This window comes from Myroides sp. DW712 (assembly GCF_046557355.1).
Taxonomy (GTDB): domain Bacteria; phylum Bacteroidota; class Bacteroidia; order Flavobacteriales; family Flavobacteriaceae; genus Flavobacterium.
In genome coordinates this window covers 1-115343 of the sequence record NZ_JBKFDO010000004.1, presented here as the reverse complement: position 1 = coordinate 115343, position 115343 = coordinate 1, and the positions used below count along the sequence as shown (strand labels likewise).

Annotated in this window: 104 protein-coding genes and 8 tRNA genes (1 of these 112 running past the window's edge); 42 read left to right on the top strand and 70 right to left on the bottom strand. The window is 37.9% G+C overall.

Going from position 1 to position 115343, the window contains the following annotated elements; translation table 11 throughout:
* Positions 1-1123, top strand: partial view of a urocanate hydratase gene (locus tag ACLJX0_RS04730; RefSeq protein WP_410878914.1) — the 3' portion only. The gene continues 866 nt to the left of window position 1, outside the view; only the last 1123 of its 1989 coding nucleotides appear in the window; the start codon falls outside the window, past its left edge; the stop codon is at positions 1121-1123.
* A gap of 20 nt (positions 1124-1143) precedes the next feature.
* On the top strand, positions 1144-1695 hold the full coding sequence (locus tag ACLJX0_RS04725; RefSeq protein WP_410878912.1) for a DUF4136 domain-containing protein: 552 nt from the start codon (positions 1144-1146) through the stop codon (positions 1693-1695).
* A gap of 279 nt (positions 1696-1974) precedes the next feature.
* On the opposite strand, the gene ACLJX0_RS04720 is transcribed toward ACLJX0_RS04725, so the two are convergent.
* Positions 1975-3126 carry a hypothetical protein gene (locus ACLJX0_RS04720; protein ID WP_410878910.1) on the bottom strand — a complete coding sequence of 384 codons (1152 nt, stop codon included), beginning with the start codon at positions 3124-3126 and terminating at the stop codon, positions 1975-1977.
* 361 nt (positions 3127-3487) lie between these two features.
* Between ACLJX0_RS04720 and ACLJX0_RS04715 the strand changes: the two genes are divergently transcribed.
* A complete protein-coding gene (locus tag ACLJX0_RS04715; RefSeq protein ID WP_410878908.1) occupies positions 3488-5236 on the top strand; it encodes an aromatic amino acid hydroxylase in 1749 nt (582 codons plus the stop codon).
* A gap of 15 nt (positions 5237-5251) precedes the next feature.
* On the opposite strand, the gene ACLJX0_RS04710 is transcribed toward ACLJX0_RS04715, so the two are convergent.
* The 3 genes from ACLJX0_RS04710 to alaS all read right to left on the bottom strand — a co-directional run bounded on the left by ACLJX0_RS04710 (position 5252) and on the right by alaS (position 9552).
* Positions 5252-5884 (bottom strand): DUF4230 domain-containing protein, encoded by a 633-nt coding sequence (locus ACLJX0_RS04710; protein ID WP_410878906.1) that lies wholly within the window; start codon positions 5882-5884, stop codon positions 5252-5254.
* Between the two features lie 12 nt (positions 5885-5896).
* Positions 5897-6853 (bottom strand): GSCFA domain-containing protein, encoded by a 957-nt coding sequence (locus tag ACLJX0_RS04705; RefSeq protein WP_410878904.1) that lies wholly within the window; start codon positions 6851-6853, stop codon positions 5897-5899.
* 62 nt (positions 6854-6915) lie between these two features.
* On the bottom strand, positions 6916-9552 hold the full coding sequence (gene alaS, locus ACLJX0_RS04700; protein WP_410878902.1) for an alanine--tRNA ligase: 2637 nt from the start codon (positions 9550-9552) through the stop codon (positions 6916-6918).
* A gap of 218 nt (positions 9553-9770) precedes the next feature.
* Here alaS and ACLJX0_RS04695 point away from each other — a divergent pair, with 218 nt between their 5' ends.
* From ACLJX0_RS04695 to ACLJX0_RS04675, 5 genes are read left to right on the top strand one after another with little or no spacing between them, the layout of a single operon-like run.
* Positions 9771-10748 (top strand): M23 family metallopeptidase, encoded by a 978-nt coding sequence (locus tag ACLJX0_RS04695; protein ID WP_410878900.1) that lies wholly within the window; start codon positions 9771-9773, stop codon positions 10746-10748.
* Positions 10748-11077, top strand: a complete 330-nt coding sequence (locus ACLJX0_RS04690) for a MerR family transcriptional regulator (RefSeq protein ID WP_410878898.1) — start codon at positions 10748-10750, stop codon at positions 11075-11077. Before ACLJX0_RS04695 ends, ACLJX0_RS04690 begins: the two co-directional genes overlap by 1 nt.
* An 11-nt stretch (positions 11078-11088) precedes the next feature.
* A complete protein-coding gene (locus ACLJX0_RS04685; protein ID WP_410878896.1) occupies positions 11089-11673 on the top strand; it encodes a LemA family protein in 585 nt (194 codons plus the stop codon).
* Between the two features lie 6 nt (positions 11674-11679).
* The gene (locus tag ACLJX0_RS04680; RefSeq protein ID WP_410878894.1) at positions 11680-12120 is read left to right on the top strand and encodes a TPM domain-containing protein; all 441 of its coding nucleotides are present in this window, start codon (positions 11680-11682) and stop codon (positions 12118-12120) included.
* Between the two features lie 4 nt (positions 12121-12124).
* On the top strand, positions 12125-12952 hold the full coding sequence (locus ACLJX0_RS04675; RefSeq protein ID WP_410878892.1) for a TPM domain-containing protein: 828 nt from the start codon (positions 12125-12127) through the stop codon (positions 12950-12952).
* Positions 12953-13003: 51 nt separating this feature from the next.
* Here ACLJX0_RS04675 and ACLJX0_RS04670 read toward each other — a convergent pair whose 3' ends face one another.
* The 3 genes from ACLJX0_RS04670 to era all read right to left on the bottom strand — a co-directional run bounded on the left by ACLJX0_RS04670 (position 13004) and on the right by era (position 18086).
* A complete protein-coding gene (locus ACLJX0_RS04670; protein ID WP_410878890.1) occupies positions 13004-15757 on the bottom strand; it encodes an outer membrane beta-barrel protein in 2754 nt (917 codons plus the stop codon).
* A 61-nt stretch (positions 15758-15818) separates the two neighbouring features.
* Complete coding sequence (der, locus tag ACLJX0_RS04665) at positions 15819-17132, bottom strand: ribosome biogenesis GTPase Der (protein WP_410878888.1); 1314 nt, start codon at positions 17130-17132, stop codon at positions 15819-15821.
* 66 nt (positions 17133-17198) lie between these two features.
* Positions 17199-18086: a GTPase Era gene (gene era / locus ACLJX0_RS04660; RefSeq protein ID WP_410878886.1), complete on the bottom strand. Its 888-nt coding sequence runs from the start codon at positions 18084-18086 to the stop codon at positions 17199-17201.
* A gap of 164 nt (positions 18087-18250) precedes the next feature.
* On the opposite strand from era, the gene ACLJX0_RS04655 reads away from it, so the two are divergent.
* From ACLJX0_RS04655 to ACLJX0_RS04640, 4 genes are all read left to right on the top strand, one after another.
* Positions 18251-18907 carry a CatB-related O-acetyltransferase gene (locus ACLJX0_RS04655; RefSeq protein ID WP_410878884.1) on the top strand — a complete coding sequence of 219 codons (657 nt, stop codon included), beginning with the start codon at positions 18251-18253 and terminating at the stop codon, positions 18905-18907.
* 143 nt (positions 18908-19050) lie between these two features.
* A tRNA-Met gene (locus tag ACLJX0_RS04650) sits at positions 19051-19123 on the top strand.
* 308 nt (positions 19124-19431) lie between these two features.
* On the top strand, positions 19432-20049 hold the full coding sequence (locus ACLJX0_RS04645) for a peroxiredoxin-like family protein (protein ID WP_410878883.1): 618 nt from the start codon (positions 19432-19434) through the stop codon (positions 20047-20049).
* 237 nt (positions 20050-20286) lie between these two features.
* Positions 20287-21129, top strand: coding sequence for a hypothetical protein (locus tag ACLJX0_RS04640; RefSeq protein ID WP_410878881.1), 843 nt, complete (start codon positions 20287-20289; stop codon positions 21127-21129).
* Here ACLJX0_RS04640 and ACLJX0_RS04635 read toward each other — a convergent pair.
* Entirely contained in the window at positions 21126-21965 is an 840-nt protein-coding gene (locus ACLJX0_RS04635) for a helix-turn-helix domain-containing protein (protein WP_410878879.1), read from the bottom strand. The genes ACLJX0_RS04640 and ACLJX0_RS04635 overlap by 4 nt on opposite strands.
* Positions 21966-22056: 91 nt before the next feature.
* Between ACLJX0_RS04635 and ACLJX0_RS04630 the strand changes: the two genes are divergently transcribed.
* The 3 genes from ACLJX0_RS04630 (at position 22057) to ACLJX0_RS04620 (ending at position 23826) form a co-directional block, all read left to right on the top strand.
* Complete coding sequence (locus ACLJX0_RS04630; protein WP_410878878.1) at positions 22057-23010, top strand: alpha/beta hydrolase; 954 nt, start codon at positions 22057-22059, stop codon at positions 23008-23010.
* 4 nt (positions 23011-23014) lie between these two features.
* Entirely contained in the window at positions 23015-23632 is a 618-nt protein-coding gene (locus tag ACLJX0_RS04625) for an NAD(P)H-dependent oxidoreductase (protein WP_410878876.1), read from the top strand.
* A gap of 121 nt (positions 23633-23753) precedes the next feature.
* Positions 23754-23826, top strand: a tRNA-Met gene (locus ACLJX0_RS04620).
* 197 nt (positions 23827-24023) lie between these two features.
* Here the strand turns inward: ACLJX0_RS04620 and ACLJX0_RS04615 are convergent.
* The 15 genes from ACLJX0_RS04615 to topA form a co-directional block, all read right to left on the bottom strand.
* On the bottom strand, positions 24024-24506 hold the full coding sequence (locus ACLJX0_RS04615) for a hypothetical protein (RefSeq protein ID WP_410878874.1): 483 nt from the start codon (positions 24504-24506) through the stop codon (positions 24024-24026).
* Between the two features lie 207 nt (positions 24507-24713).
* Entirely contained in the window at positions 24714-25109 is a 396-nt protein-coding gene (locus tag ACLJX0_RS04610) for a DUF4279 domain-containing protein (protein WP_410879029.1), read from the bottom strand.
* A 176-nt stretch (positions 25110-25285) separates the two neighbouring features.
* Positions 25286-25549, bottom strand: a complete 264-nt coding sequence (locus ACLJX0_RS04605; protein WP_410878872.1) for a hypothetical protein — start codon at positions 25547-25549, stop codon at positions 25286-25288.
* 202 nt (positions 25550-25751) lie between these two features.
* Entirely contained in the window at positions 25752-26162 is a 411-nt protein-coding gene (locus tag ACLJX0_RS04600; RefSeq protein WP_410878871.1) for a DUF4279 domain-containing protein, read from the bottom strand.
* Positions 26163-26171: 9 nt separating this feature from the next.
* Positions 26172-26765, bottom strand: a complete 594-nt coding sequence (locus tag ACLJX0_RS04595) for a polymorphic toxin type 33 domain-containing protein (protein WP_410878869.1) — start codon at positions 26763-26765, stop codon at positions 26172-26174.
* Positions 26766-26871: 106 nt separating this feature from the next.
* Positions 26872-27519, bottom strand: a complete 648-nt coding sequence (locus ACLJX0_RS04590) for an alpha/beta fold hydrolase (protein WP_410878868.1) — start codon at positions 27517-27519, stop codon at positions 26872-26874.
* On the bottom strand, positions 27512-28081 hold the full coding sequence (locus ACLJX0_RS04585; protein ID WP_410878866.1) for a hypothetical protein: 570 nt from the start codon (positions 28079-28081) through the stop codon (positions 27512-27514). The genes ACLJX0_RS04590 and ACLJX0_RS04585 overlap by 8 nt, the downstream gene beginning before the upstream one ends.
* Positions 28082-28178: 97 nt before the next feature.
* Positions 28179-30095: an ABC-F family ATP-binding cassette domain-containing protein gene (locus ACLJX0_RS04580; protein WP_410878864.1), complete on the bottom strand. Its 1917-nt coding sequence runs from the start codon at positions 30093-30095 to the stop codon at positions 28179-28181.
* Positions 30096-30100: 5 nt separating this feature from the next.
* On the bottom strand, positions 30101-31156 hold the full coding sequence (locus ACLJX0_RS04575; RefSeq protein ID WP_410878862.1) for an NAD(P)/FAD-dependent oxidoreductase: 1056 nt from the start codon (positions 31154-31156) through the stop codon (positions 30101-30103).
* A gap of 67 nt (positions 31157-31223) precedes the next feature.
* Positions 31224-32111: a gliding motility protein GldN gene (gene gldN / locus ACLJX0_RS04570; protein WP_410878861.1), complete on the bottom strand. Its 888-nt coding sequence runs from the start codon at positions 32109-32111 to the stop codon at positions 31224-31226.
* A gap of 36 nt (positions 32112-32147) precedes the next feature.
* Entirely contained in the window at positions 32148-33713 is a 1566-nt protein-coding gene (gldM, locus tag ACLJX0_RS04565; protein WP_410878859.1) for a gliding motility protein GldM, read from the bottom strand.
* A 26-nt stretch (positions 33714-33739) separates the two neighbouring features.
* Positions 33740-34411, bottom strand: a complete 672-nt coding sequence (gene gldL, locus ACLJX0_RS04560; protein ID WP_410878857.1) for a gliding motility protein GldL — start codon at positions 34409-34411, stop codon at positions 33740-33742.
* A gap of 54 nt (positions 34412-34465) precedes the next feature.
* Entirely contained in the window at positions 34466-35866 is a 1401-nt protein-coding gene (gene gldK, locus ACLJX0_RS04555) for a gliding motility lipoprotein GldK (RefSeq protein WP_410878855.1), read from the bottom strand.
* 129 nt (positions 35867-35995) lie between these two features.
* Positions 35996-37144: a formimidoylglutamase gene (locus ACLJX0_RS04550; protein WP_410878853.1), complete on the bottom strand. Its 1149-nt coding sequence runs from the start codon at positions 37142-37144 to the stop codon at positions 35996-35998.
* A 14-nt stretch (positions 37145-37158) separates the two neighbouring features.
* Positions 37159-39693, bottom strand: coding sequence for a type I DNA topoisomerase (topA, locus tag ACLJX0_RS04545; protein WP_410878851.1), 2535 nt, complete (start codon positions 39691-39693; stop codon positions 37159-37161).
* A gap of 710 nt (positions 39694-40403) precedes the next feature.
* On the opposite strand from topA, the gene miaB reads away from it, so the two are divergent.
* The 7 genes from miaB (at position 40404) to groL (ending at position 47191) form a co-directional block, all read left to right on the top strand.
* On the top strand, positions 40404-41855 hold the full coding sequence (gene miaB, locus ACLJX0_RS04540; RefSeq protein ID WP_410878849.1) for a tRNA (N6-isopentenyl adenosine(37)-C2)-methylthiotransferase MiaB: 1452 nt from the start codon (positions 40404-40406) through the stop codon (positions 41853-41855).
* Between the two features lie 37 nt (positions 41856-41892).
* Entirely contained in the window at positions 41893-43191 is a 1299-nt protein-coding gene (locus tag ACLJX0_RS04535; RefSeq protein WP_410878847.1) for a sigma-54 interaction domain-containing protein, read from the top strand.
* Positions 43192-43698 (top strand): LptE family protein, encoded by a 507-nt coding sequence (locus ACLJX0_RS04530; RefSeq protein ID WP_410878845.1) that lies wholly within the window; start codon positions 43192-43194, stop codon positions 43696-43698.
* A 19-nt stretch (positions 43699-43717) separates the two neighbouring features.
* Complete coding sequence (locus tag ACLJX0_RS04525; protein ID WP_410878844.1) at positions 43718-44710, top strand: tetratricopeptide repeat protein; 993 nt, start codon at positions 43718-43720, stop codon at positions 44708-44710.
* A gap of 2 nt (positions 44711-44712) precedes the next feature.
* Entirely contained in the window at positions 44713-45096 is a 384-nt protein-coding gene (secG, locus tag ACLJX0_RS04520; RefSeq protein ID WP_410878842.1) for a preprotein translocase subunit SecG, read from the top strand.
* Positions 45097-45248: 152 nt separating this feature from the next.
* Positions 45249-45524, top strand: coding sequence for a co-chaperone GroES (gene groES, locus ACLJX0_RS04515; RefSeq protein WP_060873958.1), 276 nt, complete (start codon positions 45249-45251; stop codon positions 45522-45524).
* A 35-nt stretch (positions 45525-45559) separates the two neighbouring features.
* Positions 45560-47191, top strand: coding sequence for a chaperonin GroEL (gene groL / locus ACLJX0_RS04510; RefSeq protein WP_410878840.1), 1632 nt, complete (start codon positions 45560-45562; stop codon positions 47189-47191).
* 147 nt (positions 47192-47338) lie between these two features.
* Here groL and rpe read toward each other — a convergent pair whose 3' ends face one another.
* The 3 genes from rpe to ACLJX0_RS04495 all read right to left on the bottom strand — a co-directional run bounded on the left by rpe (position 47339) and on the right by ACLJX0_RS04495 (position 48958).
* On the bottom strand, positions 47339-48007 hold the full coding sequence (gene rpe, locus ACLJX0_RS04505; protein WP_410878838.1) for a ribulose-phosphate 3-epimerase: 669 nt from the start codon (positions 48005-48007) through the stop codon (positions 47339-47341).
* A gap of 73 nt (positions 48008-48080) precedes the next feature.
* Positions 48081-48782, bottom strand: a complete 702-nt coding sequence (gene lipB, locus ACLJX0_RS04500; protein WP_410878836.1) for a lipoyl(octanoyl) transferase LipB — start codon at positions 48780-48782, stop codon at positions 48081-48083.
* Positions 48783-48793: 11 nt separating this feature from the next.
* Positions 48794-48958, bottom strand: coding sequence for a YqaE/Pmp3 family membrane protein (locus ACLJX0_RS04495; RefSeq protein ID WP_158962379.1), 165 nt, complete (start codon positions 48956-48958; stop codon positions 48794-48796).
* Positions 48959-49156: 198 nt separating this feature from the next.
* Between ACLJX0_RS04495 and lysS the strand changes: the two genes are divergently transcribed.
* Positions 49157-50857, top strand: a complete 1701-nt coding sequence (lysS, locus tag ACLJX0_RS04490; protein ID WP_410878833.1) for a lysine--tRNA ligase — start codon at positions 49157-49159, stop codon at positions 50855-50857.
* Between the two features lie 79 nt (positions 50858-50936).
* On the opposite strand, the gene ACLJX0_RS04485 is transcribed toward lysS, so the two are convergent.
* Together ACLJX0_RS04485 and ACLJX0_RS04480 are read right to left on the bottom strand one after the other, a co-directional pair.
* Complete coding sequence (locus ACLJX0_RS04485) at positions 50937-51800, bottom strand: RNA polymerase sigma factor RpoD/SigA (protein ID WP_002987652.1); 864 nt, start codon at positions 51798-51800, stop codon at positions 50937-50939.
* A gap of 184 nt (positions 51801-51984) precedes the next feature.
* Entirely contained in the window at positions 51985-53370 is a 1386-nt protein-coding gene (locus ACLJX0_RS04480; RefSeq protein ID WP_410878831.1) for an NAD(P)-binding domain-containing protein, read from the bottom strand.
* A gap of 401 nt (positions 53371-53771) precedes the next feature.
* Between ACLJX0_RS04480 and ACLJX0_RS04475 the strand changes: the two genes are divergently transcribed.
* Positions 53772-54062 (top strand): hypothetical protein, encoded by a 291-nt coding sequence (locus tag ACLJX0_RS04475; RefSeq protein WP_410878829.1) that lies wholly within the window; start codon positions 53772-53774, stop codon positions 54060-54062.
* 30 nt (positions 54063-54092) lie between these two features.
* Here the strand turns inward: ACLJX0_RS04475 and ACLJX0_RS04470 are convergent, their stop codons facing one another.
* The 4 genes from ACLJX0_RS04470 to ACLJX0_RS04455 all read right to left on the bottom strand — a co-directional run bounded on the left by ACLJX0_RS04470 (position 54093) and on the right by ACLJX0_RS04455 (position 58449).
* Positions 54093-55034, bottom strand: coding sequence for a ketopantoate reductase family protein (locus ACLJX0_RS04470; RefSeq protein ID WP_410878827.1), 942 nt, complete (start codon positions 55032-55034; stop codon positions 54093-54095).
* A 190-nt stretch (positions 55035-55224) separates the two neighbouring features.
* Positions 55225-57411 (bottom strand): polyribonucleotide nucleotidyltransferase, encoded by a 2187-nt coding sequence (locus tag ACLJX0_RS04465; protein WP_410878825.1) that lies wholly within the window; start codon positions 57409-57411, stop codon positions 55225-55227.
* Between the two features lie 169 nt (positions 57412-57580).
* Positions 57581-57850, bottom strand: coding sequence for a 30S ribosomal protein S15 (gene rpsO, locus ACLJX0_RS04460; RefSeq protein WP_002987657.1), 270 nt, complete (start codon positions 57848-57850; stop codon positions 57581-57583).
* Positions 57851-57987: 137 nt separating this feature from the next.
* The gene (locus ACLJX0_RS04455; protein ID WP_410878823.1) at positions 57988-58449 is read right to left on the bottom strand and encodes a GAF domain-containing protein; all 462 of its coding nucleotides are present in this window, start codon (positions 58447-58449) and stop codon (positions 57988-57990) included.
* A gap of 130 nt (positions 58450-58579) precedes the next feature.
* Here ACLJX0_RS04455 and ACLJX0_RS04450 point away from each other — a divergent pair, with 130 nt between their 5' ends.
* The 3 genes from ACLJX0_RS04450 to ACLJX0_RS04440 all read left to right on the top strand — a co-directional run bounded on the left by ACLJX0_RS04450 (position 58580) and on the right by ACLJX0_RS04440 (position 61731).
* Positions 58580-59053: an HYC_CC_PP family protein gene (locus tag ACLJX0_RS04450; RefSeq protein ID WP_410878821.1), complete on the top strand. Its 474-nt coding sequence runs from the start codon at positions 58580-58582 to the stop codon at positions 59051-59053.
* Between the two features lie 77 nt (positions 59054-59130).
* Entirely contained in the window at positions 59131-61374 is a 2244-nt protein-coding gene (locus ACLJX0_RS04445; RefSeq protein WP_410878819.1) for a carboxypeptidase-like regulatory domain-containing protein, read from the top strand.
* A gap of 21 nt (positions 61375-61395) precedes the next feature.
* Positions 61396-61731: a heavy-metal-associated domain-containing protein gene (locus ACLJX0_RS04440; protein ID WP_410878817.1), complete on the top strand. Its 336-nt coding sequence runs from the start codon at positions 61396-61398 to the stop codon at positions 61729-61731.
* Between the two features lie 336 nt (positions 61732-62067).
* Here ACLJX0_RS04440 and ACLJX0_RS04435 read toward each other — a convergent pair.
* Positions 62068-62141 (bottom strand) — tRNA-Arg (locus tag ACLJX0_RS04435).
* A gap of 12 nt (positions 62142-62153) precedes the next feature.
* A complete protein-coding gene (locus ACLJX0_RS04430; RefSeq protein ID WP_410878815.1) occupies positions 62154-62606 on the bottom strand; it encodes a GatB/YqeY domain-containing protein in 453 nt (150 codons plus the stop codon).
* 305 nt (positions 62607-62911) lie between these two features.
* Between ACLJX0_RS04430 and ACLJX0_RS04425 the strand changes: the two genes are divergently transcribed.
* From ACLJX0_RS04425 to ACLJX0_RS04395, 7 genes are all read left to right on the top strand, one after another.
* A complete protein-coding gene (locus ACLJX0_RS04425; RefSeq protein ID WP_410878813.1) occupies positions 62912-63763 on the top strand; it encodes a helix-turn-helix domain-containing protein in 852 nt (283 codons plus the stop codon).
* Positions 63764-64060: 297 nt separating this feature from the next.
* The gene (locus ACLJX0_RS04420) at positions 64061-64621 is read left to right on the top strand and encodes a hypothetical protein (RefSeq protein WP_410878811.1); all 561 of its coding nucleotides are present in this window, start codon (positions 64061-64063) and stop codon (positions 64619-64621) included.
* 215 nt (positions 64622-64836) lie between these two features.
* Complete coding sequence (locus ACLJX0_RS04415; RefSeq protein ID WP_410878809.1) at positions 64837-65349, top strand: hypothetical protein; 513 nt, start codon at positions 64837-64839, stop codon at positions 65347-65349.
* An 8-nt stretch (positions 65350-65357) separates the two neighbouring features.
* Entirely contained in the window at positions 65358-65891 is a 534-nt protein-coding gene (locus tag ACLJX0_RS04410; protein ID WP_410878807.1) for a hypothetical protein, read from the top strand.
* Positions 65892-65910: 19 nt separating this feature from the next.
* The gene (locus ACLJX0_RS04405) at positions 65911-66702 is read left to right on the top strand and encodes a hypothetical protein (RefSeq protein WP_410878805.1); all 792 of its coding nucleotides are present in this window, start codon (positions 65911-65913) and stop codon (positions 66700-66702) included.
* Positions 66699-67724: a hypothetical protein gene (locus ACLJX0_RS04400; RefSeq protein WP_410878803.1), complete on the top strand. Its 1026-nt coding sequence runs from the start codon at positions 66699-66701 to the stop codon at positions 67722-67724. Before ACLJX0_RS04405 ends, ACLJX0_RS04400 begins: the two co-directional genes overlap by 4 nt.
* On the top strand, positions 67724-70459 hold the full coding sequence (locus ACLJX0_RS04395; RefSeq protein ID WP_410878801.1) for a hypothetical protein: 2736 nt from the start codon (positions 67724-67726) through the stop codon (positions 70457-70459). The genes ACLJX0_RS04400 and ACLJX0_RS04395 overlap by 1 nt, the downstream gene beginning before the upstream one ends.
* Before the next feature lie 48 nt (positions 70460-70507).
* Here the strand turns inward: ACLJX0_RS04395 and ACLJX0_RS04390 are convergent, their stop codons facing one another.
* The 14 genes from ACLJX0_RS04390 to mraZ all read right to left on the bottom strand — a co-directional run bounded on the left by ACLJX0_RS04390 (position 70508) and on the right by mraZ (position 87212).
* On the bottom strand, positions 70508-71140 hold the full coding sequence (locus ACLJX0_RS04390; protein ID WP_410878800.1) for a hypothetical protein: 633 nt from the start codon (positions 71138-71140) through the stop codon (positions 70508-70510).
* 363 nt (positions 71141-71503) lie between these two features.
* Positions 71504-73549, bottom strand: a complete 2046-nt coding sequence (gene ftsZ / locus ACLJX0_RS04385) for a cell division protein FtsZ (RefSeq protein ID WP_410878798.1) — start codon at positions 73547-73549, stop codon at positions 71504-71506.
* A 15-nt stretch (positions 73550-73564) separates the two neighbouring features.
* Positions 73565-75007: a cell division protein FtsA gene (ftsA, locus tag ACLJX0_RS04380; RefSeq protein WP_410878796.1), complete on the bottom strand. Its 1443-nt coding sequence runs from the start codon at positions 75005-75007 to the stop codon at positions 73565-73567.
* Between the two features lie 8 nt (positions 75008-75015).
* Positions 75016-75753: a cell division protein FtsQ/DivIB gene (locus tag ACLJX0_RS04375; RefSeq protein ID WP_410878794.1), complete on the bottom strand. Its 738-nt coding sequence runs from the start codon at positions 75751-75753 to the stop codon at positions 75016-75018.
* A 4-nt stretch (positions 75754-75757) separates the two neighbouring features.
* Positions 75758-77107: a UDP-N-acetylmuramate--L-alanine ligase gene (gene murC / locus ACLJX0_RS04370; RefSeq protein WP_410878792.1), complete on the bottom strand. Its 1350-nt coding sequence runs from the start codon at positions 77105-77107 to the stop codon at positions 75758-75760.
* 3 nt (positions 77108-77110) lie between these two features.
* Positions 77111-78205: an undecaprenyldiphospho-muramoylpentapeptide beta-N-acetylglucosaminyltransferase gene (gene murG / locus ACLJX0_RS04365; protein ID WP_410878790.1), complete on the bottom strand. Its 1095-nt coding sequence runs from the start codon at positions 78203-78205 to the stop codon at positions 77111-77113.
* A gap of 3 nt (positions 78206-78208) precedes the next feature.
* Positions 78209-79453 carry an FtsW/RodA/SpoVE family cell cycle protein gene (locus tag ACLJX0_RS04360; RefSeq protein ID WP_410879028.1) on the bottom strand — a complete coding sequence of 415 codons (1245 nt, stop codon included), beginning with the start codon at positions 79451-79453 and terminating at the stop codon, positions 78209-78211.
* 24 nt (positions 79454-79477) lie between these two features.
* Entirely contained in the window at positions 79478-80809 is a 1332-nt protein-coding gene (gene murD / locus ACLJX0_RS04355; RefSeq protein ID WP_410878788.1) for a UDP-N-acetylmuramoyl-L-alanine--D-glutamate ligase, read from the bottom strand.
* 3 nt (positions 80810-80812) lie between these two features.
* Positions 80813-82024 carry a phospho-N-acetylmuramoyl-pentapeptide-transferase gene (mraY, locus tag ACLJX0_RS04350; RefSeq protein ID WP_410878786.1) on the bottom strand — a complete coding sequence of 404 codons (1212 nt, stop codon included), beginning with the start codon at positions 82022-82024 and terminating at the stop codon, positions 80813-80815.
* Positions 82025-82039: 15 nt separating this feature from the next.
* Entirely contained in the window at positions 82040-83494 is a 1455-nt protein-coding gene (locus tag ACLJX0_RS04345) for a UDP-N-acetylmuramoyl-L-alanyl-D-glutamate--2,6-diaminopimelate ligase (RefSeq protein ID WP_410878784.1), read from the bottom strand.
* Positions 83491-85503 (bottom strand): penicillin-binding protein, encoded by a 2013-nt coding sequence (locus ACLJX0_RS04340; RefSeq protein WP_410878782.1) that lies wholly within the window; start codon positions 85501-85503, stop codon positions 83491-83493. The genes ACLJX0_RS04345 and ACLJX0_RS04340 overlap by 4 nt, the downstream gene beginning before the upstream one ends.
* On the bottom strand, positions 85494-85853 hold the full coding sequence (locus ACLJX0_RS04335) for an FtsL-like putative cell division protein (RefSeq protein ID WP_410878780.1): 360 nt from the start codon (positions 85851-85853) through the stop codon (positions 85494-85496). Before ACLJX0_RS04335 ends, ACLJX0_RS04340 begins: the two co-directional genes overlap by 10 nt.
* Complete coding sequence (gene rsmH, locus ACLJX0_RS04330; RefSeq protein ID WP_410878778.1) at positions 85850-86761, bottom strand: 16S rRNA (cytosine(1402)-N(4))-methyltransferase RsmH; 912 nt, start codon at positions 86759-86761, stop codon at positions 85850-85852. The genes ACLJX0_RS04335 and rsmH overlap by 4 nt, the downstream gene beginning before the upstream one ends.
* Positions 86754-87212 carry a division/cell wall cluster transcriptional repressor MraZ gene (gene mraZ / locus ACLJX0_RS04325; RefSeq protein WP_410878776.1) on the bottom strand — a complete coding sequence of 153 codons (459 nt, stop codon included), beginning with the start codon at positions 87210-87212 and terminating at the stop codon, positions 86754-86756. Before mraZ ends, rsmH begins: the two co-directional genes overlap by 8 nt.
* A 730-nt stretch (positions 87213-87942) precedes the next feature.
* Between mraZ and ACLJX0_RS04320 the strand changes: the two genes are divergently transcribed.
* Both ACLJX0_RS04320 and yihA read left to right on the top strand, forming a co-directional pair.
* Positions 87943-88707, top strand: coding sequence for an alpha/beta fold hydrolase (locus tag ACLJX0_RS04320; RefSeq protein WP_410878774.1), 765 nt, complete (start codon positions 87943-87945; stop codon positions 88705-88707).
* A 4-nt stretch (positions 88708-88711) separates the two neighbouring features.
* Complete coding sequence (gene yihA, locus ACLJX0_RS04315; protein ID WP_410878772.1) at positions 88712-89332, top strand: ribosome biogenesis GTP-binding protein YihA/YsxC; 621 nt, start codon at positions 88712-88714, stop codon at positions 89330-89332.
* A 33-nt stretch (positions 89333-89365) separates the two neighbouring features.
* Here the strand turns inward: yihA and ACLJX0_RS04310 are convergent, their stop codons facing one another.
* The 4 genes from ACLJX0_RS04310 to tyrS all read right to left on the bottom strand — a co-directional run bounded on the left by ACLJX0_RS04310 (position 89366) and on the right by tyrS (position 96480).
* Positions 89366-90025 carry a response regulator transcription factor gene (locus ACLJX0_RS04310; protein WP_410878770.1) on the bottom strand — a complete coding sequence of 220 codons (660 nt, stop codon included), beginning with the start codon at positions 90023-90025 and terminating at the stop codon, positions 89366-89368.
* Between the two features lie 126 nt (positions 90026-90151).
* Entirely contained in the window at positions 90152-91669 is a 1518-nt protein-coding gene (locus ACLJX0_RS04305) for a RagB/SusD family nutrient uptake outer membrane protein (RefSeq protein WP_410878768.1), read from the bottom strand.
* 4 nt (positions 91670-91673) lie between these two features.
* Positions 91674-94769: a SusC/RagA family TonB-linked outer membrane protein gene (locus tag ACLJX0_RS04300; RefSeq protein WP_410878766.1), complete on the bottom strand. Its 3096-nt coding sequence runs from the start codon at positions 94767-94769 to the stop codon at positions 91674-91676.
* A 418-nt stretch (positions 94770-95187) separates the two neighbouring features.
* Complete coding sequence (tyrS, locus tag ACLJX0_RS04295; protein WP_410878764.1) at positions 95188-96480, bottom strand: tyrosine--tRNA ligase; 1293 nt, start codon at positions 96478-96480, stop codon at positions 95188-95190.
* A gap of 182 nt (positions 96481-96662) precedes the next feature.
* Here tyrS and ACLJX0_RS04290 point away from each other — a divergent pair, with 182 nt between their 5' ends.
* A complete protein-coding gene (locus ACLJX0_RS04290) occupies positions 96663-97661 on the top strand; it encodes an NAD-dependent epimerase/dehydratase family protein (protein WP_410878762.1) in 999 nt (332 codons plus the stop codon).
* Positions 97662-97663: 2 nt separating this feature from the next.
* On the opposite strand, the gene ACLJX0_RS04285 is transcribed toward ACLJX0_RS04290, so the two are convergent.
* Genes ACLJX0_RS04285 through ACLJX0_RS04275 form a run of 3 tightly spaced genes read right to left on the bottom strand, consistent with a single transcriptional unit; the run spans position 97664 to position 100273 of the window.
* On the bottom strand, positions 97664-98206 hold the full coding sequence (locus ACLJX0_RS04285) for a DUF4296 domain-containing protein (RefSeq protein ID WP_410878760.1): 543 nt from the start codon (positions 98204-98206) through the stop codon (positions 97664-97666).
* Between the two features lie 10 nt (positions 98207-98216).
* On the bottom strand, positions 98217-99554 hold the full coding sequence (locus tag ACLJX0_RS04280) for a dihydroorotase (RefSeq protein ID WP_410878758.1): 1338 nt from the start codon (positions 99552-99554) through the stop codon (positions 98217-98219).
* On the bottom strand, positions 99554-100273 hold the full coding sequence (locus ACLJX0_RS04275; protein WP_410878756.1) for a polyprenol monophosphomannose synthase: 720 nt from the start codon (positions 100271-100273) through the stop codon (positions 99554-99556). Before ACLJX0_RS04275 ends, ACLJX0_RS04280 begins: the two co-directional genes overlap by 1 nt.
* A 103-nt stretch (positions 100274-100376) precedes the next feature.
* Between ACLJX0_RS04275 and ACLJX0_RS04270 the strand changes: the two genes are divergently transcribed.
* Positions 100377-101048 carry a DUF4271 domain-containing protein gene (locus tag ACLJX0_RS04270; RefSeq protein WP_410878754.1) on the top strand — a complete coding sequence of 224 codons (672 nt, stop codon included), beginning with the start codon at positions 100377-100379 and terminating at the stop codon, positions 101046-101048.
* Between the two features lie 14 nt (positions 101049-101062).
* A complete protein-coding gene (locus ACLJX0_RS04265; protein ID WP_410878752.1) occupies positions 101063-101806 on the top strand; it encodes a uroporphyrinogen-III synthase in 744 nt (247 codons plus the stop codon).
* Positions 101807-101839: 33 nt separating this feature from the next.
* Here the strand turns inward: ACLJX0_RS04265 and pckA are convergent, their stop codons facing one another.
* Both pckA and ACLJX0_RS04255 read right to left on the bottom strand, forming a co-directional pair.
* On the bottom strand, positions 101840-103459 hold the full coding sequence (gene pckA, locus ACLJX0_RS04260; protein WP_410878750.1) for a phosphoenolpyruvate carboxykinase (ATP): 1620 nt from the start codon (positions 103457-103459) through the stop codon (positions 101840-101842).
* A 67-nt stretch (positions 103460-103526) separates the two neighbouring features.
* The gene (locus ACLJX0_RS04255) at positions 103527-103925 is read right to left on the bottom strand and encodes a DUF423 domain-containing protein (RefSeq protein WP_410878748.1); all 399 of its coding nucleotides are present in this window, start codon (positions 103923-103925) and stop codon (positions 103527-103529) included.
* Between the two features lie 234 nt (positions 103926-104159).
* Here ACLJX0_RS04255 and ACLJX0_RS04250 point away from each other — a divergent pair, with 234 nt between their 5' ends.
* Positions 104160-105509, top strand: coding sequence for a saccharopine dehydrogenase family protein (locus tag ACLJX0_RS04250; RefSeq protein ID WP_410878746.1), 1350 nt, complete (start codon positions 104160-104162; stop codon positions 105507-105509).
* 39 nt (positions 105510-105548) lie between these two features.
* On the opposite strand, the gene ACLJX0_RS04245 is transcribed toward ACLJX0_RS04250, so the two are convergent.
* The 5 genes from ACLJX0_RS04245 to ACLJX0_RS04225 all read right to left on the bottom strand — a co-directional run bounded on the left by ACLJX0_RS04245 (position 105549) and on the right by ACLJX0_RS04225 (position 111393).
* Positions 105549-106337, bottom strand: a complete 789-nt coding sequence (locus ACLJX0_RS04245) for a hypothetical protein (RefSeq protein WP_410878744.1) — start codon at positions 106335-106337, stop codon at positions 105549-105551.
* Positions 106338-106790: 453 nt separating this feature from the next.
* On the bottom strand, positions 106791-108473 hold the full coding sequence (locus ACLJX0_RS04240; protein WP_410878742.1) for an ABC transporter ATP-binding protein: 1683 nt from the start codon (positions 108471-108473) through the stop codon (positions 106791-106793).
* 123 nt (positions 108474-108596) lie between these two features.
* Positions 108597-109049 (bottom strand): osmotically inducible protein OsmC, encoded by a 453-nt coding sequence (locus ACLJX0_RS04235; protein WP_410878740.1) that lies wholly within the window; start codon positions 109047-109049, stop codon positions 108597-108599.
* 467 nt (positions 109050-109516) lie between these two features.
* Positions 109517-110230, bottom strand: coding sequence for a 3'-5' exonuclease (locus ACLJX0_RS04230; RefSeq protein ID WP_410878738.1), 714 nt, complete (start codon positions 110228-110230; stop codon positions 109517-109519).
* Between the two features lie 2 nt (positions 110231-110232).
* Positions 110233-111393, bottom strand: coding sequence for a serine hydrolase domain-containing protein (locus tag ACLJX0_RS04225; protein ID WP_410878736.1), 1161 nt, complete (start codon positions 111391-111393; stop codon positions 110233-110235).
* A 155-nt stretch (positions 111394-111548) separates the two neighbouring features.
* Here ACLJX0_RS04225 and ACLJX0_RS04220 point away from each other — a divergent pair, with 155 nt between their 5' ends.
* Complete coding sequence (locus ACLJX0_RS04220; protein WP_410878734.1) at positions 111549-112190, top strand: O-methyltransferase; 642 nt, start codon at positions 111549-111551, stop codon at positions 112188-112190.
* 34 nt (positions 112191-112224) lie between these two features.
* On the opposite strand, the gene ACLJX0_RS04215 is transcribed toward ACLJX0_RS04220, so the two are convergent.
* Genes ACLJX0_RS04215 through ACLJX0_RS04205 form a run of 3 tightly spaced genes read right to left on the bottom strand, consistent with a single transcriptional unit; the run spans position 112225 to position 113933 of the window.
* Entirely contained in the window at positions 112225-112794 is a 570-nt protein-coding gene (locus tag ACLJX0_RS04215; protein WP_410878732.1) for a phosphatase PAP2 family protein, read from the bottom strand.
* A complete protein-coding gene (locus ACLJX0_RS04210) occupies positions 112794-113093 on the bottom strand; it encodes a twin-arginine translocase TatA/TatE family subunit (protein ID WP_410878731.1) in 300 nt (99 codons plus the stop codon). Before ACLJX0_RS04210 ends, ACLJX0_RS04215 begins: the two co-directional genes overlap by 1 nt.
* A 39-nt stretch (positions 113094-113132) precedes the next feature.
* Positions 113133-113933, bottom strand: coding sequence for a hypothetical protein (locus ACLJX0_RS04205; protein WP_410878729.1), 801 nt, complete (start codon positions 113931-113933; stop codon positions 113133-113135).
* 160 nt (positions 113934-114093) lie between these two features.
* On the opposite strand from ACLJX0_RS04205, the gene pepE reads away from it, so the two are divergent.
* Entirely contained in the window at positions 114094-114801 is a 708-nt protein-coding gene (pepE, locus tag ACLJX0_RS04200; RefSeq protein WP_410878727.1) for a dipeptidase PepE, read from the top strand.
* Positions 114802-114830: 29 nt separating this feature from the next.
* On the opposite strand, the gene ACLJX0_RS04195 is transcribed toward pepE, so the two are convergent.
* From ACLJX0_RS04195 to ACLJX0_RS04175, 5 genes are all read right to left on the bottom strand, one after another.
* Positions 114831-114906: transfer RNA gene (locus tag ACLJX0_RS04195), tRNA-Gly, on the bottom strand.
* 33 nt (positions 114907-114939) lie between these two features.
* A tRNA-Gly gene (locus ACLJX0_RS04190) sits at positions 114940-115015 on the bottom strand.
* A 33-nt stretch (positions 115016-115048) separates the two neighbouring features.
* Positions 115049-115124, bottom strand: a tRNA-Gly gene (locus ACLJX0_RS04185).
* A 33-nt stretch (positions 115125-115157) separates the two neighbouring features.
* A tRNA-Gly gene (locus tag ACLJX0_RS04180) sits at positions 115158-115233 on the bottom strand.
* A gap of 33 nt (positions 115234-115266) precedes the next feature.
* Positions 115267-115342, bottom strand: a tRNA-Gly gene (locus ACLJX0_RS04175).
* Position 115343: the final 1 nt, after the last annotated feature.

Here is a 115343-nt window from a genome sequence, read left to right as displayed (position 1 = left end):
CGTTACTGACATCAATGCTTTAGTACAACGCGTACAACAAGCACAAGCCAACAAAGAAGTAGTTTCCATTGCTTACCAAGGGAATATTGTGGAAGTATGGGAGAAGTTTGCTGAAGATAACCTATTTGTTCACCTTGGATCAGATCAAACCTCTTTACACAACCCTTGGGCTGGAGGATACTATCCCGTGGGATTGTCTTTTGAAGAAGCCAACGAGATGATGGCAAACAACCCTAGTTTATTTAAAGAAAAAGTACAAGAATCTTTACGCAGACAAGCGGCTGCTATCAACAAACACACGGCCAAAGGAACCTATTTCTTTGACTATGGAAATGCGTTCTTACTAGAGGCTTCTCGAGCGGGTGCGGACATTATGGCGGAAAACGGTATTGATTTCAAATACCCTAGTTATGTACAAGATATCATGGGACCAATGTGTTTTGACTATGGATTTGGTCCATTCCGTTGGGTATGTGCGTCTGGAAAACCAGAAGATTTAGTGAAGACAGACGAGATTGCTTGTCGTGTATTAGAGGAAATCATGCAAGATTCACCGGTTGAAATTCAGCAACAGATGGCAGATAATATTCGATGGATCAAAGGTGCACAAGAAAACAAATTAGTTGTGGGATCCCAAGCTCGTATTTTATATGCGGATTCAGAAGGGCGTATTAAAATAGCAGAAGCCTTTAACCAAGCGATTAAAGAGGGAATTATCGGTCCTGTTGTATTAGGACGTGATCACCACGATGTATCGGGAACGGATTCCCCATATCGTGAAACATCTAATATCTACGACGGTTCTCGATTTACAGCTGACATGGCTATTCACAACGTAATTGGAGATAGCTTCCGCGGCGCTACATGGGTATCGATTCACAACGGTGGTGGCGTTGGATGGGGCGAAGTAATCAATGGTGGTTTTGGCATGCTTTTGGATGGAACAAAAGAAGCCGATGACAAATTAAAATCCATGTTATTCTGGGATGTAAACAACGGTATTGCACGTCGCAACTGGGCCCGAAACAAAGAGGCTACATTTGCTATTAAACGCGCCATGGAGATTGAACCTCTATTAAAGGTTACGATTCCCAATATCGTTGATGATAGTTTATTGAATTAACTCACAAAAATAAGTACGCAATGAAAACGGTATCAAAATTTCTAATTCTTGCAGCTGTAAGTATTTTTACAGCTTCGTGTAGTAGTGTGCGTGTTACTGCTGATTATGACAAAAACACCAATTTTACTTCGTATCAAACCTATGCTTTTTTTAAGGAAGGGATTGACAATGTAAAATTAAATGACTTGGATAAAAAGCGTATTCTAAACGCGATTGACCAAGAAATGACGGCGAAGGGGTTTACAAAAACGGATCAAAACCCTCAACTCTTAGTAAACATATTTACTAAATCACAACAGCAAGTCAATGTTACCACAAACAACGATTACTTCTACTCGAGATATGGGTACTATGGTTGGGGCTACGCTCCGTATTGGGGACCAAATTCAACAACTGTATCCACCTCTATCGAAGGGAAATTATACATCGACTTCATTGACACAAACAAAAAGGCTTTAATCTGGCAAGGAATCGGAACGGGCTATATAGACAATGTAAAAACTCCAGAAAAGAAAGAAGCTAAGATTCAGGATTTTGTACAGAAGATATTGAGTACGTATCCGCCGAATTAAGAAATTAGAATCATTACTTTCTAAAACCTCAATATGAGTTGAATGAGTAAATGTGTTCTGACAAAAAAGCAAGCTTATTTAGATAGTAAAAATATGCTTGCTTTTTCTATACCTTATTGCAGGAAAGAAAAACATAATCAGCCCTTGCAAACTAACATAAGATCTTCCCAACTGATTGCAACGCACTACAACACTGCAATCGAAGAAATTAAGATAAATAAAAAAGAGGACGTTCTTTTAGAACATCCTCTTTTTATATAATAAATAATATTTTAATTATTATCTACGTGCAACGTTTGTATTTACAAGATTATTTTTAGCTTTAGAAGCACCTCTAGGAATTTCAACTCCGTTAGCGTCAACTTCATTCCAGTAGAAATTCTCTCCGAAAGACCCATCAAAGTTAACAGCACCTTCGTCATTCATAAGTTTTACGATAAATAAATTCTCTGTAGTACTTGTTGGGAAATCTAAATTTTCAACATCTGCCTCCACATCGAATATTACTTGTACTGGTGTTCCAGCTGTAAAATCGTAAGCAGCAGCTGCGACAATATCTGCACCTTCTCCAGCATTAGCAGGCCATACCATATTTTCAAATGTAATATCTCCTGCAGGCTGAAATCCGACAACTATATTAGTACTTTTTACTTCCCATTGAGTTCCCGCTGCATTTACTGTTCCCATATCGTATGTGAAAACAATATATCTAACCCCTTGCTCTTCATAAACGTAAGGAACCCATTTATTGTTAATTTTTCTACCATTTACGATTAATTGTTTCATCGTAACATCACCTACTTTATCACCAACTTGGATGTAATTACCTTGTGGAACAACTTTTTCTTTAATTACAACAGAAACCTCTTCACTTGCAACGTATCCATCTTTAGAAGCAACAAATTTGTAAGTTCCTGCTTCAGTAGCAGTAAATAATCCATTAGGAACTACAGCATCATTATGTTTTACTGTAAATCCATTAACATTAGCTCCATCCTCATCTTTTACAGTGAACGTAATTACATCTCCAGTGAAAGCTTCTGTTTTAGAAGGAGTTAAAACTAATTTTTTCTCCACTCCAGGCTCATCCTCTCCTTTAACTGTGATTGTTACAACTGAACTATCTTTGTAATCTTTTTTCTTAGCGACAATTTTGTACTGTCCTTTTTCTTCGAATTTGTGTGATTTATTGATTTTAACATCAGTACCTTGGATGTACAAATCTGCATCAACTTCTTTTTTATCAGCTTTCACAGTAAATGTAACGGTATCACCTTCATTTACAGAAGTTTTATCAGCTGTCAACACCAATTGAGTAGACCCATTACCAGGACCATTGTCTTCTTTTCCACCGTTGCCTCCGTTGTCTTTACTATCGTCGCTGCTACAAGAAGCTCCGAATGTAGCTAAACCAGCTACAGCCAAAAACATAAATAATTTTTTCATAAATATTTGCTTTAATTAGTTAATAATTGTGTTGCAATATAAAAACAATTTTGTAACAAAAAAAAAAAATAGTTAATATTATCTTTAATGTTCCCTAACAATCCGGCATAACAACTAAATATTATACAACAAACACTTATTCTATGTAAAAAAATTAACATTATAATGATACAATAATTAAATATTTAACCTTAAAAAAACACTTTCAATATTTTAACATTTCAAACCTCATAAGACCTGTTATACATTTCATTATTATCCCTGTATCACGTGAAAATATAAGACGTTTTTAATACATTCATCTTTTTCCTTATATTTACCGCAACCAAATTACTTTTAGCATACTATGAACGCAAGAGAATACGAAAGCAACGACTTAATCGACCGATTACCTCCTCACTTGAAGCAGTTTATCAAGCCGCAAGACTATGAGGATTATACCCCTATCAACCAAGCGGTATGGCGCTATGTTATGCGTAAAAATGTGGATTACCTATCTAAAGTAGCACATGATACTTATTTGGAAGGGCTAGATAAAACAGGTATTTCGGTAGAATCAATTCCGAGCATGTATGGAATGAACCGAATTCTAAAAGAAATCGGCTGGGCTGCAGTTGCTGTAGATGGATTTATTCCACCCAATGCCTTTATGGAATTTCAGGCCTACAAAGTGCTGGTTATTGCCTCTGATATTAGACAATTAGAAAATATTGAATATACTCCTGCTCCCGATATTATACACGAAGGTGCTGGACACGCTCCTATTATTGCTAATCCTGAATATGCAGAATACTTAAGACGCTTTGGAGAAATTGGGTGTAAAGCCATTTCTTCTGCTCATGATTATGCCATTTATGAAGCGATTCGCTTGCTTTCTATTTTAAAAGAAGCAGAAGGAGTTGCCGAAGAAGAAATCAAAAAAGCGGAAGATGAAGTGGATCGCTTACAAGCCATCACAACTGCTCCTTCTGAAATGGCCTTAATTCGAAACCTACACTGGTGGACGGTAGAATATGGTTTAATTGGAACGGTAGACAACCCAAAAATTTACGGTGCTGGCTTACTTTCTTCTATTGGAGAGAGTGCTTGGTGCATGACAGATAACGTAATTAAACTGCCTTATACTCTTGAAGCTGCTACACAAGGTTTTGATATCACCAAACCTCAACCGCAATTATACGTTACCCCTGATTTTGCTTATTTAAGCGAAGTATTGGAGAATTTCGCCAATAAAATGGCGCTACGCAAAGGCGGATTAGAAGGAATTCAGAAACTAATTGAATCCAAAGCACTGGGAACTATTGAATTAAACACAGGTATTCAAATTTCAGGCCACTTTACCAATGTTATTTCCCATGAAGGCAAGCCAGTGTATGTACAAACAACAGGGGAAACAGCCTTATCGTATAGAGAAAAAGAATTGGTTGGTCATGGAACAGAAACCCATCCACATGGTTTTGGTACAGCCCTAGGCCGCCTAAAAGGAATTAACCTAGCCATTGAAGACATGAGTCCTCGTGACTTAAAAGCCTACAATTTATTTGAAGGACTACCTGTTACCTTAGAATTTGAAGGTGACATTACGGTTTCTGGAACAAATATTACAGGCATTCGAAACATTCACGGTAAAATAATCTTGATTAGCTTCAAAGATTGTACAGTAAAACACGGGGACACCCTACTCTTCCAACCAGAATGGGGAACTTACGATATGGCCGTGGGGGCAGAGGTTATTTCTGCTTTCTCAGGTCCTGCAGATTATAGAAGTTTTGATTTAGTAAACCACGTGCCTTCATCAAAAACGATTAAAGCGAAACGAGATGAAGATAAAATCAGACTAGAAGGATTATATCAAGCGGTTCGCTCAATGCGAGAAGAAGATAAAACGGTTGATTTAAATGCTATACTAGAAATGTTAATTCAATCCTACCCAACTGATTGGTTATTGACAGTTGAAATTTTAGAACTAGCGAAAAAGAATAACAATCAAGCGCTCTTCCAGAAAGCCATGAGTCGCTTGGAGCAATTAAAAGTCGAACGACCAAAAGTAACTCACTTAATCGTCGATGGCGTAAGCATTATCGAACAAGCGTAAGAAATACAGTAAATACTAAGGAAGGAAAGTGGCTGATAGGTCACTTTCTTTTTTTATGGTAGTGCCTTGGTATTCCAATCGCCATCCCATCATGTTGGTTACCACTAATAATTTCCCCAATTCACTCGTCAAGCGATTCTCCGCATTTGATTTCAAACTCGACTGCTCGATTTTACGTTGTAAGTCTTCTTTTATTTTCGCATTAATCTTGTTGTAATCTGCACCCGTGAACGGATTGAACGTACTTGTTTCTACATCATACAATTTATAGTCCGGATAAATGTGAATTTCTGGTTCGGGAATGTGCACAAGCTGAACAACTTTATGCTCTTCATCGATTTGATATTGAAGCTGTGTTAAATCATACTCAACGGTTGCCTTTGCATTGACAATTACCACTGCTTTTTTCGTAAAGGAAACCAAATTCAACAAATACTTCTGTTGATCTTCATACGTCATCACTTGGGTATAATTGGCTTCTGTGACAATCAATTTACTGACATTTTTCAATTGTTCTTGAATCAAATCCGAATTATATTCGACCTGACTCTTGGATTTACCCCAAGTAAACTGATACACTACTACTCCCATAAACATGAAGAACAGTACAATAAAAAATGAAAATACAACTTTAAATACTTGTCTCATAGCCTACCTGTATTATCTAAAACTCATGAAAGGATAACGTTCCAATAAATCGTCAATTTTCTCAATCAATGAATCTAAAAACTTTAGATGTTGCTCTGCTGTCGGATTAAAAGGACGGTGATTCAGTCCTTTTTGCACCTCATCTACTTTCTTCATCACCACATGCATCTCCTCATCTATATAGTGAGCCACAAAACGCTCCCAAATATATTGAATCGCCATTGCATTGGGATGAATCAAATCTTCCGCATAAAAACGATAGTCGCGCAATTCATCCATCATCACTTCATAAACTGGGATATAATCCATGTTTGCATCATTAAACGTCATTAATGCATCGTGTAGAGCTGCGAGTAAGATACTCTTACTGCGTTGATTCGCTACAAAACCATCTTTCGTATGGCGAACTGGTGAAATAGAACACAAGATAGTTGCTTCTTCATTTACACTTCGTATTAACGACAGAATATTTTGATAACTCTCCAGTACTTCTGTATAAGAAAGCAAACGTTTACTAAATTGAGTATTGGGCACTTTGTGGCAATTGGCAACAATTTCTCCTGTTTCTTTTACTTCATACACCCAAGCAGTACCAAACGTCAGCATAATAAACGTACTTTCCCGCAAGGCAACCTGCAAATCGAAAAGCTTGACATTTAATTTGGTCACAATATCTTCTTGTTCCAATTCGTTTAAATCCGAATGAGCTACAAAAGAGCTCCATATTTCTTGATGTTCAAATACATCTGAAGCAGTAAATGTATATCCGTTCACGGCATATTTCACCAATTTCTCTATCGCTTTGGGATGGAATAAGATTCCAAAAGGATTGATGGTTTGTTGAAACTGATAAGCCTTAAACTTGCCTCCTATGTTCACAGCAAAACAAGACCCCAAACAAAGAATTTTATCTTCATAGGTTACTTTTCTGCCCGCATACGATAAAGGAACAACGGTACTAAAATTCATAAATACTAGTGCTAAGAAAAAAAGATTCCTATTCGTAGGAATCTTTTTAGTATTAGGTTATATTATTTTAAAAAATCAATAGCATGACTGATGGCTTCTTTCATTCCATCTGGGTTTTTACCTCCTGCCGTAGCGAAGAACGCTTGTCCGCCACCACCGCCTTGGATGTATTTTCCTAGTTCTCGAACGATTTGTCCTGCGTTTAAGCCTTTTGTTTCCACAATTTCTTTAGAGACATAACACGTCAACATGGGTTTGTCATTCGCTACGGATCCGAATACCACATAAAGGTTGGTGTATTCATTACCTAACTCATATGCCAAGTCTTTTGCTCCATTAGCATCTAAATCTACTTCAATTGCCAAGAACGCCACCTCGTTAATCACTTGGATTTGTCCTTTCAACTCACCTTTTAGATTTTTTGCTTTCTCTTTCAACAATTGCTCTACTTGTTTTTTCAACTTTGCATTCTCATCTTGTAATGCAACAACCGCCTTCAACGTATCTTGTGGATTCTTTAGTACCCCTTTTAATTCTTTCAGCGTATGCTCTTGCTCCGCATAAAACGCCCTTGCTGCTTTATTGGTAATTGCCTCAATACGGCGAATTCCAGCAGCTACAGCTCCTTCACTTACAATTTTAAATTGCCAAATATCGGCTGTATTTTGTACGTGTGTTCCTCCACATAGCTCCATACTCTCACCAAAGCGGATTGCGCGAACTTCATCCCCGTATTTTTCTCCAAAAAGAGCCATTGCTCCTTCTGCTACTGCTTGGTTAAATGGAATACTGCGTCTTTCAATCAACGGCAATTGTTCGTGAATACGAGCATTGACAAAATCCTCTACCAATTGCAATTCTTCTTCTGTTACTTTAGCAAAGTGAGAGAAGTCAAAACGCAAATGCGTAGGAGCTACTAAAGATCCTTTTTGCTCCACATGCGTACCTAAAATTGTACGCAACGCTTGGTGTAATAAGTGCGTTGCAGAGTGATTCGCCATCGATTGTTGGCGTGCTTCTACATCTACTTTCGCTGTAAAAGTTCCTTCGATATTAGCAGGTAATGCTCTTACAATATGTAAAATTAAGTTGTTTTCTTTTTTGGTATCAATTACAGGAATAGCTTCATTAGCCGAGACAATGAAACCACTATCTCCTACTTGTCCCCCTCCTTCTGGGTAGAATGGCGTAGCATCTAGCACAAGTTGGAATAATTTCCCATCTTTTTTGCTATCTACTTTTCTGTAACGCGTAATTTTTACCTGATTTTCCAATTGATCATACCCCACGAATTGCTCTACATTTCCGCTGATTAACACTGTCCAATCATCTGTAGAAACCTCTGATGCTGCTCTAGAACGTGTTTTTTGTTCGTTCATCGCCGCTTCAAATCCAGCCTCATCCAATTCAAACCCTTTTTCTCTTAAGATTAAAGCCGTTAAGTCAATCGGGAATCCAAACGTATCGTATAGTTCAAATGCCTTTGCTCCATCCACTACCTTTCCATTTGTTTTCTCAATCACTTGATCCAATAAATGCAATCCTTGTTCTAACGTACGCAAAAACGAAGCTTCTTCTTCCTTGATTACATTTTCAACCAAGTTCTTCTGTGCTACAATTTCTGGGAAGAATGCCCCCATTTGTACTGCTAATACGTCCACTAATTGATAGATGAATGGTTCTTTTGTACCTAAAAACGTAAATCCGTAGCGAATCGCACGACGTAAAATACGGCGAATTACGTATCCTGCACCGTTATTCGACGGCAATTGTCCATCTGCAATCGCAAAAGCAACTGCACGCACGTGATCTACCACGACGCGAATAGCGATATTGATTTTATTTTGTTGTTCAGTAATGTCTTTTACAGTATTGTCTGTATACTTTAATCCTGTAATTTCTTCCACTTTTCGGATTAATGGTGTAAATACATCTGTATCATAGTTTGACGTCACCCCTTGCATGGCCATACACAAACGCTCAAATCCCATTCCCGTATCGACGTGTTGGGCTGGTAATTTCTCCAAAGAGCCATCCGCTTTACGGTTAAATTCCATGAATACATTATTCCAAATTTCCACTACTTGTGGGTGATCTGCATTCACTAAAGAGAATCCCGAAACCGCTGCACGTTCTGCATCCGTACGCAGATCGATATGAATTTCCGAACAAGGTCCACAAGGTCCCTGATCTCCCATTTCCCAGAAGTTGTCTTTCTTATTTCCCATGATAATACGATCTTCTGATACATATTGTTTCCAAAGGTCAAAAGCCTCTTGATCAAAAGGTACATTTTCTACTGGATTCCCCTCGAAAACCGATACATACAAACGATCTTTTTCTAGCTTTAATACTTCCGTTAAAAATTCCCAAGCCCAAGCAATCGCTTCTTTTTTAAAGTAATCACCAAATGACCAGTTTCCCAACATTTCGAACATGGTGTGGTGGTAGGTATCAAATCCTACGTCTTCTAAGTCATTGTGCTTTCCAGAAACGCGTAAACATTTTTGAGTATCTGCAATACGCTTGCTTTTTGGCGTGGCGTTTCCTAAAAAATATTCTTTAAACTGGGCCATCCCAGAGTTGTTAAACATTAAAGTGGGATCGTCTTTTAAAACGATCGGTGCTGAAGGAACGATTAAATGCCCCTTTTCTTCAAAAAAGTTTAAAAACTTCTGACGAATTTCTTGTGATTTCATATTTTCGGAAACTAATATTTTCTATCCAACATTTAAATATCTTGCTAACTACCTTTTGTACCCCTCATTTAATCAACAAAATCTGTTAATTTTTTATTTGCATTTGTTATTTAACCCTGCATTAAACCAAAACATTGTTTAAATTTGTTGTTTAATGCTTTGTTTAAAGCAAACAAAGGTGATTACAAAATTAGTGCAAAAATAGTGTTTTTTAAATTATGGCTAAGGTAAAATATTATTACGATTCCGAAAAGTTAGCGTTTCATAGAATACGCCCCAAATCTTCGAAGCGAATCGTAAATGTATTCTTGTTTATTCTATCTGCGGCCGCCTTTGGTTTACTGGGATTATTTGTTTTAATCAACTCCAATATTTTAGCTACTCCCAAAGAGAAAATGTTAGAGCGAGAAGTGGCAGAATTTAAAACGAACTATACCCTTCTCAATAAAAAAATTGACCTTATTGCGGAAGTATTAGATGAGTTAGAAGTACGCGATAATGAAATATACCGCGCTTACTTCAACACCGCTCCTATTCCAGAGGAGCAACGCAAAGCAGGATTAGGAGGAATTAATCGTTATAAAGAATTTAAAAACTTACAAAACGAAAAGCTCTTGCGTTTAACTACGGAGAAAATCGATATGATTGCCAAGCAAACCGCTATACAATCGCGTTCACTTGATGATATTATCAACCTTGCGAAAGGAAAAGAAAAGCTGTTAGCGGCGATTCCCGCCATTCAACCGGTAAAAAATGAAAGTTTGAAGCACATGGCTTCAGGTTATGGGTATCGAAGTGATCCTTTTACGAAAATTAAGAAATTTCACTCAGGTATGGATTTTTCGGTCAATATAGGAACCCCTATTTACGCCACGGGAGATGGACGAGTAACGAGAGCCAACAATCAACTTTCGGGGTATGGAAATTTAATTGAACTCGAGCATGGCTATGGTTATCAAACACGATATGCTCACTTAAGTAAATACAACGTCAAGCAAGGACAGCTCGTAAAGAGGGGAGATATTATCGGCTTCGCTGGAAGTACTGGGCGAAGCTCAGGCCCACACTTGCATTATGAAGTACACTATAAAGGCAGTCCAGTCAATCCGCTGAACTACTACTATGGTGATATTTCAGCCAAAGAATTTGAACTATTATTACAAGAAGCGAACCACGAAAATCAATCCCTAGACTAATGAACGTTAATTTACCTGAAAAAAGATATTACAGTATTGGCGAGCTCGCAAAAGCTTTTGATGTCAACACCTCATTAATTCGTTTTTGGGAAAAAGAATTTGACATCATCAAACCTAAAAAAAATGCCAAGGGCAATCGCATGTTTTCTCAACAAGATGTCAAAAACTTTGAATTGATTTACCATCTTGTAAAAGAAAGAGGATTCACTTTAGAAGGGGCTAAGGAACAGCTCAAGCTCAAGCCTAAAGAAACTATTGACAATTTGGAACTCATCAAGCGATTAGAATACATCAAAGAAACATTAATCAGTATAAAGAACGAACTCTAAAAAAAGAAAACATGAAAAAAGCCTTACCTATTATTCTCGTACTAGTGGTACTAATTGGTGGATACTTCTTATTATCCATGAACTATCAAAATACAGCTTTAGGACACAAACAAGCCGTAGATAAGTCATGGGCAGATGTGGAAGGAGCGTACCAAAGAAGAAATGATTTAATTGGGAACTTAGTAGAAACAGTAAAAGGAGCTGCTGATTTTGAAAAATCTACATTAGAAGCTGTGGTAAATGCAAGAGCAAAAGCGACCGCTGTTTCTATTGATCCAACGAATATGACAGAAGCACAACTAGCAAACTTCCAACAAACACAATCGGGTGTTTCTAGCGCATTAGGTCGATTATTAGTTACTGTAGAGAAGTACCCTGATTTAAAAGCCAATCAAAACTTCTTAAAATTACAAGACGAATTAGCTAGCACAGAAAATCAAATTTTTACGCAACGCAGTCGTTTCAATGAAACGGTACAAGTATATAATGGATATGTTCTAAAGATGCCGAATAAGTTTTTCTTGAGTAGCTATCCAGAAAAACCATTCTTTAAAGCAGAAGCTGGAGCAGAAAGTGCACCAAAAGTAAAATTTTAATTGACTATGCAACCCATTCATCAATTTTTAAGTCCTTCCGACGAACAAGAAGTGATTGAGGCCATTACACAAGCCGAAAAGAACACAACTGGTGAAATTCGCGTTCACATCGAAACAAAATCGACAAAAGAGCCTTATGCACGTGCACAAGAAGTTTTTTTTGAATTGGAGATGAACAAAACAACACATGCTAACGGGGTATTGTTTTACATCTGTCTGCAATCGAAAGCATTTGTGATTCTGGGAGATACTGGAATTGATCAAAAGGTAAAAGCATCCAATTTCTGGGAAGGCACGAAAGAGCTGGTGGTCAATCACTTTAAACAAGGATTATACAAACAAGGACTGGTATATGGTATTCTCAAAGCAGGTAATCAATTAAAAGTCTATTTTCCTGCAACAGGGACAAACCCAAATGAATTATCAAACGAAATATCAAAAGCTTAATTACATGTACAAACGAAGCAAACAAGTCTTATCCTTTGTTGTATTTGCTTTTCTTTTCCTTTATTCGCAAGTCAACTATGCGCAATTTGATATTCCTGCAAAACCAAAAGGAACTCAACAAACCGCGGTATATGATTATGCGAATATTCTAACGGCTGAACAAAACAAAGCCTTAGAGCAAAAGTTAATCAACTATAGTGATACCACTTCCACGCAAATTGTAGTCATTACGATTCCGTCTTTGCAAGGGGAGAACATCGGTACACTAGGTCCGAAATGGGGACATACTTGGGGGATTGGCCAAAAAGGAAAGGACAATGGGGTATTAATTCTATTAGCGGCTCAAGAACGACAAATTGGAATTTACCCCGGCTACGGTGCTGAAGTACAAATTACGGCAGGACAAGGAGGAGAATTGATTCGAAACCGCATTATTCCTGAATTTAAAAGAGGGGACTACTATGCGGGATTAAACGAAGGTGTTGACGGCATTATGGAAATGCTTGCTGGCACCTATCAAGCGGATAAAGACGCTCGTATGGACGGTGATAACGAAATAGGCGGCTTATTTTGCTTAGTTGCTATTATTGCATTAATCGTAGGAACTATTCTATTCAACAAAGGCAAAAACAACGGGGGTGGTCGAGGCAATAATTCTGGTCATCGCGGTTTCTTAGATGATTTAACTAGCATGGTTATTCTCAGTAACCTTGGTCGAAGCTCCGGTGGCGGAGGATTTGGCGGAGGAGGTAGTTTCGGAGGCGGCGGCGGATTTGGCGGTGGCTTCGGAGGAGGGGGATTCTCTGGTGGTGGATCAAGTGGAAGCTGGTAACCATACATACAAAAAAGGGAGCGTTTGGATAAACGGCTCCCTTTTTCTATTTTATCTTGTACGCATCATTCCACTGCGATAACCTCTTCCTCCTCCATACTCAGTTCTATTGCCCCTCTTTTCCTTTGAACCAAATGCCTTCAAACTATAAGTAAGTGAAAACATGATGTAGCGCTTTAAAACCAAACTCTCTGAATCGACGATAGAAGCTGCATCAATAGTTCGTCTTGAACTTGTATTTTGATTCAACATATCATATACTTTTACTTTTGCTTTGAATCGATCATTGAAAAATTCATAGGCTAAACTGACATTCCACATATAGAAATCTCGCTTATATCCTGAAGCAATTTGCGAATTGTAGGTATAGGAAAAATCATTCCCAATGGTAAACTTATTCGGCCAATACAATACAGTTTCTAAAGCGGCATTGTGTACGAAAGTACTCGCTCGATCTACGCTAAAATTCTTATAACTTGACCAGTTTTTTGTATAGTTGTATGAAGGTGAAATACGGAATAACTCGCCGTAGTCAAAATTAGCATATACCCGTGGACTAATTCCATTGGTAATGGCATCGTAAAACACCCCATCAATATACCCTTTATTTACACTTTGATTGTAACGCAAGTTTACCCCATAGCGCAACATGAGTTCCTCCCATTTTGATGAACGATACCAGGAGCCGTATACCGACCAATTGTAAGCCCCCGATACATTTTTATACGTTGAAATACTCTTTCTATCCTCATCATAATCTATCGCATTGACAATGCTATTGCTCATCATATTAATGTTACCATTAATCGAATAACCGGAACGCGTCTGGAAATCATACGATCGATAGCTCAAATTAATTCCATGATTCCCTGTGGGGCGCAAATCAGGGTTTCCCACCAAGGTATGTAGTGGGTTACTCACGTCTACGATATCCAAGAGCTGTGTTGCACTTTGGTAGCTCACGTTGTAATTATACATCATCCAAAAATAGCTCCCCTTTGCAACGGCATAACTCACATTCAGGCGAATATTCGGATCAATATAGCGTTTATCCAAGCTATAATTTTGACTATCATACAAAGCATCAACACTATTTTTTACAATATTTGTTGACGTATTAAAATCGGCAAACCACTTTTTATACTTATAATTTAATCCTACATAAGGCGCAATAGTGGTTTGCACGGTATTATATCGATTGGTTTGCAACGTATTTAACTCTGAATAAGCCTGTGTCGTTTCATCGTAGTCATACACTTTTGCATCCGTAATGGTTTGATTACGCTCCCAATTACTTCCCACCAATAACGTCAGTGAATCGGTCACCGGATGGCTATACTCCATCGTGAAGCGATAGGTATCGTTGATATTATTCTGTTGTTGAAATTGACGACGAATATCGTCTTCCTGTTCCGATTTATAAAAGCGCGTAGTTGATTCCTGCAAAGCATCACTTGCATTTACACTATTGGCATTCATAAACTCAAGGGTGAAAAACTGGCGATCTCGTTTCAATTTGCGCATATACCGCATTGCATTGGAAAAAGTATTGCTATCTCCCTTACTTCTAGCGTTAGATTCGCTATCATTTAATAGCTCTCCCTTTTCATTTAAGGCTTGATCCTTTGAACTTGTTTCTGAACTGGAATAATTCGTTTGAAAATTAGGCATGATATAAAAGGAATCCTTCTCTCCAATATAATCAATGGACACATTAGCCGAATGACCTTCGGAATCGCTATTCGAATTGGACTCCGCATTATTAACAAACTCACCCGAAGGTAAAAACTGCGTTATAGTGGATCTATTTCTACTTTCTGTATCGGAAAAATTATAGTTATAACTCCCGTTTACCTTTAATTTGGTATTAATATCCTGTACAAAATTCAGCCCTAACATACGGGATTCCGTAATTCCCCCAGAGCTCTTCCCCATCCGCATATTGTCAAACACCTCATCCATCGAAAAGCCCATAGCGTTGATATTATTAGCTGATCCTATCACATTGAGCTGAGTTTTATCAAAAAAGGAATTAAAAAACAAGCTGCTTTCATAGCGTTCATTCGAACCATAGCCACCCGTTATTTTTCCAAAATAGCCTTTGTTATTTTCCTCATCAATGGTAATATTAATACTCGCATCTTCGGATCGTGCACGTTCCCCTGTAAACTTCTCTTTCTTGGTCTTCTTATCCGTTACTTGTACCTTATTGATAATTTCAGAAGGTAGATTTTCTAAGGCTATTTTCCCATCTTCTCCAAAAAAAGGTTTTCCATTGACCAATATTTCCTTTACTTCTTTTCCATTCACGGTAATCTTCTTACTTTCATCAATTTGAAAACCAGGCAATTGTTTTAACAGCTGTTCTAAATTCGCATCAGGTCGAACGGAAAAGGAAGAAGCATTAAACTCTAGGGTATCTTTTTTTACGCGAATGGGTGGAACATCTGCCGTAATAACCAATTCATCCAAACTGGTAACTAATTCTTGCAGGCGAATGACTCCCAGATCATACGTTGATTCTCCTGTTTTCTCTATGGCCTTTGTATAGGGTTTGAAGCCCAGCATACTCGCCTTAAAAAGTACTTTTTCCTCTGGTAGTTTTATTTTTAGATCAAATTTCCCCTCTGCGTTGGACATATTGTATTCCAATACAGTATTGTCCTTTTCTTTCACGAGATAGACCGTTACGGCCTCCAATGGATTTTTGACCGAATCAGTCAATTGTCCTTTAAAAACAACCGTTGATTGAGCACTTAGCAGTTGGGTAATAAAAATCGTCAAGATGAAAATTAGTTTCTTCATAGCAATAAAAAACGGTCTTTGTTCTCCCAAACAAAGACCGTATATTTTAGTATCATTTCAATTATTTTTGTCTAAAATAGATGTCAATAGGCACCCCACTAAAGTCATAGATTTCACGCAACTTATTCTCAACAAACCTTTTATAAGGGTCTTTGATATACTGAGGTAAGTTAGCAAAAAACACAAATTGAGGCGATGGCGTTGGCAACTGCATACAATACTTAATCTTGATATACTTTCCTTTGATTGCTGGAGGAGGTGTATGCTCAATGATTGGCAACATCGTTTCGTTAAATTTAGACGTAGAAATGCGATTCTTTCTATTTTCATAGACTTGAACTGCTGTTTCTAACGCTTTTAATAAACGTTGTTTTGTAATTGTTGACGTGAATACAATTGGCACATCCGTAAATGGCGCAATGCTTTCGCGAATCTTATCCTCGAATTGTTTTGACGTTAGGGTATCCTTATCAATCAAGTCCCACTTATTTACTAAAATAACAATTCCTTTTCTATTTTTCTCTGCTAACCAGAAAATATTTTGATCTTGTCCTTCAAACCCTCTGGTCGCATCAACCATTAGGATACACACATCACTGTGTTCAATGGCGCGAATAGAGCGCATCACCGAATAAAACTCTAGGTCTTCTTTTACCTTTGTTTTTCGGCGAATCCCTGCGGTATCCACTAAATTAAAGTCAAATCCAAATTGAGTAAAACGCGTATCAATGGCATCTCTAGTTGTTCCAGCAATATCCGTTACGATGTAGCGATCCTCTCCAATTAGCGCATTAATGAAACTAGATTTTCCCGCATTCGGACGTCCCACTACAGCAAAACGAGGTAAATCACCATCTTCGCTTTCCTCTCTTACTTCCTCTTCTGGTAATACTTTGATTATCTCATCCAATAAATCACCTGTACCACTACCACTCATTCCAGCAATGGGATAGATTTCACCCAATCCTAAATTATAGAATTCATAGGTATCTTCCATGCGTTTTCCACTATCTACTTTGTTTACCGCAACAAAAACAGGTTTTGTTTCACGGTGCAACAATTTAGCTACTTCTGCATCCATTGGTGTGATTCCCTCTTCTACATCAACCACAAATATGATTACATCCGCCTCTTCAATAGCTAAAGCTACTTGGCGTCTGATTTCTTCTTCAAAAACATCCTCCGAACCTTTGATATATCCTCCTGTATCAATCACAGAGAATTCTCTTCCGTTCCATTCTGATTTGCCGTAGTTTCTATCACGAGTTACCCCGCTAACCGAATCTACAATTGCCTCTCTCCTTTGAATCAATCGATTAAAGAAAGTGGATTTTCCTACGTTTGGTCTCCCAACTATGGCTACTATACTACTCATATATTATTTAACTATGTCGCAAAGGTACTATTTCAATGCAATATTTGACACTATTATTTAATTTCTCTATTTTTTTTGATTGTATCCAAAGCGCTTCAGCTGATAATCACTCGATCTCCAGTCTTTGTTTACTTTGACAAATAATTCCAAGTGCACCTTTTTTACAAAAAATTTCTCCATCTCTTCTCGTGCAGCAATTCCAACTTTTTTCAAAGCTGCTCCTTTATGGCCTATTAGAATTCCTTTTTGTGTATCGCGTTCCACCATGATAATGGCTTTGATACGGATAATATCTTCTTCTTCTTTAAACTCTTCGGTTTCTACCTCAACCGCATAAGGAATTTCCTTGTCGTAATTCAACAAAATTTTCTCGCGAATAATCTCATTGACAAAGAAGCGCTCCGATTTATCTGTCAACGCATCTTTAGAATAATAGGGAGGTGATTCGGGAAGTAGCTCTAAAATACGATCAAACACCGCTTGCGTATTGAACTTTTCTAAAGCAGAAATTGGAAAAATTTCAGCATTAGGCACTTTAGATTTCCACAAGTCTACTTGTTCTTCCAGCTGTTGTTGATTGGATTTATCAATCTTATTCAACAGCAATAAAATAGGCACTTTGGAATGGATAATACGATTAAAAAACGCTTCGTCTTTCAGTTCTTTTTCTCCTACTTCGACCATATAAATCAAGACATCCGCATCTTCAAAAGCCGATTTCACAAAATCCATCATGGAGGCTTGTAATTCGTAGGCAGGTTTAATAATACCTGGAGTATCAGAAAATATAATTTGATACTCTTCTTCATTTACAATTCCTAGAATACGGTGTCTTGTTGTTTGTGCTTTTGATGTAATTATCGATAATCGCTCCCCTACTAATGCGTTCATTAGGGTCGATTTCCCTACATTGGGATTACCTATAATGTTCACAAATCCAGCTTTATGTGCCATAAAAATATATTTTTCGCTACAAAGGTAGTTTTTATCACTGATATAGTTGAAAAAAAATGAAAGAACTCGATGGAAATCCTTCGTAAAGACTTTTTTAGCAACCAAAATTTTGATTTCGATGTGATTTTACTAGCTTTATGCTTTTTAAAAACAAATACAATTTTATGCATACTGCTCCAAAACATTGGTCCATCGTAGAGTATTTACACGAAACCGTACAAAACCCCAATATACACATCAAAGGAAGAACGAGTTACTACAGCGCGGCTTGGAGTGGTTCGTTCGAGGAAAGTGTGGTTCGTTATTTATATGGTGATGCGTATAGTGCAAGTCAATGGGAGCCTGCTTGGCCGATTGATCAGTTGTACATTGGTTCTTATGTGTGTATTGCGGCGGAAGCGGTCATCTTATTAGGAGGGAACAACACCCATCGCACGGATTGGTTTAGTCTCTATCCTTTTATTGAAACAATTGTCGAGTCTTATAAAGGTAAAGGAGATACAGTCATTGGCGATGGTGCTTGGATTGGCATGCGCGCTATGATTATGCCGGGAATTACCATTGGCGAAGGAGCCATTATTGCTTCTGGTGCGGTGGTAACTAAAAATGTAGCTCCTTATACGCTGGTTGCAGGTAATCCAGCAAAACCAATTAAAACGAGATTTGACGAAACGACGATTGAACGCTTGCTACAACTTCATATATACGATTGGTCAGAAGCGAAATTCAAAGCCTTACAACCCTATATCACGGCGAATGCAATCGATATTTTAGAAGAACAAAGTCGATTGTATGACCAAAGTGGAACATGCAATAAATAAATGAAAAATAATTTTAAGCTACAGATTACTACTATCCAGTGTATTACAAACAAAACCAAGCTATTCATTTGATAAAAACAAAAGTTTTCCTTTGATTTACTTGGTTTGTACGGATATTAGTTTGTATCTTTGTACCACAATAGCGCGGGATAGAGCAGTAGGCAGCTCGTCGGGCTCATAACCCGAAGGTCACAGGTTCGAGTCCTGTTCCCGCTACAAAGCCAAAAAGACTTAATCGAAAGATTAGGTCTTTTTTTTATGGTAAATTGTGAGTGGTGAATGGTAAGTTGTAAGGCCGAAAAACAAAAGCCGAAAAACAAACCGTAATGCAATGAAGGTTCATCGAATACCAAAACAAAATATTAACTAGGTGAGATAAAAGCCAAAAGCCAAAAAAACAAACTTTTTTCACCCCCATCTTCCCATAGTCCATGCAATATTGACTTTTTTACCCCTAAGGGATAAAAATATGCGGTATTGTTTCCTTCCATTTAATTCTAAATCTTTGTCGAAAATTATCGCAAATGACACTTACATTAGCTCAACAAATTGCTGAATTGAATGAGAATTTAGCCCAACAAGTACCTGCAGAAGTCTTGACTCGTTTTGGTCAATCCATTGAAGATCTCAAGAAATTACAGCTTGAAGAAAGCGCGCTTGCACTAGGCGCTACTTTTCCGAATTTCAAACTTCAGAATACGAATAATCAAATGGTAGAACTACAGGAGCTGCTGCAAAAAGGCCCTGTGATCATCAGTTTTTTCCGCGGATCGTGGTGTCCTTATTGCAATTTGGAATTACGCGCCTTCCAAAATAAACAAAGTAAAATAGTACAAGAGAATACAACCGTTGTTGCGATTTCCCCTCAACTTCCCGCTTATAACGCAGAATTGAAACAAACCCATCAGTTGGATTTCGACCTGCTTACTGATCGAGATAATCTATTGGCTAAACAAATCGGCATTGCGTTTCAGTTACAGAACTACATCATCTCCATCTATGAGACATTGGGTATTGACCTTCCTACCTTCAATGGCTCAACACAACATGAATTACCTATTCCCGCAGTGTTTGTAGTAAATCAAGCGGGCGTTGTTACCTATAAATTCGTTGACTCGAACTATATGAATCGCGAGGAGTAAATGGTGAATGGTTTTGTGAGATTGGGTGAGGTTGCGTGAGATTGGGTGAGGTAAATACCATGCTTACCTTCTCTCCCTTTTCTCTTCTCTCCCTTTTCTCTTTTCCCATTTCCCATTTAACTATTACCTTCGAATCAGGCATCCTTGAACAAAAAGAGTTTTAATTATACGCGCTATTTTATGCTATGATTTGCTAATTCTTTCTATCTTAGCCCGTAATACAATAGATAATTTATTATGAACTACTTTCTTCTTTCACTACTAGCATTTTCGTTAACATCTAGTCATGCACAAACCAACATAGACAAACAGAAAGAGAAAATCTTGGCGGAAGGGATGCGTCTTTATCGTTCCGAAATGGCTTCTTGGTATGGTACTGATTTATTTTTACCGCGCTATGAAAACAAAGAAAATATCGGAGGTTATCTATCCTATACAGAAAATGAAAACGCTACCTGCATCTTTTTTTCTAAAAAGCCTAATCCACAAGTTTTAGGCACCATTACTTTTAATCAAAACTACGAATTAGAACAGGCTCTTGTCGATTTAACAACCCGTGATTTTACTAAAAAAGAACTTGATCTATATACACTTAGACAAGCTGCCTTAGAAGATATTATTCGAGATACTCTTTACAAGAGATACCAAAACACTCAACTTAATTTAGTACCTCTTATCCATGGAAAGGAAAAGAAGGTTTATATCCTCACTGGACCAAGCACAAGTGGAGTCGTTATTTTTGGGAATGACTACCTCATCACCTTCAACAAAGACAATACAATACGCACCAAAAAACAGCTTCATAAAAACATTATTCCCATTCACACGAATGAAACAGAAGATGGACATTCTGTACTGAGTACTGTACATTCCCACTTACCTGAAACAGGCCACTTACCTACTGCAACGGATATATGTACTTTACTACTTTATACGCCATTTACTACTTGGGAGAGCCACATCATTATTTCAGATAAGCACAGGAGCATTTGGGACTGTAAAAGAAATGATTTACTTGTATTATCGAATGAGGCAATCGATAAGATAAAACAACATCAAAACGCTAAGAACAAAGATTAAGTCGATACGACTCCCCCTTTTCGAAACGCAGACATACTCATTCCTTTATGTCGTTTAAAGAATTTGTTGCCATGACTTTCATCTGCAAAGCCAAATTCATCCACGATTTCATTGATTCGCGCATCACTAAAAAGCAAACGATGTTCAATTAATCGAATTTTATAGGCTGAGATATACGCTTGCATTGATTCTCCGCCTTGTTTGCGAAAATAACTTCCCAAATACGTTTCAGAAAGACCAAATTGCTTAGCGACTACAGCTACTTTGAGCAACTCGGGTTCTCGAATATGTTCTTGAATATAGTTGAGTATTTGTACGATTTTAGCATCAGCCGTTTCTCCTAAAGGTTTTACTTGAATTTGAGCGATATTACGAGCGGCAATCACCAAAATGGCATTGACAATTGGGCGAATGACATCTTCGTTATACATCAATTCTACCTTTAATACGTCTTGTAGGGTTTGTATTAACTGCGCGACTAAACGCTTATCTTCTTCGTGAACTAATACCGAAGCCGAAAGATGAGAGGCATAATACAGCAGACACTCGATATGATCAATACTCTTCCATTGGTATTCCTTCACATATAATTCTCCAAAGCGAATCACCATAAACTCACACATCCCCGCTAAGTCAAATTCATGACAATCTTGAGGCGTAATCAAAAACAAATCGCCTGCTTGAAATGGAATGCGATTGCCATTGACAGCGTGACTTCCCTCTCCTGAAATCACATACACGAGTTCAAAAAAATTAAACTGTCTATCGCGCAACGGACAACGGTCTATTTTTTCATAGTACACCTCTAGGGCCTGGTATATATTTTCTCTTGCCATGTTGCAAATATACTGAAATACACTTGACTTATACCTAAAAAACACCACTTTATCAGTCTATTTTTGTATCAGATTAATTTTTATACCGAGTATGATACAACCCCCTATCGAAATAGAGCTCCTACAAGCCATTCAGGAAAGCCCCTACAGTCAAGTGGACTACGATTATTTATTGGCACATCAACCTACGCAAATTCGCCTTGAAGAACAACAACTAGCAGCTATGGAAGAGCCACTAACGATTCCAGCAGGTTTACGGGTCGAAAATCACCACATTCCTTCTCGAGATTCCAATCGAAGTATTCGCTTGAGAACCTATCGTCCACAGGACAAAAAAGACCTTCCTGTATTCGTCTATTTTCACGGAGGAGCTTTTATCTATGGTACACCCGAACAATATGATTTTATCTTTTATCAACTGGCCCTAGCCCTTGATGTTTTAGTGGTATCTGTGGACTATCGATTGGCTCCAGAACATCCTTTTCCGGCAGCTTTAAACGATGGATATGATACGTTGCTTTGGTTAGCCCAGGAAGCCCATCAATGGGGAGGAAATACGGAAAGCATCAGTATTGGCGGCAGTAGCGCGGGTGGAACGATTGCTGCTTCTCTCGCTCAACTAGCCCGAGACAAAAATGAAGTGTTTCTACACCATCAGTATTTGCTCTATCCTCCAATGGATCATCGCTTGCAAACGCCTTCCATGCAAACCTTAGCCCATGCCTCTATGCAGAGTAAACAAGCGGCTGCTTGGATGTGGCACTACTATTTGGGTGCTCATCGAACTACTCCACTCCCCTATGCTGTACCTCTGTTGCAAACGGATCTATCTCATCTTCCTCCAACTACCATTATTGTAGCTGAAGTTGATCCGCTTAAAGATGAGGCGAAACAATATGCAGAACGCCTCCAACAAGCGGGTATTCCAACGACTCTTGTTGAAGCAAAAGGAGCGACTCATGTGTTTGACTTCTTTCCAACCACCATGGCCCGCGACTTTTGGCAACAGCAAATCACTTATTTACAAACTATTTTACATCCCTAACAGCATGCATATACTCGTCATCAATGGACATCCGAATCCGGATAGTCTCAATGCCGCCTTGGCGCAAACCTATATCGAAACCGCCCAAGCTTTAGGTGCAACGGTGCGTTATCTCGCTATTGGTACCTTAGACTTTAATCCCAATCTTCAATACGGCTATGCGAAACGCATGGACTTAGAACCTGATTTACAACGTGCCTTAGACGATATCTATTGGAGTACCCACCAAGTGTGGATTCATCCGATGTGGTGGGTGGGTATGCCAGCCATCATGAAGGGGTTTTTTGACCGTTTATTTTTACCTGGCCTCGTATTCAAGCATCACTCCACTACAGCTACCGAAGGGCTTTTACAAGGCAAGACTGCGCGTATTTTAGTTACTATGGGGGATCTATCTCCCGAAATTCATCAATCCATCTACCAGTCTAGTGGTTTAATTCCCCTAAAGGAAGGGATATTGGTTTATTGTGGGGTGGACGTTGAAGAGGCAGAGGTTGTAGGCCCCTTGAATGACTATAGTACACAAGCTATTGAAGCACTACTAGAACAATGGAAACAAAAAGCCCTAGATGATGTTCAAAAACACCGAAACAAAGCGCATACTGCTACTTTTATAAAATAAAAAAAGGATTTAATAACCTATTAACCAACTAACTACGCCTTTATTAAAAAAGAAAATTAAACTATTTCTGTTTTTTATTTGTTTTGTATTGATATTAGTTTGTATATTTGCACCACAATAGCGCGGGATAGAGCAGTAGGCAGCTCGTCGGGCTCATAACCCGAAGGTCACAGGTTCGAGTCCTGTTCCCGCTACGAAGCCAAAAAGACTTAATCGAAAGATTAGGTCTTTTTTTTGTGGTGAATGGTGAGTAGTAAAATGGTAAAACCCCCTTTATTCCGCTACCTTTTAACAGGTAAATTGCCTTGAAAAATAAAAAATACTTCCTTTTATCATCCTAACGAAGGGGTGCATCCGATAAAGGATATGCCTTTGATACCGTACTAGACTTCTACAATTTAGTATATAGAGTACCAAACCTTCCCCAACTATCGAAATATACCTCATCATCATTCTCATCTTCTCCATTATCCATTTTACATATAAACCAATCAAAACGAAAATTTATTTTGACAGATTCCATCCATTGCAATAGTAAATTAAACTTTTCTTTTACTGGTAACTGACCTTCAAATTCAGCAACATCACAAAAGAGTAAAACTTCTACTTTATCCTTATCAATCACAAAATCAGCAAATACATTAGATAGAACACACCCCAATAGTTCTATTCTATTTATATTACTAATAGTAAAGTTTACATAATCACTGTCACTTTGAACGAGTGCTTTTAATTCTTCTATAGACACACTGATTTCTTTCTGTTCAGGATACATCAAATCAATTGTAGAAGAGGCAGGCTTAATTATAGTTATAAAATTCCACAGTAAAGCATCTCTATTCCCCACAAATACAACATCAACGAGTTTTTTCATAGTATTAAACATTTGATATAAATAAAACAAACTTGTTTTCACTAATTAATCAACAAACCCCTTAAATTGATAGTTTTGTTTAAATCTAATTCCCATTCCAGTAGACAATCTTTTTTCAATAAAACCATCTTTACTAATAAAAATACCTTGAGCTTTTCCAAATATCTTTAAAAGCCTCATGTCCATCCTTATTATATGCATCTTCTACTATTTTTCATCTTCAAAACCATCAAAAAGTGATACTATAAAATTAATAGTCCCATTTAATCGTTCTAACGTGGTTAAAAATTCTTTATCCAAATATAAGTCTGGTACATTCTTATAGTTAATATCAACTAGAACATTTACTTGTGTACGTAAAGCGTTTGATACTACATAATCAATGAGTTCATCTATTTTGGTATCTAGAAAAGACTTAAACGAATTAGCTATAGTATTAAAATCTAATGTAACTACAAAATCAAATTCATATTGCCAACTTGTTTGATTCTGACCATACGAATATTTAAATTTTCGTATATCGTCACCTTTATGCCAAAAAGCGGTAGGATTTGTTTGTAGGATTGTAGAAAGAGTTTTGTGGTTGAGTTTTTCACCTACTATTGTTAGTATTAATTTAAAACAAGTGGGAAATTCTTCCTGCTTTCAAATAAAAAAGGATTCTTCGAAAATTGTCAAAATAGGGATTGGGGTCCCCAAATTGATTGATATCTTCATAACATTGCGCTAAATAATAATACTCCTCCCCTGAGTTTAAATCTATAGCTCTCTTTCTCCTATCAATTATTACTTTCTCCATAAAACAACTTATAATTAGACCTTGTTAATTTATCTTTAAGACGAATTCCCTTTAAAAACAATTCTTTTGCCTCCTCTTCTTTTCCATTTTCATAATACATCAACGCAAGATTATCACAAGCACTACCAATGTTCGCATCACAGGTTTTACTATACCAATACTCACATTTAGCAGGATTGTAATGAGGGTTTAAACCAAAGAAATAACGTATATCATAATGGAGTCCTAACTCATACTGAGCCAATAGACAACCAAGATAGGCGCAGGCTTCCTAATTAAATTAATATAAACATTATACCATTTAATCATCTGACTAAAATCTAAATAATCAGTTTCGTCACTATATGTTACGTTATGAGCTTCTAATAGCTCATCATACTCTTTTACTGATTGTTGATAAAATCTCTCGCCTTTCATATTACACTATTATCGTTTAATCACAAATTCTATTCACTAATAACATATAAATCAATATCTATCTCTGCATTCAATTTTACTAATAGATTTAGTAATCTTTTATCAAGATAAATACCTGGAATCTGATTTGGAAATATTTCAGGAATAATAAATAATTTTGATTCTAAATTGTTCTCATTTATGTAATTTACTATGGTATCAACTTTAGAGGAAAATAATTCTACAAACTGTTCAGTAACATCTTCTGAGAATAAAGTTTCAGTCTTTCCGAAACTATACTCCCAATTCGTTTCTTTTCTAAGAACTACATTTGGATGATATTTATCTATTTTATCTCCCTTTTTCCAATAAGCAGTAGGAGTAATCCCAATTACATCAGTGAATTCTTTAGGATCCCAACTATCTCCAAAAATTGCATATATCAATCTAAAGTTTGTCATAACTATTTTCTATTTAATAAATATTCCTGTATTAATAGGTATTCCTTTCCCTCCCTTAGCTATTATCAAGACTTCACCAGTCTTAGTATGTCTATATAAATCATATCGTGCGATTTTTGCATTTTTACCTAAATACTCATATTTTAATTCATGCGCATTAATACCAGCCTTTTTCAAAAATTTATCTGTTAGTAAATTAAAACTCTTATCACTTGTAAAAGACTTTCCTTTACCTCCCCCAAAAGCAGCTCCCATTGGTTTAAAGTCATAAGGCACATTATCATTACCTGAGAAAAAACTCCAAAAGACCTCTTTTAACCCGAAAACATCGAATGCACCTCCTACAGAGGCAACTTGTCCTGTTGCAATTCTAAGTCTTCGAATTCCAAATTCCTCTACTGGTACAGAAGAAGCAGCGCCTACTTTTTCCCAAAATCTTACCTCAACAGCTCTAATTTCTAATACACTACCATCATCATCATATTGGATATCCATGACATCTCCACCATTACCATTGATTTTGTTACCATCTTTGTCATAACCATTATCCAGCCCCATATGCATCAAGTGATTCAATCCGCTGACAATCACCCCTTGTTGCATTCCTTGCCAGAAATCACCGCCTGCAATGGTAGAGGAAATTCTTCCTGATAAACCACCGCTTACGATTAGTAAAGCACTTCATTCACCAGAATCTAAAACACCTTCTTTACTTACTAAGAATCTTTTCTCCCATAAGGCGCTCAATTTCTTTGGCATGACTAACCGTCATAAAGTGTCCAGCTCCTTCAATTAAATAATCATAGCTACAATTTTTACTAGGCAATAGGCGATCCTTACTCCCGTGAATATGAACTACATTAGCAGGTATTTCCTTGTTTTTCCAATTGAGAATAGCGTCGATTGCCCAAGCTAAGAAATCGGGATTGGTATCAGCTAGTATTGTCTTCAACAATTTTTTATCTTCTAAAGTAGAAACGCCAAAGAACCAATAGGTTAAAAAATTACAGTAGGTCAAAAAAGAAGAAGGTACCCGATGATGCAATTTACATTTCCCGATAAAAAGATAGGATTTAGGTAATTCAGCTCTTGTTTTTGCAGAAGCTAACAAAATGACCTTACTTACTTGTCGAATCTTAGCAATTTCAACCGCTACCATTCCCCCAAAAGACAAGCCTAGTATGATGGGATTTTCCCCCTCAATTTGTTCTGCTATGCGCTTAGCATACGAAGAAAGACTTTCTTTTTTAAAAGGAGAAATCCACGAAACAAAATGAACCTCGTTATGGTAAAATTTAAAAGAATCAAAAACGCGATGATCAACTCCTAAACCACTCAACACATAGATTTTATTCACGTTTTTTCTTTTTCGCCTTTGTCATCGCTTTAAAATTATCAACGGTTTTCATGCGCAATTGCACAAGGGCTGTTGCTTGCCCTAGCTCTACCTGATCTAATGGAGTCACCATATAGTCCATCACGTAACTTTGATCCAACAAGATGGTGTTTGGCTTCGCATTCAACACCACTCCATCCAGCATAAAAATCAATTTACCCGCATAGCTAATATGTTGTTTCGCCCATTGATCCAACACAATCAAGGTGGATTTGTGACCTTCTTTTAACGGAAGAACGATTTTTTTATCATAGGTTGTGGTTCCGACTTGAAACAGCCCTTGTTCCGTTTTTATATGTTCTATGCTCTTGGGATTAATCCCAGCCAAACTATACCCACTGTATAGCTTGTTTTCCACTTCCACGGCATAGGTATAATTCAATTTCCCAACATCCTGTGGTTGTACTTGTGTTGGCATGGCTGCTGATAAATCCACTTTTTCTTTCTTTTGCGCTACAACTGATGTGCTACATAGCCCTAGGGAAACCATTCCCAAAATGCCTAAGGTCTGATATACTTTCATGGTATTTTTTTATTAAATGTAAGCAAAAACAGCTAATCTTAAACCAGGACCATAAAAAAAGGTTTGTGCTTCTCACACAAACCTTCTCTATATGCTCTTACATTAGCTCTGCCGCTACATCTTCCCATTCCTGCATCAATGCTTCTATTTTCTTTTTATTTTGCTCATACGCCTTAAAAAAGCCTTCGTCTTGCATCAGCTTTTCGTAATCTTCTGCTAGTCTTGCATCGTCTTTCGCCACCTTCTTCTCTAGCTCACTGATTTCACTTTCTATTTTACTCAAGCGATTCTGAAGGGTCTTTTGTTTCTTTTGATCTTCATAGGACAAAGCCTCTGTTTTTTTCTCCTCCACCTTCACTACTACAGGTTCTTTCTTATCACTCTTCTTCTCAATTTCACGCATGTTTTGTGCCTTGCGCTCCTCTAGGAAGTAATTGATATCCCCCAAATACTCTTTAATCTTCTGGTCTTTAAATTCATACACCAAGTTAGTCATTCCTTGTAAGAAATCACGGTCGTGAGAGACCAAAATCAAGGTTCCTTTAAAGTTTAACAACGCCTGTTTCAACACATTCTTCGATTTAATATCCAAGTGGTTGGTCGGCTCATCCATCAGCAATACGTTGATGGGCGACAACAACATACGACACAAAGCCAAGCGATTTCGCTCTCCTCCTGAAAGTACTTTTACTTTCTTTTCTACATCGTCTCCTCTAAATAAGAAAGCCCCTAACATATCGCGTACTTTGACACGATTACCATCCGTAGCAGCATCTAACATGGTATCTAACAATGTTTTCTCTCCATCTAGATAGTCCGCCTGATTCTGTGCAAAATAGCCAATCTGAACATTATGCCCTAATTTAATCGACCCTTCGTATTCAAATTCTTTCATTACCGCTTTAATCAACGTTGATTTCCCTTGTCCGTTTTGCCCCACAAAAGCAATCTTACTGCCTCTCTCAATTAAGAAATCAACATCTTTGAAGATGACCTTATCGCCAAAGCGCTTCGTAACCCCTTCCATTTCCAATACGACCTTACCGGGATCGATACTTACCGGAAAGGAGATATTCATCACGGCATTGTCATCTTCATCCACCTCAATGCGCTCTACCTTATCTAATTTCTTGATGAGCGATTGTGCCATGGAAGCTTTGGTTGCTTTATAGCGAAAACGCTCAATTAACTTTTCCGTTTCCTCAATCTTTTTAGCCTGATTCTTCTGTGCTGCCAATTGCATTTCACGTAATTCTTCTCGTAAAATCAAGTATTCAGAATACGGTTTATCAAAATCGTAGATTTTACCTAGTGATATTTCAATAGTGCGATTGGTTACATTATCCAAAAACATCTTATCGTGGGAAATAATCACCACGGCTCCTGGGTAACTTTTCAAGAAATTCTCCAACCAGATGATACTTTCAATATCCAAGTGGTTGGTCGGCTCATCGAGTAAAAGCACATCATTGTCTTGCAATAATAATTTAGCTAACTCAATACGCATACGCCATCCTCCAGAAAACGTATCCGTCAAATTCTCAAAATCTTCGCGTTTAAACCCTAATCCCTGTAAAATACGCTCAGTATTCCCCACATAGTTATATCCGCCAATAATTTCAAAGCGATGCGTTAAATCACTTAATTTCTCAATCAACTCCGAATAGGACTCCGATTCATAATCAGTGCGTTCTGCTAACTCTTTATTTACACGATCCAGTGTAGCCTCAACTGCTTTAATTTCTTCAAAGGCTTGATAGGCTTCATCCAGAACCGTTCGTCCTGGAATAAAATCAATATCCTGACGTAAAAAACCTATTTTCAGCTCTTTTTCCATGGCAATACTCCCCGTATCCGGTTCCATATCCCTTGATAAAAGCTTCAACATTGTTGATTTTCCAGCGCCATTCTTTCCAACTAATCCCACGCGATCACCAGCGCCTATTCTGAATGTCACATTTTCAAACAAATATTCGCCTCCAAATGAAACAGACAAATTATGTATATTCAACATAAATATTACTTCTTTAATTTAAATTTTTTATAGCGATGAATCGATATATTTTCATTCAACGCTGTATTATTTTCAATATAATTATACAACTGCTCGGCCAAATAGGGAGCTAGTAAAACCCCACGCGTTCCCAAACCGTTCAATACTAAAATACGATCTGATTCCAAACTGCGTCCCAATAGCGGACGGCGATCTTTCACTGTTGGTCGTACTCCAGCACTATGAGAAACGATTTCAACATCCAAATCCATAAAACTCTTCAGCCCTTCAATAAGCTCCGCAGCTCCTTCAGGCGTGGGAGTATCTGTTTTATCTTCCCAGTTATACGTAGCCCCTAGTTTATACAAATCATTTCCGATGGGAATTAAAAACACACCTGCTTTCAACATAAAATCACAATTCAACCCAGGAATCTTAACAATCATCAATTCTCCTTTCGTACCATCTAAGGGCAATTGGTTGAAAAAAGGGTTTTGCAAGAGACCAAAGCCTTCAGCGAAAACAATATACTTAGCCTCTATCCCTTTATACGTGACACCCTCCGCATCATACTGCAATGCGGTATACTCAAATCTTTCTTTTTTATAACAGCCCAATTGCGTGAGATGTTGTCGATACGCCGGAATCAACTCATCGGTTTCCAGATAACCCGTAGCGTTAACTTTCCCTAAACCAAAAGACAAATCTACACCATCCAACTGTTTCTTCTCAATTTCTGGAGCTAAAAAAGCACTTAAATTCGGACGATCAGCAGCCTGAAACCAATTATTTTGTTCTTCAATAGAAGCTAATCGGCGATATAAACTCATCGGATACCAACATTTTACCTGTAATTTTGCTTCTAAAGCAGGGTAAAAAACTTCCGCTATAGCCAATTGTTCCTTTACTTTCCAAACATCAGTAAAACGTTTGAGCACTACAGGATTATACATACCACCCGCAATTAAAGACGAAGAGCGTTCTTCTGAATCAATCACGATAAAAGTCTTTCCCTCCTGAGCGAGTTTTTCGGTAAATGCAATACCCGCCAATCCAGTTCCTACAACAATATAATCGACCATACGTTAAATCATAAAAAAAGCCCTTATCTAATTTAGATAAGAGCTTTATAAATTAGTAATTACAAAATTAGTAATTCCATAAATCATCTTCAAGGTTTCTGATCAATTCTTTGATGCGTTCGCCTTCAAATAATTGACTCAACTCTCCACCTTTAATATAATCGTTAATACGAGAATCTCCATATTGATTATCTGCTTTGTAAATCGTAGAGCTAAAGCGTCTAGCGTTTAACAAATGATCAAAGTTCATTGGATTCATAGGGTTCTTAGAGTTAAACACCTGAGCGTCGAATAACGTATTTCTAGCGTCTGGGAAGAATATCCAGAATAGCTCCACTGCGTTTTCAACTTCAGCTCCTTTTGTGTATAAATCCACTACAACTGGTGCAATACCTAATAAACGGTATTTTAATTGCCCCTCGTTGCGGTCAAAATACCACAAGCCCAAAACGTGATACGATTTTACATCAGATGGACGTAATTCGATACGTTGAATATATTCCTCTGGAATTTTTTCACCAGCATTATAGTATTCAATACCAGCATCTGTAGTATCAACTTTCACGAAAGATGTTTCCAGTTCCTTTAATGTTCTTTTTCTTTTAAAGTCACTATCATCGTATACTTCTGTGATAGCTCCAGACTTAATACCATCAATCAAGGCTTGGAACATAGATTTTCTTCCATCTCCAGCTACTTCTTCGATTGGATAGTAATAAGACTCATTAGCTTTCTCTTCAAGAGAAATGTTTTCCCATACTTTAATACCAAATAGGATATCCTTATCTGCTACATACCCGTATGGAATTGGTCCTTCGCTTTGTACGTATATTTCTTGAATACTTTTCATTCCAATTTCCTCGGCAGACTTAGCATTTAATAAGTTGCTTTGTGCAAATGATTGCAATGAGAATATTGAAAATGCTACAAATAGTGAAATTTTTTTCCAGTTCATATTATTCAAAGTTTTCTTCTTTTATTTATTTCGAAATTACATGATTTCGAATGTACAAGGTGCTGTTTTCTTCAATTGATAATCACTTGCACCATCTAAACGTACCTTGATATCAGAAATAACAACCACATCACCTAATCTTGCTTTAGAAATCGCAGCTTTCGCACGGTCATTCATTCTGTTTCCTTGAACTACCACTGATGGCTGTCCAGGAACCTGCAACACAAATCCTGTAACTGTTAACCCTAACTCAAAATCAAAATCTTCTAATTTAGCACCGATCGTTACCACTTCAAGGTTAGATTTCGGTCCTTTCGCACCGTACTCACCGCGAACTGTACCACGAGGTGCAGGAATATCTTTAATTCTAAATACTTTTTTATCGCTTACAGATGTTCCGTCAGGTAATTTTCCTGTTACATTAATTGTAACCTCTCTACCTGCTTGTGGACGCATATTATATTGTCCTGCTTTTCCTCCTTTCGATAAACCAGGAGCAGAAGCTACTACTTTATCATCCGAAATACCAGCAAAAGAAATCGTCATTGGGTTTGTTACACCACGGTACACCACATTCATTTTATCTGCAGAGATATTAGCTGAATTTGGTTTAGGAACTACAACATAGTTTCCTTTGATATCGATTTCAACTGGCTTTCCGTCTTCCATGAACGTAAATTTACCTTTTACATCATGTTCTCCTACGTTACCTGTTCCGAAGCTAAGGTTTACTTGTCCATCCTCTAACGCTTTTGATAAATCAACTGTTTGTCCATTTACCACAACTGCAGTAGGTACTGTAGATTTATCGTAACGTCCTAATACAACTTTACCTTTAAACTGTTCTCCCGCAAAGAAAGCTGATTTTTCAGGAATAACAATTGCAGCATAGTTACGCATTGAAGCCGCTTGACTCAATGTATTTCCTAGCAAACTATTGTAGATTTCATGCTCTAGAATCATCGCATCATTTTGCATGGTTGACAATTTAGTCAAAGACGCAATTGCGGGGAATCCTTGGAAGTTGTAATTTAAATAAGGCTTTACAACTCCTTCTGCATCTTTTACATCCGAAATATCAAATCTCTTTTGCAAATCTACAACAATTGGCTGAAACTTAACGTCCTCACCAACTATTCCCAAAATAGCACTTTTATACTTTTCAATTGCTCCGATGAATTCTTCCCCTTCTGCAGAGTACTTATCACCATTAAACCAAGCTTGGTCAATTACATCTCCCTTTTCCATACGCTCTGCTGGTAATTTTCCATCAATGCGCTGTGCCTCTAAAGGATCTGTAATTTGCTTTTTCACCACCGATACAAAATCATAAAACTCTTTTGTAACAACAGCTACTTGCTTTGCTTTTTTATAAGGCTCGCCGAAACGAGTTGGATCATCTGCTGCTTTAGCCTCTAACCCCCCTAATAAACTTTCATTATTTCCAATCGCCGATTCATTCGCCGATTCAAATTTATCGTTTACCATTCCAAAAGCTGATAAAACCTCTTTTGACATCTGAAGTGCCATCATCGCGATGAACACAAGATACATTAGGTTAATCATCCTTTGTCTAGGTGTCAATTTTGCTCCTCCTGCCATTATTTATATCTTTATCTGATTATAAATTAATTAGCACCGCGGTGACCCATTGCAGAAAGCATACCTCCATAAACTGTGTTTAAAGAAGCTAGATTGCCTGTCAAAGCAGACATTTGCTCTTTTAATTTAATGTTATTTTCAGCAACTTCTTTATTGATTTCAGCATTGCGAGTAGCACTCTCTAACTGAACTTTATACATTGAATTCAAAGATTCTAATTGAGCTGCAGCCATTGACATTTCTTCTGCGTATTTTCTAGTTGAAGCAACTGAATCCACTGTTGGAGCAATTTCTTTTGATGCTGCTTCAAAGTTTCTGATACTTTTACTTAAACTACTCATTAACTCACCGTCAATTTTTGCTTCTTTCAATAAATCATCTAATTTTTTAGATAACATACCTTCTTCTTCTGTTGATCCTCCGCCAACAAATCCTACAGCACTACCTCCACCTCTAACTTGTGTTGGTTCACCTCCTTTTAATTCTGGATACACTTTAGACCAGTCTAACTCATCATCAACTGGTTCAAAAGCAGATATCGCAAAAATAAGAGCTTCTACAACCAATCCTAAGGTTAGCATATTATTTCCGTTAATCGGACCCAACTCCATGTGCGTAATCTTAAATAATGCACCGATAATTACAACTGAAGCCCCCATTCCATAACAGAAGTTCATTACTTTTTTAGGTATTGCCATAATTTTTTACTTGTTTAATTGTTTGTCTATAATCTATAATTGTTTTGGTTCTACTTATTTAGCCATTTTAGAAACATTGCTTCTTGACATTGATCCAGAAACTGATTGTACCGTTCTAAATCCGATGTATGAACGAGCAGAATCTGCATATTCAGAATCACGAGTAGCCACTTGTAACATATAAGCTGGGTCTCTCCAAGATCCACCTCTTACTACTTTTAATGGAGTATCCGATCTTCTGTTTTTTGGTTTTAAGCTTGACATGAAATCATAAGAAGATGAATCATATGGTGAACTCGTCCACTCTGCAACGTTTCCAGCCATGTTGTATAAATTATATCCGTTTGGTGGATACGCACGTGCTTCTGCTGTATACGTTGCTCCATCCGCCGCATAGTCGAAACGACTTGGTTTGAAGTTAGCCATAAAACAACCTTTTTCATCTGTTGTATAAGGACCACCCCAAGGATACATAGCTCCTTCTAAACCACCTCTAGCAGCGAATTCCCACTCGCTTTCCATTGGTAATCTGTACTCGTGTACTTCAGAAGGTAAACGCTTCGAGCGCAAGAATGTATTTTTGTATAATGTTCTCCATGCTGCGAATGCTCTCGCTTGGTTCCAGTTCACACCTACTACAGGATATTCGCCAAATGCTTCATGCCAGAAATAATCATTGTGCATCGGTTCGTTGTATGAGTATTGGAATTCTTTAATCCAACGCGTTGTATCAGGATAAACTAACAACGTTTCAGTTTTTAAGTGTCTGTTGCGTTTTCCACGTGGATCATTTCCTTTGTCTCTCATTGCTCCTTCTAAATCCACATACGTGTATTTGAATTTAATTTTAGAAGCGTCAAACATGCCTAATCCATTATATGTTTCAGAAGCAGGAATGTATAAAGAGTCCATTACTTCTACATAGTATTCATCAGGATAGCGATCCACCGTATTCGGCAAATTCACTTTTTTATTCAATCTTCTACCTGCATACATATCATCGCTGGTATCCATGCTATAGTAATTTTCATACATATATCTTTGATAAGGCGTCATACGATCTAGATTCTCTTCATTATCTAAGAACGCATATGCACCAATACCACCTCCATCTGGAGTCAATCCCATATCATCAGCAGCAATAGCCAAACGAGTTCGGATAATTGAATCCTTTACCCAATCCACAAATTTTCTATACTGGTTGTTTGTAACAGCAGTCTCATCCATATAGAATGACCCAACAGTTACTGTTTTTGTTGGAGCATCTTGTGCACCAAGGAAATCTTCGTTTGATTGTCCCATTGTAAAAGTTCCACCTGGAACCAAAGACATACCATGAGGCTTCGTAGTTGACCATCTCTTTCCTTCTACTCCGCCTAACAACTCACCTCGATCTCCAGTACCACAGCTGCATACCAAAGCTAAAACTGCTCCTAACGTAATGATCTTCTTCATATATTATTTAGGTTTTCTTATATACTTCTTAAAAATGTAAACGTATTCAATTATTTTTAATTTTCAAAAACAAAGCTAAAAAAAATTTAGTTTATATTTAACATATATGAATGTTAAATTTTTCAGCTTTTAAACTAAACTCTTTTTAAAGGCTCTCCACCATCTATCAGGTAATTGCTGAACAGTTGCCTTTTCGTAATCTTCATAGCTACAAGGCAACAATGTTTTCTTTGTTAACTTTTCGTTAACACCCGCTCCACTATTCACCTCAATCCACCATCTTCCTGATATATCACTCTTGTAAAATACTAAATTTTCATACGCATCAAAAGGGACAATATATTTTATATAGCTATCCTTACAGGCAAATGGATATTCATTGTAGCGATAATTAACCCCTTCGATAAAATACCAAACTATTTGTCCCAATAATAACGTTTCATTTGTTTGATTATTGTAATTGAACAGTCCAAAAGTACTAACTTTATCACTTAATCCACTATAACGTGCCAAAGAACAAATCTCTCTACCATCAAATCCATTGGGATTATACGTGGCAAAATTCCCTGAATCACTCGATTTTACAGCGTTTATATCAACACTCACAATATCAGCATCTCGCAATACGGGTTCTGCCAGTGCAATATTATTAATAATTTCCCCAACTCGGTACGCTTCAAAGTATAAATTTTCAATTAAATCGATCTCTTCTTGCGAATTATAATACGTTTGGTAGCCTAAGTTTGAAAAATTAAATAAATTATTCGGTTCTTCTAGAATAATTCGCGACAAAAAACTTTCTGCCGCATAACTTCCATCTTTAGCAACGTCTAATTTAGAATCAATACAAACCAAGTTGACCATTTGTTCTAAATTATCGTAACCACGATACAACGCATAGGTTAAATCTTGACTTCCACCAATGACAACGGGAATCGTACCATGCTTTACCAGATTTTCGACAATTTTTCTCAACAAGAAATAGGTATCTTCCATCGACTCCCCAGGCAGTATATCTCCCAGATCTGCAAGCCGTACATTCCAATTTCCTGGATATAATGTATAAAAAGACTTTCTCACTTTCATGATGTCCACCGTTGTTGCTTCCGAAGCCAATCCTCGATTATCTGTAACACCGATAATCGCGATTTTATATTGTTCGTACTTGTCGAAATCACCTCCCGAATGGAAATAGACTTTCTTACCTAAGCTTTGGCTAGGTAATCCATCAATGTAATTTCTAAATTCAATACTAACTGGACGTAAAAGTTCTAACATACCTTTTTATTCAATTATTTCTTGGTTGTCGTTTTCTTCGTTGTTGTTTTCTTCGCTGTTGTTTTTGAGGCTGTTGTTTTTGAGGCTGCCGCTTTTGTTTTCTTGGCAGGTGCCTTCGCTTCAATCATCGCTTTCACCTCTTCTAACGTTAAGGCTTGTGCATCGACATCTTTGGATAGCTCAATTTTCGTCTTCCCTTTTAAAATAACCGATCGACCCCATCTTGCTTTTTCTACGCGAATTCCCTCTTCTATCCAATCGTGAATAACCTTATCCTTTTCTTTTTGAATTTTATCTTCAATCAATTCAATGATATCTTGATTCGACAAGTTGTCAAAATTGTATTTTTTATTGACATTGATAAAAATATTGTTCCATTTCAAATACGGTCCAAATCGCCCAACTCCTTTTTGCACCGGCAAATCTTGATAGGTAGCAATCGGTCTATCCGCTTCTTCTTTTTCTTGAATAAATTCTAACGCCTTTTCAAAAGACACATCCAACGGTTCTACTCCTTTTGGCAACGAGATAAATGTCTTCCCTACGCGTACATAAGGACCAAATCGTCCGTTATTCACCTCTACTTCTTCTCCTTTATACTCGCCTAACATTTTAGGCAATAGAAATAGTTTTAACGCTTCTTCTAGCGTTATCGTTCCAATATTTTGATCAGGAGCTAAACTGGCAAATTGTTTATTCTCATCCTCTGCATCTCCAATTTGAGCCATCGGACCAAATTTACCCAAGCGAACCAATACGAGTTTACCTGAAGCAGGATCTGTTCCTAAAACACGTTCTCCTGATTCGCGTTCTGCATTTTCTTCTACATCTTTTACCGTTGGATGAAAGTGATCGTAAAATTCACGCATCATCTTAGCCCAATCTTCTTCTCCTGCAGCAATAGCATCAAAGTCTTCCTCTACTTTGGCTGTAAAATTATAATCTAAAATCGTCTTGAAATTCTTCACTAAGAAATCATTGACGATAATTCCAATATCAGTAGGAATCATTTTTCCTTTATCTGATCCCGTTTTTTCAACAACTACTTTTTCTGTTACAGCGGCTTGCGCTAAAGTCATCACCTTGTAGTTGCGCTCTTTTCCTTCGGTTGTTCCTTTTTCCACGTAATTACGCGCAATGATAGTCGAAATCGTAGGCGCATAGGTCGATGGTCTCCCAATACCTAATTCCTCTAACTTCTTTACCAAAGATGCCTCCGTATAGCGCGCTGCTGGTTTACTAAAGCGCTGAGTTGCCACAATCGCATTCGACAGAAGTGTTTCCCCTACTTTTAAGTGTGGTAAAATTCCTTCTACTTCTTCCTCTTCTTCATCGTGTCCTTCTAGGTATACTTTTAAGAACCCATCAAACAACAATACCTCTCCAGTAGCTACAAATAAATCTGTATAGGTATTCGCTCCAATTTTTACATTGGTGCGCTCTAATTTCGCATCACTCATTTGAGAAGCCAAGGTACGTTTCCAAATCAAATCGTATAAACGCGCTTGATCACGATCCAAAGGAACGGCATGTAAAGCCATATTCGTCGGTCTGATTGCCTCGTGCGCTTCTTGCGCCCCTTTGCTTTTGGTTACATAACTTCTTGATTGCACATATTCTTTTCCATAAGACTTCGCAATTTCTGCTGCTGCCGCTTTGGTTGCCTCTTCAGATAAGTTCACACTATCTGTTCTCATATAGGTAATATACCCTTCTTCATACAAACGCTGCGCTAACATCATCGTCTGTCCCACAGAATAGTATAACTTACGTGCTGCTTCTTGTTGTAGCGTTGACGTTGTAAACGGCGCCGCTGGTGATTTTTTCGCAGGTTTCGTTTCGAGATCCTTAATCGCGTAATTCGCTCCTATATTAAGGTTTAAGAAATCCTTTGCCTCTTGCTCTGTACTAAAGGTTTTCGACAATCTCGCTTTAACTACCTTACCTTCTGCTGTTTTAAATTCAGCGGTAATTACATAGGAAGACTCAATCTTAAATTCGTTGATTTCCTTTTCTCTCTCAACAATTAATCGAACTGCTACGGACTGAACACGTCCTGCAGACAATCCTCCTTTTACTTTTTTCCACAAAACAGGGGATAATTCATACCCCACTAAACGATCTAATACTCGTCTAGCTTGTTGTGCATTGACTAAATTATAATTTATTCCCCTTGGGTTTTCAATCGCTTTTAAAATTGCTGACTTAGTAATTTCGTGAAAAACAATGCGTTTTGTTTTATTTTGATCTAGTTTTAACTCCTCTGCTAAATGCCAGGCAATAGCCTCTCCCTCGCGGTCCTCATCGGAAGCTAACCAAACAACTTCCGCCTTTTTAGAAAGATCCTTCAACTTCTTTACTACTGCTTTCTTATCACTAGAAACCTCATACTTGGGTTGAAAGTTATCCGCTACATTTACCCCTATTTCTTTAGAAGGTAAATCCGCTATGTGCCCATAACTCGATTCTACCTGATAATCTTTTCCTAAAAATTTCTCAATTGTTTTTGCCTTTGCAGGCGATTCCACGATCACTAAATTCTTTGCCATACTTCATTCTTTTGTGAAGCAAAAATATGCGTTTTTTCTTAATATTTCTACTTCAACCGATATAATTCATACTTTCTCTTAAAATCCTTTCCGATGATTTAAAAAATATACACTTTTTTAACGTTGATTACCAAAAAATTCTTTTTTTTATCAAACATGTTATACAAACAGAAATTCGCTCAAAAGTAAAAAAACAAAAGTAATTAACGCCTACCTTCTGGTGTATTTTACATTATATCTCCTTTCAAAACACCTATAAAATAAAAGAAATCCCAAGAGTTAACCCGCTAAAAAAGCCTCCTTTACCCCACCTCTTACTTTCACTATCTAGTCCATCACTTCCACTAAATCCCCCGGAAGATTCCCTTTAATCTCCTCTTGATTGCAATAACGTCGTACTTTTAGTACACCTACATATACAATAGTTCGAGAGTCCTTCGACAATCCTTCGTGTATTAGTAGTAAAAACCCGCTTTTCTCGAAGAACTGTTGGAGCATTGTTTAAGCAGTATCGAAGCATTGTCCATTAAAATCAAGCCAAAGGCTTTCCTTTATAGTTTCTTTCTCCCATGAAAGAGCTTTATTAATCAGCTAAGACGAATGGCAATAAAACAGCTAAGAACATCTTAAATATAAAGCTGTCAACTTGTCAGTAAATAAAAATACCCTATCTTTGTGGCTTAAAATAAAACTCCCTTTCAACTAATCATATGGAAAAGGTAATTGACGAAAATAAACAAGGAACAAGCTTACAGCTTGAACAGCATAAAGACAACACCAAAAAGCTTTTTATTGAGAGCTATGGGTGTCAAATGAACTTTTCAGACAGTGAAATTGTTGCTTCAATTTTATCGGACGCTGGATACAACACCACCAATAACTTAGAAGAAGCTGATTTAGTTTTAGTAAATACTTGTTCTATTCGCGACAAAGCAGAACAAACAGTACGCAAACGCTTAGATCAATACAACCGTGTAAAGAAAAAAAACCCAGGTATGAAAGTAGGGGTTTTAGGCTGTATGGCTGAACGTCTAAAAAGCAAATTCTTAGAAGAAGAAAAGATTGTAGATATGGTCGTTGGACCAGATGCTTACAAAGACCTACCCAATCTTTTAAAAGAAGTAGACGAAGGGCGAGATGCCATCAATGTTATTCTATCTAAAGACGAAACCTATGGAGATATTGCTCCTGTTCGTTTACAAAGCAACGGAGTAACGGCCTTTGTTTCCATCACAAGAGGTTGTGACAATATGTGTACCTTCTGTGTGGTTCCTTTCACAAGAGGACGCGAACGCAGTAGAGAACCCCATAGTATTATTTCTGAAATTCAAGATTTATACGAAAGAGGTTTCAAGGAAATCACCTTATTGGGTCAAAACGTGGACAGCTACCTTTGGTATGGAGGTGGATTGAAAAAAGATTTTGACAAAGCATCCGAGATTCAGAAGGCAACCGCCGTTGATTTTGCTCAATTATTAGAACTATGTGCAACGAAATTCCCTAAAATGAGATTCCGTTTTTCAACGTCGAATCCACAGGATATGCACATGGAGGTAATTGAAGTAATCGCTCGCCATGACAATATTTGCAAGTACATTCACTTGCCAGTTCAATCGGGAAGTACGCGTATTTTACAGGAAATGAATCGCCAACACACCCGCGAGGAATATATCGAATTAGTAAATAATATCTACGCGCTAATTCCTGATATCTCCCTTTCTCAAGACATGATTACGGGCTTCCCTACAGAAACAGAGGAAGACCATCAAGATACACTTTCTTTAATGGAACATGTGCGTTATGACTTCGGTTTTATGTTTGCTTATTCAGAACGTCCAGGTACACTAGCGGCACGTAAGTTAGAAGATGATGTGCCAGAAGAGACCAAAAAGCGCCGTTTGAGCGAGATCATTGCGGTTCAAGGAAAGATTAGCTTGGAGCGTACGCAGCGTTTTGTAGGACAAACGGTTGAAGTTTTAATTGAAAAAACGTCGAAGCGTTCGGATTTGGAATGGAGCGGAAGAAATTCACAAAACACAACCGTAGTATTCCCAAAAGAAAATTATAAAGTAGGTGATTTCGTGCAAGTATTTGTCGAAGATTGTACTTCTGCCACGTTAATCGGTAAAGCAGTAGGATATTCCCCTATGCAAGAAGCCTAAGCACCTTTTTTAAAACTAGTACGAAAAAGTTCACTACATGGAAAATGTTCAAGCGATTAAACAACGATTTGAAATTATAGGAAATGACCCTAAACTAAACCGTGCCATCCAAAAAGCAATACAAGTTGCCCCTACGGATATTTCGGTTTTAGTAACAGGAGAAAGTGGTGTTGGGAAAGAGAGTATTCCCAAAATCATTCATTCCCTATCCCACCGCAAACACGGCAAGTACATTGCGGTGAACTGCGGAGCCATTCCTGAAGGAACGATTGACAGTGAGCTATTTGGGCACGAAAAGGGAGCCTTTACTGGGGCGATTAGCACCCGAGAAGGTTATTTTGAAGAGGCTGATGGAGGGACTATTTTTCTGGATGAAGTTGGAGAATTACCCCTCACCACGCAAGTAAGACTCTTGCGTATTTTAGAGAATGGAGAATTCATCAAAGTAGGATCCTCTCGGGTTCAAAAAACGGATATCCGCATCATTGCAGCCACCAACGTCAATATGATGGAAGCAATACAAAAAGGTAAATTTAGAGAAGACTTATACTACCGTTTGAGTACCATTGAAATTAACTTACCTCCTTTGAGAGAAAGAGGAGAAGATATTCACTTGTTATTCCGAAAGTTTGCGTCCGATTTTGCACACAAGTACAAAATGCCGCCTGTTCGCTTAGATGCAAATGCGGCTAACTTCTTGATTCGCTACCGCTGGGATGGAAACATCCGACAATTGCGAAATGTAGCAGAAGAGATTTCTGTTTTGGAAACAAACCGAGAAATCAACCTTCCCATTCTACAGGCGTATTTGCCCAACCACGACAGACAATTACCTTCCGTAGTCCAAGGCAAAAAAGCAGAAAGCGATTTTAGTACTGAACGAGAAATTTTATACAAAATTCTCTTTGATATGCGCAACGATATTACGGATCTAAAAAAACTAACCTTAGAACTTTTAAAACAAGACAAAGGACAAGTACAAGAGAGTAATCAACATTTGATTCAGCGCATTTACGGAGGCAAGAGCGAAGCAGCAGACTACCCTGCAAACCCCACAGATATTTTACAGCTGGAAAACAGTCCTACACATCCTGTACATCCTTCGCAACCGATGCATCCGACCTATCATCCTACTCTGGTTGAAAATGACGATGACGATGACAATTACCTCATTGCAGAAACGATAGAAGATGAACCACTCAACCTAGAAGAACAAGAGGTTGAATTGATTCGAAAATCGCTGGAACGCAACAAAGGAAAACGAAAAGCAGCTGCCGAAGAACTCGGTATCTCTGAACGAACTTTATATCGAAAGATTAAACAATATAATTTATAAATGAAGAAGTTTACATCCATCTTGGCCCTTCTTTTTATCGCTTTAGGCCTTCAAGGTTGTAAGTATTACAACTTTACGGGAACAGGAAAAATCGATGCTGATTCCTTCCAAGTGAATTATTTTCAAAATAATGCTCCTTTGGTAGAACCAGGAATTGAACGTACCTTTACGCTAGCGCTACAAGATTTGATTCAAAATCAAACGAGTTTAACCTTGACAAATTCTAACGCAGATCTTGTCTACGAAGGGGAAATTGTTGATTATCGAATCAGTCCGATGACAGCAACAGCGGATCAAAGGGCCGCACAAAACCGTTTGTATATTGCTATAAATGTTCGTTTTACAAACAAAAACACACCCGAAGATGATTTCGAAAAGCGATTTTCATTTTACTATGACTATGACGCCAATGCACAATTAGTAGGAGCTACTTTAAATACTGCATTAGATGAAATTTACGAGCGCATCACACAAGATGTCTTCAATGAATCCTTAGCAAAATGGTAAAAAAACAACAGGTACGAATTTGAATAATGCAACTTTACATCGCTACTTAGCTGATCCACAACACGTACAGCAGTCGGATATTCAGGAATTAAAACAACTCCTGGAGCAATATCCCTATGTACAAGCTATACGAACCTTGTATCTAAAAGCCCTGTATGCAAATGAAAGTACGTCCTATAATCAAGAGCTCAAAAAAACAGCTGCCTATACCTTAGACCGCGACATCTTATTCCATTTTATTGTTTCAGATGAATTTACGGCCTATCGTCCTGTATCCATTGAGATTGCAGATATCAACGATCCTATAGCAGAAGCTCAACCTATTACCAAGGAAAAAGAGAGAGAACCAGAACAAAACATCAGTGCGCTCCTTCAAAATATTTCGAAAGTAGCCTATGCTATTGTACAGGAAGTTCCCTCAACACCGAAAGAGATAGAACAAGATGAACCTACCGCTTCTACACGCCTAGATGAACCTCCTGTACACAAGGTAGAGGAGCAAGAGGAAATACAAGTAATTCCCCCTGTAGAAGTACTAAAAGACAAGCTAGAAATTGGCAAACCTTTAGCATTTGAAGCAGAGGAAAAATATTCCTTTCACGAATGGCTTAAGCTTTCTAAACAACAACCTATTCTTCGTGAATTGGACACAAAAAATGAGGAAACACAGGTTGAAAAGGAAGAAAAAGAGGAGATAATTACGGAAGATGAAAAAATATTTCAAAAAAGTTTGGAAAAAAAACAGGCTTTAATCGATAAATTCATCGAAACAAATCCTAAAATTATCCCAACAAAAAAAGCGACGGCAAGCCCCATAAATATTGAACTATCACTACAAGAGAATACCAATTTAATGACGGAGACTTTAGCCAAAATTTATTTGGAGCAAAAAAAATATCAAAAAGCAATCCAAGCTTATGAGATTTTAATTTTGAAATATCCAGAAAAAAGTAGTTTCTTTGCAAACCAAATTATAGATATAAAAGCGTTACAACAACATAATAGTTTATAAGCATGAACACATTTACAGTATTTTTAGTATTGATTGCTATCGTATGTTTTTTATTAATTGTAGTTATTATGGTACAGAATCCTAAAGGTGGAGGATTAGATTCTTCTTTCGGTGGATCAACTGTTGCTGGAGGTGTAAAAAACACGAATGACTTCTTAGATAAGAGTACATGGACTTTAGGAGCCGTGCTAATTATCCTTATCTTGATGTCAAGCATTAGCTTTAGTGGTGGTGCTGTCGGAGATTCTAAACTTTTAGATCCCAATGCAGAGATCCCAGTACAGCCAACTGTTCCTGCTGCAAATACAGAAGACACAACTGATGCACCCGTGACAGAAGCTCCTGCAACAAGCGAGACTCCTGCTGCTGAAACTGCACAAGAATAAGAAAACAAAAACTTTGAATATAAAATGCCAGCTGTCAAGTTGGCATTTTTTTTTGGCAATAGCTGTCAATACAAGGTTTGGCACACTTTGTGCCTATTTCTATAACGTTTAGAACTAATATAAATAATTCAATTTTTATAAACTATTAAACTATGGCATTAAACATTAAACCACTTGCGGATCGAGTTCTTATTGAACCTCAACCAGCAGAAACAAAAACTGCTTCTGGTATTTTTATCCCTGACACAGCGAAAGAAAAACCACAAAAAGGCACAGTAGTAGCTGTAGGAAACGGAACAAAAGACCACAACATGACTGTTCAAGTAGGCGATACAGTACTATACGGAAAGTATGCGGGAACAGAACTAAAATTAGAAGGTAAAGATTACCTTATCATGCGTGAAGATGACATCTTAGCGATTGTTTAATAAATTGAATAATAAAAGTAAAACAAGACTAAATCATGGCAAAAGATATTAAATTCGACATTGAAGCACGCGAAGGATTAAAACGCGGTGTAGACGCTTTAGCAAATGCTGTTAAAGTAACTTTAGGACCAAAAGGAAGAAACGTAATCATCGGAAAAGCATTTGGTGCACCAACAGTAACCAAAGATGGTGTTTCTGTTGCAAAAGAAGTAGAGTTAGAAGATGCGCTAGAGAATATGGGTGCTCAAATGGTAAAAGAAGTCGCTTCTAAAACCAATGACTTAGCTGGAGATGGAACAACAACAGCAACTGTATTAGCGCAAGCTATCGTAAAAGAAGGGTTGAAAAACGTAGCGGCTGGTGCTAATCCGATGGACTTAAAACGCGGAATGGACAAAGCGGTTGAAGTAATCGTAAACCATTTAAAAGACCAAGCACAAGAAGTAGGTGGATCCATGGATAAAATCCAACAAATCGCTTCTATTTCAGCAAACAATGATGAATTCATCGGAGAATTAATCGCTCGTGCTTTTGAAAAAGTAGGAAAAGAGGGCGTAATCACAGTTGAAGAAGCAAAAGGAACGGAAACTTTCGTTGACGTAGTAGAAGGAATGCAATTCGACCGAGGATACTTATCTCCTTACTTCGTAACAAACTCAGAAAAAATGGAGGTGGAACTAGATTCTCCTTACATTCTATTATACGACAAGAAAGTATCTTCTTTAAAAGAATTGCTTCCTGTTTTAGAACCCGTTGCACAATCAGGAAAACCGTTATTAATCATTGCTGAAGACGTAGACGGAGAAGCACTATCTACTTTAGTAGTAAACAAATTAAGAGGAGCCTTGAAAATTGCTGCTGTAAAAGCACCAGGATTCGGAGATAGAAGAAAAGCCATGTTAGAAGATATCGCTATCTTAACTGGTGGCGTGGTAATCTCTGAAGAACAAGGCTATACCTTAGAAAATACAACATTGGAAATGTTAGGTACGTGTAAACGCGTAAGCATTGACAAAGACAATACAACAATCGTAAGTGGAAGTGGTGCATCAGAGATGATTCAAAATAGAGTGAATCAAATCAAAGCACAGATGGAAACGACAACGTCTGACTATGACAGAGAAAAATTACAAGAGCGCTTAGCTAAATTAGCAGGTGGTGTTGCTGTTCTTTATGTTGGTGCTGCTACGGAAGTAGAGATGAAAGAGAAAAAAGATAGAGTTGACGATGCTTTACACGCTACGAGAGCGGCAATCGAAGAAGGAATTGTTGCTGGTGGTGGAGTTGCTTTACTAAGAGCAAAAGCAAACTTAACTACTATTAAAGCAGTAAATGCCGATGAAGAAACAGGAATTCAAATCATTGCTAAAGCGATTGAATCACCCTTGAGAACTATCGTTGAAAACGCAGGTTTAGAAGGTTCTGTCGTTGTAGCAAAAGTATTAGAAGGTAAAGATAACTTCGGATACAACGCTAAAACAAACGAGTACATCGATATGCTACAAGCAGGTGTAATCGATCCGAAAAAAGTAACACGTGTTGCTTTAGAAAATGCAGCTTCGGTTGCAGGTATGATCCTTATCACTGAATGTGCTTTAGTAGATATTAAAGACGAGAACGGTGGTGGTGGAATGCCAATGGGCGGTGGAATGCCAGGTATGATGTAATAAAATCGCACATTTTATAGTTGAGTGGCTTGGATGTAATGTTCAAGCCACTTTTTTTTAATATAACAGAGTAAAACACAAAAGCCAAAGGGAAATCCCTTTGGCTTTTGTGTACATCTAGTAAGCGAATAACATACGCCCCAACCGTTATTTTAAAGTAATTTCTTTTAATTGCGCAATTGTTGCTTTTGGATCGGCAGACTTAAACACAAAGTTTCCTGCTACCAAGGCTTCTGCACCAGCATCAACCAAGGCTTTTGCATTTTTATCGTTGACTCCTCCATCGATTTCAATGATTGTTTTTGCTCCTTTGACGTCAATCATTGCTTTCAGCCTGCGTACTTTGTCATAAGTATTCTCAATAAAACTTTGTCCTCCAAAACCAGGATTCACGCTCATGATCAACACCAAATCCAAATCTTGAATGATATCTTCTAGAACCGAGACAGGCGTATGTGGATTTAATGCAACACCTGCTTGCATTCCTTCCGCTTTGATGGCTTGAATCGTGCGGTGCAAGTGAGTACAAGCTTCGTAGTGTACGGTCAAAATATCCGCTCCCAATTCTTTAAACGTTTTGATATAGCGATCGGGATCAACAATCATCAAATGTACATCTAGCACTTTATTTGCATTTCTATGCTTGTTAATCGCCTCCAAAACGGGCATTCCAAACGAAATATTCGGTACGAAAACACCGTCCATAATATCAATGTGGAACCACTCCGCTTGACTGTCGTTCATCATTTCGATATCGCGTTGTAGGTTTGCAAAATCAGCAGCCAAAACCGATGGCGCTATTTTTATATTTTTCATATGCTTGTGTTGTTTGTACAAAGATAAAAAAATCCCAAGAGGAACGTCCTGCTGGGATTGTATAATTCGACTCTTATTCTTTTATTGTTGCTTCAAAAAGTTCGGTAAAGTACTTGATAATTTTTGCGCGTACTTCATCTTCATCTACATAATTCACCCCTAATTCTACATGCAAAGAGGTTACGCCTTTTCCGCGGATTCCACAAGGAATAATATTATCAAAATAACCCAAGTCTGAATTGACATTCAAGGCAAAGCCATGCATGGTTACCCAACGAGAAGCACGTACACCCATCGCGCATATTTTACGGGCAAATGGAGTTCCTACTCCCAACCAAACACCTGTTTCCCCTTCACTTCTACCTGCCTCAATGCCGTAGTCTTTGAGTACGAGAATCATCGTTTCTTCCAACAAACGCAAATATTTGTGTATATCAGTAAAGAAATTTTCTAAATCCAAAATTGGATACCCAACAATTTGTCCAGGTCCGTGATACGTAATATCTCCCCCACGGTTAATCTTGTAAAAAGTAGCACCTTTGGCCGCTAATTGCTCTTCATTGAGCAATAGATTTTCCATATCTCCACTTTTCCCTAAAGTATACACATGTGGATGTTCTACAAACAAAAAATAGTTTGGTGTTGGCTCATTTGCCTCTTCTCTTCTATTTTTGATTTTTATATCCAAAACCGATTGGAAAAGTTCCTCTTGGTACGCCCAGGTCTCTTTATAGTCTTTTTCTCCTAAATCAATTAGGGTTACTTCTTTATTCATGCTTCAACAACTTAGCGGTTATATTTGGGATTATTGAGAATCACCAAGGCTCCGATAACACCAGGAATCCACCCCGCTAGGGTTAATAGAAAAACAATCACAATGGATCCGCACCCTTTATCATACACAGCGATAGGCGGAAATATAATAGATAAAATTACTCTCCAAATACTCATAATCACTTATTTATATGCTACAAATTTCGTCATTTTTTATGAATTACCGCCATCCTTTCCGTTAAACCCTTGCTTTGATTTGTTGAAAAAAGAATCAAATGACTAATTAACTGACATTTGGCGAGATACCATGGGTACTAATTTTTAAAGATTACCTATATTTGCACTTTATAAATTAATTCATAATTCACAATTATTATGCAACTTTCAGAACAAGAAATCATCAGAAGAGAGAAGCTCGCAAAATTGCAAGAGCTTGGTGTGAATCCTTATCCTGCTAACTTATTTCCAGTAAATCATACATCCAAGCAGATAAAGAACGGTTTTGAAGAAGGTAAGAAGGTAATTGTGGCAGGGAGATTAATGTCTTCTCGTATTCAAGGAAAAGCTTCTTTCGCAACCATTCAAGACAGTGAAGGAAAGATTCAATTATACATCAACAGAGATGAACTTTGTCCAGGTGAAAACAAAGATTTATACAACGAAGTTTACAAAAAACTAATTGACCTAGGGGATATCATCGGTATCGAAGGGGAGTTATTTACAACGCAAGTAGGTGAAAAAACCGTTCGCGTAAAAGGGCTTTCCCTATTGAGTAAATCACTACGTCCACTTCCTTTACCAAAAACTGATGCCGAAGGAAATATCTTTGACGCATTTACTGACCCAGAATTGCGTTACAGAATGCGCTATGTAGATTTAGTTGTTAACCCTTCAATCAAGGAAACGTTTATTAAACGCACGAAATTGTTTAATGCTATGCGTCAGTTCTTCAACGAATCTGGCTATATGGAGGTTGAAACACCTGTACTACAATCTATCCCAGGTGGAGCTGCAGCGCGTCCATTCATGACGCATCACAATGCGTTGGATATTCCCTTGTACTTGCGTATCGCCAACGAATTGTACTTAAAGCGCTTAATTGTAGGTGGTTTTGACGGCGTTTATGAGTTTGCTAAAAACTTCCGTAACGAAGGAATGGATCGTACGCATAACCCTGAATTTACCGTAATGGAAATCTATGTAGCCTACAAAGACTACAACTGGATGATGGACTTCACAGAGCGCTTATTAGAGCATTGTGCGATTGCAGTAAATGGTTCATCAAAAGCCATCTTTGGTGAGCATGAGATTGACTTTAAAGCGCCATACAAGCGCATTACTATGGCAGACTCTATTAAAGAGTTTACTGGTTTTGACATCACAGGGAAAACAGAAGACGAAATTCGTCAAGCTGCTTTAGGTATGGGCATTCCAGTAGATCAAACGATGGGGAAAGGAAAGTTAATTGACGAGATTTTCGGCGAAAAATGTGAAGGGAATTACATTCAACCCACGTTTATCACGGATTATCCAAAAGAGATGTCACCTTTAACTAAAGCACACCGCGATAATCCTGAATTAACCGAGCGTTTTGAGTTGATGGTTTGTGGAAAAGAGATTGCCAATGCTTATTCTGAGCTAAACGATCCAATTGATCAAAGAGAGCGTTTTGAGGCTCAAATGGCGCTAGCTGATCGAGGCGATGATGAGGCAATGTTTATCGACCAAGATTTCCTACGTGCTTTAGAATACGGTATGCCACCTACTTCGGGAATGGGAATTGGAATGGATCGTTTAGCCATGTTCTTAACCAATAATCCATCGATTCAAGAAGTGTTGTTCTTCCCTCAAATGAGACCTGAAAAAACAGCTCCTACAGTAGAATTATCGGACGAAGAGAAAATCATCATTCAAATTCTGACGAACAACGAAAATAAAGTGGAGTTAGGTTCATTAAAAGAACAAGCCGCTTTAAGTGGTAAGAAATGGGATAAAGCCATGAAAGGGTTATCTTCTCATAACTTAACGAAAGTCGTAACAGAAGACGAAATCAAATATGTTGTTTATCAACACTAAAAAAAGGGATGCGATTGCATCCCTTTTTTGTATTCTTTCCTAAATAAAAAAGCACTGCCGTGGTAGTGCTTTTTTGTTCTTATCCTAAATACGTTTTCAGTATTTTACTTCTTGAGGTGTGTTTTAAACGACGGATTGCTTTTTCCTTAATTTGTCTGACGCGTTCTCTAGTCAAGTCAAAGGTTTCTCCTATTTCTTCTAAGGTCATTGGGTGTTGATCGCCTAAACCGAAATACAAGCGAACCACATCAGCCTCACGAGGCGTTAATGTTTCTAATGCACGTTCAATCTCCGTACGCAATGATTCATGGATTAACTCACGGTCTGGGTTTGGTGATTCTCCTGAACGCAATACGTCATATAGGTTAGAATCCTCTCCTTCAACCAAAGGTGCATCCATCGATAAATGACGTCCCGAGTTTTTCATACTCTCTTTTACGTCATTTACCGTCATGTCCAATTCAACGGCAATTTCTTCTGCTGAAGGTGGACGCTCATTAGACTGCTCTAACAAGGCGTACATTTTATTAATTTTATTAATCGAACCAATTTTATTCAATGGTAGACGTACAATTCTCGACTGCTCAGCTAGAGCGGACAGAATAGACTGTCTAATCCACCAAACTGCGTAAGAAATAAATTTAAAACCACGAGTTTCATCAAAACGTTGGGCAGCTTTAATCAACCCTAAGTTTCCTTCATTAATTAAATCCGGAAGGGTCAACCCTTGGTTTTGGTACTGCTTCGCTACCGAAACCACGAATCTCAAGTTCGCTTTAGTTAATTTCTCTAAAGCTCTTTGATCACCTGCTTTAATTCGCTGTGCTAATTCTACCTCTTCATCTGCAGTAATCAAATCTACTTTACCAATCTCTTGCAAATACTTATCTAGTGAAGCGGTTTCACGATTCGTTACTTGCTTGGTAATTTTAAGTTGTCTCATAGTATTTTACTCCTTATTTGTCTTTGTCCTTAATGGCTTATACTAGTTATACGTACACATGCTTCAAAAAGTTACACTATTTTAAAAAATATTTTCTTTTTGTTACCTTCCAGCAAACACAAAGCCTTAAAAACATGGTTTTTAAGGCTTTGTAAAAATAATTTATTTAAATAATCTCAAAAGATTAATAATAATTGACCTTACTCAGTTCTTTTTCATCTGCCTCTACCTCATCCAAGTAACGTTCTAAACTATCATCTAATTCTTTCATCCAAACGGTATGGTGTTCTTCTGCCGTTACATTCGTCATCACTGAAGTATACACTTGATCGCGATAGCTCAAAATATTCTCTTCCTTAGAATTCAACCAAGTTTTAAACATCGTTGCAACCTGATCAATATTAAACGTTGGATAATCGGTAAGGTGAATCAGTTCTTTGATGTAAGCCGTTTGAAAATCCACGTGATCATTCCCTGTTTCTGTACGCTCTTCTCCAGCTAACCATTTGGCAATATCAGCATCGCGTTCCTCTTTTGAAGGTAGTGTAATTCGTCCTAACATATAATCTCGGGCAAACCACGCTTGCGCATCAAACATATTAAATGTATAGTACTGATCTTGCATCCCCAAGAAGATCAAACGTTCATTTTCATTGAACACGACCCCTTTGTATAAATTATCTGGATACAAACAGTTTTTTGTTTTTAATCGCAGATTATCTGGCAAGAAGGGGAATTTATGCTGATATCCTGTACACAAAACCACCGCATCATACTCTTTAGACGTTCCGTCTTTAAAGAAAGCTGTATTTCCATCAAAGTGAGTCACAATCGGTCTCTCTTCAATTCCTTTTGGCCATTTTAAGCCAATTGGATTCGTACGGTAGGCAATTGTTACGGATTTACTGCCGTGTTTGAAACACTGTACGCCAATGTCTTCTGCAGAATAACTACTTCCAATCAACAAAATATCCTTGTCAATAAATTGATCCGCTCCACGGAAGTCATGGGCGTGCATGACTGTTCCAGGAAAATTGTCAATTCCTTTAAAATACGGCATATTTGGCGTAGAGAAATGCCCTGTTCCCACAACGAGATAGTCAAAAAACTCCTCAAAGGTTTCGTTTTTTACTAAGTCGTCAAAAATAACGCGGAATTGTTTTTTATCTTCTAAGTAATCCACCCAACGAGCTACGGTATTAAACTTAATATAGTTTCTTGCGTTACTCTGTTTAATGCGTCCTTCAATATAATCGAAGAGTACTTCTCTTGGTGGGTAAGATGATATGGGCTGTTTAAAGTGGTCCATAAAGGTATAATCGGCAAACTCTAAACATTCTTTGGGTCCGTTTGACCAGAGGTATTTATACATACTTCCGTGCAGTGGTTCTCCATATTTCCCAACACCTGTACGCCACGTGTAGTTCCACATTCCTCCCCAGTTATCTTGTTTTTCGTAACATTTAATCTCGGGAATTGGATTTCCCTTTTTTTGTTCGGATTCAAAAGCTCTCAACATAGCAAGTCCACTTGGACCTGCTCCAATAATCCCTACTTTAAAATTAGTCATTATACAATACTATTTTTAGGCCCCTAAATTTCATGGCGAAATGGAGCTAATTAATAAAACGATATGTTTGATTTCATCAAAGGAAGAATCTATAGGTAGATTCTTACAGACACTCACACTTTGGAGTGATTTGTTAGGCTGCCTTTCAAACAACCTATTTTTAGGAAGAACCTTTAGGGTTCTTGTTAGACAAAGCGTATTTTGCGCTTTATGATACTGTCTAATTTCAAGTGATTTTTATCAATCACTTTACAGCTGATTGAGCAAATATACGTCTTTTTTTAGACTTAACCAAATCTACTCTTTTTCAACTACTTAAAAATCAATTAGTAATTTAAAAACTGGTACACATCTTATGAAGAAAAAAACATACCTTTACGAAAACCAAAAAACAAAAAACAATGCATCAAACACCTAAATTTACCTTTGCTCTACATGGCTGTTCGCTGTTAAGTGCTCTGTTAATTATCAGCTTTGCGCTTTTGAGTCAGACAGGAGCGGCAGGCATTTACACCTACAAACTGGTAGGGATATTCTATGAAATCCTGTGGTTGCCCTCACTTGTGGCTTTAGTTGGAATCCCACTTGTTTGGTTGGTTTTAACTTTGCAAAAAAAAGCGACTTGGACCGCGTTACTCTTTCCTGTTGCCTTACTGGTAGGTCTAGTACTGTACTTAACTTTATTTCAATAAAAAAGAGCCGAAAATTCTGGCTCTTTCTCTTTATTCTACGGCATAATGCCCTTGCTTTTCTTTTAAAACAGCATATAATTTTTGATAGGTTTGAATATCTACTTGCAAGCGCTGTCCTTCTCGAATGAGATAACCCGCCATGACCTCGAGTTCTGTTTTGGGTTTATTACTCAAAAAATCACTGTGCATCGATGTGGTGGAATCAAAAGGGATAGCCAATAAGCGCTCCATGATTATTTCAACCACATCCTCTGCTAAAGCCACTCCTTTGGCTTGCGCAATAGCCGTAGCTTCTGTCACTAATTGACGCATTGTAGTGGTATGGTCACGCATCACCACCCCAAACGAAGCATTGTAAAAAGTCGTTGCCACAGCTGAAGAGGAAACCAAACTATATTTCTCCCACACTTCTCTCGCGATGTCTTGGGTGCAAATCGACTGAATACCTGCTGCTTTCAATAGTGCATCTACATGCAGCATGCGATCGGTTAGCCCTTCTATACGTCCAAATACAATTTTTTGTCGCCCACTGGGATTGTCAATAACCCCTGCTTCTTTTAAACGGGAAACCATATAGGTGCAACCTTGCCACACTTCTGCCTCCAGTTGCTGATCTAGCTTTTCAAAAGCCTCTACTCCATTCAACAACGGCAGAATAACCGTGTTTTTAGACACGATTGCCTTTAAATCAACAATTACCTCATCTAAGTCATATTCCTTTGTACAAAGCAAGATAACGTCCATCGGAGCCAAGTCTTGAACTTGGGCCACCACTTGATCCGGATGACCGACAATAGTACTGCCTTTGGCTAATACTTGAAGTCCTTGTTCTTTTATTTTTCTTCCATGTTCTCCTCGGGCAACAAAATGAATGGCTACAGTGGCATTCTTTTCGTAGTGATGAGCCAATAATCCTCCATAAAATCCTCCTACACCTCCAAGCCCTATAATTCCAATTTTTATTTTATTCATAAATTCAGTTTACAGTTAATCAGTAATCGGTTGACCGTTTAGTTTGTCTAAAATAAAACATTTTTTCTTAGTCCCACCATTTTTACCTTGTACTAATACCATGTGTACATGCGATACTACATCCACCGTAAACTGTGAACAGTTAACCGTAAACCAAAAAAAAACACCTCATTTGAGGTGTTTTTCTATCTTATTTCTTGTCTTCTTTTTTTGCTCCTTGAGCACCACCTTCAGGTTTGTTGTTTCCCTCTGGTTTATTTTCTCTTGGAGGACGTGGCATCAATGCTTTTTTCGAAACTTTTGGTTTTTTAGTTTTCGTATCAATACCCATGTATTTTACTTCTAACTCATCGCCAATTTTCAACACATCAGCTGGATTTTCAATGCGTTTCCAGTCAAATTCAGATACGTGAAGTAAAGTTTCTTTTCCAGGTACGAATTCTACAACCGCACCAAAGTCAAGCATTTTCACTACTTTCACTTTGTACACTTCTCCTTCTACTGGAGAGAAAATCGTATTGCTAATAGAAGCTAATGCACGATCCATACCTGCTTGGTCTGTTCCCAATACCTCAATTAAACCGAAATCTCCTTCTTCATTAATCACGATTGTAGTTCCCGTTTCTGCTTGAAGTGCTTGGATATTTTTACCACCAGGTCCGATAACAGCTCCAATAAAGTCTTTTGGAATAGTAACGGTAACAATTTTCGGTGCTTTTGGTTTCACAGTTGCATTTGGTGCAGCAATTGTTTCTTCTAAAAGTCCTAAAATATGTAAACGTCCATCCAATGCTTGTTTCAACGCTTGTTCCATGATATCGTAAGCTAATCCTTCGATTTTGATATCCATTTGACAAGCGGTGATTCCATCTTTTGTACCCGTTACTTTGAAGTCCATATCCCCTAAGTGATCTTCATCACCTAAGATATCAGATAATACAGCCCAACGTCCTGTTTTTGCGTCAGAAATTAATCCCATTGCAATACCAGACACTGGTTTTTCAATTTGAATACCCGCATCCATTAAGGCTAATGTACCTGCACAAACCGTAGCCATAGAAGAAGAACCATTGGATTCTAATACTTCAGACACAAGACGGATTGTGTACGGACAATCTGCTGGAATCATATTTTTCAAGGCACGTTGTGCTAAGTTACCATGTCCAACCTCTCTACGTGAAGTACCTCTTAGTGGTTTTGCCTCACCTGTTGAGAATGGAGGGAAGTTATAGTGTAAGTAGAATCTTTCTTCTCCTTGCTCACTTGGTAAATCAATGATGTTAGCATCTCTTGATGTACCTAACGTAACTGTAGCTAATGCTTGTGTTTCTCCACGAGTAAAGATCGATGAACCGTGTACAGAAGGCAAGTAATCAACCTCACTCCAAATTGGGCGGATTTCAGTTGTTTTACGACCATCTAAACGGATATTTTGATCTAAAATTAGATTTCTTACCGCTTCTTTTTGCGTTTTTTTGAAGTACGTGCTGATTAATTCCGCTTTTTCTTCTAAATCTTCTTCAGAGAATAACGCTTTCACCTCTTCGTAAACCTCAGCAAACTTTTCTCCACGCTCGCTTTTAGCACTTGCGTGAGAAGCGATTTCATACAATTTAGCATATGCTGCATCGTGAACGATTTTTTCAACCTCAGCATCTGTTGGTTCTGGCTCGTACTCACGGTAAGTAAGTCCAAGTGCAGCACGCATTTTCTCTTGTGCTTCGATTTGCAGTTTAATTGCTTCATGCGCAAATTTAATTGCATCAATCATTTCTTGCTCTGAAATCTCTTTCATTTCACCTTCCACCATACAAACCGAATCTTTCGAAGCTCCGATCATCATATCTAAATCAGAGGCGTCTAATTGTTCTTTCGATGGGTTGATGATGAATTGTCCGTCTACACGTCCTACTCTTACTTCAGAGATAGAGTTATAGAACGGGATGTCTGATACAGCTAGGGCAGCAGAAGCTGCTAAACCTGCTAATGCGTCAGGCATAACATTTTCGTCATGAGACATTAATTGAATCATCACTTGTGTTTCCGCGTGATAGTCATCTGGGAACAAAGGACGTAAACAACGGTCAACTAGACGCATTGTCAACACCTCTTGGTCACTTGGACGAGCCTCGCGTTTGAAAAAGCCCCCTGGAAAACGTCCAGCAGCAGCGAATTTTTCTCTGTAATCTACAGTTAAAGGAAGGAAATCAACCCCTGGATTTGCTGTTCTAGCAGAAACAGCTGTAGCTAAAAGCATACAGTCTCCCATGCGAACAACAACAGCCCCGTCGGCTTGTTTTGCTAATTTTCCCGTTTCGATTGAGATGCTACGTCCATCTCCTAAATCGATAATTTCTTTGGTTACCTTAGGAATCATAATAATTAATACTTTAGGGTTTCTGTCTCTCCGAAGAGAGACGTAAAATGTGTTGTGTGTGTTGTGTTGTGTGTTGTGTAGTATATGAAACCCAATGAAAAACCAGATCTAACTCTGCTAAAGGCAAAAAAACAAAAAGAGGCGCGCAGGCACCTCTTTCCTATATTGATTATTTTCTAATACCCAATACTTTAATGATCTCACGATATCTGTTAATCTCAGTTTTCTTTAAGTAGTCAAGAAGTCTTCTTCTTTTACCTACTAAAAGAACTAATGAACGCTCTGTGTTGTAATCTTTACGATTTCTTTTCAAGTGCTCAGTTAAGTGAGAGATTCTGTAAGTGAACAAAGCGATTTGTCCTTCTGCAGATCCTGTGTTTGCAGCTACACCTCCGTGTTGTTGGAAGATCTCAGCCTTTTTTTCTTTTGTTAAATACATGCCAATATTCTTTAATGATTTTTATGTACGAATTCTAGCTTTCTAAAATTCAATTGCAAAGGTAGTTTTATTTTTCAATTCTTCATCACCTTGCTTTATTTTTTTTCAAAAAAAATAATCAACTAACCATCAGAGACTTATACATAAAGAGTAGCTAAAGCTTGATTTAACTTTTCCAAGAAAAGCTGATCCTCTTGTGTAAAGGCATTCAGCGTATGGGAATCGATATCGATTTGTCCGATATTTTTTCCATTAACGAATAGCGGCACGACGATTTCTGATTTTACCGTCATACTACACGCAATATAGTTGTCCTGTGCTGTTACATCATCCACCAAAAAAGTCTGATTACTCACTGCAACTTGACCACAAATCCCCTTGCCGAACGGAATTACCGTATGATCTGTTGCTTCACCTGTATATGGACCTAAATGCAACAAACGCTGTTCGGCATCTGCAAAGTAAAATCCCACCCAATCATAATGAGTTACTTTGTTTGCTAATAAATCACAAATCGCTTGTAGTTTTTCTGTTATACTTGCTTCTCCAGCGATTAATTGCTTCGCTTCGGCTACTAATAAGGTGTATATCGTTTGCATATCTTTGTTTTTTACAAGGAATCAAAGGTACGATTTCTGTTATAGGCAATTTTTCTTTTTTCACTCTACTTCGTTGAACAAAAATCTTTTTACTTCATTGAAACCTAGCTTTTTTTCTTATTTTTGTTTCATGCTACCAAAAAGACTTGTCAGTATATTGTTTCTTATCATTTTCCTATTTTCAAACATAGGATGGTCGATGAGTGTGCATTATTGTCAAGGGGAAGCCCATTACAGTCCGCTGCGCTATGCACATGTCCACCAAGAAACGGGATGTACCATGGAAGCGGAAATGGAACAAGAAAAACAACAGGAAGAAAAAGCCTGTTGTTCTACCCAAGTTCCTGTTGAAAAAACAAGCAAAAAATTTGCAGATAAACCTTGCTGTCAGGATGAACTTATCAAGTCCAATCCTTCAGACCACCCTTTACAACAGGTTTATCCTCCTCATTTTGACTTTATTCTCCCTGATTATAGCTGGACGGAATATGCCCGTTATGAAGTTGATTTTCCTGCTCAACAGCAAGAAGTCTTGGCGTACTATATGGAGGCTAACGCCCCTCCACTCTATCAACTCTATTGTCGCTTCGTTTTTTACGCCTAAATATGTTTTACACTTTTGTTAGACCTGCTCTTTTATAGGTCAAACTAATGTTATGTATTACTATTTATTCGTAAAAAATGATAAAAAATTTAATTACTCTCACGGTATTTGCTGTGGGAACTTCACTCTATGCACAACAAACGATTACGGGACAAGTTGTAGATGAAACCCATACTCCTATTATTGGCGCTTCTGTATTTTACGCCAATCAATCTCTTGGAGTAGCCACCGATATGCAAGGAAAATTCACCTTGACGTATTTGGAAAACGAGCCTTTAACCATTTCGTATATTGGCTATAAAACTCAATTGATTCACCCACAAGTCGGGCAATCCTATCACCTTGTTTTGCAACCAGAAGAATCGTTGGATGAAGTCATCATCCAAACCAAACAGCGCAATACCACGCGTTCGATTAAGGGAACGACTAATAGCTTCACCATGAACAGCGGTGAATTACTCAAGGCTGCTTGTTGTAATATTTCAGAAGCTTTTGAGACCAACCCCTCTATTGACGTCAACTATACGGACGCCATCACCGGAACCAAACAAATCAAGATGTTGGGATTAACAAGTCCGTATATCTTAATTGCAGAGGAAAACATTCCTTCCGTTCGCGGTGCCTCTCAAATTTACGGCTTGACGTTTACTCCAGGTACTTGGGTAGAGAGCATTCAGGTAACCAAAGGAGCAGGAACGGTAATCAATGGATATGAAAGTATTTCAGGGCAATTGAATACGGAATTAATCAAACCCGCCACCGATCGACCTTTCTTTGTGAATCTATATGGTTCAACGGATGAACGCTTTGAGGCCAACGTACACGGAAATTATCATCTCAATGATAAATGGAGCTCTTCCTTATTTATTCATGGAAATGTACGAACAGGAGATCACGACAAGAACCACGATGGTTTCCTCGATATGCCTAAAGGAGAACAAATTAACGTGATGAACCGTTGGCAATACATCAACCCAGAAAAGGGAATCGTAAGCTTTATCACGGCTCGCTACATGAAAGATAATAAAGTAGCTGGACAAGTGGATTTCGACAAGAAGAAGGACAAGGGATCAACGGTACTTTGGGGATCGGAAATCAATACGGAAAAGGTGGACTTATCTACCAAGCTTGGCTATGTCTTCCCCGATATGCCTTTTCAAAGCGCAGGATTACAAGTGGCGTACAACTACCACAAACAAGATTCGTATTTTGGATTAAACTTATATGACATCAAGCAAAATAGCTTGTATTCTAACGTTGTTTTTAATTCAATTATCAATAATACGCTACACAAATTCACCACGGGAATTAGCTTTACCTTGGATCAATATACCGAACAGGTCTTTGTACCCGGTATTGATGGAAATTTTGATCGCATCGATAATGCTTTAGGGGTATTCTATGAATATACGTACGATAATACGACAGACTTCAGTATCGTAGCGGGTATGCGCGTGGATTATCACAACCGTATGGGAGTGTTTGCTACTCCGCGTTTACATATGCGCTATAATCCATGGGAAAATAGTGTACTCCGTGCTTCTGTAGGTCGAGGAAAGCGCATCGCCAATATTTTTGCTGAGAATCAGATTTTCTTTGCTACGAATCGTCACTTCTACATTGAAGGAAACAACGGAAAAACGTACAACCTAGATCCTGAAATTGCTTGGAACTACGGGTTGAGCTTTACGCAAAACTTTCACTTCATCGGTCGAAAAGGAGAGGTAACGCTCGATTTTTATCGAACGGATTTTGAAAACCAAATTGTTGTAGATGCTGATTACCATGCGCATCAGCTGAATTTCTACAACTTGGATGGTAAATCGTATGCCAATAGTTTCCAATTGGAATTCAACTACAACTTGGCACGCAATCTGAATTTGCGTTCGGCTTATAAGTATTATGATATTGCCACAGATCAAAAAACGGGAAAATTTGAAAAAGCCTATCAACCCAAGCATCGTTTCTTTGCGAATTTGGAATTCACCACCAACGAGCAAGACAATGGCGCGCATTGGAAGTTTGACTTTACTTACAATTGGTTAGGCAAACAACGCCTTACTTCTACGGAACAATATGCGGAAAGTAACCAAAGAAAAACGTCATCTAATCCGTATTCTTTACTAAATTTCCAAGTGACCAAAGTATTCTCTCCGCGTTTTGAATTCTATCTAGGAGGAGAAAATATTGGAAACTACAAACAACGCAATCCTATTATCAGCGCAAATAATCCTTTTGATGCGGATTTTGATACTTCTATGGTATATGCTCCCATTACTGGATCAATGTACTATGCAGGGTTGCGCTTTAAACTTGATTAATTAACTTAAACGAAATACAACATGAAAAAATTAATTGCAATCTTAAGTCTAATTCTTCTTACGGGTACAGCGGTATCAGCACAAGAAAAAGAACAAGCGAAACAAATTATTGAAGTAAAAGGTGTCTGTGAGATGTGTAAAAAGCGCATTGAAAAGGCAGCCTTAGATGTAAAAGGCGTTCGTTCTGCCGATTGGTCTATTGCCGATCAACAGCTAACGGTATACCTCAACCCGAAGAAAACAACAGGCAAAGAAGTACAAGAGGCCATTGCAAAAGCGGGTCATGATACGAAAACGGTAAAAGCAACGGATGAGGCCTATAACAACTTACACGGTTGTTGTAAGTACGAGAGATAAAAATAAAAAAGCACTAACTAGCGATTAGTGCTTTTTTTCAAACAACAATATGCTATTCTGTAGCCAAACTCACAAACTACAAAATATTCTTTTCTTTTTCATAGCATTTCTCCCTATTTTCTGTAAATGATCTTGATTAAGACACTAAAACATTATTTACTAGAAAATAAACAGAAATGTAATTTCTCTTTATAGCTGTATTTTATTACACTACAAATGTAGGATACTATGCATGCATAAAACATGACTTTTATCACTTTTTAGAAAAAAAGCAAAAAAAAGGGAACTTTAACATAAAAAAAGCACGTATGGGAGACATACGTGCTTTTTAATTTGCGTCCACGGAGGGGTTCGAACCCCCAACCCTCAGAGCCGAAATCTGATATTCTATCCAATTGAACTACGTGGACCAACCAAAAATTTTATTTTGTCAATAGGTTTTTTACTATTGTTGAAATCGTTTTACCATCAGCTTTTCCAGCCAATTCTTTCGAAGCTATTCCCATTACTTGTCCCATAGCAGCCATTCCTGCATGGTTGCCCTCCGCGATAATTTTAGCAATAATCGCCTCTACTTCTTCGTTGGACATTTGTTCAGGTAAAAATTGCTCGATAATAGCCACTTGAGCTAATTCTGGTTCTGCTAAATCATTTCTTCCTTGTTCAGTAAAAATAGTCGCGCTGTCTTTGCGTTGTTTGACTAATTTTTGTAAGATTTTGATTTCTTCCTCTTCACTAATTTCTTCCTTAGAACCAGACTGAGTTTGCGCTAATAACAATTCGGCCTTAACTGCTCTAAGTGCTTCTAAAGCGATACTATCTTTTGATTTCATGGCGCTTTTCATCGCATCCATAATACTTGCTTGTAAACTCATCTCTTTTTTATTTGGTTTTGCAAAGATATAAAAAAGAGGAGAAAACAAGACAAATTCGCCATTTTTACTTTCTATCTTCTCTACCTATTATTTCTATTTTTTTATTTTCATACCGTCAGCCACCTCAACCCTCGCTAGGCAAGCAACCTTTGCTACCTATACTTTGAATAAAAAAATAGAAGTTTTCCTTTTATTTAGTTACGGAAAAACGTTAAAATAATGAGAGAATTGAGCATATTCCAGAGAAAATTCTATTTTTACAGCCTATAACCTATTTTAGAAAACACTATTTACCCCTTCATCTAATGTTATCTACCATTGAACTAAAATCCGCTTATGGATTTGATGCTGGCATAGCCACCTATCTGACTGAAAACGATACGCTTTTTCAGCAACACAACGACGTCTATCAACTACTGTGGTTACAAAAGGGAAAAGTATCCGTCATTATGTCAACCACGAAAAAAGAACTGTCCGAGGGCGACTGTTTATTTCTAGGCAAGAATGAACTCTTTCGCTTAACGGCTAATGAGAGCTACTCGCTTGCTTATGTACAATTTACAGATAGCTTCTATTGTCGCACGGAAGTGGATCGTCATTTCTTAGATAAATGCGTTTTCTTTGACAACACCAAAGCCATCAATTCCATTACACTTAAACCGGAGCAGGTGACTTTTGCTCAATATTACTTTATTTCCCTACTCAAACTCAAGAATAAGACGTATAATAACCTCAACTATATGACCACGCATAATATTATAGAGCGTGTTTTGCTCTTTATTATGGCCTGTCACATTAATACATACGTAGAGTTTAATAGAGAAAAATTATCTCCTGCTCAATTAACGAAGATTATTAAATTCAATGCGTTGATTAAATCCCATATTCGCAAAGAACGCCATGTGCAGTTCTATGCGGACCAGATGAATATTACTGTTTCTAAACTCAATGAAATAAGTAAAGAAATTTACGGCACAACCCCTAAAAAGATTATTGCCAGTGCGGTTGTGAATGAAATCAAGTTGTTGTTAAAACATACTCCGATGACAATTAAAGAAATTGCGTATGAGCTCAACTTTGAAGATACAAGCAATTTTACGCGCTTTTTTGTGACTGCTACGGGATTGAGCCCTAAAGAATACCGCGATAATTTATAAATGTACTACCACTAAACATCCGCTTCTTGCGAATAGTAAAAATCAATATCAGCCATGAAATAGGATTTCATGGCTTTTTTATGCTTCATTCTATTGTTTCCTATTCGCAAAAAGAGCAGTTATTCCCAATACGAATTGACAACTTGCAGATTTATTTTTCATTTTAAGTGTTTTTTAGCTATTTCCTATAAAAATGACCATTCTTTCAAGAGAATTGACCTATAATGAGAAGCTGAGCTACTATACTTTTGTCCCATCAAAATAAGAGAAAAAAAACTTTAAAAAAATAATTCAAAAATGAAAACAACATTCAAATTAGCATTAGTAGCCGCTTTATCTTTCATCAGTGTAACTTCATTTGCTCAAGAAGGCAATAAAAAAAGTTCGGGGACTACTAACCTAAACGTTAATTTGTCAGACGTCTATGAGTTAAACGTAACCAATGCGTCAGTAACTATTCCAATGAATACCGTGGAGCAATTCCAACAAGGGAGTACATCAGGTGAATTAAAAAATCACTTAGAAGTAACTGCTACACAAAAATACGAAATTAAAGTTGTGGCAAGTAGCGACTTAAACAACAGTGGAGTAACGATTCCTGTGAACACAGTAGAAGTGCGTATCAAAGGAAACACCAACTTAGCAGAAGGAGCAGCACCTACTAACTTTACAGCGTCACACAATATTGCACAATTAGCTACTACAGAAAGTTCTCCATTAGTGACAACTTCTACAGGAACAGCGAAAATGGGGTATGCAGTAGAATATGCTATTCCAGCAAGTCAAACGGCAGCTTATACAGATAAAAAAGAAGGAACGTATACTACTACCGTAACGTACAATTTATACGCACTATAATACAAAATACAATTTTTCCTTTTAATCTACTGTCGCGCCATACGTGCAACAGTAGATTTTTTTTATCATCGAACACTATACAAAAGACAACGTTTGCTTTTCTTTATAAATTGAGAAGTTCAGCTTCTATCTGGCTTCAAACCCACTAAAAATGTCATATTTTACTTAATTTATCCATTTTTTATTGGTAAATTTAACCTAGATAATTTGATGAAATGCGAAAATTACTAGCCCCTTTATTTCTGTTATTTAGTTTTGTCCTATTTGCACAAACTTCTGCTCAAAGTAACTTACACGTCGTGTTAAAGCCTATTCAATCGATTAAAATTAACGATCAGCAACAACACGTCAATTTGTCTTTTGAAACCGTGGAAGACTATACCAAAGGTAAGATTAGTGATCAAGCCGATCACATCGAAATTATGAGTAGTGGCACCTACGAAGTACGCGTAGTGGCCAATTCACCCCTCCAACATGATGCAGACGAAATTCGATTAGACCATATTGGATTAAATCCTAGCTTAGGAAGGATTGGTGAATTTAGAGATAACATTTCACTCCTTCCCGTTTCTCTTTCTTTAAAAGAAAAAAACATGATTCAATCCCATTTTGGGGATGTCAAACGCACGTTTAATGTGTCGTATAAAATGAATGCCTCCGAAGAATTATTAAACAAACCTGTAGGTACTTATAGTACGGTAATCACCTATACTATTTTATCTTTGTAATTTGAAACGTGTACATCAAATCACTTATCACCCTTTTACTATTTCTAACTACTGCTTCTCTTTTCGCACAAATAGGTTCGACAAGAGCCAAAATTGTATTGAATTTTAGAGAACAGCAATCCTTGGTAATTAACCATCCTTCAGTTGACTTAAATCTCAATATAGGTGCTGGTTATGTCAAAGGAGTCGAGACAGGAGTTTTAAAAAATCACTTAATGATTCAATGCTCCACCCCTTATGAATTAACCGTGCGCTCTATTAATGCGTATTTTCAGTACGAAAATACACTTTCTGCCCTGCCCGTTTCCATTATTCAAATTAAACCGAGTATTACAGGCTCTACGGCAGTTGACTTTCCGCTTCAAATGCAAACGGTAGATTTAACGGTGAATCCGCAACTCCTCCTACAATCGAAGAATGCTGGAAATAGCCAACAACTCGATGTCAATTACACCATTCCTGTACAACATATTGGTCATACTTTAAATCAAAAAGCAGGAACCTATCAAACCACAATTGTTTATACCTTAGTACCACACTAATTTAATTGCAGTATATCTAATGAGACAAACACTTTCATTCTTTTTTTTACTTTATTCCATTTTTTCTTTTTCCCAAGCGGGACTCTCTATTTCTCCAGGAAAAATGTACTTCCGAAATGAAGCAGGAACCGTTGCCACGCAAAAAGTACGCATCGCCAATCCCAACGACAAAGCCGTTGAAGTGGGGGTATCTTTAGGTGATTGGAATTACGATGAAAAAGGAAGCAATCACATTGGCGAGATGAATACCTTATCCAATTCAGCCGCTGCTTGGGTTCAAGTGTTACCGAATTCGTACTTTGTGATTGAACCCAATGAGATTAAAGAAGTAGATCTAATTTTAAATGTTCCCTCAAACTTAGCTCCAGATGTACCCGTGCATACGGCTATGGTATTTTTTACCCAACTCAATCCAGGAAATGCAGTCGATGAAAATGGAGCTGCTATTAAAGTGACAGTGCGCATGGGCTTAAAAGTATATCATGCACTACCAAATAATACAGAAGCAGTGGATATCGTCAATATTGAACCAAGTAAAACGGAAGAAGGGCATCGTGCCATTGACGTTTCTTTTGAAAATACAGGTCGTTTATGGAGTGATGGAAAAATCACAGCTACAATTTTTGATCAACAAACAGGGGCAAAACACCCGCTGAATACCCTTGATTTTTACAGCTTACCTCAAGATAGTAGAAAGCAATCGTTTGCTTTACCCCAAAATTTAGCTGCAGGAACCTACACCTTCATTGTTCAACTAACCTATGGCAAAGACAATACCGTCAAAATTGCCGAACTTGAGTTTTCTCTATGAGTTTTCCTGTAAAAATACTGCTCCTTTTTGCCATCCTTTTTGGAAGTCAAAGTTCATATGCTCAATACGATTTAAATGTATATGACGGTGGACAACTCCAACTCAATTCCTATGCGGATATGAAGGTGGGAAAAACCGAAGAACGTCAAATTTCGGTTCAATTCAGAAGAAATTTCGGTATTCAAGCACCAGCTAAATGGAAGATTACGGTGCGTTTGCTTGATGATTATAGAGCAGATAATTACAGTGTTCCCGCAGAAAACTCAAGTATAAGCATCAATAGACAAAGTGGAAATTTCAACCAACTTTCGTTCAGTAGTATGGGTCGAAATTTACCCTTGAGTAAATTTCAGGAAAGTTCCATTGTTGAAAGTACAACGGTTTTGCCTGAAGGGAACTATTATACCTTGTCTTTCGATTTGACTTTGAGAGGAGGTCCTGAATTATTAACCATTCCCAATGGCATATACCGCAGTACGTATGAGTTTTCTCTTTATGATACCTCATCAGGAAGAGATGTACTCTTAGCGCGTAAAACTTCAGCCCCTGGCGTAGCTCGATTTCAGATTAACTACATTGGTAATCACGGAGATCAACTTGCTGAACTGCGTAATGGTGCCAACGAATTTGTGTTCAATTTTGATTCTCCTGATGACATCGCCAAAGGAAAGAAAATCAACATTACAAATGCACTCTATATCCGAAGTTATCAAGGACATCAGGTATTAGTTAAAACAGCGGATCCCTTACTGTACAATGCAACGATGACACACAGTATCCCCGTTTCAGTTTTAAAATTAAAAGCCACATTGAACCAGATCGAAGGGGGAAATGCGGGAGATGTTACTTTATTCGGTCCTATCTCCTTATCTGCCCAGGAGCAACCTATTGCTTCTTTTCCGAGATGGAGTCAATCCATGTCATATAACCTTGAACTAAGCATTCCACCCAATACCCGCGAATTGCAACAAGCAACGGGTAGATATGAAACTTACCTTTACTTTATAATTGTTCCGAATTAATGATTAGAAAGTGTTTTGTCTTTTTTTTTCTATTCCTGTTTTCTTCTTCTGCTCTTTGGGCGCAGGGGGCTTCCTTGTTTTTGAAGTTCACCACAGCAACCACACAAGTAGATGATCTAGGACAGGTTGCTCCGACATTGGAAATAGCCAACTTAGGGCAAACAGAGTGGACAGGACAACTACAATTGGAAAGTAGCACGACAAGCATTCGCCTTTCTACTGCCAAGACTAAAGCTTTGCATTTACAACCTGGGCAACGAGTATTTGTTCCCATTCTCGCACAAGTGGATCAAAGCAGTGCACTAGCAGGAGATTTATTTCTTAAAGCACAATTAATTCCTCAAAGTGGCCCCACAATTCCAGGGGTAGAACATCCTGTGTTGATTCAAAAAAATCGTAGAATTCTATTGATTAACCCTGAACCACAGGTGCAGTTTCGTCAAGTAGGTGATAGTATAATTCTTCGAGCTATTGTACAAAACCGAGGAAATACCACAGAAAAAGTACACTATATTGCGACCTTACCCAATCAGTTGGATAAAGCGCGTACAATCCCGTTGGAATTTTCAATTCGCCCTCAGCAAGATACGCTGTTAGTGCTCAAACAATTTATTAGCAAAGAAGCGTATAAACTAGAAGATTTTGAAATTAGCGCCACCTTGCTCTATGAAAATGGCGATTTTATTGGCCGTACGTTGTATACAGTCAGTTCCTTGAAGTCCAAACGACGTTATCAAGCCGAAAATCAAGCTTCGATCTATTACAGCCAAAACAATTCCATTGAACTCAACCGCGTGATGGGAAAAAATGTGCAAGGAGCCACACAATTAGTTGGTAGTGGAACAATCCGATTCACTGAAAACACTCAACTAGGCCTTACTGGAGATTTAATTCATTGGGACAAGGAGAATAAGTTGAATTTACGTCATTTCTTAGCGGATTTTCAAACCAAAAACGTACAGATTCAAGCGGGAAACCTCTTTCAATCAGGAGAATTTTCACTCCAGGGACGCGGAATTCAAACGCGCATTAAACTAGCGGATTCCCTTTATGTACAAACGGGATATATTGATAAGACCTATCTGATTAGCGATCCCAATGATCGTTCAATGGGTTATAATACTTGGGTTGATTTTCAGTCCCAAAAGCACACGTGGAAACAAGCACAGCTGTACTATGATGTCGATCATCGTTATGATGAAAAAAAGATCTTGCAGTACAATTCCTTTAGGCTGTGGAACAAACCTTCCTTTCAACTAGATGTCAATCCTGGAGGATCCATTCTTCAGGCCCAAGGTGACAATCAAATAGGGGCGTTTTTAGGACTTACAGCTTATGCTACCTTAACCAAGTATCAAATTCAACATAATAGCTTCTATAGCAGTCCGTATTACGCAGGAGTTCGCCAAGGTGTCTCTCAAGTTGCAACAACTATACGAAGAAATCTCGGCAAGCACAGCTTGGGGTTGATTCAGCACTTTATCGATTACGCTCCGAAATACAGCTATACCAATTCAGCAAATGCCAAACAGCAATCCAACGCTATGGGCGTAAGTTACTCCTATCGCATGGATACGAGTTCTTGGGTTGTCAGTCCGCAATATGTACAAGAAAAGCGATACAACTACCAAACGGATGCCATGGAAAAACTCCATGCCCTTCGCTTGCACACTGCCTTTCATCAAAACAATTTTACCAAGGGGTTTGGCTACCACCTCTCTATCGACTTAGGCAGTTATATCACTCAAACGGAAATTCAAGAAAAATTACACTATCGTCTTAATTTAGGTGCGAATTATAAGAACTTTGATTTAGGTGTGAGCTATCAGTACAACTACAGTAACCTCAGCGAGCTTATCAATGCCTCCTATTATGATTGGCAGGTGCTTCAAACCTATACCAATTTGATGATTATGGGAAACTACAGACAGCGTTTTTTCAATAATCAATTGGGTGTAGTTTTAAGTGGGTATTACAACAATACCTCAACCAGTGGTGATTTTTGGCAGTTCAATACCCGAGTAGAATATAAACTCAAAAAGGACTTCGATCTTTATGTCAGTAATTACAACAATTATGGTGGATTTTCCCCTGCCAATCAAACCAATTACATTCAAGTTGGTGTAGTTAAGCAATTCACTCCGTATAAACTGTATGAAAAAACGCATCATTTGACTGTCAAAGTATATTATCAGGATGAGCATCAACAGGTATTACCGGCGAGCAATCGCATAGTCAGCATCAATCAAAAAGCATTTGTAACTGATGAAGAAGGAAATTTAATCTACAAAAAGGTACCAAGTGGGGCCTATACAGTCCAAGTGCAAAACGATCAGCACTGGTTTGCCCATGCGGTCAAACTAACGTTAGATTCCAATCTGACCCAAGTCATTTATCTTACACAAACCACGACGTTGGCAGGATCGATTACTTATGAATATAGTGCACATGCTGTAGCGCTAAACAGAAGTTTAGGTGGTCAACGTATTGTTGCTCAGAACAGCGCTGGAGAGCAATTCACTACCTATACTTCCGATGAGGGTCGCTATACCTTGTATGTACCCAAAGGAGAGTATACCGTGACCGTATATCCTAACCAACCCAATCAAGTTGACGTTGTACAAAATGCTATTTCCATCCATACCACGATCCATCAAAATCAGACGGTGGATTTCGTTCTACAAGTCAAATCCAAAGACGTAGAAGTGAAGAAGTTTAAGGCCATTAGCTTTTAGCATCCCCATACTATCCAAGAAGAAGAGAGGGATTGATTATTCCATGCCTTAATCCATCGCTTTACAACTAAAGCGGTGACTTTCCTTGACTTTATCCACAGCAATCCAAGCATCATCTGCGATGACTTTAATTTTATAGGTAATCAGGTTATCTCCTCTGCAGGGTTCTTCCGTTTTGGATACTAGCTCTACCCCTCGACTTTCATCGGGTTTAAATACATAGGAAGTCACCTGTACCTGTTGTTTATTGACTACCCGTTCTTTCTTTACATACATCAAACTCAGAATTTGATTCGGTTCCACTAACGTTGGATAGTTGAAGCCATACAAATCACGCGAATAGTTCACGCGATAACACGCTTGTGAAGTTCCATTATAGCGTAGCGTTAGCCCCATCCCATCCCCTCGATTTACGAAAAAAGGCAGGATGCGATCTTTCCACAGATAGACCTGATACAAATACCCCCATTCCGTTTCTTGTTTAGGGTCGGCGTATTCCACAATAATAAATTCCCTTCCCTTGGTTGCATCTGCCCAAGGCGTATGCTGATAATTCGCTGTATTAAAATCACCTGAAACTATTTTTTCTCCAAAGGTAACTGGTGTCCGATCTGTCACCGTATAAGGTTCTGTAAACTCCAATTTCCTCAATACCTCATCGGCGGTGTATTTGGATTTCACAAGTATTGGACTCAACTTCGAACAAGAAACTAGTGTGAGTAGTACACAAAAAAATAAAGGGTAAAATTTGTTCATTGTCTATATTTAGATGAAAAATAATAAACAACAAGGTACCGAAAATCAAGACGTTAGAAAAATAAATTACTAAACATAATCAAACAAAAAGCTTTATTTATTACATATTTCGTAAAAATATTTGATTAAAGCATCTAATTTAACATGCAAATCGCACTAAAACCCGCTATTAGCTCCGTATCAAGTCAGGTTATTATAAGTTCCAAACATAATAAAAAGAAAAAACAGCAGTAAACGTACGCTTACTGCTGTTTTTTAAATTATAAGTACGGCCTAAAAGGCTCTTCCTTAGTCTACGTTATCGTGTAAAAACGAATTGTTTGATCTCAATTTTGGATCGTTATTTCCGTCCACACCAAATGAGATTCTCGATTTATTGCTCTCGTCGTTTACCTCGTCTAAATCAACGCCTAAACGCTTATAAGCAGGCTCTTTTTCCAAGTCGGTATAATGAGCTGTTGAATTGTTGAATTTGTAGTTGAAGTCTTTCATTTTTCTTCTGCGCTCTGCAGCTCTACTTCTCAACGTGAATTCTTCAATACTCATTTCTGTCGGATTCATCTCATCGTAATCATCTGTCGATGCTTCTACTTCTACTTTATTCACTACAGGAGCTCCTTCAGAACGAACAGAAAATTTAAATTCTTCTGCGATTTCTTCTTGGTGATTTGCGACAGGTTTAGCTAAGGCTAACTCTTCCTCTTTGTCCATGTAGTCTTCTAGAGAAAAGCGAATCACTTCTTCTTTTTTCGCAGAGGCTTGTGTCACGGCTTCGTTTGCATGTTTCACTACTTCTGCAGCTGTCACTTCCATTTCTGCCAATTCTTCATCAAAATGGTACACAATCGGCGCAGCTACTTCTTGTTTCTTAGGTGTTACAATCACAAACTCTGGATCAATCACTTGAATATCACGGATGTCTTTTTGTTTAGAAGCCATCGGATCATTCTGGTTGTGTTCCTGTGTTTTTTCCTCTGCTTTTGGTGTTACAATTTCAAAGAATACATCTAAATTAGACGCATCTGTATTTCTCCTTTCAAACACTACTTCTTCTACTTCTCCTGTTGGTGAAGGAGGAGTTGTTGATCCTCCGAAATCATCGTCATCTCCTTCTTCGTAATCATCCTCTAAGGTAAACACGGTACGCGTTGGTATCTCATTATTCACCTCTTCTTTTTCTTCTTCAAGCTCGGTTGCTTCTGGAGTAGAAACACGTAGCGGTTGATCAGGAGTTGTAAAACCATAAGACGATACAGTTGCCGTTTGCGTTAAATCGCGCACTACTTTTTGCTCTTCTTCTAAAGTGTGAATAATTACTTTTGGTTCCGATGAGTTGACAATGCTCTTTTGTTGCTCGTAGTTAAAACCCGTTGCAATAATAGTCACAGAGATTGCTTCACCTAGTGATTCATCTTCCCCAACCCCCATAATGATATTTGCATTATGACCAGCTTCAGTTTGGATGTGATCGTTGATTTCACCGATTTCATCGATGGTAATTTCATTGGTACCCGAAACGATTAATAACAATACGTTTTTCGCACCTGAAATTTTATTGTCGTTAAGCAAGGGAGAATCTAACGCATCAATAATCGCATCTTTCGCTCTATTGTCTCCAGAAGCTGTTCCAGATCCCATAATAGCGGTACCACTATCAGACAATACTGTTTTCGCATCTTTCAAGTCAATATTCTGCGTATAATGGTGCGTAATAACTTCAGCGATACCACGGGCAGCAGTTGATAATACCTCATCTGCTTTGGAGAAGCCAGCCTTAAAGCCTAAGTTTCCATATACTTCACGTAATTTATTGTTGTTAATTACGATTAGAGAATCCACTTGTTTTCTCAATCGATCAACTCCTTTTAACGCTTGTTCTTGACGTACTTTCCCTTCAAATTGGAAAGGAATCGTTACAATACCAACGGTTAAAATATCTCTTTCTTTTGATAGTTGTGCAATGACAGGAGCAGCACCTGTTCCTGTACCTCCACCCATACCTGCGGTGATGAACACCATTTTGGTATTGGTATCAAGCATTTTCTCAATTTCTTCTATACTCTCTAAAGCAGATTGCTGTCCCACTTCTGGGTTCGCTCCAGCTCCTAATCCTTCAGTTAGGTTAACCCCTAGTTGGATTTTATTGGGTACTGAGCTATTTTCTAAGGCTTGTGAATCCGTATTACAAACGATAAAATCCACGCCTTTAATTCCCTGCTTAAACATGTGATTGATTGCGTTACTACCTCCGCCACCTACACCAATTACTTTGATAACGTTTGATTGGTTCTTAGGCATATCAAACTTTATTCCTCCGAAATCTGTATTCTCCATATACGTATCGTTTTATTATTCTTGCTTTTCAATAAATTCTTTAATTTTTCTAAAAAAGTTCCCGATGAAACTACTTTCGAAGCGATCAGCCGTACTTGGTTGGACTTCTCTTTGCTCTTCCATGGGTGGTGAGGTTGGTTCAACACGTGGTTGACTTTGACGCTCTACCGGCTCTTTTGAAGTGTTTATCGCTTCTTCTGCTACAGTGGAAGGATAAACGACCTTTCTTTCTTCTGGCTTAGATTCGGTTCTCGTTTCAACCGCTTTGAGTTCTTCTACTGAAACGGCTCCTTTTTTACGGTGCTTCTCGCTTTCCATAACCAATCCAACTCCCGTTGCATATAATGGACTTGAAACTTCTAAACTTGAATCTCCAGCTAAATGCTCATTTGGATATCCTATACGGGTATCAATACCTGTAATATATTCTACTAATTGTTTGATGTGTTTCAGCTCGGATCCTCCCCCTGTCAATACAATTCCTGCGATTAATTTTTTTTGTGGATTTTCATATCCGTAACTCTTAATCTCTGAAAAGACCAATTGTACAATTTCTTCTACACGTGCATTTATAATCTTAGAAAGATTTTTTAAAGAAATTTCTTTGGGCTCTTTTCCTCTTAACCCGGGAATGGATACAATTTCATTATCCTTATTTTCACCTGGCCAAGCGGAACCAAATTTCACTTTTAGAATCTCTGCCTGACGTTCAATAATTGAGCATCCTTCTTTGATATCTTCTGTAATCACGTTTCCTCCAAAAGGAACAACAGCGGTATGACGAATAATTCCATCTTTAAAGATGGCTAAATCTGTGGTACCTCCTCCGATATCAATCAAAGCAACTCCTGCTTCTTTTTCTTCTTGGCTTAATACAGCCTCGGCAGAAGCGAGTGGTTCTAACGTAATCCCAGCTAGTTCTAGTCCTGCATCTTTGATACAACGACCTGCGTTTTTTATCAAAGCGGCCTGACCCACTACGACATGAAACGTCGCTTCTAGACGACTCCCATACATTCCCACCGGTTCTTTAATTCCCGGTTCCCCATCAATTTTAAACTCCTGTGGTAAAACATGAATAATTTCTTCTCCTGGTAGCATACTCAATTTTTGCACCTGATTAATCAATTGTTCAATGTCTTTGTCTCCGATTACCTCATCTGGGTTGGGACGACTAATATAATCACTGTGTTGGATACTTCTGATGTGTTGACCAGCAATCCCTACTACAACATTTTTAATCTTGTAACCCGCTTGCGTTTCAGCATCTGCCACCGCATGTTGAATCGATTGAATGGTTTGTGTAATATTATTTACCACTCCTCTTTTCACACCCAAACTCTTCGCTTTTCCCAATCCTAAGATCTCGAGCTTTCCATATTCATTTTTCTTTCCAATCATTGCAACAATCTTCGTTGTTCCAATGTCTAAACCAACAGCTATATTTTCTTTTTCCATACTCAATTTTATTTTGAACACACCACTTGTTGGGTAAATTTCAGATTGATCTTTTTATAACTATCTATTTCAATATTCTCATTCATTGCATATTGCATAAAAGCTTTATAGTTCTTCAGTTTACGCTCCATTTCATTAAAACTTCCGAATAGGATTTGAAACTTATTTACTCGGCTTTTCAAATAAATCACCTCATTGGGTTGAATGCTAATTCCCGTGATATCCCGTTTTAAAAAAGCATCAGCATTAATTACGTCTAGCATGCGTTTTAATTCACCTTGCATGTCGCTTTTAATGTTTCCTTCAACCAAAATCACGCGTTCTGCATAATTATCTGACAAGGGCATTCGACTGCCATTCTCATCTAAATAGTAGGATTCTCCTTCACCTACTACACGTCCAATCGCCTTTTTTTGATTGATTTCTACTTTTAAAAACCCATCAATTGTCACATAGACTTCCGCCTCTTTAATCAGCTCGTTTTGCATCACCCCTTTTTCCAAGGCATTCAAATCAACTGTTGTTCGATCTTGACCGCTTATGTTTCCACTTGTATTTGTTACAATATCTTTTACATCACTAGAGGTTACAAAATGTGTCTCTTCTCCTTTAAAAATAATATCTACGCCTTTTAAATTTCGATGTGTACTGCGCTCATTGCTGAAAGAATACAAAAACAAGACGGCTCCGAGCATCATCAAAATGCGCAAATCTGACCATTTTATTTTCTTCCACAATTTTTTCATTTTTTTATTTTTCTTCTAAAGCTATTTTTATGTCTTGCACCATTTCTCCGATATCCCCTGCTCCAATAGTCAGGATAATTTCAGCATCTGATGCTTTTAAATGTGTAATTAATTCTTCTTTGGGCACTAAGTGCTTCTGTTTAGAAGTTAGTTGTTCTAACAACTTACCCGATGTAATTCCTTCGATAGGCAATTCTCGAGCCGGATAAATATCCAACAAGATTACGTTGTCAAAGGTCGAAAGTGCAGCTGCGAATTCATCCATAAAATCTCTTGTTCTACTGTACAAGTGGGGTTGAAAAACAGCGACAATTTTCTTGTCTCCGTGCATCTCGTGTACCGCTTGACTAGCTGCTTTGATTTCGGTTGGATGATGGGCATAATCATCGATATAAATCAAATCTTCTCGTCTAATTTTGTACGAGAATCTTCGACGTACACCGCGGAAACTTTTCAATCCTTCCACCAATTTTTGCGTATCTACTCCATAGTCGCTCGCCATAGCAAAAGCCATTAAGGCATTGGATAAATTGTGTCTTCCTGGCAAACCAAAAACAACATTGTTAATCGTTTCAGTGGGTGTTACTAAATCAAACACATACCATCCATTTTCAACTTTGATGTCTTTTGCTTGATAGGTACACGAAGGTCCAAATCCCACGCGAATTCCCTCTAAGTCGACTACTTCTGTAACGAAGAGTTTATCTGCATCTGGTAGGCGATTCGCGAAATCTTGAAACGCAACTAACATTTCCTCTGCAGTTCCAAATATGTCCAAGTGATCTGCTTCTGTAGAAGTGATACAAGCGACATTAGGGAACAAACGCAAAAAAGAACGATCAAACTCATCTGCCTCTACTACTGTAATTGTTTTACCGCTTCCGATTAGATTCGTTTGGTAATTTTCTACCACGCCTCCTACAAATGCAGTAACATCTAATCCTGCCTGAAACAACAAATGTCCGAGGATACTTGTTGTCGTCGTTTTACCATGCGTTCCTGCTACGGCAAAGCAGTAGGTATCTTTCGTAATAATTCCCAACACTTCCGAACGTTTCTTAATTTCAAATTGATTCGCTTTGAAATAGTTCCATTCGCTGTGTTCTTGTGGAACGGCAGGTGTAACCACAACCAAGGTTGAAGCTACTTTTTTATACTTTGCGTGAATCAAATCTACGTTATCTTCGTAGTGAATCTCAATTCCTGCGGCTTCTAATTCTTGTGTTAATTGCGTGGATACTTTATCATATCCCGCAACTTCTTTTCCAATGAACTTAAAATAACGAGCCAAGGCACTCATACCGATGCCTCCTATTCCAATAAAATATACGCTCTTAATGCTATTTATATCCATTTCTTACTTCTTCATTAATTCTACGATCTGATCTACTATATCTTTTGTGGCGCGGGGCAATGCTAATTTCTTAAAATTTTGTCCCAACTCCTTTTGTTTTTCTGTGTTGTTCAACAAGTCTTTAAAAGTTTCAACAAACTGTTCATTCAACTCGCTTTCTTTAATCAACAATGCGGCCGCTTGTTCCACGATACTTTTTGCATTTTTGGTTTGATGATCTTCTGCTACATTCGGTGATGGAATAAAAATCACTGCTTTCCCCACTAATGCAAGCTCCGATACGGATGAGGCTCCTGCACGAGAGATAATCGTATCTGCTGCGGCATAAGCCAAATCCATGCGATCCAAAAAAGCGCGAACTTTAACGGTTGCCGATTCGTATTTTTTATACTCTTCGTAGTAGAACTTTCCACATTGCCAGATCAACTGTATTCCCATTTCTTCAAATAAAGGCAGTTGCTGCTCAATGAGCTGGTTGATTCTACGTGCACCTAAGCTTCCTCCAATGACTAAGAGCGTCTCTTTTGACTGATCCAACTCAAAATAAGCAATTGCTTCTTCTCTTTTGGTTGTCACATCAAGTAATCCTTGACGAACAGGATTACCTGTTTTGATGATTTTGTGCTTGGGAAAGAATTGCTCCAATCCGTCATAAGCCACACAAATTTTATCTACTTCTTTTCCCAACAATTTATTTGTAATGCCTGGAAATGAATTTTGTTCTTGCACAACCGTAGGAATTCCTTTTCCTGCCGCTACTTTCACTACTGCACCGCTAGCAAATCCTCCTGTTCCAATTACCACATCAGGTTGAAAAGCTTTGACAATCTTTCTAGATTTCTTCAAACTACTAAGCAATTTAAAGGGAAACAGTAAATTGTCTAGAGTCAATTTGCGTTGAATTCCTGAAATCCACAATCCTTCAATGGGATAACCTGCTTCTGGCACGCGTTGCATTTCCATTTTTCCTTCTGCACCTACAAAGAGAATCTCAGCATCAGGGAATCTCACCTTCAATTCATCAGCGATTGCCAACGCAGGAAAAATATGTCCTCCTGTTCCTCCTCCACTTACAATAAACTTGGGTTTACGTTCCATTTGCTATGCTTCTTCTAGGTTATTTTTTTCTATTCTTTCCAGATGAAGATCGTGTAACATTTCTTGCTCCAACGCTTCTTCTTCTTTTCTTTTTTGTTCTTCAGCTTGTATTTCCGCTTCTTTCTTGGTTACACTAAGGATTACTGCAATGGCAAAACACGTCATCCAAATAGCAGTACCTCCACTACTCACTAGGGGCAACGCTTGTCCGGTAGTGGGTAAAAGCGAAACCGCTACTCCCATATTTATTAGTGCTTGGAAAATGAGATAAAATCCCAATCCAGCAACTAATAATTTACCAAAGAGCGTGGGTGCTTTATGTACCGCAATCAAAAAGCGATAAAACAGTAGGAGATAAATTCCTAGGATGGTAAACCCTCCAAATAATCCCCATTCCTCAACAATAATAGCGAAGATAAAATCCGAAGAGGATTGTGGCAAAAAGTTTTTCAATACACTTTTACCGGGTCCTACTCCAAACACCCCACCATTGGCGATTGCCATTTTTGCATTTTCCACTTGATACAAATCGCGCGTTCCATCATCGGGGCCAGTGAAGCGGTCAATACGGCTAATCCAAGTATCCACTCGATTGGGGAAAGCTCCTGGAAAAGCTTTGGCTACTAGCACGAATAACAGCATACCACAGGCGCCAATTCCGATGATTGTCAACAAATATTTAAAAGGATATTTTCCAATAAATACTAAGACGCATACCATACAAAAGATTAAGGCTGCCGTAGAGAAGTTGGCGGGTAAAATCAATCCGATGATGACGAGTACGGGAACCCATAGCTGCCAAAAGGACGATTTAAATGATACCACTTCATCTTTAATACCTGTTAAGTATTGAGCCACATACATCAGCAAAATAATTGCTGCAGTCGAAGACGGTTGAAACTGCCCAAGCAAGGGAATTTTCAACCAACGACTCGCATTAGCTCCTCCAATTGTATTCCCCTTTAACAAGGTATACAGTAGAATCAATGCGATAATGGGCATACCGATAATGGCAATTTTACGAAAGAGTGCATAATCTCTTTTGTGAAAATACCACATGATGCAAATTCCAATAAATAAATGAACGAAATGTCGAAACAAGTAATCAGTTGTTGCCTTTCCTGTTCCGATGGTATAAACTAGATTCGTACTTGCACTATAAACGGGTAAAAAAGAAAGCATGGCCAATAAAATTGCTAATGCCCATATAATCTTATCTCCGTGTAATAATGAAAGTAATTGTTTCATCATCTCCCTCTACTTTATCTATTATTATAATTTCAGTACTTCTTCTTTAAACTGTCTTCCTCTATCTTCATAGCTAGTAAACAAATCAAAACTTGCACAAGCGGGTGATAGTAAAACCGTGTCTCCCCCTTCAGTTAGTTCTTTTGCTTTTCTAACAGCCTCCTGCATAGATTGTACTTCTACTAAGTCATCCACCACTTTCTCATAAGCTGCTTTTATTTTTTGGTTATCAATACCCAAACAAATAATAGCTTTTACCTTTTCGCGTACAAGTGGCATCAACTCATCATAATCATTTCCTTTATCCACGCCTCCAACAATCCAAACCGTTGGGGTTTTCATGCTATCTAAAGCAAAGAAGGTAGCGTTGACATTGGTTGCTTTTGAATCGTTAATATATTGAACGTTTTCTACTTTCAGCACTTTTTCTAAACGATGTTCCACGCCCTGAAAGTCCGATAAACTTTCGCGTATTACATTTTTTCGAATTCGCTTTAACTGTGCTATTGTTGTTGCTGCCATAACATTTTTTAAGTTGTGCATCCCTTCGAGAGCCACTTCCTTAATAGGTAATACAAATTTTTCATCACTCATATTCACTATAATTTTATCATCTTCCACATAGGCTCCTTCTTCTAGTTTATGTTGAATAGAAAAAGGCAACTGATGTGCTTTTACCTCATGTTCGCTCAACCATTTCTGAATTTCCACATCATCATAATCATAAATCAGGTAATCTTCTTCGGTCTGATTCATGGTAATTCGAAACTTTGAAGCGATATAATTTTCATATTTATAGTCATATCGATTCAAATGATCGGGACTAATATTAGTGATTACTGCAATATGGGGTCGATAGGTTTCGATGCCATCTAGCTGAAAACTACTTAACTCCAACACATAACATTTTGCAGGATCCACCTTCACTTGCTCCGCATAACTTTGACCAATATTTCCACCTAGGCCGACATCTAATCCTCCACGGTGTAAAACATGATACGTTAACATCGTAGTTGTCGTTTTTCCATTACTTCCTGTAATAGCTACCGACAACGCGTCATTAAAAGGATAAGCAAACTCGATTTCCGAGATTACTTTGATTCCCTTCGCCACAATTTTTTGTACGATTGGGGCCTTATCTGGTATTCCAGGACTTTTTACAACCACATCTGCATCGAGTATCTTTGCTTCTGTATGTTGCTGTTGTTCCCAATCTATTTCATGATCTATAAGAACTTTTTTATATTTTTCTTGGATAACTCCATAATCGGATACGAAAACGTCATATCCTTTTTCCACTGCTAACAAAGCAGTTCCAACTCCACTTTCTCCTCCACCTAAAATAACCACTCTCATGTCTTATCTCAGTTTTAAAGAAATCACACAGAACACTCCTAATAAAATCGCTATAATCCAAAAGCGAGTCACGATTTTACTTTCGTGATAGCCTTTCTTTTGGAAATGGTGATGCAAAGGCGCCATTAAAAATATTCGCTTTCCTTCTCCAAATTTATTCTTGGTGTATTTGAAATAACTCACTTGTAAAACCACTGATAGCGTTTCCGCAAAAAACACCGCACATAGCACCGGAATCAATAATTCCTTGCGCACTGCGATAGCCAATACGGCGATAATTCCCCCTATAGTTAAACTTCCTGTATCGCCCATAAAAACTTGAGCAGGAAATGTATTATACCACAAAAATCCAATCAAGGCTCCAATAAAAGCGGAGACAAAGACCGTCATTTCCCCTGAATTAGGGATGTACATAATATCCAGGTAATTGGCAAAAATGACGTTCCCTGATATAAAGGCAAATATCCCCAATACAAAGGTGGATATGGCCGATGTACCCGCAGCTAATCCGTCAATTCCATCCGTTAAATTCGCTCCATTTGACACTGCTGTTACAATAAAAATCACAATTGGAATAAAAATCAACCAAGCATAATCTTGCGCACCTTCTCCCATCCAGCTAATTAACATGCTGTAGTCAAACTCATTATTTTTAAAGAACGGAATGGTTGTTGCAGTTGATTTAACGTCGTACTGACTCACAGCTACCTCGCTTAACATATGTTTGGCTGGCACTTCACGCACAGTTACCGCAGGGCTGAAATACAGAACTGATCCTACAATCAATCCTAAGCCGACTTGTCCTACAACTTTAAATCTTCCTTTTAATCCTTCTTTATCTTTTTTAAATACTTTTATATAGTCATCTAAGAACCCAATCACACCCATCCAAATGGTCGTTAGAATAAGGAGTAATACGTAGATATTATCTAATTTCGCAAACAGTAATACGGGGATTAGTGTCGCAATAATAATGATGACACCTCCCATGGTTGGCGTACCCGACTTTTCTTTTTGTCCTTCTAAACCTAGTTCACGAACCGTTTCTCCAATTTGCATTTTTCTCAAACGCGAGATAATTCGCTTTCCGTAAATAATAGAGATCAATAAAGAGAAAATCATCGCCATCCCTGAACGAAACGTAATATACTGGAACACACCTGCTCCAGGTATCTTGAAAAAATTCTCTAAGTATTGAAATACGTAATACAACATAACTGTTTTCCTTTTCTATCGTGCTAAAAACTCCTTTACTATTTCTAAGTCACTAAAATGACTTCTTACCCCTTTGATCTCTTGATACGTTTCATGCCCTTTACCAGCAATTAATATAATATCACCTGCATTGGCTTGTTGACAAGCTAACTTAATCGCCTGTTTTCGGTCTTCTACCACAATAGTTTTCATTTTATTTTGTGGTTCAACCCCTGCTTCTATATCTTCCAATATGGCTGCAGGTTCCTCAAATCGAGGGTTATCTGAGGTAAAGATGACTTTATTACTCAACTCAGACGCTATTTTCCCCATCTCTGGGCGTTTGGTTTTATCTCTATTTCCGCCACACCCTACAACAGTAATTAACTGTTCGTTGTTGGTGCGTATACTGTTAATCGTTGCAATTACATTGGCCAACGCATCAGGCGTATGTGCATAATCGACAATCGCCGTTACCTGGTTAGGGGAAACGATATATTCAAAACGACCTTCTACACTCGTCAATTTACTCAAGTGTACCAACGCTTCTTCTTGTGGAACACCTAAGGCTACTGTTGCACCAAATACCGCCAATAAATTCGAGGCATTGAACGCACCGATTAGCTGTACCCACAATTCCTGTTGATTGATTTTCATCAACATACCCGAGAATTGACTTTCTAAAATTTGTCCCTTATAATCAGCCATATTTTTCAAGGCATACGTTCGAACTTTAGCTTTGGTGTTTTGCACCATAATCGCTCCGTTCTTATCATCCGAATTAGTCAAGGCAAAGCTTGTTTTTCCCAACTGATCAAAGAACATTTTTTTTGCATCGCGATAAGCAGCAAAAGTCTTGTGGTAGTCCAAATGGTCATGGGTTAAATTCGTAAAAATCCCACCTTCAAAATAAAGACCGAACGTACGATGTTGTACCACTCCATGCGAACTTACCTCCATAAAACAAAATTCACACCCCTCTTCTGCCATTTGATTCAAATACGCATTAATGGTAATGGAATCAGGTGTAGTATGTGAGGTATCATAAACTGTTTCACCAATGCGAATATTTACGGTTGACAACAACCCTACCTTATAACCTAAGCTCGTGAACATCTTGTACAACAAGGTCGCAATGGTTGTTTTTCCATTGGTTCCCGTTACCCCCACTAACTTCAAGTTACGTGATGGATTATCGTAGAAATTAGCGGCTATCACTGCTAAAGCCCTGTTACTGTCTTCGACAACTATATACACAATACCTTCCACTAAAACAGCGGGTAAAACTTGACATACGATAGCCGTTGCTCCCTTTTCAATCGCTTGCTCGATATACGCATGTCCATCCATTACTTCGCCAACGATAGCAATAAATAGCGTATTGAGTGCTACTTGACGGGAGTCAAAAGTCAAATGGTCTATTGTTGCATCTGTTGATCCAACAATAGACTGTATCTCTACTTTGTATAATATGTCTTTTATCTTTTTCACGATAGTTCTAAAACTACTTTTTGATTTTTATCTATTTTTTGTCCGGCTATGATGGACTGCGTTTTGACTTTTCCTACGCCTTTGACTTGAACTTTGAGTCCCATGTTTTCCAACAAAGGCAAAGCATCCATGACTTGCATTCCTCTAACATCAGGCATCAAGGTCTCTCCTACTTGATTTTGTACCAAGAACGATTGATAGCTCTCTTCAATACTCGAAGGCACCTCATCGGAGTCGCGCATTTCTTTGGTCGTTGGCACATCTGTGTAAATCTTCTGCGCAATGCGTTTAAACACTGGCCCTGCTACATCTGCTCCATAATAACTCTTGGATCGATCGGGTTTGTGAATCACGACGATACACGAATATTTTGGGGCATCTGCTGGAAAATATCCTGCAAAAGAAGACGAATAGTACATATCCGAACCATATCCTTTTCCTTTGCCATAATTTACCTGGGCGGTTCCCGTTTTTCCTGCCATTGAAAAATTCGGTGAGTACAGTTTTCGACCCGTTCCCTTTTTTACCGTATTTTCCAAAATTGCTCTTGCTTGATGAATCACATCTGGTGAGGCTATTTGCGGGTTCAACACCACTTTATCAAACTTCTGTATCGTTTGGTCAAATTCTTTGATTTCCGATACAAAATAAGGCTTCACCATTTCTCCATCATTTGCTACTGCATTATATAAGGTCAAGGTTTGCAAAGGCGTTACTGATAATCCATAACCAAAAGCCATCCAAGGCAAAGCCAAACCACTCCATCCTTTTTGTCCCGGTTTTGGAATATAAGGTGTCGCTTCTCCTTTAATTTTTAATCCCAGCGGTTTATCCATCCACAATGTGCTCAAATAATCGGTAAACACTTTAGGATCGTTTTTAAATGCTTCATCTACCGCTTGTGTAATTACAGTATTTGATGAAACCTCTATCCCTCTTGCTAGTGAAATCTTGCCGTATCCTCCGCGTTTCGAATCGCGTACTCTTGCATTGTAAAAACGAACCATTCCTTCATTTGTATCGTAAATACGAGCCGTATCAATTTGCTTCTTTTCTAACAAGGCTAAAAGTGAAGCTAATTTAAACGTAGAGCCTGGTTCATGTTTTTCACCTACGGCATAGTTTACAGTTTCATAGTACCCCCCTGTTTTCTCATCACGACCTAGATTTGAAATCGCGCGAATGGCTCCTGTTTTGGTTTCCATTACAATTACACAACCGTGATCGGCACTGTATTTCTCTAGCGATTGTAACAAGGCATGATGGGCAATATCTTGAATATATACATCAATGGTTGAGATAATATCTTTTCCATCAATGGGTTCAATTTCATTCTCGTCATTAATCGGCTTCCATTGGTTTTTGGCTAAACTTTGCATCTTGCGCTTGCCGTCAAACCCACTGAGGTAATCCGTAAAAGCCCCTTCAATTCCCACTCGTCCGAATGTGCCATCTTCATTTTTTCGTTCATACCCAATGGTACGCTTGGCAATTCGTCCAATCGGATGTTGGCGAACCGTTTTTTGAGAAGAAATAAATCCTCCGCCATTTCCTCCTCTTTTAAAGAGTGGAAAATTTTTGATTCGCACATACTCCACATAGCTCAAATTTCGAGCAATGAGAATATAGCGACTTTTCGATGCTCGGCCCTTTCTCAACATATTTTCATAGTATGAGCTTGGTTTATGGAACATCACCGCTAGCGAATCAGCCAATGGTTTCACTTCTTTTTCAAAGTTTTCCTGTTTGGGTGCAACCCCGTCAAAACGTATTTCAAAGACCGGCACTGATGTGGCTAATAAGCTTCCATCAGCAGAATAAACATTTCCTCTATTAGCTTCTATTATTTCCTCTTTCACGCGGTTTTCGCTTCTTGCTTTTTGGCGAAGCTCACTTCCTTCTACTCCTTGAATTAATAGCAACCGATAAATTACCCCTCCTGCAAGCAACAATACTATCGCAGTGACGACATAAATATTGATGTAAATATTTTTGTTCCCTAGGGCCATAGCTTATTCCAAAATGTTTTATTTTTTCCTTCTGTCAACACCTTAATCTTTTGTGGCGGTGTTTCGGAAGGGTATATTCCTTCTTCTTCTAATTTTCGAGTTATAGTCGACTCCATCTTCAGCTCCATCAGCTCCGATCGCGTTGCGACAAACTCAGCACGAAGCATTTTTACCTCATGAGTTAATTTTCCAATTTTAAACACTTTCGATTCGTATCGTTGGGTGTTTCCAATTAGTATCATTCCTAACACAATCACATATATAATAAAGGCCCACGTTTTTGCGGAATTCTCATTAACGAGAATTTTTGCTTTTATTACATCTACTGGACTTGCTATTGTTTTTTTCATTTTTTCTCTGCAATTCTCAACTTCGCTGATCGAGCTCTGTTATTTACTGCTATTTCTTCGTCCGTTGGCACAATGAGTTTCCCCAATTGTTTCAGTGGAACTTCAAATCTTCCAAACATGTCGCGCTCTGGTTCTCCTTCAAACATTCCATTTTTCATAAAGCGCTTAACTAAACGATCTTCTAGCGAATGATACGAAATCACACTCAATCGACCTTCTGGTTTCAATACCTCCACACTTTGTTCCAGTAATTCTTTCAGTACTTCAATTTCTTGGTTCACTTCAATGCGAATTGCTTGGTACACTTGCGCTAATATTTTCGCACTTTTATGCGCAGGCAAAAAGCGAGCTAACACTTGCTTGAGTTGATCGGTATTCTTAATCTCTTCATTTTCTCTTGCTTTGACAATGGTATGTGCCATTGCCCCAGCGTTTTTCAACTCTCCATACACACTTAGCACATATCTCAGATCTTTTTCTTCATAATCATTCACCACATGATAGGCTGACAGCTCTCCATTTTGGTTCATTCGCATATCAAGTTCACCATCAAAACGCGTAGAAAAGCCACGTTCTGCCACATCAAATTGATGAGAAGAAACCCCTAAATCGCCTAAGATTCCGTCCACTTCACGTACACCATAAAATCTCAAATAGCGTTTTAGATATCTGAAATTTTGATTGATTAAGACAAATCGAGGATCATCAATAGCATTTTTCACTGCGTCATCATCTTGATCAAAGGCATATAACTTTCCATTTTCACCTAGGCGACTCAAAATCTCTCTTGAGTGCCCCCCACCACCAAATGTCACATCCACATAAACACCATCGGGACGGATATTCAATCCATCCACTGTCTCTGTCAACAAAACAGGTCTGTGATAGGCGTATAAATCTTTACTCATCAAAACTAATATTACTCATTACTTCTTGCGCTAAGGCACCAAAATCAAAATCTTCCGGTTCTAATGTAGCCTCATACAGGTCTTTATCCCATATCTCCACGATATTTACCTTCGAAGCCATTACAATTTCTTTCGTAATACTTCCAAACTGCAACAGATCCTTTGCAATTAGCAAACGACCTGCATCATCAATATCTACTAGTTTAACTCCGGCCATGAAGGCGCGAATAAACATATCTACTTTTTTATCGAACGGATTCAATTTATTGATTTTCACCATCATCTTCTCCCACTCCGCCATTGGCCACAATTCTAAACACGTCTCAAACACCGATCTTTTCAGCACGAAACCATCAGCCATAGCAGGTAACTGCTTCTTCAAAGAAGCAGGAACCAATACCCTTCCTTTGGTATCGACCTTACACTCGTATGTACCGATAATTGACGTCAAAATGTGTTTATATATATATACTTAGCAAATGTAATTATTTTTTTACCACTTTTACCCACTTTTACCCACTTTGTTAATAAGTTTTCCAAAAATAGCGTATTTACTGACTTCAATAGCCAATTTAATTGCTTATACTTAGCCCTTTTTCAATCAAACTCCTTGATTTGAACTTACTTATAACTACACGATTCCTTGTTTTACCTCCCACGTTTGCACTTTAATTTATTGTTACTCTTTTAACGCAAAACACTTTTTAAACCTATTTAAAATTCATTTTAATTACGAAAAATACCAAGCCTTTTTCACACTAGAATTGGTATTTTTCTCTAAAATCATCAAACTATTTACGCTATTTTTCACCACTTATTTTCCACCAAAAAATGTCTTTTCCTCCGTTTTATAATTCGATTGATTCTTCTTATTTTATTCTTCTATCTTATCTTCATCCTGCCAATCCTTGTCTGTTTATTTTTTTGATTTCACACCTCGACACAGCCAAAGAAAAAAATAAAAAACAGTCGTACTTTTTGTCTTTTCTTCCGCCTTATTCTTGCATTAATCTCCGATAAACAGGCTTCTTTTCCCCTTAGAAAAACCCAAAATCACCTTGCGTACCAGCCCTTGCGTTTTTTCTTTTTCACCTCTCCCTGTATTTTATCCTTTTATTACAATATTTGTCTCTATTAAAAATGTATATTTGTAAGAATTTAAAAATCGCAAGTAAGAGCTAATGGAGCGAACTTTAAAAGAAGACGGTAAATTCCGATATGTGGAAGTTGGTGAAGGAACACCAATTATCATCTTACATGGATTAATGGGAGGACTCAGTAACTTCGATGGAGTTGCTAATTACTTTCCTCAAAAAGGCTACAAAGTTGTTATTCCTGAACTGCCTTTATATACCAATAGCATTTTAAAAACAAATGTCAAAGCCTTTGCCAAGTTTGTCAAAGACTTTATTGAGCGCATTGGTTATAAAGATGTTATTTTATTGGGCAACTCATTGGGTGGTCATATTGCGTTGTATTTTGCCAAGATGTATCCTCAATATTTAAAAGCCATGGTGCTGACTGGAAGTTCGGGACTATACGAAAGCGCTATGGGAGATAGTTACCCAAAGCGTGGGGATTACGAGTACATCAGAAAAAAAGCAGAGGACGTATTTTATGATCCTGTGGTAGCCACAAAAGAAATTGTAGATGATGTTTTTGCTACCGTCAACGATCGCATGAAATTAATCAAGACCTTGACCATTGCAAAAAGTGCCATTCGACACAATATGTCCAAGGACTTACCTAAAATAAATGTTCCTACTTGTTTAATTTGGGGAAGAAATGACAAAGTAACTCCACCAGAAGTTGCTGTAGAATTTCACGAACTGCTTCCTGATTCCAATTTATATTGGATTGATAAATGTGGACATGCCGCTATGATGGAACACCCAGATGAATTCAATGAGCTGTTGAATAAATGGTTCAACGAACGCAACATATAAAACAATGAAAGTAAATACCGCAGCATTTGTAATGAGCAATTCTGAAGTAAGTAAATGCCCTAATGAGCCTTTACCAGAGTATGCCTTTATCGGGAGATCCAATGTTGGAAAATCTTCTCTAATCAACATGCTTACCAATTCTAAAAATTTAGCAAAAACCTCCTCTAGACCAGGAAAAACGCAATTGATTAACCACTTCAAAATTAATTCGAATTGGTTTTTAGTCGATTTACCTGGTTATGGTTACGCGAAAGTATCGAAAAAGACAAAAAGCGTGTTCCAAAAATTCATTACGGAATATTTTGAAAAACGCCAACAATTGGTTTCTGCCTTTGTTTTAATCGACATAAGACACGAAGCGCAAAAAATTGATTTGGAATTCATGGAATATTTAGGTGAAACTGGTATTCCTTTTGCTATTATATTTACCAAAGCAGATAAGGTAGGTAAAACCAAAATACACCAATTAGTTGCGGATTACCAGAAGCAGTTATTAAGTGGGGTTTGGGAAGAGATGCCTCCTTATTTTGTCACTTCTTCAGAGGATAAAACAGGACGAGATGAAGTACTGGCTTATATAGATGAAATCAATCAAGACATCTTCAAAAATCCATTACCGATATAAAACAAAAAACTGCCAAGGCAGTTTTTTTTATTTCTAAATATAGTAGTCGTTTACTGTAATGATACCTGCTCGTATTGCGTATCGTGTTGCGTCGTGTACACTATTCACTTCGAGTTTCTTAAAGATATTCTTTCGATGGGTAATCACCGTATGAATACTGATATTTCGATCTGCCGCAATTTCTTTGGTCATTTTACCCGTTGCAATTTCTTTTAAGATCTCTCGTTCCGCATTGGTCAATACTTGATCCACTTTAAAAGCAGTTGTTTTATATGAATTAAACACCTCCTGTACACAGGCAGCAATGTAATTTTCTTTGCGCCAAATAGCAGTCAACCCGCTTTGAATTTCTTGCAAGGAATCCTTTTGCTGCAACATATTAAATCCGTTGATTGATTTCATGTGCAGTATTTTTTTCAACCACACTTCAGGCAATTCTTCTAACCACATCACCCATGTACTGCGCTCATACGTTGTTTTCAACTCGTAAAGCACTTCTACCTGTTGCAACAATTGATACGCTGTTGGATTAAAGAACACACAACCCGAGCTGTTCTTTTTCAAGAACAAGCGGATATCTTGTACGCTTTGCAGATTGTACCAAACAATTTCTTCTTGGCAAATCTGTTCTGCTATGGTTTTAATTCCCAAACGAACCAATTCTTTTTCTTCTAAAATAGCAATATGCACCATAGCTTCTCTTTCTTCTACAAAATTAATGAAATAATGTGAGCTATAAACAGCAAAAGGCTGTCGATTAGACAGCCTTTCCCACCATTACTGATTGAATAAAATAAACAACTAATGAACCACTCACTCTTATAGGTTAGGATTCTCTCTTACTTCCACATTGGGTATTTGATACAAATAGTACGGACTATTCGCTACAAATGGACTTTTATCAGGAAAGTTCAACGCATAATGACCATTTGCTGTCATTAGTTTTGTTTTCGTTATTTCCCTTCCTTCTTCATCTTTTACCACATAGGAATATTCTATTTTATCGTGTTCGTATTTTTTACGAACCACGGCTTTTTGATTTCTAACGATGTCCACTAAGCTAAACCCTTCACCAAACAATTCTTTTCTTCTTTCAATCCAGATTGCTTCTAGTAATTCATTTCCAGACAAATTAGTAGCTAAGGTTGCATTTCGCGCGCGTTTTACTTCATTTAATTTATTGATAGCATCTCCGTTATTCAAACGCGCTTTCGCTTCTGCGTTAATTAGATAAATTTCTGAAGTACGCATCAACACAATATCAGCAATCTGACCTGCTTTGAATTTGAACTTACCATAACGCATCCAAACCACGCCTGTTTTCTCAATATCAGCACTTGGATCTGGCGCCCAATTGATCATGGATTTTCTGTAATCTCCTTCGTCAAATAGATCTTTGAAATAAGGATCTGCGTTAAAGCTATAGTAATAACTATCTTTGGATGTTACATCTAAAAAGTGGAACTGATAGGATGCATCACTTTGATCAGGGGTTTGTAGATGCCCCCAAATCCATTCGCGATTATTAGCATCATTAAACCCTGCCTTATATTCAGCTTCATTCATTAAATAGTCATTTTTAGCTAAGAGACGATCCGAATACTCTTTTGCTTTTTCCCAATTTCTCGCATATAAATTTCCTCTAGACAACAATCCCAATACCACATTATAATCAATTTGAAACTTTTGATCACGTGCATATCCTTCAGGAATTAGCACTAAGGCTTCTTCCAAATCTTTCAAGGCTTGATTATAGAGTTCCGTTACGGTAGCTCGTTTACCTGGTTGGGAATTAGCAGTTGTTGGTTGTACATAAATTGGAGCTGTTAAAGCATTAGGATCCTTATCGATGGCAAAAGCATACGAAGAGGCCAAATGTAAATACATAAATCCTCTTAACGCATACGCTTGTCCTTTAATTCTTCTACGATCTCCTGCATCCCCTTGCGAATCATCAATATAAGCCAAAATATTATTCATATTATTAATAGTCTTATAGGTCAAACTCCAACTGTGCGTATTTGTTCCCCCTTTTCCATACAAAGCGTTGAATTGATAGTGTGAACCAAATCCGTACTTATTCGTCTGGTAAACCACATCATTTCCCATGGCATCGCTAGTGCGTAAAAAAGAACCAAATCCAGGATTTGCATACGTATAAAACGTTTCCATCAATTGTCCCCAACTTCCGTTTAATACCTTTTCACTACCTGATACTGTTTTAAACACTTCCTTTTTTTCGATTGCGTCCGTTGGTGACGTATCTAATTCACAAGAAGTCAATCCTAAAGCAAATAGTAAAACAAAAACTTTAGTATATGTAATATATCTTTTCATGTGTTTATAATTTTAGATTTAACCCCACTGAAATGGTTTTCATTGCGGGATAACGATAGTAGGTCGTACCATCGAAATTTTGTTCTGGATCTAATCCTTGTTGTTTGGTCCACGTAAATAAATTCTCGGCTTGTAAGTATAATGAGGCCTGTCCAATATTGACTTTATCTAACCATTCTTGTGGGAAATTATACGCCAGAGAGAGCGTTTTTAATTTCAAGAACGAACGATCAACTAAGAAACGATCTGAAGAATACGTCCACCTTCCAGCATCGGCCGTAGTCAATCGACCTACATTTGCATTTGGATTTTCAGGCGTCCAACGATCCAACATATCCGCACTCCATGTTCCTCCTCCTGGATCATTACTCATTAAACTCGTTTTATCACCATTGTAAATCTTACCTCCAATATTGTAAGAGAAATTAGCGATTACTTGCCAATTTTTATACGTCAAATCTGTTAGGAAGCCTCCTGAAAACTTAGGTAAAGAATTTCCAACCTTCACTTTATCATTATCATCTAAATCACCATAATTTTCGGTGATATAACGATTTCCATTGGCATCTGTACCATACCATTGTGGTCTTCCTGTTTCTGGATTAGGCCCTGCCCATTCTTGTAAATAAAAGTCATATAACGACCCGCCTTTCGCCCATCTTTTTGTTCCAGAAAACATTTCATCCGAAGGAAGCGAAACAATTTTATTTTTATACGTGGTAATATTCAATCCTAATTTCCATTGCCAATCGGCTGTTCGAATAGGATATCCTTCTAGTGAAAGTTCAACTCCGTAGTTTTTAATTTTCCCCACATTTTCCAAAATCGAGGTAAAACCTAAAGAAGGAGCAATAGATTTACTGAACAACAAATCTTTAGAGGAGCGTTCAAAATACTCTACTGTACCACTTAAACGGTTGTCTAATACTGCAAAGTCAAAACCGATATTCATGTTCATGTTTGACTCCCAGCTCAATTCAGGTGTTTCTAAACGAGAAGCAACTAAACCAGGATTTCCTAAGTTGTTGTAGATATCGTATAGCTCTTGATAGGCGTAATACCCTACTTTATCATTTCCTTGCGCTCCATAACTTGCACGGAATACCAACTCATTCAACCACGTATCGCGATAGTGCTGCATAAAATCCTCATCAATAATTCTCCATGAAGCCCCTAGAGACCAGAATCCACCCCAGCGTTTTGCTTTAGCAAAACGAGACGATCCATCTGCACGATACGAAGCTGATACATAATACTTCTTATCATATGAATACTGTGCATTTCCGAAGAAGCTCAACATTTTATACTCATCCGCCTTTCCGTAAAAATCAACTAATCGAGATGCAGCATCTGCCTGCTCATAGCCCAACATTGCTAATTGCTCTCTTGCTCCACCAAAATAGTTTGATTTAAAGTGGTAATATTCTTGTCCTGCCATGAAGGCCAGACTATTCTTATCATCTAAGTCTAAATCGTAATTGAACACGTTGTTGTAGGTCATGCTTACCGTACGTGTATTACGCATACTAACTCCTCCTCCAGTGGAACTAGATGGCCCAATTTCTGGATTCGTTACATTGTGTTTATATTCACTGTTGTAATCGATATTAACTGATGTTTTCCATTTCAAGTTGTCTAAAAACTTCACTTGTGCATAGGTACGTACAGTAGCGATATCAAATTTGTTTTCTGCTTTATCTAAGGGTAAGGTTGCAACTAAGTTATGACGCGCATACGAACTTGCTCTGTAGGTTCCAAAGTCATAGATGCGCTTTCCTGTTTCAGGATCTAATAGGTAAGCTCCTGTTGTTAGGTCTCGCTCATAAATGGGATAAAACGAAGGCATATTACGACCAAAGCCGATGACGTTTCCAATAGCGCTATCATCCTGTTTTGGATAATCTTGAATAGAATGTGAAGCAGAAGCATTCAATCCTAACTCCAACCAATCTTTTGCATCAACGACAAGGTTTGAACGGAAATTAAAACGCTTAAATCCTGATTCTTTGATATACCCTTGGTTATTTAAGAACCCTCCAGACACATAATATCTCGATTTTGCTCCACCTCCTGATACACGTACATTGATATCCGTATAATTAGCCGATTGCGATAATGCATCCGTCCAATTATCATTCCACAACGGTTGTAAACCAGCGCGTAATTTTCCGTCTGTCCCTACCGGTTGCGGATTGTCAAGTCCATAAGGGTTAATTCCCAACTCATTGACTAAATTCTCTGTTGCATGTAGCCCTGCGGCATCCCAACTTGCGCCTGTTTTGTCCATATGGCCGTTGCGAAGCGCTTCCCAATACAATTCCATGTATTGGTTCGTTCCCAAGGTTTTATAGTCACTTCGTGCTCGACTAGATGTTCCGTATTTAGCAGATATCTCGATTTGAGGTTCTTGATTTTTCAATCCTTTTTTGGTTGTGATGATAATCACCCCATTCGCTGCTCTAGACCCGTATAATGTAGCTGCTGTTGCATCTTTTAACACGGAAATAGATTCTATATCTGTCGGAGCAATAGCAGATAGACCCCCTTCATAAGGCACTCCATCTACTACATATAAAGGTTTACTATCTGCATTAATGGAACCAATTCCGCGGATGCGAATTTCCGCTTCCGAACCGGGTTGACCACTTGCTGCAAAAGACTGAACCCCTGCTACCGAACCTTCTAAAACTCTGGACACATTACTCACTTGAGATTGTCCAATCGTTTTAGCGCTAACTAATCCAACTGATCCTGTATACGTCTTTTTATTGGCTGTACCATAAGGCACTTGAATAACAACTTCTTCTAAATTTTCGGCTTCTGCCTGTAAATATATATTAAGTTCTGTTTGATTGGAAATTTTTACTTTCTGTGTAGTATATCCAATAAAAGAAAACGCTACGGTTTGATTCGGCTCTACTTTAAGGGCATAATTTCCATCGAAATCCGTGGCAACCCCCTTGCCTGTCTCTACGATGATTACACTTACTCCAGGTAAATTCCCCCCTACATCAGAGACTGTTCCTTTAAGTGTAAATTCCTGTGCTTGTAGCTGATAAACTCCCATCAGCACAAAAACAATTTGTAAAATTTTTTGCATAAATCGTTCCTTTGATTACCAGAAATTTCTAGCAATACATTAATAATAAAAGTGATAGAATTAAAATGAAAGGATGTACAGCTGACATCCGAGATAAGAGAGTTGTTGCGCTAGCAACAACACAAGTTCATGCAGCACTTCATCGACACAGAAGAAGATACTTCACGTTGACTAGAATAAAGAAAGGAAGTCGTTTTCGATAAAAAAACTATAGACTGCATACTACTACTTTTTAAGTATAGGCATTGATTTTCATTGTGAATGAAACAACAAGCACCTATTATTTGTTTTTTGATAAGGCAAAGATAGTAGCTCTGATAACAGGAGTAAATACCACGTATATGGTAGATTTATAATTAAAAAAGGTTACCTCAACAAGTAGAGATAACCTTTTTTATTACTATTCTATTGATATTACTTACTTTACATGTAGAATAAAGTAATTCTTTTTCCCTTTTTGTAAGAGAATGAATTGATCATTAATTAAATCTTGGGAAGATATTACATACTCTTCCGTTACTTTTTCGCGGTTTACCGCAATGGAGTTCGCTTGTAAAGAACGACGTGCTTCTCCGTTAGACGGCATAAAGCCACTTTTACCAGCTAAAGCATCAATGATAGGCAAACCAGCTTCCACATCTGCTTTGGTAATTTCTGCTTGAGGTACCCCATCAAACACTTCTAAAAACGTTTTCGCATCGAGTTGTTTTAAATCATCCGAAGACGAGTTGCCAAATAAGATGCCCGAAGCTTTAATCGCATTTTCTAAATTGTCAGTTCCGTGAACCATAGTCGTCACTTCTTCTGCCAAACGCTTTTGTAAAACGCGTAAATGCGGTGCTTCTAGGTGTTCTTTTACTAAAGACTCTATTTCTTCTCGTCCAATAAACGTAAAAATCTTAATATATTTTTCGGCATCTGCATCCGATACGTTCACCCAGTACTGGTAGAATTTGTATGGAGAAGTATATTCCGCAGACAACCAAATATTTCCACCTTCCGATTTACCAAACTTTGTTCCATCTGCTTTTGTGATTAACGGGCAGGTTAGTGCATAAGCTTTTTCACTGATGGTACGGCGAATTAATTCCGTTCCCGTCGTAATATTTCCCCATTGATCCGAACCTCCCATTTGCAGGGTTACGTTTTTTGCTTGAAATAAATGCAAGAAATCATACCCTTGCAACAATTGATAACAAAACTCAGTAAAAGACATTCCATCTTGGAATTCACCGTTCAGGCGTTTTTTCACTGAATCTTTGGCCATCATATAGTTTACCGTAATGTGCTTTCCTACTGTTCTAATAAATTCTAGGAAAGAGAACTCTTTCATCCAATCATAGTTATTTACGAGTTCGGCTGCATTTGCTGCACCAGAATTAAAATCTAAGAAACGCTCCAATTGAGATTGAATCGCCTGCTGATTATGGCGTAGCGTCTCTTCAGACAACAGGTTGCGTTCATTTGATTTTCCAGATGGATCCCCTACCATACCAGTAGCTCCCCCTATTAATGCAATAGGTTTGTGTCCTGCCATTTGAAAATGCTTTAACAGCATTACCCCTACTAAATGTCCAATATGCAATGAATCCGCTGTTGGGTCAATCCCCACATACGCCACACGCATCTGCTCCAACAAATGTTCTTCAGTGCCTGGCATAACGTCGTGGAGCATTCCTCTCCAAGTCACTTCTTCAATAAAATTTTTCATTTAATTATATTTTGTGCAAAGATAGTCCAATTCCTTACGGTATTTGAACTTTTTTTTGCCATATCTTCCTTTTTATCGCTTTCAGACTGTTCAAAACAATACACTGAAAATACGGGCGTTACTTTCAAAGTTTTAGTTCAATTCTTTCACTTTCTAAAACATAACCTTTACATTTGTTCATTATGATACTAGTCACTGGTGCAACAGGTTTAGTGGGAAGCCATCTTCTTTTACATCTTCTTCAACAAGGAGAAGAAAATGTACGTGCGATGTATCGAAATACACAAAGTATCGCTAAGACTAAACATGTATTTGAACTTTATGATGTCCTAGCATTATTTGAAACAATACAGTGGGTGCAAGCAGATATTTTAGATGTTCCTGCCTTAGAGGAAGCATTTTTCGGGATTACGCATGTCTATCACTGTGCAGCCTTCGTTTCTTTTGATCCAAAGGATGAAAAAATAGTGCGTAAAACCAATATTGAAGGCACCGCAAATGTGGTTAACATGTGTATTGCCCATCGAATTACCAAACTATGTCACGTAAGTTCGATTGCTGCGCTAGGAGAGTCTTTACATCCAACTACGCCCATTACGGAACAAACGGAATGGAATCCAGAATTGTACCACAGCGATTACGCCTTAAGTAAATTTGGTGGTGAAATGGAAGTATGGCGCGGAACCCAGGAAGGCCTCGATGTTGTTATTGTCAATCCAGGAGTTATTTTTGGACGCGGTTTTTACCGCGAAGGCAGTAGTGAGTTATTTTATAAGGTACACCAAGGATTTCCTTTCTACACTACTGGAACCACAGCTGTTGTTGCTGTAGAAGATGTGGTGCATTGCATGTATCAACTCATGCGTAGCGCACACAAAAATGAACGCTACATTCTCGTAGCAGATAACTTAGAAAATCGCGAACTTTTACATTTTATTGCTGCTTTACTACACAAGAAACCAGCAAGCTTTAAAATTGGACGCACAGGCCTTTCGATAGCTTGGCGCTTAGATGCTTTGGTTTCAATCGTAACCCGAAAAAAAAGAAGCTTTACACGAGCGATCGCGAAAGCTTCTTTGAGTTGTTCTATTTATGATGCTTCTAAAATTAAGCAAACACTTTCCTTCACTTTTTCTCCCTACCAGGAATTCTTACCCAATAGCAGTACAGGATTTAACTGAAATCATTCCACTACTGTTTGTTCTTGATGCTTTAGCTTAATTGCTTTTAACAGAGTTTTTTTCTCACCTGATCTTAGACTTGTCTTCTCTTTTTTATTTCCAATAGTCTTTTGATTTTCCATTTCACTTTCCTTTTTTATAGGAGTCTTTTCAGAAATTGTATCGGGTATAACAGCGTTAACAGGCGTAAGTTCTAACTCATTTGGACGAAGAGAATCGATACGTTCTTTTTCTTTTTTCAATCGCTCTATTACATGGTTTTGCATATCGAAATACACCCCTTTTTTCAGCATAACATAATAGCGATTATTCTCCGTAAACGTCAAGCTATCAATACTGTACTTTTCAAAAATATCTTTTACCTGAACAGCTTTCACGGTGTCTGAAGCAAAAGAATTGATCGTTTGCATACCATACAATAGCGCCATATCATACAAGATATCTTCCATTTTTGATTGCTCAATAAATGGATTCGGTTTGCTAATTTCCTTTTGACAAGAAAACAATAACAAGGCTAAACAAAAAAATACTATAAAGTGTTTCATTTTTTTACTACTAACGTTCAAAAAGTAATCGTTGTCCACAACGCATTTCTTTCACCTCATCCTTTTCATATACCAAACATCCATTGACAAAGGTATGGGTTACTTTTGAAGAAAAGGTTTCCCCTTCAAAAGGAGACCAACCACATTTGTACAAAATATTCTCCTGATTTACTTCCCAACTTGCATTCGGATCAATAAGCACGATATCGGCATGATATCCTTCTTTTAAAAATCCTCTTTTTTCAATTTGGAATAAAATAGCAGGATTGTGGGCTGTTTTTTCTACAATTTTCTCTACCGTAATACGCCCCTGTTTTTTCGCTTCAAACAAAGAAACTAAGGCGTGTTGTACCAAAGGTCCTCCAGAAGGGGCTTGGGTATATGCTTTTGCTTTTTCTTCTTTGGTATGGGGAGCATGATCCGTAGCAATAACGTCAATACGGTCATCCAACAAGGCTTCCCACAATTTTTCTCTATCTGCGAGCGTCTTTACTGCTGGATTCCACTTGATAAAATTACCTTTCGTTGCGTAATCTTGATCAGTAAACCACAGATGATGGACACAAACTTCGGCTGTAATTTTTTTATCCTTTAATGGGATATCATTGCGGAATAATTCCGTTTCTTTTCCTGTAGATACATGAAACACATGCAATCTAGCTCCTGTCTTTTTTGCCAATTCTATGGCTTTAGAAGAAGAAATATAACACGCTTCTTCACTTCGAATAATTGGATGACATTCCACGGGAATATCTTCACCATATTGTTCTTTATGTTGTTGTAAGTTGGCCTGAATTGTTCCTTCATCCTCTGCGTGAACAGCAATCAACATCGATGTACTCGAAAAAATTTTCTCTAAAACATCTTGACGATCCACTAACATATTTCCTGTTGAAGATCCCAAAAAGAGTTTAATTCCTGCCACATTACGTGGATTGGTCAACAACAATTCTTCTAAATTATCATTAGTACCTCCCATCATAAACGAATAATTCGCATAGGATGTAGAAGAGGCAATTTCATATTTTTGTTCTAACAATTCTTGGGTAACGGCATTGGGTACAGTATTCGGCTGCTCAATGAAAGAAGTAATTCCTCCAGCCACTGCCGCTCTCGACTCTGATGCAATATCTCCTTTGTGTGTTAACCCTGGTTCGCGAAAATGCACTTGGTCATCAATCATGCCAGGGATTACATATTTCCCTGTTGCATCAATCACTTGTATATTTTCTGTCGCCTCTATCGCATCTGCAATACGTGCAATTTTTCCTTCTTGAATCAGGATATCACCTTTTTTCACAACACCTTCGTTAACAAGGCTTCCGTTTTTAATTAAGTAATTGCTCATTATAGTTTGTTTAGTAGTTTTCTGATTTTCAGATTCATCACACCAAAAATAGCTTCTTTAATAATGCCTTTTGACATTTTAGATTCACCACGCGTACGATCTGTAAAAATAATAGGCACTTCGGTTATAGGAAATTGCTTTACGAAGACGCGATATTTCATTTCTATTTGAAAAGCATAACCTACAAATCGGATGTTATCTAAATCGATTTGCTCTAAAACCTCTTTAGCGTAGCAGACAAAACCAGCAGTAGTATCTTTGATGGGCATCCCCGTAATCCAACGCACATATATAGAAGCTCCATAAGAAAGCAGGACCCGATTCAACGGCCAGTTCACTACATTTACTCCTGTAACGTAGCGCGAACCGATGACCATTCCGCTCTTTTCCTTACAACTAGCCAACAATCGGCTCAAGTCTAACGGATTATGTGAAAAATCAGCATCCATCTCAAAGATATACGGATAATCGCGTGCTAAAGCCCATCTGAAGCCCTCAACATAAGCCGTCCCTAATCCATTTTTACCTTCTCTTTGAAGCAAGTGAAGGGTTGGATATTGTTCTTGCAATCGCTCAACCACCTCAGCTGTACCATCAGGAGAATTATCATCTACAACAAGCACATGAAAGTCCTCGGGTAAGCCAAGTACTGCCTCAATTATTTGCGTGATATTTTCAATCTCATTGTAGGTAGGAATAATAACTAGTCCAGCATTCATCGTTTTTGCTTTGGATACAAAAATAACCTTTTTATAGAAAGTTAACCCTTAAATAATTAACAAAGTCTCACAAATACTTTTTTTTGCTAATTTTGCATCTGATATGGATAACCTACTATTAACTGAACGCATTGTTGCCAATAAAGATTGGGCCACCCTACTGTTTTTTGTGGGCTTCTCTATCATTGCCATCAATCGAACAATCTTTAGCGTTCGATTTGCAGAATTTACGCGTTTGGTTTTATCCGATAAATATTTAAAAATTTACAAAGACAACACCAATCTGCGCAATAGTTTTACGCTATCCTTTTTGACCATTCAACTATTGTCGATTACTTTCTTTTTACAAATTGCGGCAAAATCCTTTGGATTTATTGAACAATACACCCTATTATCCTACATACAAATCCTCAATTTTACCTGTTTTTTTGTTATTGCGAAATATTTACTTGACAAGATTATCGGCATTACTTTTGAGATAGAAGATTTTGTTGATTATTTTAATTTACAAAAAGCGACCTATCGAAATTACATCGGTATGTACCTCTTAGGAATTGATTTACTTCTATTCTACAATGATATAGTCAATCAACTCGTGATTAGCGTACTTGGAATTACGTTAATCTTAACAAATCTAAGTTTATACGTTATATTTATAAAAAACAATCGAAAAACGATATTAAATAAGTTGTTCTATTTTATTTTGTATCTTTGCACCCTTGAAATAGCTCCTTATTTTATAATATACTTTGCATTTAAAAACTTTAGAGCCTAAATAAGAATTAAACTATGAAAGTGAAAACAATTTTGGTTTCTCAGCCAGAACCTAAAGTAGAAAACTCTCCATACTTTGAGATCGAACAAAAGTATAAAGTAAAAATTGACTTTAGGCCTTTTATACACGTTGAAGGTGTACCTGCTAAGGACGTAAGACAACAGAAAATCGATTTAAACAACTTTACAGCGGTTATTTTAACGAGTAGAAACTCTGTAGACCACTTCTTTCGCGTTGCAGAAGAAATGCGCTATAAAGTGCCTGAAACACTGAAATATTTCTGCCAATCTGAAGCAATTGCCTTTTACTTACAAAAATATGTGGTATACCGCAAAAGAAAGATTTATGTTGGTCAGAAAGATTTTGCTGACTTAGCGCCTTTGATTAAAAAATACAAGGATGAGAAATTCTTACTCTCAGCATCTGATCAATTAAATGCAGAAGTACCCACTATTTTAGGGGATTTAAAAGTAGATTGGACACCTGGAACCTTTTACAGAACGGTAATGAGTGACCTATCAGACTTAGCCGATGTAAAATACGATGTTTTAGCTTTCTTTAGTCCAACAGGAATCAAGTCGTTATTTATGAATTTTCCTGATTTTTCACAGGACAATACTCGAATTGCCGTATTTGGTACCACCACGCAAAAAGAAGCTTTAGACCACGATTTACGCGTAGACATCATGGCGCCTTCACCAGAAGCACCTTCGATGACTATGGCTCTTGAAAAGTACATTCAAAAAGTAAATAAATAAAAAAAGGCTTCCTTTCGGAAGCCTTTTTTTATCTTATAATTGAGGTCCTGCTTCAACTAAAGCTTTTCCTGCGTCATTGTTTGTGTACAAAGTAAAGTTTTGGATGAATAACTCCGCTAAATTCTTCGCTTTGTCTTCCCATTCTTTTGCATCTGCATACGTATTACGTGGATCTAAGATGTTTGTATCTACACCTTCTAAAGCTGTTGGTACAGCGAAATTGTAGATTGGAACAATTGTTGTTTCTGCTTTCTCGATAGAACCATCTAAGATTCTGTCAATAATTGCGCGTGTATCTTTAATTGAGATACGTTTTCCAGTTCCGTTCCACCCCGTGTTCACCATATAAGCGGTTGCGTTGTGCTCTTCCATTTTCTTCACCAATTCCTCTCCGTATTTTGTTGGGTGTAAAGACAAGAAAGCTTTACCAAAACAAGCCGAGAACGTAGGTTCTGGTTGTGTTACTCCTCTTTCAGTACCTGCTAATTTAGCTGTAAATCCAGACAAGAAGTAGTATTTTGTTTGTTCCGGTGTCAATTTAGAAACAGGAGGCATTACTCCAAAAGCATCCGCCGTTAAGAAGATTACTTTTGTTGCGTGACCTGCTTTAGAAACCGGTTTTACAATATTTTCAATGTGATCAATTGGGTAAGAAACACGTGTATTTTGTGTTACAGAACCATCGTTAAAATCGATAATTCCATTCGCATCTACTGTTACGTTTTCTAACAAAGCATCTCTGCGGATTGCACCAAAGATATCTGGTTCGTTTTCTTTGCTCAAGTTGATTGTTTTTGCATAACAACCTCCTTCAAAGTTGAATACCCCTTGATTATCCCATCCGTGCTCATCATCACCAATCAACTCGCGTTTTGGATCTGTAGATAAGGTTGTTTTTCCTGTTCCAGATAATCCGAAGAATACAGCTACATCCCCGTCTTTACCTTTATTTGCAGAACAGTGCATCGCAGCCATTCCCTGTAAAGGCAAGTAGTAATTCATCATCGAGAACAACCCTTTTTTCATCTCTCCACCGTACCAAGTACCTCCAATCACTTGGATTTTCTCTGTTAAGTTGAAAGCAATGTATACTTCTGAATTTAATCCGTAGGCTTTGTAGTCTTTAAATGTAGTTTTAGAACCATTCATTACTACGAAATCAGGCTCACCGAAGTTTGCTAATTCCTCTTCTGTAGGACGGATGAACATGTTTTTCACAAAATGTGCTTGCCATGCTACTTCCACAATGAATCTCACCTTCAAACGCGTATTTTCATTCGCACCACAGAACGCGTCAACAACATACAGTTTTTTTCCTGACAACTCCTTTGCAGTAGTCGCTTTTAAAGCTTCCCACGTTTTTTGGTCAATCGGCTTGTTATCGTTTGGAGATTCTGGAGAGTTCCACCATACTGTATTCTCAGTCACTGCGTCTTTTACGATATATTTATCTTTTGGAGAACGACCAGTGAACTCACCTGTCATAACATTTACAGCTCCTAATTCAGTTACTTGTCCTTTTTCAAAACCCTGGAGGTCAGACTTAATTTCTTCATTATATAAAAGATCGTAGGAAGGATTATATACAATCTCTACAACATCTTTAATACCATATTTTTCAAGTGAAATTGATTGCGTATTAGCCATTTTCATTATGTTATGTTGTCTTTTTAATTAATATGCAAACTTAGAAATAAATTTAATATAACGATACACAAAACTAGATTTTCGTGCTTTTTCCTGTTTTAAGGGTCTGAATTGCAGCATACCCCCAAGCGATAATCATGAAAACGCCTCCAATTGGTGTAATTGGCCCCAAAAATTTGACATTAAATCCAGGCAATCCATTGAATGTTAGCAGATAAATTGACCCAGAAAATAAGGTTACCCCAATCACGGTTAAGATAAATATCCTCTTCTTCACAGCATCTGAGAAAAATGGAACTAGTCCCACAAATAGCAGAAAAAAGACGTGATACATCTGGTATCTAACCCCTACTTCATACGAAGCAACAGCCGTTTCACTGACTATCTTTTTCAATCCATGTGCCCCAAATGCCCCCAAGACAATACCTAAAGCCCCTAGTAATGTTGCAGTTATAATAATTTTTCGTCCCATTTATTTTTACCTCGAAGATACAAATTATCCACTACATAGCGTAGAAGAATGCACAAAATTTAATATATACCCTATACTTCTAAAGGCATGACTATCAAATCAACAATATCGTAAATTGTAGTTTATTTAGTACTATTCCTCCAGCATATCGAAACTTTTTTTAGCAAAAATATTATCCCTCCCATCATATAATTCCTTACTTTCGTAATTCGTAAAACAACCAAAAACAAAATAATGAAAGAAATAGCAATCGTAGGCGCTGGCCGTTCTGCCTCTTCACTTATTAAGTATTTACTTGAGAAATCTACGACAGAAAACCTTCATTTAACCATTTGCGATTTATCTTTAGCACTAGCAGAGAAAAAGGCTATGGGGCATCCCAATGCTACCGCAAAGGAATTTGATTTATTTAATACCGAACAAAGACAAGCCTTGGTTCAACAATCGGATATTGTCATTTCAATGCTCCCAGCGGCGTTGCATATTGAATTGGCCAAAGATTGTATTCGCTTCAAAAAACACCTAGCCACGGCTTCTTACATAAGCCCAGCAATGGCCGCTTTAGACGAAGAAGCAAAAGCGAACAACTTGGTGTTTATGAACGAAATTGGACTCGATCCAGGTATTGATCACATGAGTGCCATGAAAATTATTCACGAGGTAAAAGCAAAAGGAGGAAAAGTGATTTCTTTTGAATCTTTTTGTGGAGGATTAATGGCTCCAGAATCAGACAACAACCTATGGAACTACAAATTCACTTGGAATCCGCGTAATGTGGTTTTAGCTGGACAAGGTGGAGCGGCTAAATTTATCCAAGAAGGACAATACAAATACATCCCATACAACAAAGTATTCAGACGTACGGAATTCTTAAACGTAGAAGGTTACGGCAAATTTGAAGCTTATGCCAACCGTGATTCCCTAAAATATCAAAGCATTTATGGTCTGGACGAGGCGAAAACCATTTTTAGAGGTACGATTCGTCGCGTGGGGTATTCTAGAGCATGGAACTTGTTTGTTGAATTAGGAATTACAGATGATTCCTATGTGATTGACCACTCAGAGACCATGTCATACCGTGAGTTTATCAACTTATATTTACCCTACCATCCCACAGATACCGTAGAGACAAAATTGAGATTGGCCTTAAATATTGATCAAGATGATATTGTTTGGGAAAAATTACTGGAATTAGATCTTTTTAATCCGAATAAAATTATTGGATTAAAAGACGCTACTCCAGCACAGATTTTAGAAAAAATCTTAGCGGATAGCTGGACATTAGATCCAGAGGACAAAGATATGATTGTAATGTATCACAAAATTGGATACGAATTAAACGGAGTAAAAAAACAAATTGACTCGACAATGATTTGTATCGGAGATGACCAAACCTATACAGCTATGGCCAAAACCGTTGGTTTACCACTAGCCATTGCAGCTTTAAAAATTGTCAAAGGCATCATCAATACTCCTGGCGTACAAATGCCGATTGAAGAGGAAGTATATGCGCCAATTCTAAAAGAACTAGAAGAAAATGGCATCGTTTTCGACGAAAAAGAAGTAGAATACCAAGGATTCTAATACAGAAAAAAGTCTAAAGCAATGCTTTAGACTTTTTTGTTATTTTAAACGATTTAGTTTAAGTATCACACCATCCGAGACAGCTAATATTAACTGATTTTGAGAAATTCCCATGGTATAGCTTCCTAGATCATCAATATATAGTACTTCTTTTTCTTCCCATTCAAAATCAAATCGATAAGAATAAGGCGACAATCTCATTTTTATATATTGATCAAAGACACCATCCTTCTGGGCTGATTTATTGTTAACACTTAACCATTCATTATAACCAAAATCATATTCTACGACCTCATTCTCATTTAATACTCTTTTTCTCCCAGTAAAATCAGAAATTTCTTGTAATTGCCATTTGCCTATAAGTAATGCTTTTGTCTCTGCAGGAATTTTAAGGTAGGTTACGCCTTCTTTCATTTTTTCAAATACAAGTTTATCTCCATTATAATGCGTGAGGACTAATTGATCTTTGGTAATTTCCATGTCAAATTGAAGATTCGGATTGCCATCATAGGACGATTCAAAATGTAAGCGCTCTTTCTTAGCTACTTCTTCGTCCCAGCTTTTAATGTAGGCGAACGCATAATCCATTGTTCCACTTGCTGTTAAATAATACGCATTACTAGTGGATCCCACTGGTTTTTCAGACTCATTCACAATGATTACCCTTCCATCTATCGTAAAGGTATATCGCACAAAAAGACCCTTACGAGTCAAATCAATTGACTCCTCTTCTGTATTGGAATAATTAATCAATCTCCAATCGCCCTGTAGCAGTTGTTTTTCCTCCTTACTTACTTGGATGTATGAAGGAATATAGGTATCATCCATGTTACAGGATATACACAAAGCAAACAACAGCAAAAGATACAAGAATTTATTTTTTTTCACAAGAAACACTATATTTGTTACGTTAATTTAAACAAATATAAGTTTAAAAAACATACAAACTACTGCTCTTTACAGACAACTTTAACACTTCCTATTTTAATCTCTCCTTCTATTGTGAATTATAGTTTAGAACTTATCCGATTAATTGTCGTTTTTTAATCACATCTACCACACCAAAAATAATTTTTCAACAGGTACAACGCCATTTATTTTTCATGAACTTCCGCTACTCGGCACGGTAATACTTTCATTAATTTCTGATTTTCTTTACTATAAGACAGCTAAAAACAAAACTAGCCTTCTTAGAAACAAGGTTAACACGCTACTCGTACCTTATCTTATGCTAAGTTAGCAAGTCCACGCATTATTTGTGGAGGTAAATAATAATGTAAACTACTCCAAAATAGAAGCAATCAACTTTTTCGTGTACGCTTGTTGAGGATGTGCATACAACGCATCTGCTTCACCCATTTCCTCTACTTTCCCTTTATTCATGACCAAAACTTGATCAGACATATACTTAACCACAGCCAAATCATGGGAAATAAAGATATAGGTAAATTGATACTGGGCTTTGAGTTCGTTCAACAAGTTGAGGACTTGCGCTTGAACGGAGATATCCAAGGCGGACACAGACTCATCGCATATAATTAGTTTGGGATGTACAGCAATGGTTCGCGCAATCCCGATACGCTGGCGTTGACCACCAGAAAATTCATGTGGGTATCGATCAAAAGCTTCCGCTGTTAAACCCACTTGATGCAACAGCTCCAATACTTTTTGCTTTTTCTCTTTTTTACTACCAAACAAACCATGCACCATCATGGGCTCCATAATCGCCTGTCCCACGGTTAACTTCGGATTTAAAGAAGAAAAAGGGTCTTGAAAAATAATCTGAATATCTTTTCGCAAGGCTCGAAGGGCTTTGCCTTTGAGTTGGGTAATATCGTGTCCTTGATAAAAAATAGCGCCAGAAGATGCGGGATCCAGCTGCAAGATAGCATTCCCTAAGGTCGATTTTCCGCAACCACTTTCGCCTACTAATCCCAGTGTTTCTCCTTCGTAAACTTCGAAATTAATCGCATCCAAAGCGCGAAAGGCTTTTTTTCCCCATAAGCCAACACTAGAAATATAATCTTTCGCCACATCTTTGACCACCAGAAGTGGTGTTTGGGCATATAGCTGATTATGAGCAGCTTGTCGTTCTGCTGGGGTAACTACTTCCGTCGGTACCTGATTTTCTACAAAATCTTGAATGGTTGGCAAGCGTTTCAACCGAACTTGACTTGAAGGACGCGCTGCCAATAGTGCTTGAGTATAGCGTTCTTTGGGCTGAGTAAAAACAACTGCCGTAGGTCCTTGTTCAACCACTTGCCCCCGATACATCACCATCACCTCATCGGCAATACTGGACACTAGTCCCAAATCATGGGAAATGAAAATCATCGCCATTTGGGTTTCCGCCTGTAGAGCTTTTAATAACTGGATAATTTCTTTTTGAACCGTCACATCTAGTGCTGTGGTAGGTTCGTCCGCAATTAAGAGTGCGGGTTTACACGCAAGAGCCATCGCAATGACCACGCGTTGCTTTTGTCCACCTGATAATTCATGGGGGTATTTGCGATAGACTTCTGCTGGAAAAGGTAACTTCACCTGTTTAAATAATTCCAACACGCGATTCTTCAGCGCTTTTCCTTTTAAAGCGGTATGCAACTCCAACATTTCTTCTACTTGACGCCCACAGCGCATAGAAGGATTTAACGCGCTCATGGGTTCCTGAAAAATCATCGCAATTTTATTGCCTCGCAATTGACGGTATTCTCTTTCAGTATACGTTGCAATATCTACTCCTTCAAAGCAAATTTTACCTCCTATTTTACTTTTATCTTGCGGGAGTAACCCCATAATAGCCAAAGAACTCACAGACTTACCCGATCCCGATTCACCGACAATACCCAAAATTTGATTGGCTTGAAGATCAAAAGAAATGCCTTGCACAATAGCTCTCCATTCTTTGTTTTGCGCAAAGCTAATACGGAGATTTTTAACGGTAAGTAATGGCTGTTCTGTGGGCATACAATAAAATGTAAAGTGTCTAAAACAAAAATAAGATATTTAATTGTGATTTAATGCAACGCTCAAGGAGGATTCCCATCGCCTGTACATTAAATCACAACTAAAAAGCTACAGTCTGTCATATTAAGCCACATTTACATGATCATATTCCTTTACTAACGTAACAATCGTTGACGTTTGTTGCTTAAAATTAGCAAACACAGGACACGCTAGTTTTACGGCATCCATCCATTCCTTCAATACAATAATCGAAGCCGTGGATGTAGGTTTTACAATCACGTCAATTTTTTTAAACACCCCAGCATCTAGCTGTTTTTGTTCTACTACTTCATTGAGTACTCCGCTGACTTCAATCTGAATGGATTTCAAATCCACATTTAACGTCGTTCCCAATAGATTTCCAATGGCATGGATACTTCCTGCCAATTTTGCTAGGATTAATTCTTCTGAATCCACCTGTGCCGCACGTACTAATTCTTTTCCGTCTTTTACGGTGAATGAGAAGTTCGCCGTTTTGATAGCCAGCTGACTCTCTCTTACTGAAAAGCCCAAGACTTTTACTACTTTTTTACTCATTTTGCTTTTTGTTTTTTGTTTTCAACACGACACTTTACCTCAAAAAAAAAGTCCTTTTGGTCGTCGTACGTTACCAAAAGGACTTGAAATATTACACTTAATCATTTTTACTTTAAAAAACGAGAGAGATTAGCTTCAGTTCTGGTAACGAGCGACTAGGCGAATGTTTACTAAACATCCACATCAAACAAATTGGGTTCGATAGATACTGAAATTGCTGTCTCATTTGATTTAATTTAAAAAAAAAAGCCCCTGTTACTAAAACAGAGGCTTATGTATATCTTATTATTTACGATTTAAAATAACAATCCTAATCCATACACCTCTTGCGCTGAACACCACATCGATTTATAAAAATTAGGTTGAATTGTTAACATCGTATCTTTTTTTCTGTTTTTTACTCCGTACAAAGCTAGAAATTATTTTTTTATAAAAAACAAGTTTTTCAATATTTTTAACTCTTTTTTTTAGACGGATTGAATTTCATCTATTTCCAACAGATTTTCTCCTCGCAAGCGCAAGAAAATTTGCGCCACCGTAATCACATCTTTTTCACAATAGCGTGCAATGCGTTCAATGTCTTGCTCTTGGTAATACACCCGAGCGACATCCGCTCCGTTGATGTCCTCTTTAGGCGAAGGAATTCCTAAAATATGGGCCAGTAACTTCAATGAAGTGTAGTGTTTATAATCCCCAAACTTCCACAACTCCATGGTGTCCAAATGCGGCACTTCCCACGGCTTTTTTCCGATTAAATTCAGCTTAGTAGGCACTTTCAATCGGTTAATAATCATCCGACGGGCGATATAGGGAAAGTCAAATTCCTTTGCATTATGGCCACACAACAGCTGATTAGCGCGACTAAAATGATTGTCCAATAGATTGGAAAAATCACGGAGAATTTGTTCTTCTTCTCCAATATAGGAAGTCGTTCGAAATTGACGATCCCCTCGTTTATACGTAAAATAGCCTACAGAAATACAAACAATCTTGCCAAATTCAGCCCAAATACCAGCCTGTGCATAAAATTCTTCTATAGGAATTTCTCCTTTGCGTTGATAACGCGTTTTTTCTTCATATAAAATCTGAACTTCCTCAGCTAGCTGTTGAAATTCGGGTTCTTGAGGAACCGTTTCTATATCTAAAAACAGTACGTTGGATAGGTCTATTTGCTCTAACATTTTTATTCTTTTCGTTGGGCTAACATGGCATATGCTTCGTCAATATAAGTGTATAAATCATTACTATGCGGATCTTCTTCCGTTTGTAGCCCTTTGATATGCCCTAAGCGAACAATAATCACATTGTCTTTCGGAGATACAATCGTGAATTGTCCTAAATGTCCACGCATATAGAAAAAATCTTGTCCCTTATAGTTTTTCAACCACCAGCCATAGCCATATTCTGGACTTGCTTCAAATCGAGGGACAATGGATTTTGCAATAAAAGTACTATCTAGCATTTGTTCTCCCTCCCATTTCCCGAAATCTTTATACAGTTTTCCAAATCGCGCAAAGTCTCGAGCGCCACTCGTAAAACAGCAATACGATTTTTCAATCCCATCCCCCTTGTGATCGATTTGCCATAGGGCGTCATTATCTGCTCCCATGGGTTTCCAAAAATACTCCGATACATAAGCAGAAAGCGTCTGTCCTGTTGCTTTTTCAAGCACCATGGTTAGTAATTCCGTATCACCACTCTTATAAATAAATTCTTTTCCCGGTTGATCTTTAATCTCCAAGCCCAGCATCACACGTCGTAAATCCTTGTCAAAATACGCTTGGGTCACCACAGAAAATGGACTGTAATACCCTTCATCCCAATCCAACCCTGAAGCCATGGAAGATAAATCGCCTACCGTTACCTCGTCTTTGTACTTTCCTTTTAACTCAGGTAGGTATTGAATGACCTTATCATCCAAGCTCTTAATCTCCCCTCGCTGTAGCGCTTTACCCAAAGCAGCAGACACCACACTCTTTGCCATGGAGAAAGAATTGGTTTTACTATCTGCGGTATAGCCGTCGTAGTAACTTTCATGCCACACACTATCATTTTTAATAATTAAAAATGCAATTGTTTGCAAATCTTTATGTGTCTTGGCTAAAACTGCCGTAGGTTCAACGGAGTTATAATCTTTTGCTACAGGCCAAGGTTGTGGAACGCCTGTCGGAATTTCGCGGGTGGGGAAATAGTGGTAATCATCTAAGAACGCTGTTTTATAGCCATTAAAATAAATGGTGCGAACTGCAGTAAATAAATAATCCACCTTAAACACATAAGCCAGAATCACGATCCCAGCAATCAGTATAATCAATCCTTTTAGGAATTTCCATAGTATTTTCATAACCTCTTATTCTTGTTGGTAGTTAAATGTACCATTTTTTTTGCTTGTTTGATGGATTTCGATTGTATTCTTATAAAATCAATAAAGTAGTCGAGGATTGCAAAAAGGCTTTTATCTTTGCAACTTGATTTTCTTAATTTAAATACGCCTTTTCTATGCACTTTATATCCAAAGAACTAGAAGATTACGCCGCTAATCACAGTGAAAACGAACCCGAGTTATTAGCTCAACTCGACAAAGAGACCCATCAAAAAGTCCTACAACCCCGTATGTTAAGTGGGCATTTTCAAGGGCGTTTTTTAAGCATGATTGCCAAACTAGTTCGTCCTATTCATATCTTAGAAATTGGGACCTTTACGGGTTATGCTACGTTGAGCTTAGCTGAAGGATTACAACCCAACGGAACCCTAGACACCATTGATGTCAATGAGGAATTATACGATTTTCAGCGCAAATATTTCGATTTATCCCCTTATGGAACACAAATCACCCAACATGTAGGAAGTGCCTTGGATATTATCCCTGAACTAGACAAGAAGTACGATTTGGTTTTTATTGATGCCGATAAGAAAAATTACAGCAATTACTTTGAACTGGTTATAGGTAAGATGAATCCTGGAGGGATCATTTTATCTGACAATGTCTTGTGGTCTGGAAAAGTAATTGAAGAAATCAAAGCCAATGATAAAAGTACAATTGCCTTAGATCAATACAACAAATTATTAAAAGAAGACCCTCGTGTAGAAACCATTCTATTGCCTATACGCGACGGCTTAACCGTTTCGAGAGTCCGATAAAAAAAGGGATTTGGTTGAGCCAAATCCCTTTTTCTTATACTAATTTATCGTTGTATTTTCGTTCAATCCACAAGAAAATTTGGTAGAATAGTGTTCCTGACAACAAGCCAAAACAATAGCCTACTAAGATATCAAAAGGAAAGTGCATGGTCAAATAGATTCTACTGTAAGCGAATATCAGAGGAAAGATAAACACCAAATAGGCGTGTTTGTAATAGCGTCTCAATACCATAAACATAAACAACATATTGGCCATTGAATTCGAGGCATGCCCAGAGAAAAAGCTCAGTGAGGGGCTGCATTTGACAATGCGAATCATCGCCTGAATATCTTCTGTATTACACGGCCTAGGGCGAGCCACAGCATATTTGACCACATTGGTCATTTGATCTGTAAAAGTTACTAATCCGGCCAATACCAAAATAATAACTCCCAATTTTTTAATCGACACCTTTTTATACGTCAAATAAACAAGAAGTAAAAAAAAGGGAATCCAATTGAATTGTTTTGTTATAAACAACCAAAATGGATCATAGGATTCACTGCCCAATCCATTAAAAAAAATAAGCAACTCCTTATCGAGCTGTATCAGTTGATCTAGCATTAATTTCTTCGTTTAATTGGCCCTGTAATATCTTCAATATCCTCCTTTTGCTTTTCAATTTCCTGCTGGATATCCTTGATTGGGTTAATATCAATATCCATTGCTTCTTCAATATCTTTTTTGATGCCCGATTCCTCAGCACTTCTATTGATTTCACTCTTTATGTCGTTGGTTGCATTTTTTACCTGTGCCATAAATTTACCAAAGGCTCTAGCCATCTCTGGCACTTTATCAGAACCAAAAAGCATTAAAATGACTAAAATGATAAAAAACAGTTCTCCTCCTCCTATTCCAAACATAACTCTATTTTTAGTTAAGATACAAATCTACAAAGTTTATTATTTTATAGTTGCTTTCTCTTGGTTTAAATTTACTTCCTCCACTGTTAAAGTATCTTGTTGGGGTTGTTCTTTTATTTTATCCCCTAACAACTCCAAGAATTCCAAAGCTAATACCCCTGTTCGAGATGAGATTTTATCGCGATCCACGATACCGGCATTCAGATACCCTGACATTATATCATCATCGGAAACAAAATAGGCAAAGCCTACGACATAGTCTTTCGGAATACTGTAATCCTTAATTAGAACATAATCATCCATCACGTGTAAAAACTTGTCTTTGCGCATTTCTTGCTTTTCGTATTTCAAGGCTTTTTTCAACATAGCGGTACGTCCACTAATCCAGTTGACGATTGCACTCACTGGAATGATTCCCGATCCAGAAGTTGCCGTATATAAACGGCGTTCTGCAGGGGTATAACGGCGAGCTCCAGCAGGCACTAGCCCCAGAGAAGCGGAAGAAATATGGGTAATCACAATTTCATTCAATTGTCGATTAAGATCATTGGGTTCCAAAGGAATCAAAACAATGTCGCGTTTAAAGTCAATATCATCCAATACATAGCGATAACCGATAAACAAGGGACCTGAAAACATCAACGTATCGTTCTCTTGTGCATCAATGGAAAAATATCCTCCTGGTTCTGTTAGCAACGCATCCCCTGTGTTGATATTGGACACGTAAATTCCTTCGAGATTTTTACTTCGCGAAACGATTTTTCCATGTAAAGCCACACGGTCTTGAGCCAATACTCCGACTCCAATTATCAACAACAAAAAGGTTAAAACTAATTTCATCTACTAATATATTAATGAAGTCTGTAAAAATATCTTATTAATGTATAAGGCAAAATTTTAATCGTGTAAAGTTATGTTAAATATAAAATTCACATCTTACAAACAATCTTTTTCATTTGGTGAATAAAGTTTATTTTTGTTTTTCTTAATTTGAACAACCATGAAAAATATTCTTATAGCAAGCACTTCTACCCTACACAATCAGGGGTATTTAGAATACTTATTACCGACATTATCCACACATTTTAAAGCAGGATCAACCTTAATTTTTATTCCTTATGCACGCCCAAGTGGGATTAGTCATGACGATTACACAGCCAAAGTTCGCGAGGCCTTAGCACCGATTGACGTACAAGTCAAAGGACTGCATGAGTTTGACAATCCCAAAATAGCAATTGAACAAGCCGATGGCATCTTCACAGGAGGAGGAAACACCTTTTTGTTAGTTAAACAGCTATATGCACATGATTTGATCGGAACTATTCAAAGGGCAATCAACAACGGAATCCCTTATTTAGGATGTAGTGCAGGGAGCAATATTTGCGGCTTAACGATGGAAACGACTAACGATATGCCGATTACCTATCCTCCATCATTTAAAACTTTTGGTTTTGTTCCTTTTAATATCAATCCCCATTACTTGGATCCTACCGAAGGATCTACCCATATGGGCGAAACAAGAGAAACGAGAATTAACGAATTTCACACGATCAATTCTCAACCTGTGGTTGGATTGAGAGAAGGAAGTTGGCTCAGGGTAACAGGAAATCGCATTGTCCTGGAAGGCACATTACCTGCACGCATCTTTGAGCAAAACAAAGCCGCTTATGAAGTGGAGCCTAATACAGACTTAAGTACGTTAAAATAAAAAAGCCTGCAAATGCAGGCTTTTTTATTTGGAGCGGAAGACGAGGCTCGAACTCGCGACAACCAGCTTGGAAGGCTGGAGCTCTACCAACTGAGCTACTTCCGCAGGTGATGATCTTTGAAAACTTTCATCAAGTTTTGGAGCGGAAGACGAGGCTCGAACTCGCGACAACCAGCTTGGAAGGCTGGAGCTCTACCAACTGAGCTACTTCCGCAGATGATGATCTTTGAAAACTTTCATCAAGTTTTGGAGCGGAAGACGAGGCTCGAACTCGCGACAACCAGCTTGGAAGGCTGGAGCTCTACCAACTGAGCTACTTCCGCAGGTGATGATCTTTAAAAACTTTCATCAAGTTTTGGAGCGGAAGACGAGGCTCGAACTCGCGACAACCAGCTTGGAAGGCTGGAGCTCTACCAACTGAGCTACTTCCGCAGGTGATGATCTTTGAAAACTTTCATCAAGTTTTGGAGCGGAAGACGAGGCTCGAACTCGCGACAACCAGCTTGGAAGGCTGGAGCTCTACCAACTGAGCTACTTCCGCA

What these genes read in the sequence shown, in the direction of transcription:
- ACLJX0_RS04585 (WP_410878866.1), bottom strand. Translation starts at nt 28,081, where the DNA reads ATGAAAGTATATCAGACCTTAGGCATTTTGGGAATGGTTTCCCTAGGG.
- murG (WP_410878790.1), bottom strand. Translation starts at nt 78,205, where the DNA reads ATGGAACGTAAACCCAAGTTTATTGTAAGTGGAGGAGGAACAGGAGGA.
- groL (WP_410878840.1), top strand. Translation starts at nt 45,560, where the DNA reads ATGGCAAAAGATATTAAATTCGACATTGAAGCACGCGAAGGATTAAAA.
- ACLJX0_RS04405 (WP_410878805.1), top strand. Translation starts at nt 65,911, where the DNA reads ATGAGACAAACACTTTCATTCTTTTTTTTACTTTATTCCATTTTTTCT.
- ACLJX0_RS04275 (WP_410878756.1), bottom strand. Translation starts at nt 100,273, where the DNA reads ATGAATGCTGGACTAGTTATTATTCCTACCTACAATGAGATTGAAAAT.
- ACLJX0_RS04205 (WP_410878729.1), bottom strand. Translation starts at nt 113,933, where the DNA reads ATGAAATTAGTTTTAACCTTTTTGTTGTTGATAATTGGAGTCGGAGTA.
- ACLJX0_RS04575 (WP_410878862.1), bottom strand. Translation starts at nt 31,156, where the DNA reads ATGGTCGATTATATTGTTGTAGGAACTGGATTGGCGGGTATTGCATTT.
- rpsO (WP_002987657.1), bottom strand. Translation starts at nt 57,850, where the DNA reads ATGTATTTAACAAAAGAAAAAAAGGCTGAGATCTTCCAACAACACGGA.
- gldM (WP_410878859.1), bottom strand. Translation starts at nt 33,713, where the DNA reads ATGGCAGGAGGAGCAAAATTGACACCTAGACAAAGGATGATTAACCTA.
- mraY (WP_410878786.1), bottom strand. Translation starts at nt 82,024, where the DNA reads ATGTTGTATTACGTATTTCAATACTTAGAGAATTTTTTCAAGATACCT.
- ACLJX0_RS04235 (WP_410878740.1), bottom strand. Translation starts at nt 109,049, where the DNA reads ATGAGTAAAAAAGTAGTAAAAGTCTTGGGCTTTTCAGTAAGAGAGAGT.
- ACLJX0_RS04720 (WP_410878910.1), bottom strand. Translation starts at nt 3,126, where the DNA reads ATGTTTTTGGCTGTAGCTGGTTTAGCTACATTCGGAGCTTCTTGTAGC.
- murC (WP_410878792.1), bottom strand. Translation starts at nt 77,107, where the DNA reads ATGGATATAAATAGCATTAAGAGCGTATATTTTATTGGAATAGGAGGC.
- ACLJX0_RS04630 (WP_410878878.1), top strand. Translation starts at nt 22,057, where the DNA reads ATGATACAACCCCCTATCGAAATAGAGCTCCTACAAGCCATTCAGGAA.
- rsmH (WP_410878778.1), bottom strand. Translation starts at nt 86,761, where the DNA reads ATGAGTAAAGATTTATACGCCTATCACAGACCTGTTTTGTTGACAGAG.
- ACLJX0_RS04210 (WP_410878731.1), bottom strand. Translation starts at nt 113,093, where the DNA reads ATGTTTGGAATAGGAGGAGGAGAACTGTTTTTTATCATTTTAGTCATT.
- lysS (WP_410878833.1), top strand. Translation starts at nt 49,157, where the DNA reads ATGCAACTTTCAGAACAAGAAATCATCAGAAGAGAGAAGCTCGCAAAA.
- ACLJX0_RS04445 (WP_410878819.1), top strand. Translation starts at nt 59,131, where the DNA reads ATGATAAAAAATTTAATTACTCTCACGGTATTTGCTGTGGGAACTTCA.
- ACLJX0_RS04430 (WP_410878815.1), bottom strand. Translation starts at nt 62,606, where the DNA reads ATGAGTTTACAAGCAAGTATTATGGATGCGATGAAAAGCGCCATGAAA.
- miaB (WP_410878849.1), top strand. Translation starts at nt 40,404, where the DNA reads ATGGAAAAGGTAATTGACGAAAATAAACAAGGAACAAGCTTACAGCTT.
- ACLJX0_RS04225 (WP_410878736.1), bottom strand. Translation starts at nt 111,393, where the DNA reads ATGAAAATACTATGGAAATTCCTAAAAGGATTGATTATACTGATTGCT.
- ACLJX0_RS04485 (WP_002987652.1), bottom strand. Translation starts at nt 51,800, where the DNA reads ATGAGACAACTTAAAATTACCAAGCAAGTAACGAATCGTGAAACCGCT.
- ACLJX0_RS04300 (WP_410878766.1), bottom strand. Translation starts at nt 94,769, where the DNA reads ATGCAAAAAATTTTACAAATTGTTTTTGTGCTGATGGGAGTTTATCAG.
- ACLJX0_RS04395 (WP_410878801.1), top strand. Translation starts at nt 67,724, where the DNA reads ATGATTAGAAAGTGTTTTGTCTTTTTTTTTCTATTCCTGTTTTCTTCT.
- era (WP_410878886.1), bottom strand. Translation starts at nt 18,086, where the DNA reads ATGGCACATAAAGCTGGATTTGTGAACATTATAGGTAATCCCAATGTA.
- ACLJX0_RS04375 (WP_410878794.1), bottom strand. Translation starts at nt 75,753, where the DNA reads ATGAAAAAATTGTGGAAGAAAATAAAATGGTCAGATTTGCGCATTTTG.
- pepE (WP_410878727.1), top strand. Translation starts at nt 114,094, where the DNA reads ATGAAAAATATTCTTATAGCAAGCACTTCTACCCTACACAATCAGGGG.
- gldL (WP_410878857.1), bottom strand. Translation starts at nt 34,411, where the DNA reads ATGGCAATACCTAAAAAAGTAATGAACTTCTGTTATGGAATGGGGGCT.
- ACLJX0_RS04580 (WP_410878864.1), bottom strand. Translation starts at nt 30,095, where the DNA reads ATGTTGAATATACATAATTTGTCTGTTTCATTTGGAGGCGAATATTTG.
- ACLJX0_RS04320 (WP_410878774.1), top strand. Translation starts at nt 87,943, where the DNA reads ATGGAGCGAACTTTAAAAGAAGACGGTAAATTCCGATATGTGGAAGTT.
- gldN (WP_410878861.1), bottom strand. Translation starts at nt 32,111, where the DNA reads ATGAACTGGAAAAAAATTTCACTATTTGTAGCATTTTCAATATTCTCA.
- ACLJX0_RS04290 (WP_410878762.1), top strand. Translation starts at nt 96,663, where the DNA reads ATGATACTAGTCACTGGTGCAACAGGTTTAGTGGGAAGCCATCTTCTT.
- ACLJX0_RS04270 (WP_410878754.1), top strand. Translation starts at nt 100,377, where the DNA reads ATGGATAACCTACTATTAACTGAACGCATTGTTGCCAATAAAGATTGG.
- ACLJX0_RS04280 (WP_410878758.1), bottom strand. Translation starts at nt 99,554, where the DNA reads ATGAGCAATTACTTAATTAAAAACGGAAGCCTTGTTAACGAAGGTGTT.
- secG (WP_410878842.1), top strand. Translation starts at nt 44,713, where the DNA reads ATGAACACATTTACAGTATTTTTAGTATTGATTGCTATCGTATGTTTT.
- ACLJX0_RS04675 (WP_410878892.1), top strand. Translation starts at nt 12,125, where the DNA reads ATGTACAAACGAAGCAAACAAGTCTTATCCTTTGTTGTATTTGCTTTT.
- ACLJX0_RS04340 (WP_410878782.1), bottom strand. Translation starts at nt 85,503, where the DNA reads ATGGCCCTAGGGAACAAAAATATTTACATCAATATTTATGTCGTCACT.
- ACLJX0_RS04695 (WP_410878900.1), top strand. Translation starts at nt 9,771, where the DNA reads ATGGCTAAGGTAAAATATTATTACGATTCCGAAAAGTTAGCGTTTCAT.
- ACLJX0_RS04470 (WP_410878827.1), bottom strand. Translation starts at nt 55,034, where the DNA reads ATGAATAAAATAAAAATTGGAATTATAGGGCTTGGAGGTGTAGGAGGA.
- ACLJX0_RS04640 (WP_410878881.1), top strand. Translation starts at nt 20,287, where the DNA reads ATGAACTACTTTCTTCTTTCACTACTAGCATTTTCGTTAACATCTAGT.
- ACLJX0_RS04420 (WP_410878811.1), top strand. Translation starts at nt 64,061, where the DNA reads ATGAAAACAACATTCAAATTAGCATTAGTAGCCGCTTTATCTTTCATC.
- ACLJX0_RS04230 (WP_410878738.1), bottom strand. Translation starts at nt 110,230, where the DNA reads ATGTTAGAGCAAATAGACCTATCCAACGTACTGTTTTTAGATATAGAA.
- pckA (WP_410878750.1), bottom strand. Translation starts at nt 103,459, where the DNA reads ATGAAAATGGCTAATACGCAATCAATTTCACTTGAAAAATATGGTATT.
- ACLJX0_RS04655 (WP_410878884.1), top strand. Translation starts at nt 18,251, where the DNA reads ATGCATACTGCTCCAAAACATTGGTCCATCGTAGAGTATTTACACGAA.
- ACLJX0_RS04495 (WP_158962379.1), bottom strand. Translation starts at nt 48,958, where the DNA reads ATGAGTATTTGGAGAGTAATTTTATCTATTATATTTCCGCCTATCGCT.
- yihA (WP_410878772.1), top strand. Translation starts at nt 88,712, where the DNA reads ATGAAAGTAAATACCGCAGCATTTGTAATGAGCAATTCTGAAGTAAGT.
- ACLJX0_RS04725 (WP_410878912.1), top strand. Translation starts at nt 1,144, where the DNA reads ATGAAAACGGTATCAAAATTTCTAATTCTTGCAGCTGTAAGTATTTTT.
- ACLJX0_RS04265 (WP_410878752.1), top strand. Translation starts at nt 101,063, where the DNA reads ATGAAAGTGAAAACAATTTTGGTTTCTCAGCCAGAACCTAAAGTAGAA.
- groES (WP_060873958.1), top strand. Translation starts at nt 45,249, where the DNA reads ATGGCATTAAACATTAAACCACTTGCGGATCGAGTTCTTATTGAACCT.
- ACLJX0_RS04690 (WP_410878898.1), top strand. Translation starts at nt 10,748, where the DNA reads ATGAACGTTAATTTACCTGAAAAAAGATATTACAGTATTGGCGAGCTC.
- ACLJX0_RS04670 (WP_410878890.1), bottom strand. Translation starts at nt 15,757, where the DNA reads ATGAAGAAACTAATTTTCATCTTGACGATTTTTATTACCCAACTGCTA.
- ACLJX0_RS04465 (WP_410878825.1), bottom strand. Translation starts at nt 57,411, where the DNA reads ATGATTCCTAAGGTAACCAAAGAAATTATCGATTTAGGAGATGGACGT.
- ACLJX0_RS04305 (WP_410878768.1), bottom strand. Translation starts at nt 91,669, where the DNA reads ATGAAAAGATATATTACATATACTAAAGTTTTTGTTTTACTATTTGCT.
- ACLJX0_RS04360 (WP_410879028.1), bottom strand. Translation starts at nt 79,453, where the DNA reads ATGAAACAATTACTTTCATTATTACACGGAGATAAGATTATATGGGCA.
- alaS (WP_410878902.1), bottom strand. Translation starts at nt 9,552, where the DNA reads ATGAAATCACAAGAAATTCGTCAGAAGTTTTTAAACTTTTTTGAAGAA.
- ACLJX0_RS04425 (WP_410878813.1), top strand. Translation starts at nt 62,912, where the DNA reads ATGTTATCTACCATTGAACTAAAATCCGCTTATGGATTTGATGCTGGC.
- ACLJX0_RS04595 (WP_410878869.1), bottom strand. Translation starts at nt 26,765, where the DNA reads ATGCAACAAGGGGTGATTGTCAGCGGATTGAATCACTTGATGCATATG.
- ACLJX0_RS04455 (WP_410878823.1), bottom strand. Translation starts at nt 58,449, where the DNA reads ATGCAAACGATATACACCTTATTAGTAGCCGAAGCGAAGCAATTAATC.
- ACLJX0_RS04645 (WP_410878883.1), top strand. Translation starts at nt 19,432, where the DNA reads ATGACACTTACATTAGCTCAACAAATTGCTGAATTGAATGAGAATTTA.
- ACLJX0_RS04220 (WP_410878734.1), top strand. Translation starts at nt 111,549, where the DNA reads ATGCACTTTATATCCAAAGAACTAGAAGATTACGCCGCTAATCACAGT.
- ftsZ (WP_410878798.1), bottom strand. Translation starts at nt 73,549, where the DNA reads ATGGAGAATACAGATTTCGGAGGAATAAAGTTTGATATGCCTAAGAAC.
- ACLJX0_RS04680 (WP_410878894.1), top strand. Translation starts at nt 11,680, where the DNA reads ATGCAACCCATTCATCAATTTTTAAGTCCTTCCGACGAACAAGAAGTG.
- ACLJX0_RS04440 (WP_410878817.1), top strand. Translation starts at nt 61,396, where the DNA reads ATGAAAAAATTAATTGCAATCTTAAGTCTAATTCTTCTTACGGGTACA.
- murD (WP_410878788.1), bottom strand. Translation starts at nt 80,809, where the DNA reads ATGAGAGTGGTTATTTTAGGTGGAGGAGAAAGTGGAGTTGGAACTGCT.
- ftsA (WP_410878796.1), bottom strand. Translation starts at nt 75,007, where the DNA reads ATGGAAAAAGAAAATATAGCTGTTGGTTTAGACATTGGAACAACGAAG.
- der (WP_410878888.1), bottom strand. Translation starts at nt 17,132, where the DNA reads ATGAGTAGTATAGTAGCCATAGTTGGGAGACCAAACGTAGGAAAATCC.
- tyrS (WP_410878764.1), bottom strand. Translation starts at nt 96,480, where the DNA reads ATGAAAAATTTTATTGAAGAAGTGACTTGGAGAGGAATGCTCCACGAC.
- ACLJX0_RS04450 (WP_410878821.1), top strand. Translation starts at nt 58,580, where the DNA reads ATGCTACCAAAAAGACTTGTCAGTATATTGTTTCTTATCATTTTCCTA.
- ACLJX0_RS04335 (WP_410878780.1), bottom strand. Translation starts at nt 85,853, where the DNA reads ATGAAAAAAACAATAGCAAGTCCAGTAGATGTAATAAAAGCAAAAATT.
- ACLJX0_RS04635 (WP_410878879.1), bottom strand. Translation starts at nt 21,965, where the DNA reads ATGGCAAGAGAAAATATATACCAGGCCCTAGAGGTGTACTATGAAAAA.
- rpe (WP_410878838.1), bottom strand. Translation starts at nt 48,007, where the DNA reads ATGAAAAATATAAAAATAGCGCCATCGGTTTTGGCTGCTGATTTTGCA.
- ACLJX0_RS04550 (WP_410878853.1), bottom strand. Translation starts at nt 37,144, where the DNA reads ATGTTAGAACTTTTACGTCCAGTTAGTATTGAATTTAGAAATTACATT.
- lipB (WP_410878836.1), bottom strand. Translation starts at nt 48,782, where the DNA reads ATGAATAAAGAAGTAACCCTAATTGATTTAGGAGAAAAAGACTATAAA.
- ACLJX0_RS04415 (WP_410878809.1), top strand. Translation starts at nt 64,837, where the DNA reads ATGCGAAAATTACTAGCCCCTTTATTTCTGTTATTTAGTTTTGTCCTA.
- ACLJX0_RS04710 (WP_410878906.1), bottom strand. Translation starts at nt 5,884, where the DNA reads ATGAGACAAGTATTTAAAGTTGTATTTTCATTTTTTATTGTACTGTTC.
- ACLJX0_RS04215 (WP_410878732.1), bottom strand. Translation starts at nt 112,794, where the DNA reads ATGCTAGATCAACTGATACAGCTCGATAAGGAGTTGCTTATTTTTTTT.
- ACLJX0_RS04310 (WP_410878770.1), bottom strand. Translation starts at nt 90,025, where the DNA reads ATGGTGCATATTGCTATTTTAGAAGAAAAAGAATTGGTTCGTTTGGGA.
- ACLJX0_RS04685 (WP_410878896.1), top strand. Translation starts at nt 11,089, where the DNA reads ATGAAAAAAGCCTTACCTATTATTCTCGTACTAGTGGTACTAATTGGT.
- ACLJX0_RS04400 (WP_410878803.1), top strand. Translation starts at nt 66,699, where the DNA reads ATGAGTTTTCCTGTAAAAATACTGCTCCTTTTTGCCATCCTTTTTGGA.
- ACLJX0_RS04250 (WP_410878746.1), top strand. Translation starts at nt 104,160, where the DNA reads ATGAAAGAAATAGCAATCGTAGGCGCTGGCCGTTCTGCCTCTTCACTT.
- ACLJX0_RS04705 (WP_410878904.1), bottom strand. Translation starts at nt 6,853, where the DNA reads ATGAATTTTAGTACCGTTGTTCCTTTATCGTATGCGGGCAGAAAAGTA.
- ACLJX0_RS04475 (WP_410878829.1), top strand. Translation starts at nt 53,772, where the DNA reads ATGCATCAAACACCTAAATTTACCTTTGCTCTACATGGCTGTTCGCTG.
- topA (WP_410878851.1), bottom strand. Translation starts at nt 39,693, where the DNA reads ATGGCAAAGAATTTAGTGATCGTGGAATCGCCTGCAAAGGCAAAAACA.
- gldK (WP_410878855.1), bottom strand. Translation starts at nt 35,866, where the DNA reads ATGAAGAAGATCATTACGTTAGGAGCAGTTTTAGCTTTGGTATGCAGC.
- ACLJX0_RS04240 (WP_410878742.1), bottom strand. Translation starts at nt 108,473, where the DNA reads ATGCCCACAGAACAGCCATTACTTACCGTTAAAAATCTCCGTATTAGC.
- ACLJX0_RS04715 (WP_410878908.1), top strand. Translation starts at nt 3,488, where the DNA reads ATGAACGCAAGAGAATACGAAAGCAACGACTTAATCGACCGATTACCT.
- ACLJX0_RS04245 (WP_410878744.1), bottom strand. Translation starts at nt 106,337, where the DNA reads ATGGATGATACCTATATTCCTTCATACATCCAAGTAAGTAAGGAGGAA.
- ACLJX0_RS04255 (WP_410878748.1), bottom strand. Translation starts at nt 103,925, where the DNA reads ATGGGACGAAAAATTATTATAACTGCAACATTACTAGGGGCTTTAGGT.
- ACLJX0_RS04615 (WP_410878874.1), bottom strand. Translation starts at nt 24,506, where the DNA reads ATGAAAAAACTCGTTGATGTTGTATTTGTGGGGAATAGAGATGCTTTA.
- ACLJX0_RS04625 (WP_410878876.1), top strand. Translation starts at nt 23,015, where the DNA reads ATGCATATACTCGTCATCAATGGACATCCGAATCCGGATAGTCTCAAT.
- ACLJX0_RS04535 (WP_410878847.1), top strand. Translation starts at nt 41,893, where the DNA reads ATGGAAAATGTTCAAGCGATTAAACAACGATTTGAAATTATAGGAAAT.
- ACLJX0_RS04530 (WP_410878845.1), top strand. Translation starts at nt 43,192, where the DNA reads ATGAAGAAGTTTACATCCATCTTGGCCCTTCTTTTTATCGCTTTAGGC.
- ACLJX0_RS04285 (WP_410878760.1), bottom strand. Translation starts at nt 98,206, where the DNA reads ATGAAACACTTTATAGTATTTTTTTGTTTAGCCTTGTTATTGTTTTCT.
- ACLJX0_RS04480 (WP_410878831.1), bottom strand. Translation starts at nt 53,370, where the DNA reads ATGACTAATTTTAAAGTAGGGATTATTGGAGCAGGTCCAAGTGGACTT.
- ACLJX0_RS04600 (WP_410878871.1), bottom strand. Translation starts at nt 26,162, where the DNA reads ATGACAAACTTTAGATTGATATATGCAATTTTTGGAGATAGTTGGGAT.